Below are 115343 nucleotides of genomic sequence, written 5' to 3' on the forward strand. Positions count from 1 at the left end.
GTGGTCATCGTCGACGAGATCCACGCGGTGCTCGAATCGCGCCGCGGCGCGCACCTCGCGCTCACGCTCGAGCGCCTCGAGCACATCTGCGGCAGCAAGCTCCAGCGCATCGGCTTGTCCGCGACGCAGAAGCCGATCGAGGAGGTCGCGCGCTTTCTCGTGGGCTCCGATCCGCAAGCGGCGTGCGCGATCGTCGACCGCGGCCACAAGCGCAGGATCGATCTCGCGGTCGAAGTGCCCGGCTCCAAGCTCGAAGCGGTGATGTCGCACGAGGTGTGGGAGGAGAACTACCAGCGTCTCGTCGAGCTGATCGAATCGCATACCACGACGCTCATCATGGTGAACACGCGCCGGCTCGCCGAGCGCATGGCGCACCATCTCACCGATCTCCTCGGCGCCGAATACGTGGCGGCCCATCACGGCAGCCTCTCCAAGGAGAAGCGTCTCGACGCCGAAGAGCGGTTGCGCGAAGGCAAGCTCAAGGTGCTCGTGTCGACCGCTTCGCTCGAGCTCGGCATCGACATCGGCCACGTCGACCTCGTCTGCCAGATTTCCTCGCCCAACCGCATCGCCACGCTGCTCCAGCGCGTCGGCCGCTCGGGCCACACCGTGCGCGGTTTGCCGAAAGGCCGCATCTTCCCGCTCACCCGGGACGACCTCGTCGAGTGCGCCGCGATGGTCCAGGCGGTGCGCGACGGCGGGCTCGACCGCGTGCACGCGCCCGAGAAGCCGCTCGACGTGCTCGCGCAGCAGATCGTCGCCGAATCGGCGGCGGAGGAGTGGGACGAGACCGCGCTCTTCGACCTCATGCGCCGCGCGTATCCGTATCGCAATCTCACGCGTAAGGAATACGACGAGACCGTCGAGATGCTCGCGCAGGGCTACGCGACCAAGCGCGGACGCCGTGCCGCGCTGATCACGCACGACCCGGTGAACGAGAAGCTGCGCGCGCGCAAAGGCTCGCGCATGGCGGCGATCATGTCGGGCGGGGCGATTCCCGAAGTGTTCGACTACCGCGTGCTGCTCGAGCCCGAAGGCACCTTCATCGGCACGCTCAACGAGGACTTCGCGATCGAATCGCTGCCGGGCGACGTGTTCCAGCTCGGCAACACCTCGTGGCGCATCCTGAAAGTCGGCAGCGGCGTGGTGCGCGTCGCGGACGCCCAGGGCCAGCCGCCGTCGATGCCGTTCTGGCTCGGCGAAGCGCCGTCGCGCAGCACCGAGATGAGCGCGGCGGTGTCGCGCATGCGCGACGGCGCGGACAAGCTGCTGCCCAAGCCCGATCAGCCGCGCAAGGACGGCGAGCTCGAGCCGGCGATCGCGTGGCTCATGACGGCTTACCACCTCGAGCGATCCGCGGCCGAACAGATCATCGACTACTTCGCCGAAGGCAAGCGCGCGATCGGCCTGGTGCCGACGCAGGATCGCATCGTCATCGAGCGCTTCTTCGACGAATCGGGCGGCATGCAGCTCGTGCTGCACGCGCCGTTCGGCAGCCGCATCAATCGCGCGTGGGGCCTCGCGCTGCGCAAGAAGTTCTGCCAGGGCTTCAACTTCGAGCTGCAGGCCGCGGCGACGGAGGAGGGCATCATCCTCTCGCTCGGCACGTCGCACTCGTTCCCGCTCGAAGACGTCTTCCGCTACCTGCATCCCAACACGGTCAAGGAGACGCTGACGCAGGCGGTGCTCGATTCGCCGATCTTCGAGACGCGCTGGCGCTGGACGACCACGCTCGCGCTGGCGGTGCCGCGCAGCCGAAACGGGGCGCGCGTGCCCGCGCCGCTCCAGCGCATGTACGCCGAAGACCTGTTGCAAGGCGTTTTCCCCGATGCGACGGCGTGCTTCGAGAACATCCAGGGCGCGCGCGAAGTGCCCGACCATCCGCTGGTCAATCAGGCGTTGAAGGACGCGCTCGAGGACGCGATGGACCTGCCGGGACTGATCCAAGTCCTGCGGGGCATCATCGACGGCGAGATCGAGTGCAGCGCGAAAGAGACGCCCGAGCCGTCGCTCTTCTGTCACGAACTGCTGAATTCGGCGGTCTACACCTTCCTCGACGACGCGCCGCTCGAAGAGCGCCGCACCCAGGCGGTGTATACGCGCCGTTCGAGCGAGCCTCGCACCGCCGACGATCTCGGAGCGCTCGACGCCGCGGCGATCCGGCGCGTGCGCGAGGAGGCGTGGCCGTACGCGACCGCGCCCGACGAGCTGCACGATGCGCTGATGCTCGCGGGCTTCATCCGCGACAGCGAATTGGGCGCGGAAGAGGCGCAGTGGCCGGCGCTGATGGACAAGCTGGTGAGCGACGGGCGGGCGCTGCGGACCGGCGGCTTCTGGGTCGCGATCGAGCGCTTCGAAGAGCTGCACGCGGCGGTTCCACAGATGAAGAAGCCGAAGATCCCCGAACGCCTGAAGAAGAGAGCGTGGACGCGCGAGGACGCGGCGCGCGAGCTCTTGCGCGGACGCATGGAAGTGCTGGGGCCGGTGACGGCTGAGAAGCTCACCGGCGATTTCGCTGTCGAAGACGAGCGGCTGGTGAATCAGGCGTTATTGGAGTTGGAAACGGAAGGTCGAGTGCTGCGAGGGTATTTCACGCCTGGCAAAACCCACCCCCACCCTGTCCCTCCCCCTGAAGGGGAGGGGACCCATGTCCCGGGCCAGTCGGGCTTATCCGCGCTCGAATGGTGCGACCGGCGGTTGCTCGCGCGCATCCACCGCTACACGATCAGCCGGCTGCGCGCGGAGATCGAAGCGGTCACTGCGGCGGACTTCATGCGCTTCCTGCTGCACTGGCAGCACGTGACGCCGGAAGACCGCGTCAACGGCGTCGAGGGTTTGAGCGCGATCATCGAGCAGCTCGACGGCTGCGAGCTCGCCGCGAGCGCATGGGAGCACGACGTCCTGCCCGCACGCGTGAACGATTACACGTCGAGCTACATCGACATGCTGTGTCTCTCCGGCCGTGTCGCATGGGGACGCACCACGCCGATGGAAGGCGCGAGCAAGGCGCCGCTGAAGAGCTCGCCGATCGCGATCGTGCAGCGCGAGCACGCCGCGTTGTGGCGCGCGGACCAGAGCGTCGACGTCCAGGCGCTCACCTCGCAGGCGCGCGCGATCCACGAAGCGCTGACCGTACGCGGTGCGCTCTTCTTCCACGAGATCGTCGCGGCGACCGGGTTGCTTCGCACCCACGTCGAGCGTGCACTGGGCGAGCTCGCCGGCGCGGGGCTCGTGACCGCCGACAGCTTCAGCGGATTGCGCGCGCTGCTGACCCCTTCGGAAAAGCGCCGCAGCCTCTCGGGCGGCCGCCCGAGCTCGCGCCGCTCGGCCTATGGCGTCGACACCGCCGGCCGCTGGGCGCTGCTCGCATCGCAGCCCGATATGGACCGCGAGGAACAGGTCGAGACGATCGCGCGCGTGCTGTTGAAGCGCTACGGCGTCGTGTTCCGCTCGCTGCTCGCGCGCGAATCGCGGCTGCCGACCTGGCGCGAGCTCGTGATGGTCTACCGCCGGCTCGAAGCGCGCGGCGAGATCCGCGGCGGGCGCTTCGTCGCGGGTTTCGGCGGCGAGCAATTCGCGCTGCCCGACGCGGTCGGCCGGCTGCGCGCGGTGCGCAAGATCCCGAAGAGCCTTGAGCTGATCGTCGTCAGCGCGGCCGATCCGCTCAACCTCGTCGGCATCCTCACGCCCGACGCGCGCGTCTCCTCGATCGCGCAGAACCGCATCGCTTTCCGCGACGGCGTCGCGGTCGGCGCGTGGGAAGGCGGCAAGGTGAAGCGGCTGGGCGCCTCGGAGCTCGACGAAGACACTCTGCACTCGCTGCTCTCGCGCCGCGCGAGCGCGCATCCGCTCAAGGCGCACCTGCGCACGCCGAGCAAGACCGAGCGCGAGATGCTCGAGAGAAAGCGGCTGTGGCTCGCGAGGCAGAACAAGCCTGCAGGGACTTTGCATTAAGAGGCGCGGTGCGCTTGCGCGCACCCTACGGAAACCGGTAGTTCCGCGGAGGGTGCGTGGTAACGCACCGACACCGTTAAACCCTGCGGCGTTTTCGCCGTTAAGCTGGATAGGCCCGCTCTCATCTGGTGCGTCTGTTGACGCGCCGATGCCGCGAGGCATAGGATCGAACCGAACGTGCAGGAGAGCACGGCTTTGCCGCCGTCGCCGAAGGCGAAATCTCCCATAACCGCTCAGGCCGCAGGTACTGCGCGTTCGACATAGCCGTCTGGAGAGAGGCGCCGATCGAACGATCGGCGCCCACCGAAGGGGCAAGGTGCTCCAGAGCACCGCAATCTCTCAGGTACCAAGGACAGCGGGAGCGGCGACGGATCGGCGGTGAGCGCCGGACCGTTCGTTCCCACTCCTGTTACGAGAGGTTGTCATGAAGATCGCCGTCCTCGGTGCCGGTGTCATCGGCACCACATCCGCGTGGTTTCTCAGTAAAGCAGGCCATCAGGTCACGGTCGTCGACCGCGAGCCCGGCGCGGGCCTGGAAACGAGCTTCGCCAACGGCGGGCAGATTTCGGTCAGCCACGCCGAGCCGTGGGCCAATCCGTCCGCGCCGCTGAAAGTGCTGAAGTGGCTCGCGAACGAAGACGCGCCGCTCCTTTTCCGCCTGCGCCCGGACATGCACCAGTGGCTGTGGGGCCTTCGGTTCCTGCGCGAATGCACGCCCGGCCGCACGCGCCACAACATCCGCCAGATCGTGAACCTCGGCCTCTACAGCCGCGCCACGCTGCGCGAGGTGAGGCGCGAGACCGGCCTCGAGTACGACCACCTCGAAGCCGGCATCCTGCACTTCTATACCAACGCGAAGGAGTTCGAGGCGGCGATGGCGCCGGCGGAATTCATGCGCGAGCTCGGCTGCGACCGCCAGGTGAAGACCGCCGACGAGTGCGTCGCGATCGAGCCCGCGCTGGCGCGGGTGAAGGACCGCATCGCCGGCGCGACGTACACGCCGTCCGACGAATCGGGCGACGCGCATCTGTTCACGCGGCGTCTCGCCGAGCTGGCGGCGTCGCGCGGCGTGACGTTCCGGTACGGACACACGGTGCTCACGATCCGGCACGAAGGCGGCGAGATCACCGGCGTGCGCGTCGCGGACAGGGACGGGCGCGTCTCGACGATCAAGGCCGACGCGTACGTGATGGCGATGGGGAGCTACAGCCCGCTGCTGCTGCGTCCGATCGGCGTCAACGTGCCGATCTATCCCGCCAAGGGCTATTCGGTGACGATGAAGGTGAAGGACGCCTCCCGCGCGCATCGCGTGAGCCTCACCGACGACGAATACAAGCTCGTGTTCTCGCGCCTGGGCGACAGGCTGCGCATCGCCGGCACCGCGGAGCTGACCGGCTACAGCACCGATCTGAACGAAGGACGCTGCAAGGCGATCGTCAAGCGCGTCGAGGCGCTCTTCCCCGGCGCGGGCGACGCGTCGAGCGCGCAGTACTGGACGGGCCTGCGGCCCGCGACGCCGAGCAACGTGCCGTTGATCGGTCGCACGCGCTATCCCAACCTCTATCTCAACACCGGCCACGGCACGCTCGGCTGGACGCACTCGTGCGGCTCGGCGCGCGCGCTCGCGGACGTGGTGGACGGGCGCGTGCCGGAGATCGATTTCGATTTCGTGGGCTTGCCCGAGCGGCCGCAGCTGGTGCCTGCCGCTTAAAGGCCAAAGGCGTTTTTAACCGCAGAGGACGCAGAGGACGCAGAGGAAAAACAAACCAAGGTTGCGTGAGATGACTCCCGCAAAGCATCGTGCTCAAGTGAGCGCCGACCGCCGCAATCCTCTGCGTCCTCTGCGTCCTCTGCGGTAAAAGCTTTTCAACGCCGTTAGAATCGCGGTGACACAACACGAGGCCAACGTAGTGAAAGTCGTCACCAAGCTCCCGCACAAGTACACCGAAACCGAAGACTGCTGGATCCCGATGCCCGACGGGGTCAGGCTCGCCGCCAAGCTCTGGCTCCCGGACATCGCGCAAAAGAAGCGCGTCCCGACCATCATCGAGGTGATCCCGTATCGCAAGCGCGACATCTACGCCCCGCGCGACGCGATGCATCATCGTTACTTCGCGGGCCACGGCTACGCGAGCATGCGCATCGACATTCGCGGCTCGGGCGATTCCGACGGCGTCCAGGGCACGTTCGCGATCGGCGACGAGACCGGCGACACGGTCGAGGCGCTGAAGTGGATCGCACAGCAGCCGTGGAGCGACGGCAACGTCGGCATGTTCGGCATCTCGTGGGGCGGCTTCCAGGGCATACAGGTCGCGGCGAAGAATCCGCCCGAGCTGAAGGCGGTCATCGCGCAATCGTTCTCTCCCGACCGCTATCGCTACAGCCAGGTGTTCCGCGGCGGCGCGATCCTCTTGCGCTCGATCCGCTGGTCGAGCCAGCTCTTCGGCTACAAGTCGCGTCCGCCCGATCCCGAGCTCGTGGGCGACCGCTGGCGCGAGATGTGGATGCAGCGCCTCGAAGCCGATGCGCCGCAGATCGTCGCCGCGCTCAAGCACCAGACTTACGACGATTACTGGCGCGCGCGCGCGAGCGACTGGTCGAACATCAACGCCGCGGTGTACGCGGTGAGCGGCTGGGCCGACGGCTCGTATGTCGGCTCGGTGACCGAGGCGATGGCGAACCTCGACACGCCGCGCAAGGCGCTGATCGGGCCGTGGGGCCACCGTTACGCGCACCTCGGCATGCCGGGTCCCGCGATCGGTTTCCTCCAGGAATCGCTGCGATGGTTCGACCGGCATCTGAAAGGCAAGGACACCGGTGTCGACAAGGACCCCGCGCTCATCGCATGGATGCCGCAGTCGGCGCCGGCCAAGAGCTTCTATCCCGAGTCGCCGGGGCGCTGGGTCGCGGAGCGGGAATGGCCGTCGCCGCGCATCAAGCCCCAGCGCTTCCACATGAACAGCGGCGGCGCGCTCGGCGACAAGGCGAGCCGCGCGGGCACGGTTTCGAACCGCTCGCCGCAGACGCTCGGCCTCGCGGTCGGCGAATTGATGCCGTGGTTCCAGCACGGGCCGAGTCCCGAGCTTCCCGGCGATCAGCGGCCCGATGACGGCCAGTCGATCTGCTTCGATTCGGAGCCTCTCAAGAAGACCGTCGAGATCCTCGGCACGCCGAGCGCCGAGCTCGTGCTGTCGGTCGACAAGCCGGTCGCGTTCGCGTGCGTGCGCCTGTGCGACGTCGCGCCCGACGGCGCGTCCACGCGCGTCTCGTACGGCATCCTGAACCTCGCGCACATCGGCGGCGCCGACAAGGTGAAGAAGCTCGAGCCGGGCCGCCAGTACAAGGTGAGCGTGCCGCTGATCGACTGCGCGTACTCCTTCGCGCCGGGCCATCGCATCCGCGTCGCGATCTCGACCACGTACTGGCCGCTGATCTGGCCGTCGCCCGAGCCGGTGACGCTCACGGTGCAGACCGGCAAGAGCGCGCTGTCGCTGCCGGTGCGCCCGCTGCGCAAAGGCGAAGCGTCGCCGACGTTCAAAAAGCCCGAGTCCGCACCGGGTTTCCCGCGCACCGTCCTCGCGCCGGGCGGACGCAATCGCGTGATCCGCACCGATCTCGGAAAAGGTGAGACCGTCGTCGAGATCACCGACTCGAGCGGACGCAACCGCTACGACGAGATCGACATGGTCGCCGAAGCGCGCTCGACCGAGCGCTACAGCGTGGTCGAGGACGATCCGCTCAAAGCGACCGCGGAAGTGACGTGGACGTGGGAGTTCGAACGCAAGGACTGGAAGATCCGGACGGAGACCCGGACCCACGTCTCGTGCACCCGGCGCGAGTTCATCGTGCGCGCGCGCATCGAAGCCTACGAAGGCGAGGAGCGGGTTTTCGAGCGCGATTTCGAGGAGCGGGTCCGGAGGAATGGAAACTGATGGAAGAAGTGACGGGTGAAACGGTGACGGATAAAGCGGTGACGGATAAAGCGGTGACGGATGAAGCGGTTACAGGCAGGGCTACGGGGTTGCAGCGGTTTTTCGTCACCGCACTACCCGTCACCGCCTTATCCGTCACTTTTTTCGTCGCCGCCTCGGCTTCGTGCCTCGCCGCAGACTATCCCCGCCGCCCCATCAGCCTCATCGTGCCTTTCCCGCCGGGCGCGGCGACCGACGCGTTCGCGCGCGTGGTCGCGAGGAAGATGGTCGACGTGCTCGGGCAGCAGATCGTGGTGATCAATCGCGACGGTGCGTCGGGGATCATCGGCACCGATGCGGTCGCCCGCGCCGCGCCCGACGGCTACACGCTGGTGTGGGGCACGTCGTCGGGCCTTTCGATCCTGCCGGCGCTCAAGCAGAAGATGCCGTACGATCCGCAGCGCGACCTCGCGCCGATCAGCCTCGGCGCGAAGCTCGCGTACGTGCTCGTGGTCCATCCGTCGGTGCCCGCGTCCGGCGTGAAGCAGCTCATCGCGATCGCGAAAGCCCGGCCGGGCAAGCTCAACTTCGCCTCGGCGGGAACGGGCGGCGCGCCGCACATGGCCGGCGAGCTCTTCAAATCGATGGCGAAGATCGACATCGTCCACGTGCCGTACCGCGGCACCGCGCTCTTCGCCACCGACCTCGTCGCCGGGCAGGTCGACCTCGCGTTCGCGAGCCCGGTGACCACGCTGCCGTTCACCGGCAACGGGCGCCTGAAGCCGCTCGCGGTCACCGTGAACCGCCGCATCGAGGTCTATCCGGACCTGCCGACGATGGCCGAAACGCTGCCCGGTTACGAGCTCACGCAGTGGTACGCGATGCTCGCGCCGGCGAAGACGCCGCCGGATATCGTCGCGACGCTCAACGGCGCGATGCGCAAGGCGCTCGACGACGCGGACGTGAAAAAGCGCATCACGAGCGAAGGCGGCCTCCCCTCGCCGACGACGCCCGAAGGCCTGGCGAGCTTCATCAAGGCCGAGACCGTGAAATACGAGAAGATCGTCGCGGCGGCGGGAATCAAGACGGAATGAGCAGGCGCGTCATTCCCGAACCGCGGTAGCGGGAGCTATCGGGAATCCATGTTGTTTCAACGTCAAAATGGATTCCCGCATTCGCGGGAACGACGAGCTCCGTTACGCGTTGACGTTCTCGCGCGGGGTCTTGCGCCGGTCGCCTTTGCGGCGGTCGGGTCTATGGCGCTTCTCGGGATCCTCGCCTTCGCGCGCGAGCGGCAGCTCGATGTAGAACGTCGCGCCCACCGCGGCGCCGTCGTCGTAGCCGATGCGCCCGTGCATCGCTTCGACGATCGCCTTCGAGATCGCGAGGCCGAGTCCCGTGCCGCCTTTGGACGAGCCCGACTCCGCCTGCGCGAACTTGGAGAAGATGCGATGCCTGAACTCGGGAGGCACGCCGGGACCCCGGTCGGCGATCTCGATGCGCGCGATGTCGGCCAGGGCGCAGGCCGTGACGCGCACCGGCTCGCCCGCGGGGCTGAACTTCGCCGCGTTCGAGAGCAGGTTGGTGACCACCTGCAGCAGCCGGTCGCTGTCGGCGTGCACGCAGAGCCCGAGCTCGACCGGCTCGAGGACGAAGCGCGTCCCGTGCTTCTCCGCGTACGCCGAATTGAGCGACACCGCGCGGTCGAGGCACGGGCCGAGGTCGATGCGCTCGATGTCGAGATCGAGCTTGCCCGATTCCACTTTCTCGAGGTCGAGGATGTCGTTGACCAGCGCCGCGAGGCGCTCGCCGTTCTGGAACGCCATGTCGAGGAACATCGCGGCGTCGGGCGGCGCCTTTTCGCCGTACTCTTCCCTGAGCAGCGAGAGCGCGCCGATGAGCGCGGTGAGCGGCGTGCGCAGCTCGTGGCTGACCGTGCCGATGAACTCGTTCTTGAGAGACTCGACCGCCTTGCGCTCGCTGATGTCGGCGTTGGTGCCGGTGATGCGGCACGCGCGCCCGCTCGCGTCGCGTTCCGACACCTTGGCGTGGCTGGCGATCCACTTCCACGCGCCCTCGTGCGTGCGCACGCGGTGCTCGACGTCGTAGCACTCGGCTTCGCCCTTGAGCGTCGCGACGAGCGCGTTCTTCAGGTGCGGCCGGTCGTCGGGATGCACGATCGCTTCGAGCGATTCGATCGAGGTGATCGTCACCGCCGGCTTGCCGCCGAGCATCGCGTTCCACAGCGGTGAGAGGGTCACCGTCCCGCTCATCACGTCCAAATCGAAGAGCGCGAGGTCGGAGCCTTCGAGCGCGAGCGACAATCGCTCGCGGCTTTCGCGCAGCTGCGCGGTCATCCGCTGCGCGAGGCGCAGCGCGCGCTCGCGCAGCGTGGCGAGCACCCACACGAGCGCAGTGAGCGTGAGGCAGATCGCGATGCCGGCGACCAGCGTCATGTTCGGCCGCGAGCGGTCTATGCCCTGCTCGAACGCGGGCAGGCTGGTCGCTCGCAGCGTCCACACCCGGTCCTGCACGATGAGCTCGGAGGTCTTGGTGTAAGCGGGCGTGCGCACGGCGCCGGGCGGCGCGCTGTCGTAGAGCAGGCTCTCCGGCGCGGTCGTGGCGCCGTCGAACACCTCGACTCGCAGGTCGCCGAGCGCGCCGAGCAGGCCGCGCATCAGGTCGCGGGTGCGGAAAGGGGCGTACACGATCGCGATCGAGTTCGCGCGCCGGTCGTCGATGATGTCCGCGGGCATGCCGTTGCGGTAGACCGGCAGGAACATGAGAAAGCCGGGCTGCGCGTCGGCCTTGTTCCCCTGGTCCTCCACCAGCGTGAGCTTGCCGCTCACCGCGGGCTCGCCGCTGTCGCGCGCGCGCTGTATCGCGGCGCGCCGCATGCCCTCGGAATACAGGTCGAAACCGCGCGCGCGCAAGTTGCGCTCGGTCGGCGGTTCGATGTACACGACCGGAAAGTACTCGGCGCGCGCGCCCGGCGGGCGTATCGCGTAGTCGCGCGGGCCGTCCTCACGCATTGAGCTCTCGTGCGCGCCGAGCTCGGACTGGAGCACCCGATAGGCGACGCCGAGCGCCTGGATGCCGGGATACGAGAGCTCGACCTGCAGCGCGTTGACGTAGCGGCGCCACTCCTCGCGCGTGACGTTGTCCGAGCCGGCGAACAGCCCGGCCGCCCCGCGCAGCACCTGCGCGTAGTCGAGCATGCGGTCGCGGATCGCGTCGCGCGTGTCCTCGACCCGCGAATCGAAACGATGGAGCGCGGTCGCGTCGACCGTCGAGTGCGCGCCATGCCAGGCGTTGATCGTGACCGCGAGGCCGACCAGGAACGTGATCGCGACGGTGAACGGCTTGAACCAGCGCTCCGCCGCCTCCTGCAGCCATGCACGACCGCGGCGCGGCTCTCCCGCGCTGAGACTCACGGCGCCGGGTTCCCCACGAGCCGCCGCACGCACGCGCGCAGCTCTTCAGGTTTGAAAGGCTTGACGAGATAATCGGTCGCGCCGGACGCGCGCGCGTGCGCGATGTCCTTCTCCTGCGAGCGCGCGGTGAGCATCAGTACCGGGACGTCCTTCCAGCCCGGCTTGGCGCGGATCAGCGCGAGCAGCTCGAGGCCGTTGGCGTGCGGAAGCATGAAATCCAGGGTCACGAACGCGGGCGCGTCGCTGTCGGCGATGACCTTCTTCGCTTCGAGGCCGTCTCGCGCGACGGCGACGGCGTAACCTTCCTTCTTCAGGATGAACTGGAGCAGATAGGCGATCTGGTCGTCGTCTTCGACGACCAGCGCGGATGGCATGGAAGGCGCTGAGTCGCTCATCGGTTTTCCTTCTGACCGGCGATTCACGCCGACGCGGGATTGTAATACAGCGGGTATTTTGTATGATGCGCGAGGGTTGATTCGAAGCACGCGGAGCAGGTATGGCGGCAGACAGAATGGTGACGGACGAGGACGTATACGCGCTGACGCGTCAGGGCGAAGAGGAGCTGCGCGGCGCGAAGACGCGGCTGCCGTCGTCCGCGCTCGATCTGCTGGTGCGCATCGACGGCCGCAGCAGCGTCGCGGCGATCCGCTCGGCGATGGCCGGTGTCCCGCCGCAGGACGTCGCAGGCACCTTCGAGTGGCTGCGCCAGACCGGGCTCATCGAGCGCGCGAAGGCCGGCGCCGACGGCGCGCTCGATTTCTTCGCGGGCGCGGCTGCGCCGCTCGTGCCTACGGCGTCCGCGGTGAGCTCGGCGACGAACGAAGCGGGCGCCGGGGTGACGTCGCTGCAGCAGCAGGGATATTACGTACGCATAGCCAGACGCCCGGCCGCGATGCCGCAGCTTCCGACCGATCGCAGGCCGCTCGTGGTCGTCGTCGAGGACGAGCCGCATCTCGCCAAGTTCCTGAAGCACTTTCTCGCGCTCGAAGGATTCGACGCGCGCATCGCGGGCAACCGCGCCGAGATCGTCGAGGCGGTGCGGCTGCCGCCGCGGCCCGACCTCGTGCTGCTCGACGTCATGCTGCCCGACGCCGACGGCTTCGACGTGCTGACGAAGATGCGCGGCCATCCCGCGCTCGCCGACGTGCCGATCATCATGCTGACTGCGAAGACCACGCGCGAAGCCGTGATCAAGGGCCTTGCGCACGGCGCCGACGGCTACATCACCAAACCGTTCCAGACCGACGTGCTGATCAAGGCGATGAAGACGGTGTTCGGGATGCCTCATGCCTGAGGGCGCCGACGACGATCTGAAGCGGGAGCTCGACGCGATCAGCGCCGAGTACCGCGCGAGCCTGCCGCAGCGCCTCAGCGACATCGACGCCGCGTGGTCGGCGATCAGGCGCGGCGAAGGCGACGGCGAATCGGTCCTCGTCGTGCTGCGCAACCTCCATTCGATGGCCGGCTCGGCACTGACCTTCGGCCTGCCGGAGCTGACGACGGCCGCGCGCGCGGCCGAGGACTGGATAGAGCCCTACCACGCGCGCTCGGAGGTGCCGCCAGCCGGCGAGCACGCCGGCTTCGAGCCGCTGCTCGCCGCCGTGCGGCGGGCGGCGTCGCATCGATGAAGGAACCGATCGCCGCGGACGCGGACGCCAGGTGCAGGCGTTACGCGGCGGCGCTCGGCGTGCTGACCGCGCTGTTCGGCCTGCGCGTCGCGGGTCAGGCGCTGCAGCGCTTCGTGCCCGTCGAAGCGCTGCCGTCCTACGAAGCCTTCCATTCGCCCGCGCTGCCGTACTCGCTGCTGCTCGCGGTCCAGCTCTTTCTCTTCGCGCTGATGTGCTCGATCACCTACGACGTCGCGCTCTGCAACCGCCGGCGCAATCCGCAGGCTGCACGACTGCTCGGCTGGATCGGCGCGCTGTACATGATCGGGTCGCTGGCGCGCATCGCGGCGGGTCTCGCCCTGGACCATCCCGCGGAGTGGTTCACGTCGTGGATACCCGCGATCTTTCACCTCGTGCTCGCGGCGTTCGTCCTGACGCTCGCCGCGTACCACGCCACCGTCTGGCGAGGCGCGCAAGCCGCACCCGCCGCATGATTCCAGCGCGGCCCCCGCCGCGGATTACGAGGAGGAGCTCAAGTCATGAATAGAAGAGGCGCCGCCACGGCGCTCGCGGTCGCGCTCGCTTGGAGCGCGGCAGGCGTGCACGCGCAAATCAATTTCCCGGCGAAACCGGTGCGCATCATCGTCGCGTTCCCGCCGGGCGGAGGCACCGACATCGTCGCCCGTCTGCTGGGCCAGAAACTTGCGGAGGCGTGGGGACATCAGGCGATCGTCGACAACCGTGCGGGCGCTTCGGGCGTGATCGGCACCGAAGCCGCGGCGCGCTCGGCGCCCGACGGCTATACGTGGTTCATGGGCACGATGGGCAACCTCACGGTCAACCAGCATCTCTACGCCAGGATGCCGGTCGATCCGCAGCGCGATTTCGCGGCGCTCTCACAGGTGGTCGCGGTGCATTTCGTGGCGGTCGCGCATCCGTCGCTGCCGGCGAAGAACATCAGGGAGCTGATCGCGCTCGCCAAGTCGCGGCCGGGGCAGATCAACTATTCGTCGTCGGGGCCGGGCGGCGCGCCTCATCTCGGCGGAGAGCTGCTGAAGAGCATGGCGGGCATCAACCTCGTGCACATTCCGTACAAGGGCAGCGGCCCGAGCTTCACCGATCTGCTCGGCGGTCAGGTCTCGCTCACCTTCGACAGCCTGGTGCAGGCGTATCCGTACATCAAGTCGGGCAAGCTCAAGGCGCTCGGCGTGCTCGGCTCGAAGCGCTCGCCCCTGTTACCGGATGTGCCGACGATCGCCGAGTCGGGCGTTCCCGGCTACGAGCTCACCAACTGGTTCGGTCTCGTCGTGCCGGCGGCGACGCCGCGCGATCTCATCAACCGCATGTACGGCGACGTGTCGAAAGCGCTGGCGCATAACGATCTGCGCGAGAAGCTGCAGGCGATGGGCGCCGACGTCGTCGGCAGCACGCCCGATCAGTTCGCCGCCTTCATGCGCGCCGAGACCGCGAAATGGGCCAAGGTGATCAAGCAGGCGCACATCCGCGCGCAATAGCATGCGCAGGGCAGGCGAGCAGGCCGACCTTTTCGGCGGCGCACCGTCACTACCCGAAGGCTTCGTCTTCGAGCCCGCGTTCCTCACGACCGGGGAAGAGGACGCGCTGCTCGCGGTCGTCCGCGAGCTGCCGCTGGCGGAAGCGAAGTACAAGCAATACACCGCGCGGCGGCGCACGGTGAGCTACGGCGGCAAGTTCGATTACGACAGGAACGTGCTGAACGAAGCCGCGCCGATCCCGGAGCTCCTGTTCCCGCTGCGCGACAAGGTCGCGCGCTGGGTCGGCATTCCCGCGGAAGACTTCGTGCACGGGCTGGTGAGCGAGTACCGCCCCGGCACGCCGCTCGGCTGGCATCGCGACGTTCCCGATTTCGAGGCGATCGTCGGCGTCTCGCTGGGCGGCCACGCCCGCATGAAGCTGCGGCCCTACAAGCCCGGCGAGCGCAATCTCGCGAAAGACGTGATCGACCTCGACCTGCCGCCGCGCTCGGCGTACTCGATACGCGGCACGGCGCGGTGGGATTGGCAACACAGCATCGTCGCGACGAAGGCGCTGCGCTACTCGATCACGTTCCGAACGGCGAGGAGATGATTTGAAGAAGCTTCCCCGCGCGTTCTACGACAGGGACACCATCGAGGTCGCAAAGGACCTGCTCGGGAAACATCTCGTCCACGTGCACGGCGGCATCGAGCGCGTCGGGCGCATCGTGGAGACCGAGGCGTACCTCGGCCCGCACGACCTTGCCGCACACTCCTCGAAGGGTCTCACGCCGCGCACGAAGGTGATGTTCGGCCCGCCGGGTCATGCCTACGTATATCTCATCTACGGGATGTATCACTGCATGAACGTCGTGACCCAGCGCGAAGGCATCGCTTCGGCGGTGCTGCTGCGCGCGCTCGAGCCGGTGAAGAACGCCGACGGCCGCACCCAGGGTCCGGGGCTGCTGTGCCGCGCGCTGCACATCGACAAGGCGCAGAACGGGCACGATCTTCTGAGCGACGATCTCTACGTCGCCGACCCCAGCTCGCACCGCAAGATCACGATCGTGAAACGGCCGCGCATCGGCGTCGACTACGCCGGTCACTGGGCGCGGCGGCTCCTCAGGTTTTACGTCAAAGGCAGCGAATATGTCTCGAAGGCGTAACGCGAGATCGGTCTAACCCACGGACTGCAAAGCTAAAAGTGGAAAATTAACGGGTGTGGAATAAATTCCGCCCGCTATAATGTTCCACAATGGCGCCGCTCTTTTCGGTGCCGAGAATCAAGAACTCAGGGGGAATTCCATGCGTCCAGCCGGACCGCTCATGCGGCATGGCGCGCTCGTTCTGAGCGCGCTGTTCGTCGTCTTCCTATCGACCGCGCTCGCCCACGCCGCAGACAGCAGGAACCTCGCGCCGGGGTTCGAGTTCCTGCCGAAAAACGCCAAGATCGTCGTGATGCCGACCGACATCGAGCTCTTCTCGGTGAGCGCAGGCGGTATCGCGGAGCCCAAGGCGGACTGGACCGATGCGGCGAACCGCTATTTCAAGGCCGCGCTGTCGAAGAAGAAGACCGGGCTCGGCGTCGACAGCGTCGACCTCTCCGAAAAAGACGCGGACGACCTCGCCGAGATCAACACCCTGCACGCCGCGATCGCGCGTTCGATCCAGGCTCACCATTTCGGGCCCGGCATCCTGCGGCTGCCCACCAAGGACGGCAAGCTCGACTGGTCGCTCGGCGATCCCGTGCGCGAGATCGGCCAAAGGACGGGCGCCCAGTACGCGCTCTTCAGCTGGATACGCGACAGCTATGCGAGCCCCGAGCGCATCGCGGCGACCATCGCGCTGGCGTTCATTGGCATCGGCATCGCGCCCGGGGGCATGCAGCAGGGCTATGCATCGCTCGTCGATCTCTCGACCGGCCGGGTGGTGTGGTTCAACCACCTGATGCGCGGCTACGGCGGCTTGCGCGAGCCCGAGAAGGCCGCCGAGACCCTCGACGCGCTGCTCACCAACTTCCCGACCGCGAAGTGAACCGCAGGGATTTCGTCGCCGGCGGCTGCGCCGCGTGCGGCGCGCTGCTCGCGCCTGCGATTGCGCGGGCGCAGGACTGGAGCGCGCCCGCGCGCTTCACGCGTCCCGATCTCACGACCGACGAAGGCGGGCTGTGGTCGATCATGGACCGCGAGGAGCGGCAGCTTCGGCGCAGCCCGTTCGCGGTGCGCGATCCCCAGCTTCATGCGTACGTGCAGGACATCGCGTGCCGTCTCGCGGGCGATCATTGCCCGGACGTGCGCGTGCACATCGTGAGGACGCCGATCTTCAACGCGAACATGGCGCCCAACGGCATGATGCAGATCTGGACCGGCCTGCTGCTGCGCATGGAGAACGAAGCGCAGCTCGCGGCGGTGATCGGGCACGAGATCGGTCATTACGTCGAGCGCCACACGCTGGAACGGCTGCGCGACGTGAAAGCGCGCGTGGCGTTCGCGCAGTTCCTCGGCGCTTTCGGCCTCATCGGCGCGGTCGCGCAGATCGGCGTGCTCGCGAGCGCGATGGCCTACGGCCGAGACCAGGAGCGCGCGGCGGACCGCATCGGTCTCGCGCTGATGCGCAAGGCGGGTTACGACACCGCCGAGGTGCCGCGGATGTGGGGCAACCTGATCGCCGAGACGAACGCGCGGCCCGGCGGCGATCCGTACAACCCGCTCTTCGCCACGCACCCCGCGCCGGCCGAGCGCCAGGAAGCTCTCGCGCAGATGGCGGCGGGGCAGCCCGGCGGCAGCACCCACGAGGAGGCGTGGCGCGACAGGATCAAGCCGCACCTGCGCGAGTGGCTGCTCGACGAGATCCGCCGCGGCCAGCACGAGGAGGGCATCGCGCTCATGTCGCGCATGATCGAGCGCCTGCCGAAGAGCGCCGATTACGTGTACGCACGCGCCGAGATCTACCGCCTGCGCGCGAAGGACGGCGACCTCGATGCGGCGCTCGCCGATTACGAGGCGGCGGCTCGCATCGGCGGCGAGCCCCCCGAGACCCATCGCGGGCTCGGCCTCGTCCATCGCACGCGCAAGCAGGCGCCGGAGGCGAAAGCGAGCTTCCAGCGCTATCTCGAGCTCGCGCCGAACGCGCCCGACGGCGCCATGATCAAGAGCTACCTGGAGGAAACATGAAAAAGCTGTTTGCGGCCGCCGTGCTCGTCCTGCTGGCCGGCTGCGTCTCGGTATCCAAGATCGAGTCCGGCGACAACACCGTGGGCGAGCGGCTCACGGTGCATCTCACCGGCGCGTGGAACCACATCAACGCGCCCAACCTCGGACCGGCGCAGGTGTGGACGATGGAAGGCCTGCCGGTCGACCAGCTCCTCGTCTATTCGGGGCTGAAGGACGGCGAAGCGATCCATGCGCCGTATCGCGGCCCGGGGCCGGAGAAGAAGAGCTTCGAGTTCCGCGCGAACATGGAGCCGGACCAGATCACCGCGCTGTTCGAAGGCATGCTCTCGCGCGACGGCTCCACGTACAAGCTCGTCAAGCTCGAGCCGATGACGTTCGGCGGCACCAAAGGCTTCAGGTTCGAGTACGCGCTCACCCGCAAGGTCGACAACGTCCAGCTCTCGGGCGTGGGTTACGGCGCGGTCAGCCGCGGCGAGCTGTTCGCGCTGGTCTACATGGCGCCGCGGCTCGCGTTCTTCGCGCGTCACGCGCCGATGGTCGAAGCGATCGCGAAGACCGCGCGCATCAAGATCTGACGCACGTTCGAGCGCCTCGGGATTGCTTCGTCGCAGGCGCGCCTCGCAATGACTTCTTTCAGCGCAGGGTGATCCCCGCCCGCCCGAGCGCGGCGTGCACCGCGACCGCGACCTCGCTCCTCACCTCGAGCCAGTTCTCGATGCGGTCGGTCGCGGCGTGCAGCTCGAAGCCCATCCAGTCGGGACCCATGCGCGTGAGGATCGCCTTGGGCGGCGGGTGGTTGACGAGCTTGGGATGGTCCGTCGCGACGCTCTCGAGGACCTCGATCACGCGCTTGGGATCGCTGCCGAGCACCACCGACACGCCGACTTCGAGCCCGCGCTGGCGATCGGAGAACGTCCAGTTCACGAGCTGATCGGAGATGAGCTTGCTGTTCGGAACGATGATCTCCGAGCCGCTCGGGGTGCGCACGATGCTCGCGCGCATGCCGATGCGCTCGACCGCGCCGGCCGTATCGCCGATCTGGATCACGTCGCCGACCTGCACCGGCCGCTCGAAGAGCAGGATCAGCCCCGAGACGAAGTTGTTGAAGATGTTCTGCAGCCCGAAGCCCACGCCGACCGTGAACGCGCCGGCGAGGATGGTGAACTTCGTCATATCGATGCCGAGCGCGGCCATCGCGACGAAGAAGCCGAGGACGAGTATGAGGTAGTGCACCGTCTGCGAGATCGCGTAGGGCAGGCCGCGCTTGAGCCTCGCGTGCGGATAGACCTCTTCCTCGAGCACGAAACGCACGAGGCGCGAGACGAGGAACGACGCCCATACCGCGACGACGAACGCGAGCACGTCGCCGAGCGAGAGGCTGATGGAGCCCACGCTCAGATCGGCTTCGAGGATGTCCTTCGCCGTGGAGACCACCCTCTGGCGGATCGCGAGTCGCTCGAGCGTGAACAGCGTCCACAGCACGATCGCCAGCGCGTTGAGCACGAAGCGCGTGCGTCTGCGCAGCAGCTCGGCGTGGCGCCTCACCATGCCGAGGAGCTCCAGCGGCTTGACGCGCAGCGCCATGATCACCAGCGCGTCGACGATCTCGACCAGCGCGTACAGGACGAGACCGAAGTACATGCTGCGCAGCGCGCCGTTGCCGACGAGGTTCGCGAGCGCGACGTAACCGAACACGTTGGCGAGCGCGGTCGCGACGAAGAACGCGCACGCCGCGGCGATCGCGAGCAGCGTGAGCTTTCTCGCCCTCGGCGCGGCCGGCGCGCGTGACGGATCCCGTCGCATGCGCAGCAGGTACCAGGCGAGGAAGCCCGCGCCGCACGCGGTCTCGACCAAGAACACGATGCGCGGCACGAGCTCGATCGACGCGGTGACCGCGCGGATCTGATCGACCAGGTAGAGGGCGACCAGCGCGTACAGCAGCGCCACGAGATACGGCGCCAGCAGGCGCCGCACGACGATCACCGCCGGCGCGAGCGCGAGCGCTCCGACGAAAGCCCAGAGGAGCCGCGGCGCCTCGGGATAGAACCAGCGCGCGACGATGCACGCGACGAGCAGCGCGGTCGCGACCGGCCATCTGAACACGAGCGCCGGCCGCTGCAATCCCTGCTCGGTTTGCGCCCATGCGTCGATGCGCCGGCGCACCCAGTAGAGGAAGGCCGCGAGCAGCGCGAACGCGAGACCGTGCGCGAGCAGGCGGTCGCCGTGGCGCTCCAGGTACAGCCCGAGCGCGAGCCATTGCGCCTCGCGCGAGTCCTCGCTGTCGGCCGCGATGCGATCGCGCGCGGCCGCGATATCGCGCTGCCACAGCGGCGCACTGTCTTTCTGGAAGACGCGCGCGAGCGTGGCGTCCTGCGTCTGCGCGATGGTCTCGATCGCTTCGTTGACGCGGAACGCCTGCGCGGCGACGCGGCTTTGCAGCCGCAGCGCGAGCGCGCGCTGGCTTTCGGCGGCGCTGCGCGCCTTCGCGACCACGCCGAGCACGCTCTCGGCGCGCTTGACGAGCTCCGAGGGCGCCTGCTCGCGCTGCGCGACCGCGAGCGTTTCCTTCCACGTCGCTTCGAGCTCGTCGAGACGGGAGAGGTCGCGGTCGAGCCCGTCGACGCGCCGCTCGAGCTCGGCGCTCCATTGCGTGAGCATCGCGTCGCTGCGTCTCCAGTTGCGCGAGAGCGTGCGGAGCAGCTCGAGCGAAGGCTTCTGCGAGATGATGCGCGCGTTCTCGCGCAGCCGAAGATCGATCTCGCGCGTGAGCGCCGGCAGGTCGCGCTCGATCACCGCGAGCGTCGGGTTCGCGCCGGCGCGCGTCGTGATCTCCCGCAGGTTGAGCGTGACCGCTTCGGCCTGGGCGGACAGCTCGCCGAGAGGGATCGGCGTCGGCGCGGCCGGCTTCTCGGCGGCGGCGGGTTTCTCGTCCGCTTTGTCGGGGTCGGCCGCGCGCGCCGTGGTGAGTGCCGTCGCGAGCAGCAGTGCGAGCAACGCGACGAGCGTGCGTCGCAGGATTGCGACACCGGAACGGGTGTAGTTCAACGGGGATGTCCGGAGCTCGAAAAACCCCCGGAGTACGCAAGATTGAGGCCGGCGCGCCTGCGCGCACGGGGATTCGCGATATCATGCGCCGCTCATGCGTCCTGCCGGAACTCTCATGTCTTCGTCCCGCTTCACGGCTGCTGTCTGTCGCGCGCTCGCGGTGCTCGTGCTGTTCTCGGTCGCGGCGTTCGCCGCCGCCGCCGACAAAGTCATCTACGACAAGCCTTCGGCGTACAACAACATCATCGTCACCGAGGACGACGACGGCTACCGTGTGCTGCGCTTCGAGCGCCACGGCGCGCGGCAGACGATCGCCAAGCCCGGCGATCCGACGTTCCTCGGCTTCGCGTACACCAAGGTCGCGTTCGCCGGCCTCGCGCTCGCGCAGGACGTGCGGCGGGTCATGATTGTGGGGCTCGGCGGCGGCACGATGCCGACGTTCCTGCGCCACTACTACCCGAACGCGGCGATCGACGTCGTCGACATCGACCCGGACGTGGTCGCGGTCGCCAGGCAGTTCTTCGGTTTTCGCGAGGACGAGAACCTCCACGCGCACGTGGGCGACGGCCGCAAGTTCGTGGAAGGGGTGCGCGAGCCCTACGACGTGGTGTTCCTCGACGCGTTCGGCACGCGCAACGTGCCGCCGCATCTGACGACGATCGAGTTCCTGCGCGCGGTCAAGCGCAGCGTGAAGCCGACCGGCATCGTGATCGGCAACATCTGGGGGCGGGCGTCGAACCCGCTCTACGATTCGATGGTGCGCACCTATCAGGAAGTCTTCGACGACCTCTACATCGTCGACGTGCCGGGGACGACGAACAAGATCGTGCTCGCGCTGGCGCGCAAGCAGCCGCTGGAGCGCGCGCAGTTCGCGCAGGCGGCGCATCGGCTCGGCGGCGAGAAAGGCTTCAAGTTCGATCCCGGCGACATCGCCGAGGACCAGTTCACCAACATGGGCCGCAAGCCGAAGACCGGCCGCGTGCTGCGCGATGCCGACGCGGTCAAAGCGCGCGAGGCCGAAACCGTTAAGTAAGTCACACCCCGCGTGTCGTTTGCGCTGCGCCATGGCGCAAGCGTGACGCAGTGCCTCCGGCGCGGCCTAGTTCCTTCGTTATCTTTCCATCGTGTTCTGTGAGCAGGGGAGCATAACGATGTCCAGCATCATCGGCGTTGCGGCCCGCGTCTTCGGCCGCGTGGTTCGATTCATCACCGAGCGTAACGAGGCTGCAGTCGACGCGTGGGGCGCGTCGCTCCAGTACAAGCGCCGTTACACCAATCCCGACGACGCGAAGCGCGCACGCAAGACCTATCACTGATCGCAGCCCGGCCTCGCCGGGATCGAAACGAAAAGGGAAACCGCGAGGTTTCCCTTTTTTACTTTGTCGGACTCCAAAGAGCCGATCTGTCGGTAGACGCGCAAGGGAGGTTCAAGGAGGGAAACCTTAGGTTTGCCTCCTTGGCGTTTAAAAAAAGAGACCCAAGCGCGTAGCGCTTGGGTCGAGAAGTTGGAGCCTTACAAGGAGGAGGAAGCAAGGCCCCTGTCCGCCACGTGGAGTGGCGCCGTTTGCGATGCAAGCGCGGTGCCCGTTCTTTCCCGCGGTCGCCCTCAGACGCCGATTCTGCTAAGTTACGCGCGCTGGCCCGCGGCCCCGAACCGCGTCGGCGCCTCGCCTGGCGGGCCTGCATCCATCAATACAACTACTGGAGCCTACACATGGACCGTAGAGCCTTTCTCAAGGCCGGCTCGGCCGCCGTCGCCGCAGCGGGCGTGTCCCGCATTGCCGCCGCCCAATCCGAAACCGCGCCGTGGCGCGCCTTCGAAGTCGTGACCCGCGTCCAGGTGCTCGACGCCGACGGCGTCACCCGCGTCTGGCTGCCCACACCGCTCACCCGCGACACCGATTATTTCAAGAACCTCGGCAACGACTTCGCCGCCGAGAGCGGCACCGCGACCTACGTTCACGAGCAGAAGTACGGCACCGGCATCGTCGCCGGCAGCTTCCCGGCTTCCGCCCAGAACCCGGTGCTGCGCCTCACCAGCCGCTTCGCCGCCCGCGACCGCTACGTCGACCTGTCGAAGCCGCCGCGTGTCGCCCCGAAGGAGGACCCGGCGGAGCTCAGGCTCGCGCTGCAGCCGACCGAGCTGATTCCGACCGACGGCATCGTCAAGGACAAGGCGATGGAGATCACCAAGGGACAGCGCACCGACATCGACAAGGCGCGCGCCATCTACGAGTGGATCGTCGAGAACACCTTCCGCGACCCCAAGGTGCGCGGCTGCGGTTGGGGCGACATCAAGGGCATGCTCGAGACCGGCAACCTCGGCGGCAAGTGCGGCGACCTCAACGCGCTGTTCGTCGGGCTGTCGCGCGCTTCCGGCGTGCCGGCGCGCGACATCTACGGGATTCGGGTAGCCAAGTCGAACCACGGCTTCCTGAGCATGGGCGCGAACACCGAGAGCGTCACCCGCGCGCAGCACTGCCGCGCCGAGTTCTGGTCGCAGCAGTTCGGCTGGGTGCCGGTCGATCCCGCCGACGTGCGCAAGGTGGCGCTCGAAGAGCCGCCCGGCAACCGGCCGCTGTCGGATCCGAAGGTGCAGGAAGCGCGCAAGAAGCTCTTCGGCTACTGGGAGATGAACTGGCTCGCGTACAACCGCGCGCACGACCTCACGCTGCCCGGCTCGTCGGGCGGATGGAAGGTGCCTTACTTCATGTACCCCGACGGACAGACCGCGAAGGGCCGGCTCGATCCGCTGGAGCCGGATCAGTTCCAGTACACGATCGCGGCCAAGGAACTGAAGGCGATTTAGCCCCAAGAGCAAACCGGGGTCAGACCCCAAAGAAGCCGGGGTCTGACCCCAAAGAAGCCGGGGTCTGACCCCAGCGTTCAGTTGAAGTTGTAGCGAACCGTGAGGCTGGCCGCCCGCGGCTGGCCCGGCAGCACGCGGTCGGGCCGGTTGTTGTAGCCGCCGACGTAGTAGAACTTGTCCAGCACGTTGTAGACGTTGAGCCGCACCTCGTAATTCTTCTGCACGTAAGCCGCCGTGGCATCGAATACCACGTAGGCGGGTATCTTCGTGCCCGGATCGTTGCGGTCGGTCAGCCACGCGCCTTCCTGGCCGCGGGCGCCGCCGCCGACTTCCACGCCCCCGCCGAGGCGGTAGACGGTCCAGATACTCCCGGCAACCCTGGGCACCATCGCCGGCGTGTTGCCGTTGACGTTGACGCACGTGGTGTCGGCTCGCGCGCAGAACGCGGTGACGTCGGTGATGCTCCCGGCCGGCGCGGGGGTGGTCGCGAACGTGACGGGGTCGAAGGTGTTGAGAGCGCCGAACGGCGAGGACCTGATGATCTTGCCGCGCATGAACGCGATCCCGCTGTACAAGTCCCAGTTCCGGGTGATCGAGCCGCTCGCTTCGAACTCGATCCCGTCCACGCGCCGCTCGCCGCCGAGCACCGTCGTCGTGCCGGTCGAGTCGAGTTGCCGGGCATTCGTTTTCTCGTTGCGGAACACCGCCGAACGCACCTGCAAGCCGCCGACGTCCCATTGCGCGCCGGCTTCGTAATTCTGATTTTTCTCCGGCCCCAGGTTCTGGTTGATGGCATTGAGGTTGGTCTGCGCGGTGGTGCCGCCCGCGCCGGCGAACGCGCTGTCGCCGACGTTGAGCTGCCCTGAAGGGTTGTACGAATTGCCCCACGACACGTAGTACGACTGCATCCTCGTCGGTTGCCAGACGAGCCCGGCGCGGCCGCTCAGCATGTTGTCGGTGCGACCGAACGGGCCGGCGGAGGCGACGCCGGACGCGACCCCGATCGTCTGCGCGGTCGACTTGTAGCGTTCCCAGCGCAGCCCGACCAGCGCCTTCCAGTGCTCGCTGAATTCGATCTGGTCCTGCGCGTACACCGCGACCGTTTCACCCCGGGCGATCGCCTGCTGGTTCTGCTGCTTGCCGTAGCTCAGCGCATCGTAGGGATCGGGTGCGAGGATCGGCGAGATCATCGACGGCGCCTGCACGCCGGCGAGCGCAGGGTTCGCGTCGAGCTGATTGTTGTGGCGGTTGAGGCGCTCGCGTCCGAGTTCGAGCCCGCCGAGCACGGTGTGCTTGATCGTGCCGGTCACCGCTTTCCAGGTGAGCTCGGTCTGGTTGATCACGGCATCGTCGGCGTTGTCGCGGCTGCGGTTGGTGTCGTGGTTGCGCGTGACCTGGATCAGGCTGAGCGGTGTCGAGGCGGTGACGGGAGCGCCGTTCGCGTCGAGCGGACGGATGCCTTCGCTGATGGACGCCTCGCTGCGGCGCTTGTAGGTCGCCCAGCGGAACACGTTGCGCAGGCTGAGCTTGTCGTTGAACTGGTGCTCGACCTTCGCCGTGGCGATGTTCGTCTCGTAGTCCGAGAAGTCGTTGTTGGCGAAACCGTAGTACGTCTTGGGCGAGACGTTGGAAAAGCCCAGGAACCGGCCCTTGCCCTGGTTGACGAAGAGGGTCGGCTGGCCGTAGTCGGTGACGCTGTGCTCCTTGAGGTAGTACCAGGACAGAGTGAGATCGGTCGCCTTGCCCAGATTGGCCCACAGGCTCGGTGCGAAGCCGTATTTCTCCACGCCCTGCGGGTAGCGGTAGCTGCCCGAATCCTCGGCCAGCGCGATCAGACGCACCGCGCTCGAATCGCCGGTGCGCAGGTTGAGGTCCGCGGTCGCGCGCTTCTGGTTGAACGACCCGACAGTGGCCGAAACTTCCCGGCGCTCCAGCCGGTCGGCAACCTTTGAGGTCTGGTTGATGACCCCGCCCGGATTGCCGCGGCCGAACATGAGGGCCGACGGCCCCTTCAGCACTTCCACCGATTCGGTCGCGAACAGGTCGCGGTTGTACTCGCCCAGATCGCGCACCCCGTCGACGAAGAGGTTGTCGAAGATCGGGAATCCCCGCAGGAAGAACACCTGGTTGACCTGCGTGCCGCCTTCGGGGGCGGCGTAGGAAATACCGGGGACGTTGCGCAGCGCTTCCTGCAGCGTGGACGCGTTCTGCGAGCGGATGAGCGCCTGCGGCACCGTATTGATGAACTGCGGAATGTCGCGCAACGGGGTCTCGGTCCGCGTCGCGCTGCGCGTGCTGTCGGTGCGAAAGTTATCCTGCGCGTCCTGGACCTTGATCTCGGGGAGCGTCGTGTCCTGTTCGGTGGATTGCTGCGCGTGCGCCGGCAGATTGAACGTCGCGGCCAGCGCCGCGGCGACGGCCGTCGCCATCACGCTCCGGGCAGGGGTGGCCTTGGCAGGCCGAGCGCTCGACGTAGGGGCGTGACAGAGCTTTTCTGAATTCTTATGAGCCATCGGTAGCAGTCCAGGGTTTGTTCGTTATGCATGCTGGCTGGCTGCCGATGGCGCGGTGAGGTCCTGCGGACGGTCACTCGCCGTTCAGGTGGCTGGCTTTCAGGACGGGCGCATACCGACGCGCCACGTCCCACGCGAGAACAGCCGGACAGTCTAGAACATTCCCGCAATGAGAATTGACGTGTTTCTCATTAACCCTGCCGTGGACGATCGCCGCGCTATTTACAAAACCTAATCCTTAGCCATAGAATGCGAATCGTTCTCATTTGCGTGCACCCAAAAGAGCGTCGTGGAAAAAACAATGGAAAACGGCGAACAGCCTGAGCGCCGGTGCAGCGGGCCGGATCGTGTGACCAGCGCGGAGCTGCTGCACAACAAGCCCGAGCTCATCATCGTTCACGACGGCCGCGAGTACCACCTGCGGATCACGCAGAACGGCAAGTTGATACTCACCGCATAGACGCCTCAATGCCTGCCGCATCATCGCCAAGCCGGCTTGGCCCGCGGTCGAGCCGGCCGGACTCAGTCACGTCGGCTCGCACGGAACGCATGGCGCAGGCTCACTCGTATTACGCAGCAGCAACCCGCGGTACCCGCTTCGGCGGCGCCGCCGTGGTCGTAGCACTGCACATCGTCGTGCTCGCGGCGCTGTGGCAGCTCGAGCCGGTGCGCAAGGCGCTGCGCTCGACGACCATCATGGTCGATCTCCTCGAGATCAAGCCGCCGCCGCCGGCGCCCGAAAAGCCGCCGAAGCCCCTGCCGAGCAAACCGCGCGTGCAACCGAAGCCGCGCACGGTCGCCCCTCCGCCGCCGGTCCTCACAGCCCCGCCCGAAGCGCCCGTGGTGCAGGCCGCGCCCGCGCCGGTGCCCGTTCCGCTTCCGCCGATCGAGGCGCCGCCGCCTCCGCCCGCTCCGGTCGCGGTCGCGCCGCCCGCACCCCCGGCCCCGAAGCCGGAGCCGGTGACGCCGCCGAGCTTCAACGCGGCTTACCTCAACAATCCTTCGCCGGCGTATCCGCCGGTGTCGCGCCGCATGGGTGAGGAAGGCAAGGTTATCCTGCGCGTGCACGTGACCGAGCAAGGGCTGCCCGACGAAGTGCAGGTGAAGACTTCGAGCGGCTTCAGCCGGCTCGATGCGGTCGCGCTGGAAACGGTGCGCCAGTGGAAGTTCATGCCGGCGCGCCGCGGCAGCTCGCCGGTGTCCGCGTGGGTGCTCGTCCCGATTTCTTTCAGCTTGAGGAGTTAGACCGTGGATCCACAGCAAGGCATGGGCTTCGCCCATTTTCTGGCGCAGGCGGACGGCGTGAGCAAGACGCTGCTCGTCGCGATGCTGTTCATGTCGGTGACGACGTGGTATCTCATCGTCACCAAGGCGTGGGCGTGGCTGCTCATGCGGCAGCGCACGCGGCGCTTCCTCGAAACGTTCTGGAACGCGCCTTCGCTCCACGCGGTCGCGACGCACCTCGAAGAGCACCATCCCGACGAGCCGTTCTCGCACCTCGCGTATCACGCGATCGTCGCCGCACGCCATCACGAGCGCCACGGCGCGAACAAGCTCAACGAATCGGGCGGCAGCGCCGAGTTCCTCACGCGCTCGATGCGCCGCGTGATCGACGAGGAGACCTCGCGTTTCGAGAACGGACTGACGGTGCTCGCGTCGATCGGCAGCACCGCGCCTTTCATCGGGCTGTTCGGAACGGTGTGGGGCGTGTATCACGCGCTGGTCGCGATCGGCATGACCGGACAGGGCACGCTCGACAAGGTCGCCGGCCCGGTGGGTGAAGCGCTCATCATGACCGCGCTCGGCCTCGCCGTCGCGATTCCCGCGGTGCTGGCGTACAACTTCTCGGTGCGGCGCAACCGCATGGTGCTCGCGCGCCTCGATTCGTTCGCTCACGATCTGTTCGCGTTCCTCACGACCGGCTCGCACGTGAACGAGGCCGCGGGCGTGACGCCGCTGCGCGGCGGCACCGCGCCGCGCGGAGCGGTCTGATGGCTTTCGGCGGGTTCGACAAATCGGGCGACAGCGCGCCGATGGCGGAGATCAACATGATCCCGCTCATCGACGTGATGCTGGTGCTGCTCGTCATCTTCATCATCACCGCGCCCTTGCTCACGCACGCGGTGAAGATCGAGCTGCCCAAGGCTTCGAGCGCTCCGAATCTGACCAGGCCCGACAACATCCAGCTCGGCATCAAGGCGAACGGCGAGATTTACTGGAACGGCGAGCTCGTCGACAGGGCAGCGCTCGCGCCGCGCATGGCTGCGGCGGCCAAGCTCGATCCGCAGCCCGAAGTGCACCTGCGCGCCGACCGCACCACCGAATACCAGCGCGTCGCGCAAGTCATGTCGGCCGCCGCCAAGGCCGGGCTCGTCAAGATCGGTTTCGTGACGGAGCCCGACGCGAAGTGAGCTTCATGCGCTTCATCGCGATCGTCCTCTTCGCCGTCGCGACGGCGGCGTATGCCGATACGTCGCCGCAGACGATCGTGCACCTGCTGGATTACATCGGCGTCGACTATCCGCAATTCGTCAAGGACCGCAAGGTGCTCGACGCCTCCGAATATCAGGAGCAGCAGGAATTCGCGGCGCAGGTGCTCGATCTCATCGGCAAGCAGCCCCAGGCGCCGCAGCGGGCGCAGCTGCTCGAGCGCGCGTCGGCGCTCAAGCGCGCGATCGACGCGAAGGACGACGGCGCGAAGGTCGCGGCGCTCGCAGGCGAGCTGCGGCGGCAGGCGATCGACGCGTATCGCATCGCGGTGGTGCCGCGCGGTATTCCGGACATGAAGCGCGGCGCCGCGCTGTATGCCGCGAGCTGCGCGTCGTGTCACGGCGCCGAGGGACGCGGCGACGGGCCGGCGAGCAAGGGCCTCGATCCGGCGCCTGCGAACTTCCACGATCGCGATCGCATGGTCCAGCGCAGCGTCTACGGTTTATACAACACGATCTCGCTCGGCGTCGCCGGGACGTCGATGCCGGCGTTCGGCTCGCTGAGCGACGACGAACGCTGGGCGCTCGCGTTTCACGTTGCAGCGCTGGGCGCCGATCCTGCGCTCGCGTCGCGCGGGCGCGAGCTGTGGTCCGCAGGAAAGGGTAAAGAGCTCGGCTCGATGCGCGTCGTGGCGACCGCTACCCCGTCCGAGATCGCGAAGGACAAGGGGCCGGACGCGGCAGCGGTCTTCGCATGGCTCACCGCTCATCCGGAAGCGCTGGCGGAAGGACGCGAAGCGCCGGTCGACTTCGCCCGCCGCACGCTGCGCGAGAGCGTCGCCGCGTACAAGGTCGGACGCCGCGACGAGGCGCAGCGCCTCGCGCTCAACGCCTATCTCGAAGGCTTCGAGCTCGCCGAGGCGAGCCTCGATGCGGTCGATCGCAACCTGCGGCAGGAAGTCGAAGCGCAGATGATCGCTTACCGCGACGCGCTACGCCGCGCGGTCCCCGCCGACCAGGCAGCCCATCTGGCCGATCGTATCGACGGCCTGCTCGCCGCGAGCGCCGACAAGCTCGGCGGCTCGGGCCTGTCGCCGTCCACGGCAGCGGTCAGCGCGTTCTTCATCCTCGTCCGCGAAGGCCTCGAAGCGCTGCTCGTCGTCGCCGCGATCATCGCGTTCCTGATCAAGTCGGGCCGGCGCGAAGCGCTGCCGTGGATCCATGCCGGCTGGGTCGGCGCGCTCGCGCTCGGCGCCGTCACGTGGTTCGTGGCGGCGACGCTCATCGAAATCAGCGGCGCGACGCGCGAGCTCACCGAAGGATTCACGGCGCTCGCCGCCGCCGCGATCCTGCTGTACGCGGGATTCTGGCTGCACGACAAGAGCCACGCGCAAGGGTGGAAGCGTTTCATCGAACGCTACCTGAAGGACGCGCTGCAGAAGGGCACGCTGTGGACGCTGGCGGGGCTGTCGTTTCTCGCGGTTTATCGCGAAGCGTTCGAGACGGTGCTCTTCTACCAGGCGCTGTGGCAGCAGGCGGGAGAAGGCGCACAGACGGCGATTCTGGGCGGCGCCGCCGGCGGCGCCGCCACGCTGGGCTTCCTCGCGTGGCTCATCCTGCGTTACGGCGTGCGTCTCCCCGTGGGCCTGTTCTTCAGCGCCTGCTCGGCGCTGATGGCGGTCCTCGCGTTCGCGTTCACCGGACACGGCGTCAAAGCGCTGCAGGAAGCCGGCATGGTGCCGGCCAGCCCGCTGGGCACGTTCAGTTTCCCGGCGCTCGGGCTGTATCCGACGACGCAGTCGCTCGCCGCCCAGGCTTTCGTCCTGATCCTGATCTGCGTCGTGTACGCGTGGGTGCGCGTCGCGCGCACCGACGGTGTCAAGGCATAGCAGACGTTTACTCGCCGCGGCGCCATCCGCCCGCACTCTCCCGAAAGGAAGCTCCATGAAAAACACGATCAACGCTCTCGTCTCTGCATTCGCATTCGTCTCGGTTCCCGCGTTCGCCACCGGGCTCGCCACGTGCGACTCCGGTCCGCGCGAAGGCTGGCAGCCGCAGGGCAAGCTCGAGAAGCAACTCGTCGCTCAGAAGTGGCAGGTACGCCGCATCAAGGTCGACGGCGGCTGCTACGAGGTGTACGGCATCAACGACAAGGGCGAGCGGGTCGAAGCCTATTTCCACCCGGTGACGCTCGCTCCCGTGCCCACGACCAAGCGCTGACCCTCGCCGCGATGCGGCGTGCCACGATGCGCGTGTGGGATCCGTTCGTGCGCGTGCTGCATTGGACGCTCGTCGCGAGCGTCGCCGCCGCCTGGTTCACCCGCGAAGGCTGGGGACGGTGGCACGAATGGATCGGCTACGCGACGCTCGCTGTCGTGTTATTGCGGATCGTCTGGGGTTTCGCCGGTCCGCGCTTTGCGCGCTTCGGCGCGTTCGTCCGCAAGCCGACGAGCGTCTGGGCGTATGCCGCGGCGGCGCTGCGCGGGCGTGCCCCCCGCCATCTGGGGCACAATCCGCTGGGTGGGTGGATGATCGTTGCCCTGGTCGCGAACGTGGTGCTCGTGACGTCGAGCGGGTGGCTCTACACCACCGACGCGTTCTGGGGTGTCGCCTGGGTCGGAGAGACCCACGACGTTCTCGCGAAGTCCCTGCTCGTGCTCGTGGCGCTGCACGTGCTCGGCGTCGTCGCGACGTCGCTCGCGCATCGCGAGAACCTCGCCGCTTCGATGATCCACGGGCGCAAGCGCGCCGCCGATCCGCGGGACGTCGCGTGAAAGAGGCGATCTTCGTTCAACCCGAGAAGTTCAGGGACGTCGGCGCCTGCTATCGCGACGATTCGGCGTCGCGCGTATCGTGCGCGACGTCTATCCTCCGCGCATCCACCTCACGTTCTCCCTTGCCGACGAGCGCGGCACCGTGATCGCGAGCGGCGAGCGCAAGCTGCGGGATCTCGCCCTCGTGCGCAGGCCGCTGCTCGACGACTGGCTGGTGAGGGAGCCCGGAACCGCCGCGACGGCGGCGCGCTGACAGCTCCGCCCTGCTTCAGTCGCAGCGCTTGCTCTGCCGGCTGATCGCACGCTGCATGGTGCGCATCGCTTTCCATTCGGAGCCCGCACGCGCGGCGGCGGTGCGCAACGGGCCGGAGTATCGCTCGCTGCCCGCGATGAACTCGAAGTGCGCCTCGATCGAGTCGGCGAGCGGATCGCACCAGGTCATCGGATAGCGGACCAGCATGTGCATCAGCGCCGCGATCGCGAAATCGGGCTCGGCGGCGTAGTCCATGGACGCTCTTCGTTCATGCTGCATGGGTCACCTACATGCGGGTAGCGTAATACCCGACGACCTGTTGCACTTCGACGGGAAAAGGCACTTCGTCGGGCGACGGCGTGCGCGTCATGCGCGCCCGCTGCGGCGGGTGATCGCGCTTGTCGCGCGTGCGGGTGGTGAGGCCGGGCAGCTCGGTGCCGAGAGCGCGGACGATCTTCAGCCGCGGGCCGGTGTAACGCGACATGCTCGATGCTCCTTGAGGGCGCGTGCGGAGGGACACCTCAAGCGTCGGCCCACATCCGCAGCAGGTTGTGATAAACGCCCGTCAGCGAGACGAGCGACGGGTGGTCGGGGACCTGCTGGTTCAGCCGCACCAGCGCCATGTCCATGTCGAAGAGCAGCGCACGCCGCGCATCGTCGCGGATCATGCTTTCGATCCAGAAGAACGACGAGACGCGCGCCCCGCGCGTGACGGGCGTCACGCGGTGCAGGCTGGTGGCCGGATAGATCACCATGTCGCCGGCGGGCAGCTTGACCGAGTGCACGCCGTACGTGTCTTCCACGAGCAGCTCGCCGCCGTCGTAATCCTCAGGCGCGGTCAGGAACAGCGTCGCCGAGATGTCGGTGCGTATGCGGCGCCCGGTCGGCCCGTGCACGCGTATCGCGCTGTCGACGTGATTGCCGAAATTCATGTCGCCCGTGTAGCGATTGAAGAGCGGCGGATAGACCTGGCGCGGCAGCGCGGCCGAGAAGAACAGGGGGCTGCGGCCCAGCGCTGCCGCGATCTCCTCGCCGGCTTCGCGCGCGACCGCGGATTCCTCGGGAAGCTGCTCGTTGTATTTCGCGCGCGCCGACTGGTGGCCGGACGTGACGTTGCCGTCCACCCATTGCACGGCGTCGATGCGCGCGCGGATGCGTGCGACCTGTTCCTGCGTGAGCACCTGAGGAATCTGGAGTAACACGGTCCCTGACTCAGAAGTTATAGCGCACCGTCACGGAGGCGGCGCGCGGCTGTCCGGGCAGCACGCGGTTCGGGTTGTTGGCGTAGCCGCCGATGTAATAGATCTTGTCGCCGAGATTGTAGACGTTGAGCCGCACCTCGTACTTCTTCTGCACGTAGGCGAGCGTCGCGTCCCACACGAAAAACGTCGGTATGGCGGACCCGGCCTGATTCGCGTCGGTGACATAGGTGCCTTTCTGCATGCGCACGCCGCCTCCCACTTCCCAGCCGCCGCCGAGCCGGTAAACCGACCAGACGTTGCCGGCGACGTCGGCCACACCGAGCGGCTTGTTGCCCTGGACCGCCGCCGGACCGGTGACGATCTCGCCGTCCATGAACGCGATGCCGCTGTAGATATCCCAGTTCGGCGTGATCGAACCGGTCGCTTCGAACTCGATGCCGTCGACGCGGCGCTTGCCGGCGAGGATGGTCGTGCCGGTCGCGTCGGCCATGCGTGCGTTGATCTTCTCGTTGCGGAAGATCGCGCTGCGCAGTTGCAGGCCACGCAGCACGTCCCACTGCGCGCCGATCTCGTAGTTCTGGTTCTTCTCAGGATCCAGGGCCTGGTTCGCCGCGCTGAGGTTGGTCCCCGTCCCGCCGTACACGCCGAGCTCGCCGGACGGGCTGTACGAGTTGCCGTACGAGACGTAATACGACTGCGTCGTGGTCGGCTGCCAGATGATCCCGGCGCGCCCGCTCAGCATGTTGTCGGTTCGCCCGAACGGTCCCGTCGCAGCGCCGCTCACCGCGCTGAGCTGGACGGTGCGCGCGTCGGCCTTGAAGTGCTCGTAGCGCAGGCCGACGAGCGCCTTCCAGTGGGGCGTGAGCTCGATCTGGTCCTGCACGTACACGGCCGCGGTGTCGCCGTCCGCGAGCGCGTTGAGGTTGGGCGTCTTGGAATACGACAGACGCGTCGAGGGATCCGGGTTGAGGAACGACGTGGTCGAGGTGGGCGCCTGCGTGCCCGCGGTCGCCGGGTCGGCGTCGAGGATGTAGTTGGTGCGGTCGAGGCGCTCCCGCGCGAGCTCCAGTCCGGCGAGCACGGTGTGCTTCACCGAGCCGGTGGACACTTTCCACGTGAGCTCGGTCTGGTTGATGAGCGCGGTGTCGTCGTTGTCGCGCGTGCGGCCGCTGTCGTGGTTGCGCGTCACGACGAGCAGCGACAGCGGCGTGCTCGCGGTGACCGCCGCGCCGTTGGCGTCGGTGCCGCGCAGCGTGGAGATGGTCGATTCGGACTCGCGCTGGTAGCTCGCCCAGCGCAGCGTGTTGCGCAGGCTCAGCGCTTCGCTGAACTGGTGCTCGAGCCTGAACGTCGCGATGTGCGTCTCGTAATCGGCGAAATCGTGGTTGGCGTAACCGTAGTAGTTCTTGGCGGAGACCTGGGGAAAGCCCAGGAATGCCCCGCCTGCGAAGCGCGTCGGCTGACCGTAGTCGGTGACTTCCTTGCTCTTGAGGTAGTAGTACGAGAGCGTCATGTCGGTCGCTTTGCCGAGATTCATCCAGAAGCTCGGCGCGAAGCCGTAGCGCTCGGTGTCCTGCGGATAGCGGAAGTTGCCGCCTTTCTCGCCCAGGCCGATGAGGCGCAGCGCGCTGTCGGAGCCGGTGCGCAGGTTCAGGTCGAAGGTCGCGCGCTTCTGATCGAACGAGCCGACCGTCAGCGCGACTTCGCGGCGTTCGAGGCGGTCGGCGACCTTGGTGGTCTGGTTGATGAGGCCGCCCGGCGAGCCGCGCCCGAACATCAGCGCCGAGGAGCCCTTGAGCACCTCGATCGACTCGGTCGCGAACAGGTCGCGGTTGTATTCGCCGAGATCGCGCACGCCGTCGACGAAGATGTCGGCATTGAGCGGAAAGCCGCGGAGAAAGAACACCTGGTTCGCCTGCGTGCCGCCTTCGGCCGCGCCGTAGGAGATGCCCGGCACGTTGCGCAGCGCGTCGGTGAGGCTCGTCGCGTTCTGCGAGCGGATCAGCGTCTGCGGCACGGTGTTGATGAACTGCGGGATGTCGCGCAGCGGTGTGTCGGTGCGCGTGCCGGCGCGGGTGGTGTCGGTGCGGAAGCTCTTGTTCTGGCTGTCCTGCACCCGGACTTCCGGCAGCGTCTGCTCAGGCGCGGCCGGCTGCGCGGCGTGGGCCCCGCCTTCGGCGCCGAAGATCGAAAGCGAGGCGAGACCCATCGCGGCGGGGTTGAAGCGTTTGCGCAGCGCCGTGAAAGGCGTGGCCGCGGGCGCGCCGCGGCGGCGGTTTCGAGTCATACCAGTGCATCTCCCTGTTGTTGGTTGTTTGCATAGGCTGGCTGGGAGGGGCCCTGGCTGGCGGCGATCCGTTCTCCGGCACGAATCGGAGAATAAGAATCATTCTCGATTATAGATGGGCTTCGGGGACATCGCAAATGCCGCGATCGACCGGCGGGGGTCTTGACGCACCACGCGGGGCACGGTTTTTTCATACAGCCTGGCAGGAGGTGACCTTTTATGCGTACCCCAGCCAGCATCGCGAAACACCCGATACACCCCATGCTCGTGCCGATCCCCATCGGCCTGTGGCTGTTCTCGCTCGTCTGCGACCTGATCTTCCGCTTCGGCGGCGGCGCCGCCGAGTGGCAGACGGTGGCTTTCTACACGATGGTCGGCGGCATCATCGGCGCCCTCGCGGCGGCGATTCCCGGGCTCATCGACATGATCGCGCTGCCCGCGGGTCCGAAGCGCATCGCGATCATCCACATGACGATCAACCTCACGGTCGTCGCGCTCTACGTGGTCAACGTGTTCGTGCGCTCGACCAACCCCGAGAACATCGGCCTCGCGCTGACGCTCTCGGTGATCGCCGTGGCCTTGCTCGCGGTGTCGGGATGGCTCGGCGGCAAGATGGTCTACGAGCACGGCGTGGCCGTGGACAACGGGGAAGCGCCCGCCACGCTGCATTCGACCACGCACACGACCGCCGCGCGCCGCTAGCACATCTGATCGCGCGTTCTTCGCGTGCAAGAACCGCGGCTCTGCCGCGGTTTTTTTTGCGCCTGAAAAGCGGGAACGCGCGGTTCAGCCGCGACATCTAATCGGCCGCAATGAACACGAACACGCTGACAGTCGCCGGGCCGGCGTCCGACGACCTGGAGATCGCACGCCGCATCGCCGCGGGAGATACCACGGCCATGACGCTGCTCATGCGCCAGTGCAACCGCAAGCTCTTTCGGGCCGCGCGCTCGATCCTCGACGACGACGCGGAAGCCGAGGATGCGCTGCAGGAAGCGTACGTCACCGCCTACGTCGAGATGAAGACGTTCCGCGGCGCGTCGAAGCTCACCACCTGGCTCACGCGCATCGTCATCAACGAAGCGCTCGGCAGGCTGCGGAAGAAGAAGCGGCAGGCCGAGGTGCTCGCCTTCTCGCCCGGCCGGCTCGATCCCGCGCCGCAGGAGGACGCGTCCATGGAGCGCAGCATCGAAGCCTCACCCGAAGACCACGCCTCGCGCGCCGAGCTGCGCGCGGTGCTGGAGCGCAAGATCGGCGAGCTGCCGATCGCGTTCCGCACCGTGTTCATGATGCGCGAGCTGGAGGAGATGACGGTCGAGGAGACAGCCGAATGCCTCGGCATCCCCGAGGCGACGGTGCGCACGCGGCTGTTCCGCGCGCGTGCGCTGCTGCGCGAGTCGCTCGCCCGCGAGATCGACGTCGCGACCGGAGACGCTTTCGCGTTCGCCGGCGCGCGCTGCGATCGCATCGTCGCGACGGTCCTCGACCGCCTGCGCGCCGCCAACCCGTAACACCAACCACGCAATCTCAAGGAGGGTCTCATGAACGTCACACGCATCGCCTTCGCCGCCGCCATCGCGCTCGCCGTGCCCACGGCTTACGCCGCGCAGGGCGGTCCCACCGATCCGCAGATCGCCGCCATCGTCGTCACCGCCAACCAGGTCGACATCGACGCCGGCAAGGTCGCCGAATCGCGCTCTTCCAACAAGGAAGTGAAGGAATTCGCCAAGCGCATGGTCACCGACCACACCGGCGTCAACAAGCAGGCGACCGAGCTCGTGACCAAGCTCAAGGTCAAGCCCGAGGAGAACGACACGAGCAAATCGCTGAAGGCCGGCGGCGACGCCAGCCTCAAGAAGCTGCAGGGCCTGAAAGGCGCCGAGTTCGACAAGGCGTACGTCGACAACGAGGTCGCGTATCACCAGGCGGTGCTCGACGCGCTCGACAAGACCCTCATCCCGAGCGCTTCGAACGCGGAGCTCAAGGCACTGCTCGTGAAAGTGCGCCCGGCGTTCGTCGCGCACCTCGAGCACGCCAAGCACCTGCAGGCGTCGCTGAAGAAGTGATCGTGCGCACCCGCCATGTCATCGGCGTCGCGGCGGCCGCCGTGGCGCTCGCGGCCGGCCTCGCCGCCGGCGCGCAGCGCGCCGCCACTCACACGGTGATCATGGAGGCGGTCGGGTTCCAGCCGCCCTCGCTCACCGTCAACGCCGGCGACACCGTGGTGTGGACGAACAAAGACCCGTTTCCCCACACCGCCACGGCGCAGGACAAGAGCTTCGACTCCGGCGAGATCGCCGCCGGGAAGTCGTGGAAGCTCGTCGCGAAGAAGAAGGGCACGTTCGCCTACGTGTGCACCTATCACCCGACGATGAAGGCAACGCTGGTCGTCAGATAGGCCGCCGAGGGACGGAGCGGCTGCGACGGCAAAAAGCCCTGTTTTAACGGGTGAAATTGATGTGCGGGTGCTAGAATCACCGGCACAACTCCTCGAATTTTCGATCCATGGTGGAAGGGCAGCCGGCCTCGTCCGACCCGGCCGCGCGCGCGGCGCGCGGCGAGGGCGACGCTGGACAGGGGGATCGTCGCGCCGACGTCATCGAGTACGTCGGCACGACGTCGTCCGCCGCGTGCGTCTTCGATCTCGAGACGCGCGCATGCCTCGCCGTGAACGACGCCGCCGCGGGCCTGCTCGGCGTGAGCGGCATCCCGGCGAACGCGCTCACCGTCGCCGACCTTCAGATTTCGGAAGAGCCCGGTCAGCCCGCCGCGCCGTCGCCGTTCATGCGGCGCGCGGCGATGATCGAGCGCGTGGGCAGCGACGGCGGGGTCGTCGTGTGCGACGTCATGACGCAGGCTATCGCGGGACCCGGCCGCGGCCTGCTGCTCGCGATCCTGATCGAGCACGCCGTGCCGGCGCGCACGCGGGCGCTGTTGCGCGAGCGCGAGCAGCTGTTCGATGCGCTCGTCGAGCACGCGCCCGACATCATCGCGCGCATCGATCGCGAGCTTCGTCACGTCTACGTCAACCCGGCCGTCATCAACGCGACCGGTCTGGCTGCCTGCGACATCACCAGCGGCAGCCTTCGGCGGGGCGGAGTGCCTCTCGAGCTGTGCGCGCGCTGGGCCGCCGCAATGCGGCACGTCTTCGCATCCGGCCGTCCTTACCATTTCGAGCTGAGCTTTACGACGCCGGCCGGAGAGAAGCACTACGAGTCGCGGATGCTCCCGGAGCCCGGCGCCGACGGCTCGATCGAGACCGTGCTCGCGATCGCGCGCGACGTCACGCATCGCAGGCGCGCGGAGATCGCGCTCGCCGAAGCGCAGCGGGAGCTGAGCGCCACGGCGCACGCGGTGGAATCTCTCGCCGACGCTCTCCCGCATCCCGTGCGCATCTACGACCGGCAGCTGCGGCACGTCTACGCGAACGCTGCGAACGCGGCGCTCTCCCCGGTCGCGCCCGCCGATGTCAGGGGGCGCAGCAACCTGCAGGCGCACTACGCGGCGCACCTGGCGACGCGCTGGGACGACGAGCTGCGCCGCGCGTTCGATACCGCGCTCGCGGCGACGTCGCGCTTCGAGAGCACGCGCGGCGGCGAACGCACGATCTACGAATCGCACGCGCTGCCGCTGACGGACGCCGCCGGTGAGGTCGACCGCGTGATCTGGGTCGCTTTCGACGTGGGACACGCCGAAAAGGCCGCGAACGAAGAAGCGCACGACGCGGCGCGCCGGCGCAACGCCCTGGTGCGCGAGGTGCACCATCGCGTCAAGAACAACCTCCAGGGCATCGTCGGGCTGCTGCGGCAGCTCGCCGATCGGGACGATGCGCTCGGACCGCCGCTGTCGAAGGCGATCGTGCAGCTGCAGGCGATCGCGGTGATCCACGGCTTGCAGGGTCAGGAGCTGCGCGAGAACGTGCCGCTCGTGGGCATGCTCGGCGAGATCGCGTCTTCGGTCGAGCGCGCCACCGGCGCCGTGATCGAATACGACGCCGCGGCCGTGCGCGACGATGCGCCGGTGAGCGTGCGCGAGAGCGAAGCGGTGACGATCGCGCTCGCGCTCAACGAGCTCATGATGAACGCCGCGAAGCACCGGCGTGACGGCGGGCGGATCGCGATCTCCACGCTCGTGCACGCGAGGCGCGCGGTCGTGGAGGTGTCCAACGAAGGCCGGCTCGACCTCGCGTTCGATTACGCCTCGAACGCCGGTCTGGGAACCGGCCTGGAGCTCGTCAAGGCGCTGCTGCCGCTCGACGGCGTACGCCTCTCGTATACACAGGACGGCGTTCACGTCAAAGCGACGCTGGAGCTCGCCGCGCCGGTGCTCGTCAGCGAACAAGAAACATCGGAGACCCGAGATGACTGGGACAGGCGCAAACGCCCACATTCTGATCGTAGACGATGACCGGCTGGTGCTGGCGCTGATCGGCCGCGGGCTGCGCGACGCCGGTTACCGCGTGACCGAAGCGAACGACAGCGCGAGCGCCTTGCGCGCGGTAGAGGCCGAGGCGCCCGATCTCGCCCTGCTCGACGTCCGCATGCCGGACATGTCGGGCGTCAAGCTGGCCGAGACGATCGCCGCCCGGCACGCGGTCCCGTTCATGTTCCTCTCGGCCTACGACGACCCCGCGACGATCGGGCGGGCGACCGAGCTCGGAGCGCTCGGCTATCTGGTGAAACCCCTGGACGTGCCGCAGATCATTCCGTCCATCGAAGCGGCGCTGGCGCGGGCCGCACAGATCCGCAGCCTGAAGGACACGGGCGAGCAGCTGAGCCACGCGCTCGAGACCGGGCGCGAGATCAACGTCGCCCTCGGCATCCTGATGGAGCGCCAGCGTCTCACCCGCCAGGCCGCGTACGAGCTGCTGCGCACCAGCGCACGGTCGCAGCGGCGCCGCATGCAGGAGATCGCGGCGAGCCTCGTGGACGCGCTGGACCAGCTCAACGGTCTCGCGCCCGCCCGGGAGAGGCCGCGCGACCATTGACGCGCGTATGACAATTGTGTGATAGGTACAGCCGTTGCCTGCTTGACAGCGTCATTGGCCGCGTGTCGTCGGTGTGTCACCAAACGACGACGGTGCGCGTGAACGGCTAGGACCCCGCAACCGTCTGCGCCGTGCCGATGGACCATCGACGCGCCGCGCGCCTTTCCGCAGCGGCCGAGCGTCGCGAACGATCCCCGTCCCCGATCCAATTGAAGCGGCGGCCGCGCGTCGTCAACGAGACTGCCATCCGGACACTGATACGGTCCGGAGCGTCCATCAAGCGCGTCCCGCCCTTCGCTTGCGAGAATTGGGAGAGAGCTCGCGATGCGTATCGATACCGGGACGGCGAACAACCTGCGTGTCCTGATGCTGGAGGACCTCGAGCTCGACGCCGAGCTCTGCCACGAGGAGCTCAAACGGGGCGGCCTGTCGTGCGACGTGCACCGTGTGGATACGCGGCAGGGTTTCGAGAATGCCCTCGAAGGGTGGCGCCCCGACATCATTCTTTCCGATTTCAGCATGCCGCGCTTCGACGGCATGAGCGCGCTGGGCATCGCCCGGGAGCGCACCCCTGCGACGCCGTTCATATTCGTATCCGGCACGATCGGCGAGGAGCGCGCCGTCGAAGCGATGAAGCGCGGCGCGACCGATTACGTCCTGAAGCACCACATGAACCGCCTCGTGCCGGTGGTGAAGCGCGCGCTGCGCGAGCAAAGCGAGCGCGACGCGCATCGCAAGACCGGCCGCGCGCTCGACGAGACCCGGGCGCGCCTCGACGGGATACTCGCCTCGCTCACCGACGCGGTGTGGTCGGTCTCGCTCGCGCCGATGGAAGTGAGCTACGCCAACGCCGCGGCCGAGTCGGTCTACGGGCGGCCGCTGTCGGAGCTCGTCTCGCAGCCCGGGCTCGTGCTGGATGCGGTGCACCCCGATGACCGGGCGCGCTTCACGGCCGCCTGGGCCGACGCCGCCAACGGCGGCATGCTGGACGTCGAGCACCGCGTCATCACGCCGGAGGGCGACGTGCGCTGGATCCACGTGCGCGCGCGCGGCGTGCGCGGGGACGACGGCCGCATCGTTCGCATCGACGGCATATCGCGCAACATCACACGCCGGCGCAACGCCGAAGAGCGCGTGGCGAGGCTCACGCGCGTGCGCGCGGTGTTGAGCGGCATCAACGCCGCGATCGTCAGGGTCCGCGATCCGGCGCAGCTCTATCACGACGCGTGTCACATCGTCGTGCACGACGGCGGGTTCGGGTTCGCCTGGGCCGGCCGGGTCGAGGGCGCCCGCGGACACATCGATCCGATCGCGCATTGCTGTCTCGATCTGATGCTGACACGCGGCAACGGCATCGCGCTGCAGATGGGCGGCGATTCGCCGCCGGCCCTCATCGCGCAGGCCGCGCGCAGCGGAAAAGTGGTGCTGTCGAACGCGCTGCAGGGCGATGAGGCGCTGATCGAGGGCGGCCGGGACGAGCCCCGCGGCTTCCGCTCGATCGCCGTGGTGCCGATCCGGTGCGGGGACCGCATGGCGGGGGTGCTCGCGCTGTTCGGCGCGGAGCCGGACTTCTTCGGCGAGCAGGAGGTGAAGCTGCTCGACGAGCTCTCCGCGAACCTGTCGTTCGCGATGGACTACATGGAGAAAGCGGCGAGCGTCGATTACCTCGCGTACTACGATGCCCTGACCGAGCTGCCGAACCGCAGGCTGTTCTTCGATCGCCTCGCGCAGCTCGCGACGCTCGCGCACACCGAGCGTTACGCCTTCGCCGTCGCAGTCATCGACATCGCCCGCTTTCGCGGCATCAACGAGACGCTGGGGCCGTCAGGCGCCGACGCGATACTCACCGAGTCGGCAAAGCGGCTCCGCGATGCCGGCGGTGCGGCGGCGACGTGCGCCCGCATCACCTCGGACCGTTTCGCGCTGACCCTGCACGACCTCAACCCGGAATCGGGCGCGGCGCTCGCCATCGAGCACGTGATGAAATCCTTCGACGAGCCGTTCGAAGTCGACGGCACCTGCGTTGCCGTGCAGGCCAGGGCCGGCGTGGCGATGTTCCCGGAGGACGGTGCGACGCCCGACGCGCTGTTCGCCAACGCCGAAGCGGCGCTCCAGCACGCCAAGCGATCGGGTGCCCGGCTGCGCTTCTATGCGCGCGAGATGAACGCCCGCGCCGCCGAGATGCTGCAACTGGAGAACGAGCTTCACGCGGCGGTTCGCGAACGGCAATTCGTCCTGCACTACCAGCCTCGCGTCGAGCTGAGGACGGGGCGCATCTGCGGCTTCGAGGCGCTCATCCGCTGGCAGAGCCCGGCACGCGGGCTGGTCCCGCCCGGCGTCTTCATTCCGCTGCTGGAAGACACCGGCCTGGTCCTGCACGTCGGGCGCTGGGCCCTGCAGCAGGCGGCCGCGGATGCGGCGCAGTGGCATCGCGACGGCATCGTCATGCCTCCGATCGGAGTGAACGTCTCCGCCGTTCAGCTTCGCGAATCCGATTTCGTCGACCACGTGCTCGATGCGATCGCGAGCGTCGGCGGAAGCCGTTCGTCCATCGAGCTCGAGCTGACCGAGTCGGTGGTGATGTCCGACGTCGAAGGCAATGCGCGCAAGCTCGCCGCCATCCGCGACGCGGGCGTGCGTATCGCAATCGACGACTTCGGCACGGGTTATTCGTCTCTCGCCTATCTCGCGCGCTTGCCCGTCGATGCGCTCAAGATCGACCGCTCGTTCGTCTCTTCGATGAACGACAGTCCGGTGCAGATGGCGATCGTCACCACGGTGATCTCGCTCGCACGCAGCCTCGGCTTGAGCGCGGTAGCCGAAGGCGTCGAGAGCGAGGACGAAGCGCGCGTGCTGGCCACGCTGCGCTGCGACGAAGGCCAGGGCTTTCTGTACAGCCGCCCCGTGCCCGCGGCGGCGGTGCCCGCATTGCTGACCCGCATGGGAAATGCCGAGGACGACCGCACGCCGCTGCGCGCGCTGCAGCGCGCGGCGCACGAGAGGACGGTGTCGCGCCTGCGCCGCCTGCTCGGCCGGGGTTAGGGGGTGGAGGAAAGGAGGTTCAAGGAGCGAACCTTGGTTTCCCTCCTTGGCGTTCACCGAAACCGAAGTGTTTCGGGCGTCAGCCCGGAACACTTCGGTTTATGGCGAGCCAGTAATAGCCGGCCTGGCGCGTCACGTCGGCGAGCGCGTTGAAATCCACCGGCTTGACGACGTAGCTGTTCACGCCGAGGTCGTACGTCCTGGCGAGATCGCTCTCTTCTTGCGACGAGGTCATCACGACCACCGGGATGCGCCTGGTGTGCTCGTCCGCCTTGATCGCGGTGAGCACCTCGATGCCGCCGACCTTGGGCATCTTCAGATCGAGGAACACCAGTCGCGGGTGGACGTCGGGCCGGCTCGCGTAGCGGCCCTTGCGGAAGATGTACTCGAGCGCTTCCTCGCCGTCCTTCACCCACGTGATGTTGTTGGCCACCTTGCCGCTCTTCAACGCGGTCATGGTGAGCTCGGCGTCGAGCGGGTTGTCTTCTACCAGCAAGATCTCGATCTGCTCAAACTCTTCCATCGCTGCTGCTCCTCGGAAGGGTGAAATAGAACGTCGCGCCGACACCCGGCTCGCCCTCGGCCCAGACACGGCCGCCGTGCCGCGTGATGATGCGGTGCACGAGCGCGAGGCCCACACCGGTCCCCGGGAAGTCCGACTGATCGTGCAGCCGCTGGAACACCCCGAAGAGCTTCGCCCCGTAGCGCGGGTCGAAACCGGCGCCGTTGTCGCGGACGAAGTAGGTGTGCTCCCTGGCGTCGCTGATCGCGTTGACCTCTATTGTGGGGTTTTCTTTCTTGCCTGAAAACTTGAACGCGTTTGAAAGCAGGTTGATCCACACCTGCGCGAGCAGGCTGCGGTCGCCGAGCGCCTGCGGCAGGTGCCCCAGCTTGAGCTCGTGGGTCGCTTCGGGGTTCTGCGTCTTGAGCTGCTCGAAGTTCAGCCTGACGAGATCCTCCATGTCGACGCTGCGCATCTGCAGCGACTGGCGCCCCAGCCGCGAGAACGCCAGCAGATCGTCGATGAGGGTGCCCATGCGCGCGGCTTCAGACCGAACGATGCCGAGCTTCCTCTTCGCCTCGTCGTCGAGCGAGGTCTCGTGGTGCTCGGCGAGCAGCTTGGAGAAACCCACGATGGCGCGCACCGGGGCGCGCAGGTCGTGCGAGACCGAGTAGCTGAAGCTCTCGAGCTCCTTGTTCGCCGCGGCGAGCTGCTCGGTGCGCTGGGTGACGCGCTCCTCGAGCTCGCCGTTCAGCTGCGTGAGCTCCTCCTGCACCCGGCGCAGCTCCGCTTCGACCTGCTGCCGCTCGACGACCTGCTGCTCGAGGCTCGCGTTCGACTGCTCGAGCTGCGAGCTGCGCTGCTCGATCTCGCCGAGCATGCGGTTGAAGGCGTCGGCGAGATAGCCGATCTCGTCCTGGGTCGTCTTCGGCGCGCGCAGCGAATAATCCCGCGTCTCGACGACCTCGCGCGCCACGTCGCGCATCGCGAGTATCGGGTGCGTGACGGTGCGCTGGAGCCACCACGCCACGATCAGCGACACGCCGAGCGCGCCCAGCAGCACGAGCACGAGGATGGTGAGATAGGCGCGCAGGTGCTGGCCCGCGTCGTAATCGGCCTTGATGTAGAGCGTGCCGAGCGGCGAGTCCGCGGTGCCGAGGCGCTTGAAGAGCACCGCGGTCGCGCCGTGCACGCGGATGCCGTCGGTGTCGGGCTTGCCGGGGATCTCGGCGTTCTCCCGGCCGGGCTCGCGCGCGTAGGTCGCGAAGACGAGGCCGCGGGCGTTGTAGAGCGCGGCCGCCTTGACCAGCGGTTTGGCGTAAAGCAGCTCGAGGTTTTCCTCGGCCACGCGCGCATCGTCGAACTTCAGCGCCGCGGCGCTCGCACGGCCGACGATCTCGGCCTGGGTGGCGAGATCTTCGAGCAGCGTGCGCTCGTACAGCCGCATGTCCTGGTAGAGCATCGCCGCGCCGGCGACGACCAGCGCGATCAGCGTCGTGGCCAGCGTCGCCAGCACGAGCCGGCGGCGCACCGAGCGCGAACCGTGGGGCATCGGCGAAAGCGGGAGAACCGGCGCGCGCTGCGCTAGCCCGGACCGGGTGGAGGCGCGTCGCAGAGCTCGAGGCACGCCTCCCACGGCACCGGGGTGCTGTAGAAATAACCCTGGATCTCGTCGCAGCCGAGCGAGCGCAGGAGCTCGTGCTGCGCGGCAGTCTCCACGCCTTCGGCGACGACCGACAGGTCGAGCGCGTGCGCGAGCGAGATGATGGTCGAGACGATCGTCATGCTTTGCTGTTCTTCGGTCATCGTCATGATGAACGCGCGGTCGATCTTGAGCGAATCGACGGCGAGCTTGGCGAGATAGCTCAACGACGAATAGCCGGTCCCGAAGTCGTCGATAGCAAAATGCACGCCCAGCTCGCGCAGCTCGCGCAGCTTCCGGCTGTTCTCGCCGATGCTTTCCATCAGGATGGTCTCGGTGAGCTCGAGCTCGAGGCCGTGGTGGGCGCCCGGGCTGTCCGCGAGCGCGCGTGCGACCACGTCCACGAAATCGCTGCGGCGAAGCTGGATCGCCGAGACGTTCACCGCGACGCGCGGCGTGTAGCGACCCGTCGCGGCGCGGCTCTTCCAGTCGTCGAGCGCTTTTTCCAGCGCCCAGCGGCCGACGTCGAGGATGAGTCCGGTCTCTTCGAGCAGCGGGATGAAGCGCATCGGCGGCACGAGCCCGTGCTCGGGATCCTCCCAGCGGATCAGCGCTTCGACGCCGCTGACCTGCCCGGTCGCAAGATGCAGCTTGGGCTGGTAGTGCAGCGTGAACTCGTTCTTCTCGAGCGCGCGGCGCATCTTGTGCTCGAGCGTGAGCTTTTCGGCGACGCGCGCGTTCATCGCGGGCTCGTAGAAGAGGAACGGCTCGCTGCGCAGCTTCGCCTGCTTGAGCGCTGCTTCGGCGTTGGCGAGCAGGCTGTCGGCGCTCGCGCCGTCGGCGGGGAAGAACGCGATGCCGACCGAGATGTCGACCCGGAGCTCGTGATCGCCGACGAGGTACGGCTGGGCGAGCGTCGGCGCCGACTCCTTGATCATGTGCGCGACGTCCGAAGGCTGCACGCCGAGGAGAAAGCCGCCGAAGTAGTCGGCCGACAGCCGCGCGGTCTCCGCGAGACCGGTCCATTCCGCAGAGACGCGCGCGGCGATGCGGCGGAGCAGCCCGTCGCCGACATCGCGGCCGTAGGTGTCGTTGATGCCGCGGAAGCGCTTCACGTCCCACACCAGCACGGCGATGCCGCCGTCGTCGCGGCGCACGCCCTGTATCGCACGCTCGAGGCGGTCGCGCAGGAGCTGCCGGTTCGCGATGCCGGTGACCGGGTCGTGCCACGCGAGGTAGTACAGCCTCTGCTCGGCGTCGATGTGCTCGAGCGCGAAAGAGACGTCCGCGGCGAGCTCCATCAGCAGCTTCACCTCGTCGTGCGTGAAGACGTTGGTCTGCGTCGCGTACAGCGTGAAGTTGCCCGCGACCACGCCGCCGACCTTGAGCGGCAGGATGACGAGCGAGCGGTAGCCGCGCTCTGCCGCCTCGGCGAGACGCTGCGGCAGGTCGGATTCGGCCGCGATGTCGTTGACGATCGCCGGCTTGGCCGAGGTCAGCATGCGCTCGAGGTGGCCGCCGGCTTCCGGCATGCCGTGGACGACGATCGGGTTGTTGGCGGTGTCCTCGTACTGCAGCAGTCCCGCGCTCGCGACCGGATGGATCTCGCCGCTCGCGCGGTCGAGCATGCCGATCCACGCCAGGCCGAAGCCGCCGTCGTCGATCGCGATGCGGCACGCTTCGTAGAGCAGCTTCTGGGTGTCTCGGATGCGCACGATCGCGGCGTTGATGCCCGAGAGCACGGCGTGGATGCGGTTGAGGCGCTCGATCTTCTCGTCCTGGAGCTTCTGCTCGGTGATGTCGAGCCCGATTGCGCCGACCATCGCCGGACGCCCTTGGGCGTCGGGGATCGGGAAATGATTCGAGAGCCACCATCTCAGCGTGTCGCCTTCGCCGCGGCGGACCGTTCGGCGGAGCGGCTGGTTGGTCGCGATCACCTGCTCGTGCACCGCCTTGAGCTCGGCGACCTGCACGGGATCCCAGACCTGCGTGTACGGCCTGCCGAGCACGTCCCGCGCGTCGAGGCCGTGCGCTTCTTCCCACACTTCGTTCACGTAGGTGTAGCGCCCGTCGAGGTCGCGGATCGAAGCGCGCGCCGGCAGGTGCTGCATGAAGGAGCGGAAGCGCGTCTCGCTCGAGCGCAGCTCCGCCTGCGCGTGCAGCTTGTCACGGCGCTCGCGCGCTTCGTTGAGCGCGCGCCTGACCACCGGACCGAGCCGGTTGAGCTTGTCCTTGAGGACGTAATCGGTCGCGCCGGCCTTCATCGCTTCGACCGCGCGCTCCTCACCGATCGTGCCGGACACGAATACGAACGGAATGTCGGCCGCGCGCTCCTGCGCGAGGCCCAGCGCCGTGAACCCGTCGAGGTCCGTCGGCATGCTGAAGTCCGAAAGAATGAGATCGGGCGCGAACGTGGCGAGCGCCTCGGTGAAGCTCGCCCTCGTGTACACCCGCTTCGATTCGAACTTAAGCCCCGCACGCCTAAGCTCGTGCTCGCACAACTCCGCGTCGAGTGGCTGATCCTCGACGAAGAGGACCCTCACTAGGCTGTCCATGCCTCTCTCCCACACACCGGCGCAGTACGGTCTGCGCCCGGCCCCTGTTTCCCGAACCCGTATGACTGCTTATGTTTGTGCCCGCCGGGTCAGGGGGCTTGTGCGTCCTGGCGCTTTACGGGTGTTCTTGGTGCGCGCAGGCCTTTTGTGGCTTAGCCGATGCAGTTTCATGACGCAAACATACATTTTGTGTACCTCCCCCGGCGCGGTGTGAGAAATTTCACGGTTTGGCCGCCGAAGGGCCTTGCTTGTAGGGTTTTGCCCGGTAGCGCATGGGAAAGTGTTCCTCATCGCACCGGTTTTTCGCGGGTCGAATGCGCGCCAGGTATGCAATTCCGCTATGGCTGGTTGGACCGGGTGCGGCGCCGCCAGGATGTCCGTGCAGGCGGCTCTGAAGCCCGCAACGTGAACGGGTCGACTCTTCCGCAAACGGGTCCCGCCACCTACAATTCACGGTCTTTTCACTCGCGTAACGGCGGCGCTTCCCGCGCCGTTGACATGCCCCGCGGGCTCGCATGAGACGCCCGCCCTCCACGAGGGGCGCCGGGGCTACGCCTGCCGCACACGTTTCCTAGGGGGAGAAGCATGAGTTCGACCGCATCGAGCACCCTCGTCAAGGCGCTCAACAAGAACGAGGCGAAGACCGTCGCGGACTGGGTCAGGAGCCAGCAGTCGTCGCACACCTACCGTCCGGACCTGATCCGGGAAAACGAGCTCACCCAGCAGTCGACCGAGTTCCTGCGCACCCTGGTGCAGACGCTGCAGAATGCGTCCAGCGACGACGTCGTGACGGCGGAATGGAGCGAGGTGCGCGATTTCCTCGCCGGCGTGTCGCACGCGCGCGCGCAGCAGGGCTTCAGCCCGTCCGAGACCGCCACCTTCGTCTTCTCGCTGAAGGAGCCGCTGTTCAAGCTGCTGCGCGACGAGATCAAGGACGCGGGCGCGCTCGCCGACGCGATGTGGTCGGTCACCGAGCTCATCGACAAGCTCGGCCTGCATACCACCGAGGTCTACCAGAAGACGCGCGAGGCGGTGATCGTGCGCCAGCAGCGCGAGCTCCTCGAGCTCTCGACGCCGGTGGTGCAGCTCTGGGACGACATCCTCGCGCTGCCGCTCGTCGGCACGCTCGACAGCGCGCGCGCCCAGGTCGTCATGGAGACGCTCCTGCAGAAGATCGTCGAGACCGAGGCCGCGATCGCGATCATCGACATCACCGGCGTGCCGACCGTCGATACGCTGGTCGCGCAGCACCTGCTGAAGACGATCGCCGCGACGCGCCTCATGGGCGCGGACTGCATCATCAGCGGCATACGCCCGCAGATCGCGCAGACGATCGTGCACCTCGGCGTCGACCTCGGCGAGGTCGTCACCAAGGCCACGCTGGCCGACGCCTTCGCGGTCGCGCTCAAGCGCACCGGCGCGCGTATCGCGCACGGCGACGCTTCCCCGGCCGCGAAGCGCGACTAACCCTTCACCCTTCACCCTTCACCCTTCACCCTTCACCCTTCACGCCATGGAGCGCATCCCCATACTCAAGATGGGCAAGTTCCTGCTCGTCACGATCCAGGTCGACATGCACGACCGGCTCGCGCTCAACCTGCAGGACGACCTCACGAACAAGATCGCCGCCGAGCGCGCGCACGGCGTGCTGATCGACATCTCCTCGCTCGACATGGTCGATTCGTTCATCGGCCGCATGATCGCCAACATCGCGGGCATGGCGCGCGTGCTCGACGCGGAGACCGTCGTCGTCGGCATGCAGCCTTCGGTCGCCATCACGCTGGTCGAGCTGGGCCTGCCGCTGCAGGGCGTGCACACCGCGCTCAACGTCGAAAAAGGCATGGCGCTTCTGGAACGCCGCGTCGGCGAGCGACTGTAACGATTCGATGACGCCACCTCCGACCACGCTGCCGATACGCACGTCCGAAGACATCGTGCGCATGCGGCAGGCGGTGCGCGAGCGCGCGGTCTCCCAGGGCTTTTCACTCGTCGACCAGACCAAGATCGTGACTGCCGCGAGCGAGCTCGCGCGCAACACGCTCGACTACGGCGGCGGGGGGGACGTGGAGGTCACGGTCCTCGCCAACGGCTCGCGGTCGGGGCTGCGCCTGTCGTTCGTCGACCACGGTCCGGGCATCGCGGACATCGCCACCGCGCTGCGCGACGGCTACACCTCCGGCAACGGTCTCGGCCTGGGGCTGGGCGGCGCCAAACGCCTGTCGAGCGAGTTCGCCATCGATTCGAAGCCGGGGCAGGGCACGCGCGTCACGATCACCCGATGGAAGTGATGCGCCAGCTCGCGCTGCCGGTCGAGGATCAGAGCCACGTTTCCGAAGCGCGCCGCCACGCCGTGGCGATGGCGCGCAACCTCGGGTTCTCCGAGGAGCGCGCGGGGGCGGTCGCGATCGTCGTCACCGAAGCCGCGACCAACATCGTCAAGCACGCGACGCGAGGCGCGATCCTCGTGCAGCCGGTGGCTGCGAACGGCACGCGCGGCCTCGAGATCGTCGCGATCGATCGCGGACCCGGCATCTCCAACCTCGCGGTGAGCCTGCGCGACGGCCATTCCACCGCGGGCAGCGCCGGCATCGGTCTGGGCGCGCTCGCCCGCCTGTCCAGCGACTTTGACGTATATTCGCAGGCGGGTGGAGGAACGACGGTGCGCTGCGTGTTCTGGCCCGCGGATCCGCCACAGGCGAGCAACGAGATCGAGAGCGGCGTGGTGTCGGTCCCCATGAAAGGCGAGACGGTTTCGGGCGACGACTGGTCGCTGCACGGGCTGCGCGGGCGCTATGTGCTCTTCGTGGTCGACGGGCTCGGTCACGGCCCCGAGGCGGCCGATGCGGCCGCGGCGGCCAAGAGCGTGATCGAGCGCAACATCGCCCGTCCGCCCGCCGAGCAGATGCACGCGGCCCATGCGGCGCTGCGCGCGACGCGCGGCGCAGCCGCGGCGATCGTCGAGCTCAAGCCCGCGAGCGAGGTCGGCACTTTCTGCGGCATCGGCAACATCGGCTGCTTCGTGCGCGCCGGGGGCAAGACGCGCAGTCTCGCTTCCCACAACGGCATCCTCGGACACCAGATGCGCCACGTGCAGGAATTCAGCTTTCCCTTTCCGCCGCGCGCGCTGCTCTACGCGTACTCCGACGGCATGACCTCGCGCTGGGATCCCGCCGCTTACGCCGGCCTCGAAGCGCGCCACCCCGCGCTCATCGCCGCGACGCTCTACCGCGACCACAACCGCGGCCGCGACGACACCACGATCGCGGTGCTGCGCAACCTGCGGGCGGCCGCTTGAGCACGCGCGTCCTCAACGTCGCGATCGATTTCGAGCAGGACATCGTCTCGATGCGCCAGCGCGCGCGCCAGATCGCGGGCCTGCTCGGCTTCGACAACCAGGACCAGGTGCGCATCGCCACCGCGGTGTCGGAGATCGCGCGCAACGCCTATCGCTACGCCGGGCGCGGCACCGCCGAGTTCGCGCTCGAAGGGTCGACCGCGCCGCAGCTGCTCATCGTGCGCGTCTCCGACCGCGGTCCCGGCATCCCGCACCTGCCGGCGATCCTCGACGGGCAGTACCGCTCCAGCACCGGCATGGGCCTGGGCATCGTCGGCGCGCGGCGGCTCATGGACCAGTTCGACATCACCTCCACGCCCGGCCAGGGCACCGAGGTGGTGCTCAAGAAGATGCTGCCGGCGGGCTCGCGCTACCTCGGTCTGCTGGAGCTCTCGCGCATCGCCGAGGTGCTCGCGGTGAACAATCCCGAGACCCCGCTGCAGGAGGTCGAGCACCAGAACCGCGAGCTGCTGCGTGCGCTCGACGAGCTGCGCGAGCGCCAGGACGACCTCGAGCGCCTCAACCGCGAGCTCGAGGACACCAACCGCGGCGTGGTCGCGCTCTACGCCGAGCTCGACGAGAAAGCCGCGCACCTGCGGCGCGCCGACGAGATGAAGTCGCGCTTTCTCTCGAACATGAGCCACGAGTTCCGCACGCCGCTGAACTCGATACGGGCGCTTGCGCGGCTGCTGCTCGACCGCACCGACGGGCCGCTCACCGGCGAGCAGGAAAAGCAGGTCGGCTTCGTCAGGAAAGCCGCCGAAGACCTCACGCAGCTCGTCGACGATCTGCTGGACCTCGCCAAGATCGAGGCGGGCAAGGTCGTCGTGCAGCCCACCGACTGGTCGGTGGGCGAGCTCTTCAGCGCGCTGCGCGGCATGCTGCGGCCGCTGCTGGTCAGCGAGTCGGTGCAGTTGCGCTTCGACGAGGCGGACGACGTGCCGATGCTGCACACCGACGAGGCGAAGGTGTCGCAGATCCTGCGCAACTTCATCTCCAACGCGCTCAAGTTCACCGAGCGCGGCGAGGTGCGCGTGTCGGCCGCGGTCGACGAGAGCGGCCAGCGTATCACGTTCTCGGTCGCAGACACCGGCATCGGCATCGCGCCCGAAGACCAGGCGCTCGTCTTCGAGGAGTTCACGCAGATCCAGGGGCCGCTGCAGCGCAAGGTCAAAGGCACCGGCCTCGGACTCCCGCTGTGCCGCAACCTCGCCACGCTGCTCGGCGGCACGGTGGGCGTCACCAGCGAGCGCGGCCTCGGCTCGACGTTCGGCGTGACCGTGCCGGTGCGCTACGGTCCGCCCGACCAGGCGCCGGATGTCGAGCCGACGAAGGAGATCGACGCGACGCGCGTGCGCGTGCTCGTGGTCGAGGACGACGAGAACGCGCAGCTCGTCTATGACAAAGTCCTGCGCGACACAGCGTACCAGATCGTCTCGGCGCGCACGTTGCGCCAGGCCCGCGGCGCCCTTGCGCACGAGCCGCCCGCCGCGATCGTCCTCGACCTCGTGCTGAAGGGCGAGCAGGCGTGGCAATGGCTCTCCGAGCTCAAGCGCAATCCGGGCACGCGCGACATCCCGGTGATCGTCGTGTCCACGACCGAGGACCAGCGCAAGGCTTTCGCGCTCGGCGCGGAAGCGTATCTGGTCAAGCCGATCGCGCCCGAAGCGCTGCTCAGGGAGCTCGATACCTACACCCGCAGCCGCGTGCTGCTCATCGACGACGACGCGGCATGGCGCTACACGATGCGCAAGATGCTCAACAACGCGCGCCACAGCGTCATCGAGGCCGCGGACGGCGGCAGCGGTCTCACGAGCGCGGTCGCCGCGCATCCGCAGGTCATCGTGCTCGACTTAGGCCTCCCCGATATCGCGGGTGAGGAAGTGCTCCAGCGTCTCGCCGACGATCCCGCGACCCGCGACATCCCGGTCGTGGTCGCGACCTCGCGCGATCTCACGCCCGGCGAGCACGCGGCGCTCGCGAGCCGCGCCAGGGCGGTGCTCAACAAGCGCGACTGGGAAAGCGAGCTCGTGCCGCGCCTCACCGCAATTCTGGACGACGCGGCGACGGAGGCGCGCGCATGAAGGCCAAACCCGCCGTGTCGGCACGCATTCTGAACGTCGACGACAACGAGATCGGCCGCTACACCAAGACACGCATACTGCAACAGGCCGGCTTCGACGTGATCGAAGCGGGCAACGGCGCCGACGCCCTGCGCGCGGTCAAGGAGAGCCGGCCGCAGCTCGTGCTTCTCGACGTGCAGCTGCCCGACATGTCGGGCTTCGAGATCGCGCGGCGCATCAAGGGCGATCCGATGTACGCGCGCCTGCCGGTGCTGCACATCACCGCGACCGGCAACGCCGAAGAGAGCGAGATCGGCAGCCTGGAGAGCGGCGCCGACATCTTCCTCGCCCAACCCGTCGAGCCGCAGGAGCTGATCACCGTCGTGCGCACGCTGCTGCGCCTGCACACGACCGAGGTGGGCCTCGCGGAGAGCGAGGAGCGCATGCGCCTCGCGACCGAAGGCGCGGGCATCGCGACGTGGGACATCGACCTGCGCGACAACTCGGCGCACTGGAGCCGCCAGTTCTACGCGCTGGTCGGCTGCAAGCAGGGCGGTCCTTCGACCGCGCAGCTCTGGCTCGACCTCATCCATCCCGAAGACCGCGAAGCCGTCAGCGCCGCGATGGAAGAGGCGCGCCGCAACGGGACGCTCTTCAACCGCGAGCACCGCATCCTGAGGAAGAGCGACGAGGCGGAGCGCTGGCTCGCGCCGTACGGCAAGGTGCACGCGGACGAGACCGGCCAGCCGACGCGCTTCATGGGCGTCGTGGTCGACATCACCTCGCGCAAGCGCGAGGAGGTGTGGCGCGACCAGCTGCTCAAGCTCGAGCAGCGCGCGCGCAGCGAGGCCGAGAACGTCGCGCGCCTCAAGGACGAGTTCCTGGCGACGCTCTCGCACGAGCTCAGGAGCCCCATGAGCGCCATCCTGGGCTGGCTGCACCTCATGCGCACCGGCCGGCTCACCGAGGAGCAGCACGCCAAGGCGATCGAGACGATCGAGCGCAACGCGCACCTGCAGAACCAGCTCATCAACGATCTGCTCGACGTCTCGCGCGTCATCGCGGGCAAGCTCGACCTCGTGCGCGAGGCAGGGCAGATCGATGACGTGATCGAGGGGTCGATCGCCTCGGTGCGCGTCTCGGCGCAGGGGAAAGGCATCGCGATCGAGACCGCGCTCGAGCACGTGCCGGACATGCATTACGACGCGGCGCGGCTGCAGCAGGTGTTCGTGAACCTGCTCTCCAACGCGGTGAAGTTCACGCCGTCGGGCGGACGCATCGACGTGCGCGCGCGCAAGCGCGGCGGGTCCTGCGAGGTCGAGGTCGCCGACACGGGCGAAGGGATCGAGCCGCAGCTCCTGCCGTATCTCTTCGAGCGCTTCCGCCAGGCGGACGGATCGACCACGCGCAGGCACGGCGGTCTCGGGCTGGGCCTCGCGATCGTGCGCCACATCGTCGAGCTGCACGGCGGCAGCGTGAGCGCGGAGAGCCCGGGCAAGGGCAAGGGCGCGACCTTCCGCGTCAAGCTGCCGATCGGCACGCACGCGGTCGTGTCCGCCAGGGCGTTCGTGAAAGCGGCGCCCGCGGCGCGTGTCGAACCCGATGTCGGCAGCGCGTCACGACTGAAGGGCGTGAAGGTGCTCGTCACCGACGACGAAGCGAGCGCGCGCGGGCTCATGTCGCAGGTGCTCGTATCGGAAGGCGCCGACGTGATGACCGCGAGCAACGCGAAGGAAGCGGTGGCGATCTGCACGCGCTGGCGTCCGGCGGTTCTGGTGCTCGACATCGGGATGCCGGGCGAGGACGGCTACGCGCTGCTCGGCAATCTGCGCGGCAAAGGCGCCGCCTGCGAAGCGCCTGCGATCGCGGTGACCGGTTACGCGCGCGACGAGGACCGCGAGCGCGCGCTGTCGTCCGGCTTCCAGGCGCACATCTCCAAGCCCTACGACATCGAAGAGCTCATCAAGCTCATCCGGTCGCTGGCCAGGCAGTGACTACGCCGCCGCTTCGGCGATCGGAGCGGCCGGTAATCCCAGCTCCGCCCGCAGCGCGCGCTCGAAATCGGTCGGCGGAACCGGTTTGCTCCTGTAGTAACCCTGGTATTCGTCGCAGTCGAGGCTGCGCAGTAACTGGAGCTGGTCCGCGGTATCCACGCCTTCCGCCACCACCTTGAGCTTCAGGTTGTGCGCGAGCGCCACGGTCGCGCGCACGATGGCCGCATCCTCGAGGTCGTCGGAGACATCGCGGATGAAGGAGCGGTCGATCTTCAGCTTGTCGAGCGGGAAGCGCTTCAGGTACGACAGGCTCGAATAGCCGGTGCCGAAGTCGTCGATCGACACGTGCACGCCCATCTGCGACAGCCTCTCCAGCGTGACGATCGCATCCGACGCGTTCTGCATGACGACGCTCTCGGTGATCTCGATCTCGAGGCATTCGGGCGGCAGCAGGCTCTTCGCCAGCGCGACGCCGATGTCCTCCAGCAGGTCCTTGCGCCTGAACTGCACGCCGGAGATGTTCACGGCGACGCGCAAGCCCGGCAGTCCCGCGTCCTGCCACGCCCTGTTCTGGCGGCAGGCCTCCTCGATCACCCACTTGCCGATCGGTACGATCAGGCCGGTCTCCTCGGCGAGGGGGATGAACTGATCGGGCGCGAGCAGTCCGCGCTTGGGGTGGCGCCAGCGCAGCAGCGCTTCCATGCCGACCGTGGTGTCGCCGGCGAGGTCGACCTTGGGCTGGTAGTGCAGCTCGAACTCGCCGCGGTCGAGCGCGCGCCTCAGATCGTTCTCGAGCATCAGCCGCTCGGGGAAGAACGTGTTCATCTCGGTCGCGAAGACGCGCGCGTTGTCGCGGCCGCCCTTCTTGACGTTGTACATCGCCGCGTCGGCGCGCGTGATCAGCATCTGTGCGGTGTTGCCGTGCACGGGGTAGATCGCGATGCCGATGCTCGGCGTGATGTAGAGCTCCTGCTGGTGGACGCGGAAAGGCTCGCGCAGCGCGGCCAGCGCCTTCGCGGCGACGTCGCGCGCGTCGCTCTCGCCTTCGATCTCGCGCAGCAGCATCACGAACTCGTCGCCGCCCAGCCGCGAGACCGTGTCCTCGCCGCGCACCAGGCCGGCGAGCCGCGCCGCGACGCCGCGCAGGAGCTCGTCGCCGACGAAATGGCCGAGCGAATCGTTGACCACCTTGAAGCGGTCGAGGTCGACGAACAGCACGGCGCAAGCCGCCCTGCTGCGCCCGGCGTGAACGATCGCCTGCTCGATACGATCTTCGAGCAGCATGCGGTTGGGAAGCTTGGTGAGAGGATCGTGCAGCGCGAGGCGCTGGAGCTCGTCGTTCGCGCGCTGGAGCGACGCCGCCATCAGCGCGGTGCGGCTCATCGCCCGGGCGTCGATCACCGACAGCACCAGGGTCACCGACAGGACCACCAGCGTGGCGATCGTCAGGGTCGCGGCCATCCAGGCGTTGTCCACCTGCGGGCCGGTCGTGCAGATCGTGTCGGGAGCGAAGCTCGCCGCCGCCATCCCGGTGTAGTGCATGCCGGTGATCGCGAAGCCCATGATCACCGCGCTGCCCAGCTTGGCATAGCGCATCCACTCGGAGCCCGCGCGCAGGGTGAACGCGATCCACAGCGCGGCCATGGACGCCGCGATCGCGATGCCGACCGAGGCCGCGAACAGCAGCGGATCGTAGCTCGCGTGCGGGTGGGTCTGCAGCGCCGCCATGCCGGTGTAGTGCATCGAGCAGATGCCCGCGCCCATGACGACGCTCGCGACGGCGAGCTTCTTCAGGGTCAGCGTGCTCCGGCTCGCGATGTGCAGCGCGAAGGCCGAGACCACGATCGCGATCGCCATCGACAGCAGCGTGACCGCGACGTCGTAGCTCAGCGGTATCGGCAGGCTGAAGGCGAGCATGCCGAGGAAGTGCATCGACCAGATGCCGACGCCCATCGAGAACGCGCCGCCGCCGAGCCACGCGCGCGCGCTGCGGCCGCTCGATTGAGAGATGCGCGTGGCGAGGTCGAGCGCCGTGTACGACGCCAGTATCGCGACCAGTATCGATACGACGACCAGCCCGTAATTGTAGGTACCGCTCATGAGTACTTTTCGGGTGAACCTCCCGTTTAACGGCACCCGGGAGCCGGTACTGAGCGCGGAGGGTGAGGATTAAGTCACGGTTTTGACCGCCTTGGCCGTCGATTAAACTGTCGCGCGACATTTCCTCAGCGCTCGGTCAGATAAAACATGCACGATGCGATCGTCCTCGGCGCGGGCGCGTCCGGGCTCAGGGCCGCCGCCGACCTGGCTCGCGCGGGTCTCTGCGGCTTCGTCCTGGACGCGCGCGACCGCATCGGCGGCCGCATCCACACGCTCCACGAGCCGGGTCTTGCGCTGCCGATCGAGCTGGGCGCCGAGTTCATCCACGGCAAGGCCGCGGCGGTGTTCGACCTGATCGACCGGGCCGCGGGCGCCGCGATCGACAGCGGCGGCGAGCGCTGGGCACTGTCCGGCGGCAGGCTCGAGCGCGCGAACCGGCCGTTCGCAGCGATCGCGCACGCGATGCGCAACGATCGGGCGCTTTCGAAGAAGGACCTCGCGTTCGACGAATTCCTCGACGAGCATCTGAAGGACGTCCTTTCGCCCGAAGCCCGCGAATCGGCGCGCATGCTCGCGCAAGGCTTCGACGCCGCGGACACCCGCCGCGCCAGCGCCCGCGCGATCGTCGAGGAATGGACCGGCGGCGCCTCGGTCGGGTCGTCGCAGTTTCGTCCGCTCGGCGGCTATGGCGCGCTGCTCGCGCACCTCGCGGGCGGGCTGCGCGGCTCGGGCATGCGGCTGCAGCTCAACACCGAGATACGCTCGATCCGGTGGAAGCGCGGCGAAGTCGAGGTGCGCGGACTGTTCCACGGGCGTGCGTTCGGCGTGCAGGCGAGACGCGCGATCGTCGCGCTGCCCCTGGGCGTCCTGCAGAGATCGCGGCCGCCGGGCGGCGTGCAATTCACGCCCGCGCTCGCCGGCAAGCGCGCCGCGCTGAAGCACCTCGCGGCGGGGCCGGTGCTCAAGGTGCTGCTGCGATTCAGGCATGCGTTCTGGGAAGACGTCGAAGACGGGCGCTACCGCGACGGCGCTTTCTTCCACGCGCGCAAGAAAGCCTTTCCGACCTTCTGGACCGCGCTGCCGGTGCGCACGCCGGTGGTGGCGGCGTGGGCCGCCGGACCGAAAGCCTCGGCGCTCGCGGGCGCCGATCCGGCGAAGGTCATCGCAGCAGCGCTTGCGAGCTTCGCGACGCTCTTTCCGGCGATCGACGTCGAGGGCATGCTCGAAAGCGCGTCGTTCCACGACTGGCAGGCCGATCCTTACGCGCGAGGCGCCTACAGCTACGTGCTGGTGAACGGCGACAGCGCGCGCAAGGACCTCGCCGCGTCGCTCGCCGGCACGCTCTTCTTCGCGGGCGAAGCGGCGGACTGCGAAGGCGAAGCAGGAACGGTCGCGGGCGCGCTGCAGAGCGGCACGCGCGCCGCGCGCGAGCTGCTGGCCGCCGCGCGCCGGCGGTGAATCAGTCGAGGAACGTCGCGTAGTCGTCGAGTTCGATGCGCGGCGGCTGGAAGGTGTTGATGACGTCGTCGGGATCGGCGTAACCGACGGCCATGCCGCAGATCACGATCCGGTCGTTCGCGAGGGCGAGCTCGCGCCGCACGACGTCCGGGTAGCTCGCGATCGACGCCTCGGCGCAGGTGTGCAGCCCGCGCGCACGTGCGGCGAGCATGATCGTCTGGAGGAACATGCCGTAGTCGAGCCAGCTTCCCTTCTCGAGGCCGCGGTCGATGGTGAAGACGAGGCCCGCGGGCGCGCCGAAGAACTCGTAATTGCGCGCGCGATACGCTCTCGACTTCTCACGGTCGCCGCGCCCGATGTCCAGCGTGCCGTAGAGCCCCCAGCCGCACTGGCGCCGGCGTGCGAGATAGGGCTCGTAAACGGGGTCGGTGTAGTACTCGTAGTCGCGGTGTTCCTTCTCACCCGCGAGAAACGCCTGCTTGATCGCCTCGCCCACGCGTTTCAGCGTCGCGCCGGTCAGCACGTGCACGCACCACGGCTGGATGTTCGAGCCGCTGGGCGCATGCCGCGCGACCGCCACGATCTCGCGCAGCACCTCGCGCGGCACCGGGTCGGGTTTATACGCGCGGATCGAGCGCCGCGTGCGCGCGGCGGTGAAGACGTCCGGTGCTGGGTCGTTCATATCGTTCATGCCTGGCAACAGAAAAAGTGACGGGTGAGGCGGTGACGGATAGTGCAGTGACGGATAAAGCGGTGACGAAAGGCGTTCGCGCGGGTGGAACCCGTCACCGCTCCACCCGTCACCGTTTCACCCGTCACCGCCACATCGGTCACTTCCTTCAGCGATCGCCGGCATCCGCAATCAACCTCGACATCCGCAGCTCCCGGACCGCCGAAGACTTCGACCACGATGCGACGATCACGGCGATGGCGAGTCCCGAGAGCAGGAGCACCACCATCTCCGGGCCCAGCAGGTCGGCGACTACGCCGGCGAGGAGCGCGCCGATGGAGATGAACGCGGGGAATATGGGGAGCAGGCTGGCGATGCGCCCGCGCAGGTGCTCGGGCGCGCACATCTGGAGCGTGGTGACGTGCACGGTGTGGTGCACCATCTCCGCGATGCCGGCGATCGCGAGGAACACCACCGCGACCGCGACGTTGGGGCTCACGGCGAACGCGACGAGCGAGAACGCGAACACCGCGAGCGCCAGCATCTGCACGAGCCCGGTCTGGTCGTAGCGCGAGGTCCATGCCGCGACGAGGCCGCCGAGGATGCCGCCGACGCCCACCGCCGAGAGCATGAGGCCCAAGCCCTCGGGGCCTGCCTTGAACACGTCCGCGGCGAACACCGGCATGAGCGCGCTGAAGCTCGGAATGAGCAGCAGCGGCGGCACGAGACCGAGCACGACCATCATGCGCGCGACCGGGTCGGAGGCGACGAAGCGAAACCCTTCCTTCATCTCTTCCCAGGCGGAGGTCTGCCTGCGGCTGGCGGCGGGAAGACGCCCCGCCTGCACCGAGAGCGCCGCCATGACGACCCCCATGAGGAGCAGCGCCTGTATGCCGAAGTTCCACGCCGCGCCCATCGCGCCGATGAGAAAGCCCGCGACCGAAGGCCCGACCGCGCGGCTCACGCTGAACGCGACGCTGTTGAGCGCCACCGCGTTCGCGGCGTCGTTGCGCGGCACGCTGTGGAAGATGAGCGTGCTGCGCAGCGTGCGGTCGAAGACCGCGCTCACGCCGGAGAAGATCGAGAACGCGAAGAGGTGCCACGTCTCGACGCGCTCGAACGCGAGCAGCGCCGAGAGCGCGATCGACACCACCACCATGAGCAGCTGGCTCGCGGCGAGCGCGTAGCGCCGGTCCATGCGGTCGGCGACGACGCCGCTCACCGGCGCGAGCAGCAGCATCGGGATCGCGCGCGTGCCGAGCACCGCGCCGAGCACGCTCGCCGACCCTGTCACGTCGTATACGACCCAGCCGAGCGTGGCCTGTTGTATCCACTGGCCCGCGGTCGCGAAGAAGGTGCCGGTCCAGAGACGGCGGAAGTCGCGGTGTTTCAGCGGGGCGAGGGTTGCCTTGAAGCGGGACAAGCGATGACCTTTGCTGACGATGTCGTTTCTATATCATGATTTCGAAAGAAGTGACGGCTAAACCGGTGACGGGTGAAACGGTGACGGATAATCGGTGACGAGTAACGTCGCGCGAACGCTTTTCGTCACCGCCTTATCCGTCACTGCACTATCCGTCACGGCTTCATCCGTCACTTTTTAGACCGGGAGACTCGATGCTTCGCCGCAGCGTCCTCTGTTTGATCGCCGCTCTCTGCGCCCCCGCCGCCGCGCAGGAACGCTATTCGCCGTTCGTCCCGACCGAGGAGAGCGACGTGACGCGCATGCTCAACCTCGCGCGCGTCGGCGCCGGCGACGTCGTCATGGACCTGGGCTCGGGCGACGGGCGCATCGTGCTCGAGGCCGCGCGCATGAACAAGGAGGCGCGCGGCCGCGGCATCGAGATGGATCCCAGGCTCGTCGCCGAATCGAACGCGAAGGCGAAGTCGGCGGGTCTTGCCGATCGCGTGCAGATCCTCCATCAGAACGCGTTCGACGCCGATCTCTCGCAGCGACCGTGATCACGATGTGGCTGTGGCCGGAAGTGATGCTGATGCTGCGTCCGAAGATCCTCGCCGAAGCCGCGCCCGGCACGCGCGTCGTCACGCGCATGTGGGATCTCGGCACCTGGCCGCCCGACGAGAAGGCGAACGACGGCATCGCGCTGTTCAAATGGATCGTGCCCGCGAAAGTCGCCGGCGCGTGGGACTGGGACCTTTCGTTCGGCGACAAGCCGGTCGGTTATTCGGCGATCCTCGACCAGCGCTACCAGACGGTCGAAGGCTTCGCGCGTTCCGGCAACCGCCGCGCGCAATTGAATGACGTGAAGCTCGTCGGCGACGACCTCACGTTCTCGCTCCTGCTCTCGCTAGACGAGAAGCGCACCGCGCGCCACCAGTTCCGCGGCAAGGTCAAAGGCGACGTCATCGTCGGCACCGCGTCGGTGCTGCGCGAGCCTTACGACAAAGCCGTCGAGGTGCCGTGGCGCGCGCGGCGCGTGGCGCAGTCGGCGTACTTCGAGCCGACGGGGCCGGACCCGGATGCCGGTAAGTGGTGAGTCGACGTCGATAAACCAGGGTCGGACCCCGATGAAGCCGGGGTCTGACCCGTGTGCTAGCATCGATTCAAACCGAAAAACTTCCGCTGGGAGGAGATTCGCATGGCTCGAATGACCGGTAACCGTTATTTCGCCGAAGCCATGCGCGGCTACGGCGTCACGCACCTGTTCTATGTGAACTCCGTCATCGGCGGGGCGATGCGGGAGATCGAGAAGATCGGCGTCAAGCGCGTGATCACCCACGGCGAAAAAGCCGCGGCGTACATGGCCGACGCGTACGCCCGCGCATCGAAGCGTCCCGGCATCTGCCTCTCCCAGGACATCGGCTCGACCAACCTGCTCGCAGGCCTGCGCGACCCGCGCATGGCGAGCTCTCCCGTCATCGCGATCACCGGCGGCCAGAACGACCAGCCGCGCTATCGCCATGCCTACCAGAACGCCGAAGACTTCCACGCGTGGAGCGCGGTGACCAAGGCGAACTTCTCGGTCGACACGGTCGAGCGCTTTCCCGATCTGCTGCGCCAGGCGTTTCGCGTCGCGACGTCCGGCACGCCCGGCCCGGTGCATCTGGAGCTGCGCGGCAACGCCGGCCAGATGCTCGACAAGGAAGCCGACCTCGATACCACGGTCGAAGAGCGCTTCAGGCAGTTCCCCGCATTCCGCCCGGCCGCCGAGATGTCGGCGGTGAAAGCGGCGGTCGCCGCATTGTCCGAAGCGGGCAAGCCGATCATCGTCGCCGGCGGCGGCGTCGCGTCGTCGGGCGCGGGTCCCGAGCTCGTCAAGCTGGCCGAGCTGCTGTCGATCCCGATCGCGACCAGCCTGCATGCGAAAGCGATGGTGCCCGACGACCATCCGCTCAACGTCGGCGTGCCCGGCAGCTATTCGCGCTGGTGCGCCAACAAGGCGGTGCAGGCGGCGGACCTCGTGTTCTTCATCGGCAGCCACTCGGGCGGGCAGGTGACCAACGGCTGGCAGATCCCGAAGCCGGGCACGAAATCGATACAGCTCGACATCAACCCGGAAGAGCTCGGCCGCAACTACCCCAACGCGGTCTCGCTGTGCGGCGACGCGAAGGTCGTGCTCCAGCAGATGATCTCGGTCGTCGAGAACCAGCCGTCGCGCCGCGCCGAATGGCTCGAGCAGGTGAAGAGCTACGTCGCCGATTTCTGGGCCGAGAGCGATCCGCTGAAAGCGAGCGACGCGGTGCCGATGCGTCCCGAGCGCATCTGCAAGGAGATCGAGGAATGGCTGCCGTCGAACACGACGGTCGTCGTCGATACGTTCCACGCGGCGATGTGGACCGCGCAGATGATCCGCATGAAGCAGGGTCAGCACTACCTGCGCTGCGGCGGCTCGCTCGGCTGGGGTTTCCCCGCGGCGATCGGCGCCAAAGCCGCGCTGCCTGACAAGCCGGTCGTCGGCTTCGCGGGCGACGCCGGTTTCTACTATCACATCGGCGAGCTCGAGACCGCCGCGCGTTACGGCATCAATCTCGTGATGATCGTCAACACCAACTACTCCGGCGGCGTGCTCGAGAAAGTCGCGTACGAGAAATCGGTGAACTTCGCCAGGGTCGCCGACAGCCTCGGCTGCGCGGGCTTCCGCGTCGAAAAGCCCGCGGACATCCGCGGCGCGCTCGACAAGGCGCTCGCCTGCGGCAAGCCCGCGGTCGTCGACATCGTCAGCGATGCGGCGATCCAGGCGAAGCGCGGATGGGTGCCGGCATCGGTGAGTGGCGAGTAGGTGATAAGAAAGAAGTGACGGATAAACCAGTGACGGATAGTGCAGTGACGGATAAAGCGGTGACGAAAGGCGTTCGCGCGGGCGCACCCCGTCACCGCCTCATCCGTCACCGTTTCACCCGTCACCGTTTCATCCGTCACTCTTGTAGTCCGACGACCGCGACGAACAACATGACCTGAATCGAAGCGTCGCCTTGGGTGTTGCCGACAGGGAGGTAACGACCGAGGAGGGATGCGATGAAAGCGATTTGGAAAGTGGCGGGCATGGCGATGGGTTTGGCGGTGTGCGCCGCGGCCGGGGCGGCGGCGAAGAAGGCGGAGAAGGCGGACACCTATCCGTCGCGGCCGATCCGGTTCGTGGTTCCTTTCGCGCCGGGCGGGCCGAGCGATATCCTCTCGCGCCTGGTCGGACAGAAGCTCGGCGAGAGCTTCGGCGGCACCCCGGTGGTGATCGACAATCGCGGCGCCGTCGGCGGCATCGTCGGCGCTGAGCTCGGCGCGAGCGCGCCGCCCGACGGCTACACGCTGCTGATGGCCGCGAACAGCCTGCTGACGATCAACCCCCACGTCTACAAGAAGCTCGGCTACAACCCCGAGCGCGATCTCCAGCCGGTCACGCAGCTCACCTCGACCGGCAACGTCGTCGTGGTCCACCCGTCGGTCGCCGCGACGTCGCTCAAGGAGTTCATCGCGCTCGCGAAGGCGAAGCCGGGGCAGATCAACTACGCAACGACGGGGACCGGCAACGTGCTCGGCATCGCGGCGTTCAAGTCGAGGGCGGAGATCGACATGGTCGCGATCCCCTACAAGGGAACGGGACAGGCCGTTATCGATCTCGTCGCGGGCCAGGTGCAGTTCTTCTTCATGAACCCGCTGGTCGCGGTGTCGAACGTGAAAGCCGGCAAGCTGCGCGCGCTCGGCGTCACTTCGCTGGATCGCAATCCCGCGCTGCCCGACGTGCCGACGGTCTCCGAGTCCGGGCTGCCGGGCTTCAAGAACATCACGTGGCACAGCATCCTGGTTCCCGCGCGCACGCCGAAGGAGCTCGTCACGCGCCTCAACGGCGAGCTCGTGAAGATCGTGCAGATGCCCGACGTCAAAGAGCGCTTCACCGGGCAGGGCATGACCCCGGTCGGCTCGACGCCCGAGCACGTGACCGCGCTGATGCGCGAGGAATCGCGGGAGAACGCAAAGCTCGTGAAGCAGATCGGTCTGGTCGTGCAGTAACGCATACAAAAACCGGGGTCAGACCCCAAAGAAGCCGGGGTCTGACCCCGACCACGGAGGAGGAAGCATGCAGCACGTAAGACGTGTGGGTGTCGTCCTGTTCGTTTGTGCCGCAGTCGGCCCCGCGATCGGCGCCGAACACTACCCGGCGCGGCCCGTCCGCCTCGTCGTGCCGTTCGCGCCGGGCGGGCCGAGCGATACGCTGGCGCGGCTCCTCGCGCAGAAGCTCACCGATACGCTCGGTCAGGCCGTCGTCGTCGACAACCGCGGCAGCCCCGGCGGCATCGTCGGCTTCGAGATCGCCTCCAGAGCGGTGCCGGACGGTTACACGCTGCTGCTGGGCGGCGGCAGCGGCCTCACCCAGAATCCCAGCCTCTACAAGAAGCTTCCGTACGACGCGATGCGCGATCTTTCGCCGATCACGCGCATCGAATCGGGACCGAACCTCCTGTGCGTGCACCCGTCGGTGCAGGCGAAGTCGGTGCAGGAACTCGTCGCGCTCGCCAGGTCGAAACCCGGCCAGATCAACTTCGCTTCCGCCGGCACCGGTAACCGCCTCGCTTCGGAGCTCTTCAAGATCCACGCCGGTGTCGACATCGTGAACGTGCCCTACAAGGGCACCGGGCAGGCGATCATCGATCTCGTCGCGGGCCAGGTGCAGATGATGATGATGAATCCCATCAGCGCGCTGCCGCAGATCAAGGCCGGCAAGCTGCGCGGCCTCGCGGTCACGACCTTGAAGCGCAGCGCCGCCTTTCCCGATACGCCGACGATCGCCGAATCGGGCTTCCCGGGATTCGAGGTGAATTCGTGGCACGGCTTCTTCGCGCCGGCGAAGACGCCGGCGATCATCGTCACGCGGCTCAACTCGGAGACTCTGAAGATACTCGCGATGCACGACGTGAAAGACCGCTTCGCGATCGCCGGCCTCGAACCCGCAGGGACGACGCCGCAGGAGCTCACCGCGTATCTGAAGAGCGAAACCGACAAGTGGGCGAAGATCATCAAACAAGTAGGGATAAAGCCGGAATGAGATTCCGGCTTTCCCCGACGGGGTGGCGGTAAACGAACGGGAGAAACCCATGGTTTCCCCCGTAGGCCCCCTTCCTTAAAGTCAAAAGCGCAGTTTCGGATAGGAGAGAGCGGACATGGCGGTCACACCGATCAGGCGAGTGGTCACCGGCAACGACGCGAGCGGCAAATCGAAAGTGGCGTGGGACGGCCCGGCGCCCAGCGTGCACGACGACAGTCACACCGGCGCGGGCCGCGGGCACATCGACTTCTGGGTGTGGAACGATCCGTTGATCGCGCTCAACGGCGCGACCGACGACGGCAATCTCGGCTACGACTTCCCGGGGCCGGTCGACGGCGGCCACTGGCGCGTGGTGCAGGGGCCGCCGGTGCCGCGCGGCTACGACCGCTCGAAGGATCCGCTCTACGTGCCGCCGCACGAAGCGAAGCGTCACGGCGTCGGGCCGCGCTGGGACCGCGGCGGCAGCACGTCGCACTCGGGCGGCATGCACAAGACCGAGACCGTCGATTACGCGATCATCCTCGACGGCCAGCGCACCCTCGTGCTCGACAGCGGCAAGGTGACGTGGCAGCCCGGCGACATCGTGATCGACGTCGGCGCGTGGCACCAGTGGCTGTCGGAGAGCGAGGACGCCGGCGGCCGCGTCGCGTTCGACATGATCGCCGCGCGCTTTCCCGACGGCCCCGTGGGATTGATCCAGGGCGACGACAAGCCGCTGCAGCCGCCGGCGGATCGCAAGCTGCCCGCGGGTGTTACGCCGGTGCGCCGCATCGTCATCGCCGACCGCGAGCCGTGGAAGTCGTGCGTGATCAGCGACGGTCCGTGCCCCGACATCCGCCTCGATCCCGCGCGCCCCGGCTACGCGGTGCAGCGCATGTGGGTGACCGAAGGCACGCCGTGCCGGATCGTCGCCGAGTCGCTGCACCTTCCGAACGTGCTGGTGCCGCCGCCGGCCGGCTCGGTGATGAACGTCATCAACCTCCCGCCCGATGAGAGCTGGAAAGGCAAGGTCGATGCGAACGACGTGCGCGCGTGGTACACGTCGGTCGGCGCGTCGGAAATCTCGACGTATTCCGCGAGCGGCAAGCATCCGTACACGCAGAAATCGCGCACCGCCGACTTCGTGATCGTGCAGGAAGGCGAAGTCGTCCTGGTGCTCGACACCGAGGAAGTCCGGCTTTCGAAAGGCGACTTCATCGTCGTACGTGGCCAGAACCACGCGTGGAGCAACCGGACGTCTTCGCCTGCTGTCCTTGCGGTGGCTTCCCACGACGGAAAAGCTTGACGGCGTTATTGACCGCCAAGGACGCAAAGGACGCAAGGGAAAGCCAAAACCAATTCGTACGAGGAGGGTGTCGAATGAACGTGCAGTTCACGTTGCCTGCATCGCGTGACGAACGTGGATCGACCGACCGGAGCAAACGCTTTTCCTTTGCGTCCTTTGCGGTTCAAGCTTTTGCTTTTGCAGTTTGCGCACTGTCCGCGCAAGCGGCGACCACACAGTGGAAACCCGAGCAGGCGGTCGAGCTGGTCGTCGGCAGCGCGCCCGGCAGCGGACCGGACCGCAATGCGCGCTTCATGCAGAGCGTCCTGCAGAAGCTGAAGTACTTCGACGCCCCGATCACGGTGGTGAACCGCGCGGGCGCCGGCAGCGCGCTCTCGGGTCTCTACGTCAACAAGTTCGAGGGCAACGGACACTACGTGCTGCTCTCCGGCAAGGCGCTGGTCGTGAGCGACCTCATGGGCCGGCTGCCTTTCCAGTACACCGACCTCACCCCGCTCGCGCACCTCATGGACGAGTACATCGGCGTCGCGGTCAAGGCCGATTCGCCGATCCGGTCGGGACGCGATCTGCTCGATCGCCTGAAGAAGGACCCGGCCGCGCACAGCGTCGCGGTGGCGACCGCGCTCGGCAACGCCAACCACCAGGCGGTCGCTTCGGCGATGAAGGCGAGCGGCATCGATCCGCGCAAAGCCAGGACGGTCATCTTCAACTCGGGCGGCGCGGCGATGACCGCGCTCCTCGGCGGACACGTCGACGTCGTTCCGGTTTCGGTGGGACTCCTCACCAGTTCACCCGTCACCGCCTTATCCGTCACTTCTTATCCCAGCGCCTTTCGCAATTCCCCCGTCACTCTCGTCCCTTCGGCGAGTATGAAAGCGATCTCGCTGTTGGTCGTGATGAAGCGGCAGCCCTTGCGGATGAAATCGACCTGACGCTCGAGGTTGCGGTCGCCGCCGACGCCGGGGATCTTGCCGTGCTTCCTGCACGCGGCGATGACCTTGTCGAGCGCGGCAATGTGCTCGGGACAGCCGAACTTCCCCGACAGCCCGAGCGCGGTGAGGAGATCGTTGGAGCCGACGTGAATCACGTCGACGCCGTCGACCGCGGCGATCGCCTCGACGTTTGTCCAGCCCTTCCTGCGTCTCGATCATGCACACCACCAGCGTGTTCTCCTGCAGCGCGGGCACCGCTTCGGCGGTGTTGAGCGGCCTGAAATCGAAGATCGGGTAGCCGCCGCCGACCGAGCGTTTGCCCAGCGGCGGGAACTTCGCGCGGCCGACCGCGCGCTGCGCCTCGGCCGCGTTGTTGACGTCGGGGAAGACGATGCCGGTGACGCCGTTGTCGAGCAGCACCTGGGTGTCGGGATCGTCGCAGCTGCGCACGCGCACCAGCGGCGCGATGCCGACGCCGAGGGCCGCCTGAGCGATGTGGCCGACGGTCTCGACCGTGAACAGCGAATGCTGGCAGTCGATGAAGATGAAGTCGTGGCCGGTGGTCTTGGCGATGCGCGCGATGTCGCCCGAGCGGGCGAGGCGCACGTTCATGCCCAACGCGACCTTGCCGGCGAGCAGCATCTGTTTGAGGGGATTGGGGGCCGAGGCGGCGATGATTCTCTCCTTCAGGGACGTGTTTCGGCAGTGCAGCAGAGGATAGCACCCCAGGGCCGGTCCACCGAAACGCACCGGCAACCGTTATGTCACGGCGTGCTATGCTGCCGCGGCGCCGGACTGAACCGCCCGGCGAGAACATCAACGAGGAGGTAAGTCATGCAGAGCAGAACGAAGCGCGCCTGCGCGCTCGCCGTCGCGGCCGTGTGTTGCGGTCTCGGAGCGGCACCGGCCTTCAGCCAGCACTATCCGAGCAAGGTGGTGCGCGTCGTCGTGCCCTTTGCCCCGGGCGGCGGCAGCGACATCACCGCACGCGCTTTTTCGACCAAGCTGTCCGAATACCTTGGACAACAGTTCATAGTCGACAACCGCGGCGGCGCCGGCGGCCTGATCGGCATGGAGATGACCGCGAAGGCGCCGCCCGACGGCTACACGATCATGATGATGTCGGGCAGCTTCTCCGCGACCTCCGCGATGCGCCAGCCCGCTTTCGACCCGATCAATTCGATCATCCCCGTGGCGGAGTTCGGCTACACGCCGTTCGTGCTGACGGTGCACCCGTCGCTGCCGTCCAAGACCGTGAAAGAGCTGATCTCGCTGTCGCGCACGACCAAAGGCGGTCTTTCCTACGCCGGCACCGGCACGGGCGGCGCGACCCACCTCGCCACCGAGCTCCTCTGCAGCATGGCGAAGATCAAGATGGTGCCGATCCAGTACAAGAGCACCGGCGCGGCGATGGCCGACCTGCTGTCCGGCCAGGTGCCGGTGATCGTCGGCAGCCTGCTGCCCGTCACGCCCCACCTCAAGACCGGCCGTCTGCGCGGCCTCGCGGTGACCACGGCGAAGCGCTGGCACACGCTGCCCGACCTGCCGACCGTCGGCGAGACGCTGCCCGGCTACGAAGTGGTGCTGTGGTTCGGCACGATGGCGCCGCGCGGCACGCCGCAGCCCATCATCGACGCGCTCAACGGGGCGATCAACAAGGCCCTGAAGGATCCGGACATCGCGAAGTCGCTCGAGCGCGACGGCATGATCGCGAGCGGCGGGCCGCCCGCCAACTTCGGCAAGCGCATCCGCGGCGACTACGACAAGTGGACGAAGCTGGTGAAAGAGGCGGGGATCAAGATCGAGTAACGGTCGAAAAAAGTGACGGGTAGTGCGGTGACGGATAATGCAGTGACGGATAAAGCGGTGACGAAAAGCGTTCGCTCGTAACCACCCGTCACCGCTTCATCCGTCACCGCCCATCCGTCACCTCTTCTCAGCCGTCGCGCCCGCGACGGCGGCAATCAGCTTCTCAACATCCACCGGCTTCACCAGGTGCGCCTCGATGCCCGACGCGCGGCTCTTGGCGCGGTCCTGGTCCAGGCCGAAGCCGGTGACCGCGACCAGCCGCGGGCCGTTCTCCCCGAATTCGTCGCGTATGCGGCTCGCGAGCTCGTGGCCGTCCATGACGGGCATGCCGATGTCGAGCACCACGACGCCCGGTTTCAGCTTTGCGATGAGCGAGATCGCCTGCAGCGCGTCGTTGGCGATCGTCACTTCGTGACCGACGGTCGACAGCACTTCCGCGACGAGCTCGGCCGCGTCGCGGTTGTCGTCGACCACGACGATCTTCTCGCTCTTCTGCGCGGCCGGCATGCGCGAGTCAGGAGCCGTCCTCGCGTGCTCGGCGCGGGCGAGCGCCGGCAGCGTGACGATGAACTCGCTGCCGTGTCCGGGGCCGGGGCTCGACACCTTGATCGCGCCGCCGTGCAACTGCACGATCGCCTTCACGAGCGCGAGACCCATTCCCAGCCCGCCGGGCCTCGCGTCGGCGCCGGAGCGTTCCTGTAAAAAGAGGTCGAAGACGCGCGGCAGCGTCTCGGCGTCCATGCCGCAGCCGTTGTCGGTGACGGCGATCGCGATCTCGTCTTCCTCGCGCCAGGCGCGTACGCCGACGTGGCCCCCGGGCTCGGTGAATTTCGCGGCGTTGGCGAGCAGGTTCGCGACGACCTGCGTGAGCCGCGCGGGATCGCCGTCGACCGTCAGTCCCGACGCCGGCACCTCGATCCTGAGGTAATGCCGCCGCTGCTCGAGCAGCGGGCCCGCGATCTCGACCGCTTTCGCGACGATCGCCGCGACTTCCACCGGCTCGCGCGCGAGCTCGACCTTGCCGCGCGCGAGATACGACACGTCCGAAAGATCGTTGGCGATGCGCGTCAGCCGCTCGACCTGGCGCTGGATGATCTCGTATTCGCGCGGCAGCTCCCCGCCCGAGCGCAGCCTGGTGAGATTGAGCGCGGTGACGATGGGCGCCAGCGGGTTCCTGAGCTCGTGGGCTAGCGTCGCGAGAAACTCGTCGCGGCCCTTGCGCGCCTGCTCGCGCTCGTGCGCCAGCCGCGCCGAGTTGAGGCCGCTCGCGGCGAGCGTCACCGCGGCCTGCAGCACCAGCGATTGCGTGGGGCTCGGAAAGTCGGGGTCGCTCGATGCGACGCAGACCGAGCCTTCGCCGAAGAAACCCATGTCGTACGACAGCATGCGCAGTGCGCCCACCGGTGTCGCGTCGAGCAGCGTCGGCGGCCCGCTGTGCGGCCTGCCCGCCGCGTCGACGAAGCACCGCCACGCGGGGTGCGAGTCTTCGACGAACGCGCCGCGAATGCGCAGCACGCACGACAGGCTCTCGCCGGGCGCGAGGCGCGCGCAGACGTAGCACGCGTCCAGCGACAGCGCCGATTCGAGCGTCTCGCACAGCACGCAGAGGATCGATTGCGGCTCGCGGCCGTTCCAGATCGCCGGCAGGGCGAGGAGCCGCATCAGGTCGCGCACACACACCTGCAATTCGGCGAGCGTCGCGCTCTCGCTCGCTCGCCGCTCCGGACCCGGGAAGTCGACGACGCTGGTGGCCATTGGTGTCATCGCTGTAATAAAAGCGAAAGATCTGTTCAGCAACCTGCATGCCCAATCTCTTGCTGCACTGCGGCACGCGATGTGCTCCATCCGGCCGCACGCCCACGTACCGGGCGAGGAGAGAAAGCATGCGACAAAGCCTCATCGCGCTCGCGCTGCAGGGCGGCGGCTCTCACGGCGCCTACACGTGGGGCGTCCTGGACCGGCTTCTCGAAGAGCCTGACATCGAGATCGAAGCGCTGAGCGGCGCGAGCGCCGGCGCCATGAACGCGGTGGTGCTCGCCCAAGGTTACACGGAAGGCGGACGCGCCGGCGCGCGCGAAGCGCTCGAGGCGTTCTGGACCGCGGTGAGCGAGCGCATGGCGGGAACCGGAATCGCCGCGTCGGCGCCGCTGTGGCCCGACGCGACGCGGACCTACGTCTCGATGACGCGCTACTTCTCGCCGTACCAGCTGAACCCGTTCAACCTGAACCCGCTGCGCGACATCCTCGCCGAGCAGGTGGATTTCGAGCGGCTGCGCAAGCGCGGCCGCATCCGGCTCTTCGTCTCCGCGACGCGGGTGCGCGACGGCGCGCTGCGGATCTTCACCAACGACGACCTCACGCTCGATTCGCTGCTCGCTTCGGCGTCGATCCCGAGCATGCACCACAGCGTCGACGTCGACGGCGAGGCGTACTGGGACGGCGGCCTCACGGCCAACCCGCCGGTCAGCGCGCTCGTCTACGGCTGCAAGGCGCGCGAGGTCGTCGTGGTGGTGTTGAACGGCGCGAGCGACGAGGTCCCGGCGACCGCCGAGGCCATACGCGAGCGCCTCGGCACCGTGAGCTTCAGCTCCGCGCTGTCGAACGAGCTGCACTCGATCGCGCTGGCGAAGGCCGAGGCCGGGCGCGCGCGCTTTTGCGTGGGCCGCGTCGACCGCAGGCTGCGCACGGTCAAGCTGCACCTCGTCCACGCCGATGGGCTCGATCCCGCCACGCGCCTGAAGACCGACGCGAGCTTCGTCAGCGCGCTGCGGGACGAAGGCCGCGCCCGTGCCAGCGCGTGGCTCGCGGAATCGGGGGCATGTGCATTGCACCGCGCGAACGCAAAGCGAGGAGAGTCGTATGCGTCTGGTCAAGGTCAGCGCGCCGCGGGGTAAAGCGGCGGACATCGCACGTCTTGCGTTCGAGCAGGGCATCTCGGACGTCACCATCCAGCAGGTCGAGCAGCAGAAAGCAGGGCAGCCGCCCGAGCCTCGCGAGACCGTCGACGCCAAGGTGTCGACGCCGCAGGGCAAGGCGTTCATCGACGCGGTGCTGTCGGCGCCCTTCTTCGATCGCCGCGAGTATGCGATCGAGATCCGCGAGCCGCGATCGATCCTCAAGGGAACGCCGACGCGCGACATCACCAGGCCGGTGCCTGCGCCGCTCACCGACATCGACGAGGAGCTCTACCAGTTCACGCACGTCACCTACAGCTTCGTGCTGCGCGTGCTGATCGCCTCGCTGCTGCTGTCGTACGGCATGGTCGGCGAGAACCTGCTGCTGATGATCGGCGGTCTGCTGTTCCTGCCGTTCACGCCGCTCATCCTGGCGTGCGGTTTCGGCGCGCTGACGCGGCAGTGGGCGCTCGTCGGCCACGCGCTCGTCGCGCTCGTTGCCGCGATCGCGCTCATCTTTGCGGGCGGCCTGGTCGTCGCGGCGTTCGCGCAAGGGCCGATCCTCTTCGACGACTTCCCGCCGATGGTGACCGGGTTCGCGTTCTCGTTCGCGATCGGCATCGCTTCGTCGCTCGCGACCGCCGACGACGTCGGCCGCCGCGAGCTCGTCGGGCTCGCCGCCGCCTCGCAGCTCGCGCTCATTCCCGCGTGGCTAGGGCTGGGCGTCATCTACGGCTTCGACGGCACCGAGGGTCAGAAGCTCGCATCGTTCGGCGTGAACGTCGTCGCGCTCGTCGCCGGCGCGATCGCGGTCTACGGCTACCTGTTCGCGCGCGGCGAGCTTTCGCACGCGGCGGCGCTGAAGAAGGAAGGCGACGCGCTGGAGCCGTAGAGCCCGTCATTCCCGTCTGCGCGGGAATCCATTTCCGGCAAGCTCCCTCTGCCACTCGCTCAGGCGGCTCTCGCCGAAGCTGAACGCGTCAGCGCGGCCGATGCGGTGCAGCGCGCCCCAGAGCGCGGCAAGGTTGGCGGTGATCACCGGCTTTCCGATCGCACGCTCGAGCGCTCCGATGACTTGCATCGTATGCACGCCGGTGCCGCTCACGAACAATGCGTCGGCGTCCCCTCGAGCGGCAGCGCGCGCACCGAGCTCGCACATCGCCTCCGCCGGGACTTTCTTGAGTTGCGTGGCCTGGTCGACGCCCAGGCATTCGACGGAGAGGACTTCGAAGCCGTGCGCGATCATGAAATCGGCCGCCGTTTGCGTCGTCGCGGGCGGATACGGTGCTGCAAGCCAGAGCCGCCGCGCGCCGACCGAGCGCAGGCAGCGCACCGCAGCCTCGGCGGCGGTCATGCCGGGCGCGCCCGCCGCTTCTCCGATCAGGCGCGCGATCGCGATGTCGCCCTCGATGCCGCCGACGTAGCTCGATGCCGTGTGCCCGTGCACCACCAGGTCCAGCTCGGCCTGCTGCAGCGATGCGGCCGCGCCGATCGCGTTGTCTCTGGTTTGTCGCATGGCGTCGGAATCGATGGCCTGATTCGATCGGGGAATGTGGCTCGTGTGCACGGTGACGCCGTTCGGCAGCGAGCGATAGAACTCCACTTCCATCACGACGTTGCTGGAGGGTACGAGCAGGCCTATGCGTTTGGAATCTGCCATCGCTTACCGGGCGCTCACGATGAGCGCATCGTCGATCATGATCGAGTATAGAATTCCCGCAACGCGCATCCCATCGGAGAACGCGCCATGTCCGTCACTCTCGAAGACGAACGCTTAGTCTACCGCCACCAGTGGAGCGCGGGCGACCCGCTCATGTGGGACAACCGCTGTCTGCTCCACTGCGCGAACACCAATTTCGATGCGACGCGCTTTCCGCGCGTCCTGCAGCGGACGTGTCTGCGCGGGACGGCGCCCGCCTGATCGCGTCCGCGACGGGTCAGGTGAAGCTTCTGAAAGTTTCGATGTGAACAGTCTTGTCGTCGGTCTTTTCGCAGGCGTCTTTGGAATGGCCTACTTCGTTTACGGGAAGCGGCAGACCAGGCTCGTCCCGATGATTGCGGGTCTGCTGCTGTGCGTCTATCCGTATTTCATCGACAGCCTGCTTTGGCTCTGTGTCGTCGGCGCCGCCCTTCTCGTCGCGCCCTTTGTGATCGACTTGTAGTCAGATTCCGACGGTGGCTTTGACTCTTGCGCGAGTGAACGGCAGCTCGCGCAATCTCACGCCGAGCGCATCGGCAACGGCGTTCGCGAGCGCGGCCGCAACCGGGCCCTGCGCCGCTTCGCCCGCGCCGAGAAACGGCGAGCCGGGCCGCGTGATGACGTGCACGTCGATCGCTTCGGGGACGTTCGAGAAGCGCAGGATGGGATAGGTGCTCCAGTCGCGGCTCCGGATGCGCGTGGCGTCGAACGCCACCGACTCGCACAGCGACCACGACAGCGACTGGATGATGCCGCCTTCGGTCTGGTTGCGGATGCCGTCGGGATTCACCGCTTCGCCGCTGTCGATCGCCGCGACGACCCGGATCGGTCGGATGTGGCCGCTCTCGCGATCGGCTTCGACTTCCATCGCGATCGCGCAGTACGACGCATGGTTCTTGTACCGCGCATAACCGAAGCCGCGCCCGCGGCCGCGCTGCTTCTGGAACCTGCCCCAGCCGAAACGCTCCGCGGCGGCGGCGATCACGTCGCGCGCGCGCGGGTCGTCCATGTGCCGCAAGCGGAAATCGACCGGATCGACGCTTGCGGCGAGCGCGAGCTCGTCCATGAAGCTCTCGAGCGCGAACACGTTGTGATACGCGCCGAGCGCGCGCAGCGCCGACACGCGCAGCGGCATGGCGGGGATGAAGTGGTGGATGACGCGCGCGTTCGGAAAGGTGTAGCCCGGAATCGCGTTGCGGTCGCCGCCGCCGTTGGGCAGCGGGATCGGCTTGGGGACGGGCTGCGCGAACGGGTTCTCGATGAGCCACGCCGGCGCGAGGTTGCCCGCGGGCGCGGGCCGCTGGTTGTGGCCGTGGCTCCACACCTCGTAGTGCCACTCCGCGACCTTGCCGTTGTCGAGCTTCGCGCGCGCGTTCGAGATCATCATCGAGCCGTACGGCTCCCACGAGTGCTCGTCCTCGCGCATGTACTGGAGGCGCACCGGGCGGCCGGGAAGGGCCGAGGCGAGCAGCGCCGCGTCCGCGCCCGCGTCGTCCGCCGCGTTGTGACCGTAGCACCCGGAGCCTTCGACGTGGATCACGCGGATGCGCTCGGGCGGCATGCGCAGCATCTCGGCGATGGCGGCACGCAGCGGATAGGCGCCCTGCGTGTGCGACCAGACCGTCAGCATGCCGTTCTCGACCTGCGCGACCGCGCACGACGGGCCGATCGACCCGTGCATCTGGTAAGGCCTGCGATAGGTCGCGCTGATCGTGCCGGTGCCGATCGCGGTTTCAGCGGGGCCGCCGAGGTCGACGTAGTCTTCGGCCGGCAGCTTCTGGAACGCTCCGTAGGCATCGTTCGGCGGCAGCAGCGTCGCCTGCTCCTCCCACTTCGCCGCCTTCGCCAGCGCGCGCATCGCCTGCACCGCCTGGTATTCGCGCTCGGCGATCACCGCGAGATAGTTGCCGTTGCGCACGACCTTCACCACCCCGGGCATCTTCTCGACGCCGGAGTTGGCGATCGACACGAGCCTCGCCCTGTAGCTCGGCGGCCGCACGACGCGCGCGTGGACCATGTTCGGCAGCCTCAGGTCCTGCACGTACGCGAGCCCGCCGGTGACCTTCGCGGGGATGTCGACGCGCTGCATCGACTTGCCGATCACGCCGCGCGTGGTCCTCGCATCGCGCAGCGGCGAGTGCGGGCCCGCTTCGACGTGCAGCGTCTCGTTCGTGACGAGCTGGCCGTAGGTGACGCTGCGTCCGTCCCTGGCGCGGATCGCGCCGAGATGCACCGTGAGGTCGGCGGGCGGGACGTTGAGGCGTTCCGACGCGAGCTTCACCAGGATCGCGCGCACCTGGGACGCCGCATGCATGATCGCGGTCGCGCTCTGCTCCATCGACTGGCTGCCCGCGGTATAGCCTTCGTTCGCGGTGCGCGCGGTGTCTGCGGTGACGAGCGTGATCGAGCGCGGCTCGACGACGAGCTCTTCGGCGGCGACCTGGAGCAGCGCGGTCTTGATGCCTTGCCCGAGCTCGGCCTTGCCGGTGAACACGGTGATCCCGTTGTCGGCGTCGATGCGTATCCAAGCATCGAGCAAAGGCGTCGTCTTGAGACTGCCGGGGAGCCCGGGTGCTTTGGGCGGGCCTTCGCCCGCGAGCGCCAGCGCGGGCGCGATCGCGAAGCTCACCACGAGCGCGCCGCCGCGCGCGAGGAACTCGCGGCGGGTCAGCGGTTGCGTCACGAAATCGTTCATTTCGCGCCGCCGCCTTTCGCCTGCTTCATCAATCCCGCGGCGCGCTCGACCGCACGCAGGATGCGCATGTGCGTGCCGCAGCGGCAGAGGTTCGGGTTCATGTGCCGGCGGATCTCCGCCGGCGTCGGATTGGGATCGCTTTCGAGCAGCGCCTGCGCGCGCATCATCATCCCGGGGATGCAGTAGCCGCACTGCGCGGCCTGCTCCTCGATGAACGCGCGCTGTACCGGGCCGGGGTTGTCGAGCGTGCCGAGGCCTTCGACCGTCTTCACGCGGCGGCCGGCGAGCGCCGCGATCGGCGTGACGCACGAGAACACCGGCTTGCCGTCGACCATCACCGTGCACGCGCCGCACTGTCCGAGGCCGCAGCCGAACTTCGCGCCGTTGAGCTGCAGGTGATCGCGCAGCACGTAGAGCAGCGGCGTGGTCGGGTCGGCATCGATGTCGACGTTCTTGCCGTTCACATGGAGTCTGATCATCGAGCCTCTTTCGCGAGCTGCGCCCGCACCTTCCGCACCTCGCGCTCCAGGTTTCTCCACTCGGGCCGGTCGGTGCAAGTCGCGCGCACGTAAGCCGCGATCGCGGCGACCTGCGCGTCGGTGTATGCGCCGGAGAATCCCGGCATGAAGGCGCCCGCATCGCCGTCGGCGGGTGCGAGGCCCTGCAGCACGATGCGGATCAGGTTCGAAGGCGCCGGCAGGGAGGCCGACGAGCTCAGCGCGAGGTGCAGCGCTTCCGACGAAGGCGCGCCCGGATTGCGCGATGCGCTGCCGTGACACTGTGCGCACGAGCCTGCATATAACGCGGCGCCCGTTCGTAGCGCGCCGTCGCCCGGCGCGTGGGGCTCGGGCGCGCCCTCCGCTTCGGCGGCGCGCGCCATCGCGGCCTGCGCGCGGCGCTGCCGTTCGAGATCGGGCGCGCCCATCACGCTCGCGATGTAAACCGCGATCGCGCGCACTTCGCTTTCGGGAACGCTTCCAAGGTTGTGGACGACGGGCGTCATCGGCCCCGCCGCGGTCTCGTGCCGCGCATCGGCGCCGGACCTGAGATAGCGGTAAAGGCTTTCCTCGGTCCACGGCACCGGCGCGCGCGACTGCGCGTCGATCGCCGGGGCGTGCCAGCCTTCGGCCTCGCCGCCGGCGAGCGGCATCTTGCGCTTTTCCGCGCCGAGCAGGTTGCGCGGGGTATGACACGCGCCGCAGTGCGCGAGCCCCTGCACGAGGTACGCACCGCGGTTCCACTCGTCGCTCTGCGCGGTGTCGCTGCGAAATGCAGCCGGCCGGAAGAACAGGATCTTCCAGCCCGCGATCAGCGACCGGAAGTTGATCGGGAAATAGACTTCGTTGGCCGGCGTCTCCGCGCGCACCGGCTCGCGCGTCATGATGAACGCGTAGAGCGCCCGGATGTCGTCGTCGCCGAGCAGCGTGAAGTGGTCGTAGGGAAAAACCGGATAGAGCTGGCGGCCGTCGCGCGCGACGCCTTCGCGAACGGCGCGCGTAAACGCCTCGAGCGACCAGCGGCCGATGCCGGTCTCTGGGTCGGGGGTGATGTTGGTGCCGTAAATCGTGCCGAACTGGGTGCGCAGCGGAAAACCGCCCGCATACGCGCGGCCGCCCGGCGCGGTGTGGCACGCGACGCAGTCGCCGAGCGCGGCGAGATAGGCGCCGCGCTCGATCGTCGCGGCTTCGAACGAGGCGCGCGCAGGCGGCTCGATCGGCGCGATGCCGGCGCGCCAAGAAAATATGGCGAAGACGGCGCCGACGAAAAGCACCAGCACCAACAGGATGAGCAGGAAGCGGCGGATCATGTGCGTTCGATGCGAGCGGTGCGCCTCGTGCAATTTCAGTGCCGCTAGGCAGGGGATGCTGCAGTGCAGGCTCACCGTTTGCTGAAGCAAGCGGCCCACGCCTACCGTAAAAGCCATGAGCGAATCACACCGACCGCCGAGAAAGAGACGCACCGTCCGCCGTTCACGCGTGACCGAGGGATTGCCCGACCCGCTGGGCGCCACGTGGGACGGGCTCGGCGTGAACTTCGCGCTGTTCTCGGCGAACGCCACCCGGGTCGAGCTGTGCCTCTTCGACGCGCGCGGCGAGCGCGAGATCGAGCGCATCGTGCTCCCCGAGTACACCGACGAGGTGTGGCACGGCTACCTGCCCGACGCGCGTCCGGGCACGGTGTACGGCTACCGCGTGCACGGGCCGTACGAGCCCGAGCAGGGCCATCGCTTCAACGCCAACAAGCTGCTGCTCGATCCGTACGCCAAGGCGCTGGTCGGCGAGCTCAGGTGGGACGATGCGCTCTTCGGCTACAAGCTCGGCGAGGACGATCTCAGCTTCGACGAGCGCGACAGCGCACCTTTCATGCTGAAGTGCCGCGTCGTCGATCCGGCCTTCACCTGGGGACGCGAGCGCAAGCCGAATGTGCCGTGGGACCGCACGATCGTGTACGAAGCGCACGTGCGCGGCTTCACCGCGCATCATCCGGGGATCCAGCGCGAACTCCAGGGCAAGTTCGCGGGACTCGCCGCGCGCGAATCGTGCGAGTACCTGAGGAGCCTCGGCATCACGTCGATCGAGCTGCTGCCGGTGCAGGCGTCGATCACCGACCGCCATCTCGTCGACAAGGGCGTCACCAATTACTGGGGTTACGACACCATCGGCTTCTTCGCGCCGAACCCGCGCTACTCCGCGACCGGCTCGATCGCCGAGTTCAAGGAGATGGTCGCGCACCTGCACGACGCCGGCATCGAGGTGATCCTCGACGTGGTCTACAACCACACCCCCGAAGGCAACGAGAAAGGCGCGACGCTGTGCTTCAAAGGCATCGACAACGCGTCGTACTACCGCCTCTTGCCGGACCAGAAGCGCTACTACATCAACGATACCGGCACGGGAAACACCACCAATCTCTCGCATCCGCGCGTGCTGCAGATGGTCACCGATTCGCTGCGCTACTGGGTGACCGAGATGCACGTCGACGGTTTCCGCTTCGATCTCGCGACGATACTCGCGCGCGAGCCTCACGGCTTCGACCAGGGCGGCGGCTTTCTCGACAGCTGCCGCCAGGACCCCATCCTCTCCAAAGTGAAGCTGATCGCCGAGCCGTGGGACATCGGTCCCGGCGGCTACCAGGTCGGCGCGTTTCCGCCGGGCTGGGCGGAGTGGAACGACAGGTATCGCGACACCGTGCGCGAGTACTGGAAAGGCGACGAGGGCAAGGTGCCCGAGCTTGCGACGCGGCTCACCGCGTCGGGCGACCTGTTCAACCATCGCGGGCGCAAGCCGTGGGCGAGCGTCAACTTCATCACCGCGCACGACGGCTACACCCTGAACGATCTGGTCTCGTACAACGACAAGCACAACGAGGCCAACCGGGAAGACAACCGCGACGGCAGCTCGAACAACCGCTCGTGGAACTGCGGCGCGGAAGGCGAGACCGACGATCCGCAGATCTGCGGCTTGCGCGAGCGCCAGAAGCGCAACTTCATCGCCACGCTGTTCTTCTCGCAGGGCACGCCGATGCTGCTCGCGGGCGACGAGATCGGCAACACCCAGTACGGCAACAACAACGCCTATTGCCAGGACAACGCCGAGATCACCTGGATCGACTGGGAAGGCTGCAGCGACGACGATCGCAAGCTGCTCGAGTTCACCAAGCGCTGCATAGCGCTGCGCAACGCCTATCCGATACTGCGCCGCAGCCGCTTCTTCGTCGGCATCCACAACAAGGAGCTCGACGTCAAGGACGTGACGTGGGTCGATCCGCGCGGCGTCGAGAAGACCCAGGAAAGCTGGAACGATCCCGGCGAGCGCTGCTTCGGCATGGTGCTCGACGGCCGCGCCCAGCCCACCGGCATCGTGCGCCCCGGCTCCGACGCGACGCTATTGCTGATCCTCAACGCCTACCACGGCGTGGTGCCGTTCACGCTGCCCGAAGTGCCCGGCGGCAAGCACTGGCGCTGCCTCGTCGACACCAACATTCCCGAGCGCCCCGACGAGCCGGTGTTCGAGGCGGGGCAGGAGTATGGGGTGGAGGGGAGGTCGCTGCTGTTGTTCGTGCTGCAGAAGTGACGGATAAAGCGGTGACGGATGAAACAGTGACGAGTTAGAGCAGCGCGACGTTTTTCGTCACCGCTTTATCCGTCACTGCACTATCCGTCACTTTTCAATCCGGCTTGATGCCGGCCGCTTTAATAACCTTCCGCCACTTCTCCGCATCGGACCGCATGTACCGCCCGAGCTCTTCCGGTGTTCCGGGGGCAGGCTCGGCGCCCTGGCTCGAGAGCTTCTGCGCGATGTCGGCTTGGCGCAGCGCGCCGACCACCGACGCGTTCACCTTCTTCACGATCGTCGCGGGAGTCTTCGCCGGCGCGAAGAGCGCGTTCCAGTTCGAGTAGTCGAAGCCGGGATAACCGGATTCGGCGACGGTCGGAACGTCGGGCGCGGAGGCCGAGCGCTTCGAGGTGCTCACCGCGAGCGCGCGCAGGCGCCCGCTTTTGACGTGCGGCAGCACCGACGGGATGCTCACCCACAGCAGCTGCACCTGGCCGGCGATGAGGTCGGTCGTCGCGGGCGCGCCGCCTTTGTACGGCACGTGCGTCACGTCGATGCCGGTCGTGAGCTTGAAGAGCTCGAGGCCGAGGTGCGTCGCGGTGCCGGTTCCCGCCGATGCGAAGTTGAGCTTGCCGGGATTCGCCCTGGCATACGCGACGAGCTCTTTCACGTTCTTCGCCGCGAGCGACGGATGCGCGACCAGGATCTGCGGGTTCTGCACCAGCATGCCCACGGGCACAAAGTCGCGGAAAGGATCGTACGGAAGGTGGGCGCGCAGCGCGGGATTGATCGTCATGCCGCCCGCGGTGCCGACGAGAAAGGTGTAACCGTCGGGCGCGGCGTGCGCGACGATCTCGGTGCCGACGATGCCGCCCGCGCCGCCGCGGTTGTCGATGATCATCGGCTGTCCCCAGTCCTGGGTGAGGCGCTCGCCGACGAGGCGCACGACGGTGTCGGTGGGGCCGCCGGCGGGGAAAGTGATGACGAAGCGCACCGGCTTCGTCGGATAGGCGTCGGCCGCGAAAGCCGACGAGACACAGAAACAAGAAACTGCGAGAACACGGAGGATCGACTTCATGGGATTTCCTGACGCGAAACGAGATGTGCCGAGGGGCGCGGTGATTTTAATGTAGCGCAGGCGCCTCGCCTGCTGCCGTTAACGGCTTTGCATGCAGGCGAGGGCGCCTGCGCGACGTACGGCACGGCTTTGGCTGCATCAGGGCCTATCTACCGGCAAAGTGAGGCACTTATGCGGTTCACGGCTATGGCGGCTGGGCTCGCGCTGCTCGCGGGGTGCGCGTCGAACCCGTCCGGCGACACCACTACGGCGCGCGACTCGTGGCAGGGCGCGAGCTACGACGACGTCGTGCGCAGCTGGGGGGCGCCTGCGCGCAGCACCAGGATGACCGACGGCCGCGACGTCTATACGTGGGTGTCCGAGACGGTCCAGCCGCGCGCGGCGTTCTTCCCGTCGCTGGGGATCTTCGGCGGCAGCGGCGGCGGCGTGGGCTTCGGCACCGGCGTGACGATGGGCTCGGGCGGCGGCGGCGAGCTCGTGCGATGCGAGCGCACGCTGATCTTCTCGGGCGGGCGCGTGGCGGAGCAGACCTGGAACGGACCGTCGGACTTCTGCGGCAACTTCCGCCGCGGATAGGCGACGGGACTCGTTAGAGTGCCGTCGTCCTGGACGTGTGCGCGCAGCGCGCACGATCCAGGCGCCATTGATATAATGCGCCGCTTTCGCGGCGTGCCTCGTTGTGTGCACTCGCGGCATAACGAGGAGATTTCGATGTTCAAGACCCGCGCGCTGCTGTGCGCGAGCGTCGCGCTCGCGCTTCAGGCATTCGCCGCAACTGCCCCGGCGCAAACCTATCCCGCCAAACCCGTCCGGCTGATCGTCCCGTTCCCGCCCGGCGGCAGCAACGACATCGTCGGCCGCCTGATGGCGGCGGAGCTGACCGAGAAGCTCGGCAAGCAGGTCGTGGTCGACAACCGCGGCGGCGCGGGCGGCGTGCTCGGCACCGAGCTCGCGGCGAGCGCCGATCCCGACGGCCACACGCTGCTCATCATCTCGGTGGCGTACGCGTTCAACCCCGCGATGTACAAGCTGCGCTTCAATCCCGAGACCGCGTTCGTGCCGATCTCGATCCTCGGCAGCGGACCCAACGCGCTCACCGTGAATCCGAAGCTGCCGGTCAGCACCGCGAAAGACCTGATCGCGCTGGCGAAAGCGCAGCCGGGCAAGCTCAACTACGCCTCGTCGGGCGTGGGCAGCTTCCAGCACCTGGGCAGCGAGCTCTTCCGCATCATGGCGGGCATCAACGTCGTGCACGTGCCGTTCAAGGGCGGCGGCCCCGCGATGGCGGACGTGATCGCGGGCAACACCGAGATCTGCCTGGGCTCGCTGATCCAGATGATCCCGCACGTGGACAACAAGCGTCTCAAGCTTCTCGGCATCGGCGGCAAGAACCGCGCGAAGGTGTACCCGAACGTGCCGACGATCGCGGAGAGCGGCCTGCCCGGTTACGACGCGAGCAACTGGTGGGGACTGCTCGCGCCGGCGAAGACGCCCAAGCCGGTCGTCGACCGCCTGCGCGCCGAGACCGCGAAGATCCTCGCGCAGCCCGAGCTCCAGAAAAAGTTCGAAGGCCAGGGCGCCGAGACGGTGAAGATGAGCCCCGACGAGTTCGGGCGCTTCATCAAGACCGAGATGGTCAAGTGGGGTAAGGTGGTTAAGGAAGCCGGCATTAAGGCTGAGTAAAAAGCGTTATTGACCGCAAAGGACGCAAAGGACGCAAAGGAAAACCAAAATAAATGTGGCGGGAGCGATGCCGCAAAGCATCGTGCTCGAGTGCGTATCGACCGCTGCAAACCTTTGCGTCCTTTGCGTCCTTGGCGGTTCAAATTGTTTTTTATTGCCAGTTTCCGCGCAGGTCGCTGACGACCTCGCGTAATCCAAGCGGCGTCACGACCTCCGGCTGAAGCGCGCCGCCGACCACCAGCCGCACGCGCGGGAAGAGCCGTGTGTGCGCCCGCTTGATCGCTTCCCTGTTGCGCGCGAAGAGGCTCTGCCACAGCCCTGACAGCGCCATCGGGATCACCGGCACCGGTGTGCGGTCGAGGATGCGCGACACCCCGCCGCGGAACTCGCCGATCTCGCCGTCCCTGGTCAGCCTCCCTTCCGGAAAGATCCCCACCAACTCCCCGTTTTCCAGCGCGCGCGCGATCTCTTCGTAGGCGCGCCTCAGCGTCTCCTCGTTCTCGCGCGCCGGCGCGATCGGTATCGCGCGCGCGGTCCTGAAGAAGAACGACAGCAGCGGCACGCGGAAGATGTTGTGGTCCATCACCCAGCGGATCGGCCGCCGGCACGCCGCCGAGATCACCAGCGCGTCGACGTACGACACGTGGTTGCACACCACCAGCGCCGCGCCTTCGTCGGGGATGTGGTCGAGCCCGCGCTTCTCGAGGCGATAGACCGAATGGATCAGCATCCACGCCATGAAGCGCATGAGGAACTCGGGGACCAGCGTGTAGATGTAGACCGCGACCGCGGCGTTGACCAGCGCGGTCGCGAGGAACACCTGCGGAATGGTGAAGCCGAGCTGGAAGAGGCCGATCGCCAGCGCGGAGGCGGCGACGATGAAGAGCGCATTGAGGATGTTGTTGCCGGCGATGACGCGCGAGCGCGTCGCGGCGTCGCTGCGCGTCTGGATGAGCGCATACAGCGGCACGATGTAGAAGCCGCTGAAGATCCCGATCAACGCGATGTCGGCGAGCAGGCGCCAATGCGCGTGCTCGCCCAGGAAACCCAGCGCGGTCCAGGTCTGACCGGTGTCGGCGACATGCGAGAGCGCCCACCACAGATCGATGCCGAAGAGCGTCAGGCCGATGGAGCCGAACGGCACGAGGCCGAGCTCGACCTTGTGTCCGGAGAGGCGCTCGCAGAGCAGCGAGCCGCCCGCGACCCCGAGCGAGAACACCACCAGCAGCAACGTGACGACGTACTCGTCGCCGTGCAGCACGTTGCGCGCGAGGTTGGGGAACTGCGTGACGACGATCGCGCCGTAGAACCAGAACCACGATACGCCGAGGATCGACAGAAAGACGACGCGGCGCTCGGTGAGGTGCGCGAGGTTGCGCCAGGTCTCGGTGATCGGGTTCCAGTTGATGCGCAAGGCCGGATCGGCGGCCGGCGCGCGCGGGATGAAGCGCGAGACGACGAGCGCCGTCGCCGACACCGCGCAGGTGCTCGCCGCGACCGCGACCAGGCCCCATGCGCCGAACGCGATCAGCGAGCCGCCGTAGATCATGCCGAGCAGGACCGCGATCGAAGTGCCGCCCTCGACGAGCGCGTTGCCGCCGATGAGCTCGGTCTCTTTCAGGTGCTGCGGCAGGATCGCGTATTTGACCGGACCGAACAGCGTCGACTGCACGCCTCCGAGGAACAGCGCGACGAGCAGGATCGTCAGGTTCTTCAGCATCAGCCCCGCCGCGCCGAGCGCCATGATGCCGAGCTCGAGCGCGATGGTGATCGAGATCAGCGTGGACTTCTCGTATTTGTCGGCGATCTGGCCGGCTGTGGCCGAGAACAGCAGGAACGGCAGGATGAACAGCGCCTGCGCCAAATTCTGCAGGGCGTCGGACGACATCGCGGTGAAGCTCGCGGTCTGGTACGCGAGCATGATGACGAGCGCCTGCTTGAATACGTTGTCGTTGAACGCGCCGAGGAACTGCACGCAGAAGAAAGGTCCGAAGCGGCGTTCCCCGAGCAGCGAGAATTGACTGCGCTCGTTCATGATTGTCCTTATTCGAGGCCGACGCAGTATAGTTCAGCGCGTCGACCATCGAGAAAAACACCATGGCATACGCGCTCTTCCTTCATATCCTCTCCGCCGTCGTCTGGGTCGGCGGCATGTTCGTCGCCTACATGGCGGTGCGTCCCGCGGCGGGCGAAGTGCTGACCGAGCCGCCGCTGCGCCTCAAGCTGTGGACCGCGATCTTCACGCGCTTCTTCAAATGGGTGTGGGTCGCGGTGGCGCTCATCCTCGGCAGCGGCTTCTACATGATGGGCCAGATGGGCGCGATGCCCGGCCACATCATGGTGATGGCGACCATCGGAGTCGCCATGAGCGCGATCTTCATGCACGTCTACTTCGCGCCGTTCGGCCGGCTCAAGCGCGCGGTCGCGGCGGAGGACTGGAAGACCGGCGGCGCCGCGCTCAACCAGATCCGCATGCTCATCGCGGTCAACCTCATCCTGGGTCTGGTGAACGTGGCGGTGGCCGTCCTCGGCGCCGGCGGGGTCTTTTAAAGGCGTTTTTATCCGCAGAGGACACAGAGGACGCAGAGAAACCTTCGGCCGCTAGCCCCGCCTTCTCTGAATCCTTAATTGAATCCAATTTGGGATTCGGGTTAGGATGCGGCGGATGCAGACCAAATCGAATCTCGTCCAGACCGTCTACGAGCGGCTGAAGGACGATCTGACCCAGTTCCGTATGCGGCCGGGTGAGCGTTACGCAGAGAGCGAGCTGGTGAACCGCCTCGGCGTCTCGCGCACGCCGCTGCGGGTCGCGCTCTACATGCTGGTGCGCGAAGGCTATGTCGTGAAGCTCGAAGGCCACGGCGGCTGGATGGTGCGGCCGCTCGACTTCAAGCACTTCGAGGATCTCTACGACGTGCGCGTCGGGCTGGAAGCGATGGCGATCCAGAAGATCTGCCGCGCCGATCCGTTTCCCGACCTGGAACACCTGCGCCGCGCCTGGCTCGTGCCGCCCGTCGAGCGCCTCACCGACGGCGACAGGATCGCGAAGCTCGACGAGGACTTCCACGCGGCGATCGTCGCCGCCTCGGGCAACGCCGAGATGGCGCGCATCCACGGCGACATCACCGAGCGCATCCGCATCATCCGCCGCCTCGACTTCCTGACGCCGCCGCGGCTTGCGACGACGTACGAAGAGCACGCCAAGCTGCTGCGCGCCATACTCGCGCGCAAGGAGAGCGACGCGATCGCGCTCCTGCACGCCCACATCGATTCGAGCAAGGCCGAGATCCGCCACATCACCCTGCACAAACTAGCGCTCGCGGCGGAGCCGGCCGAGACCGAGGAGGCACAGCGCCATGTCGTATGACATCCTGATCCGCGGCGGGACGGTGATCGATCCCGCCCGGAACATCAACGGCCGCCGTGACGTGGCGGTGCAGGACGGACGCATCGCCGCGATCGAGCAGACCATCGCGCCGTCCGCGGCCAAAGAAACGCTCGACGCCACCGGCAAGCTCGTCCTCCCCGGTCTCATCGACACTCACGCCCACGTCTTCCAGTACGTCACCGGACGCTTCGGTCTCGAAGCCGACATGTGCGGCGTCCATTCGGGCGTGACCACGCTGATCGACCAGGGCGGCCCTTCGTGCATGACGCTGCCCGCGTTTCGCGAGTTCGTGGTGAACGCGAAGAAGAGCCGCGTCGTCACCTTCCTCTCCGCCTATCTCGTCGGCGGCATGGAAGGCCATTACTACCCCGAGCTCTACAAGCCCGATTGCGTGAACGTCGAGGCGACGGTCAAAGCGGCTTCGGTGAACCGCGACATCGTCAAAGGCTTCAAGTGCCATGCCGAGATCGGCGGCTTCGAGCGCTGGGGCGTGGAGGTGATGAAGCTCTCGGCCGAGATCGGCCGCAAGGCGAACCTGCCGCTCTACATCCATTTCGGCCAGCTCTGGCCGCTGCCCGAAGGCTCGCCGCGCCTCGATCCCGACAGCGTTTTCGGCGAAGTGGCCAAGCTGCTCAAGCCCGGCGACGTCCTCGCGCATCCGTTCTCGCGACATCCCGGCAGCTTCGTCGACCGAAACGGCAAGGTGAACGCGCTCGCCCGCGCCGCGATCGACAACGGCGCGAAAGTCGACGTCGGCTACGGCTCGCACTTCAGCTTCAGGATGGCGCGTATCGCGCTCGACGCCGGCATCGTGCCCGACACGCTGGGCGCGGACATGCACGGCTACAACACCACGGTGCCGAAACCCGCCGGCACGCCCGACGAGCACCCCGACAAGGACCACATGTTCGCCGGCACCACGCGCTTCTCGCTCGTCTCCGGCATGACCGCGATGCTGGCGCTGGGCCTTCCGCTCGAGCACGTCGTCGCGATGGCGACGATCAACAGCGCGAAGATGGCGGGGATGGACGACACGATCGGCACCCTGCAAGTCGGACGCGAGGCGGACATCTCGGTGCTGAACGACGATCGCGGCCGCTATGTGCTGACGGACAACGAAGGCACGCAGCTCGTCGGCGATCGCATGCTGACGCCCGCGTACTGCCTCTCGCGCGGCGAGCGGCACATAGCCGACGCCTCGATCCTGCCGAAAGTGCTCGCCGCGTGACCGTCGCCCGCTCCGAGCGCGGCGTCGGCGCGCCGCTGCGGCGCAAGGAGGACGCGCGCTTCCTGAACGGCCGCGGGCAGTTCGTGGGCGACATCCATCGCGCCGGCATGCTCGATGTCGCTTTCGTGCGCTCGCCGGTCGCGCATGCGCGCATCCGGAGCATCGAGAAACCCGCCGGCCTCGAAGACCGCGTCTTCACGATGGCCGATCTCACGGATGTCAAACCGATCCGCGCGGTGTCGGCGCTGCAAGGCTTCAAGCCTTCGGACCTCTGGCCGCTCGCCAAAGACAAGGTGCGCCACGTCGGCGAGGCGGTGGCGATGTGCGTCGGCGCGACGCGCGCCGAAGCCGAAGACGTCGCCGCTCAGGTGTTCGTCGACTACGAAGACCTGCCCGCGGTCGTCGACATGGTGAAAGCGCGCACCGCGCCGCCGGCGCTGGTGCACGACGAATGGGGCGACAACGTCTTCCTCGAGACGCTGGTCGACGACGATCTCGAAGACGTCCGTCGCAGCGCGCCGATCAAGATCACGCGCCACTTGCGCACCGCGCGCCAGTCGATGGCGCCGCTCGAAGGCCGCGGCGTGGTGTGCGAATGGAACGACCGCCTCGGCCAGCTCGAAGTGCACACCGCCGCGCAGATGCCGCACGTCAATCGGGCGGGCCTTTCGGAGACGCTGGGGCTCGACCAGAACGCGATCCGCATCATCGCGCCCGACGTCGGCGGCGGCTTCGGCTACAAAGGCATCCTGCTTCCTGAGGAAGTGTGTCTGGGCTGGCTCGCGCGCAGGCTCATGCGGCCCGTGCGCTGGCTCGAAGACCGCCGCGAGCAGCTCACCGCCAACGCCAACTGCCGCGAGCACGATTACGACCTCACGCTGTATGCCGACCGCGAAGGCACGCTCCTCGCGATCGACTGCGCAGCGACCGTCGATTCGGGCGCGTACTCGCTCTATCCGTTCTCGGCGTGCCTCGAAGCCGCGCAGGTCGGCTCGATCCTGCCGGGGCCTTACAAGATGGAGCGTTATCGCTGCCGCACGTGGTCGGCGGCGACCAACAAGCCCGGCATCCTGCCGTATCGCGGCGTCGCGCGCACCGGCGTGTGCTTCGCGCTCGAAGTCGCGCTCGACGCGGTCGCGCGCGCCGCGGGCAAGGAGCCTTACGAAGTGCGCCTGAAGAACCTCGTTCAGCCGCACGAGATGCCGTACGACAACATCACCAAGAAACATTTCGACTCCGGCGATTACCCGGAGGCGGTGCGGCGCGCGGTGGAGGCGCTGGACATCGGGAAATGGCGCGAGCGCCAGAAGAACCTCGCCACGGACGGACGCCGCATCGGCGTAGGCGTCTCGATCTATTGCGAGCAAGCCGCGCACGGCACCAGCGTGTATCACGGCTGGGGCATCCCGATGGTGCCGGGACACGAGCAGTGCCATGCGCGGCTCACACCCGACGGCAGCCTCGAGATCCGCATCGGCGCGCACTCGCACGGCCAGGGCCTGGAAACGACGCTGGCGCAGGTCGCGAACGAGATCCTCGGTGTCGATCCCGAGCGCGTGCGCGTCGTGCACGGCGATACGGGCGTCACGCCGTACTCGACGGGCACGTGGGGCTCGCGCTGCATGGTGATGTCGGGCGGCGCGGTGGCGAGCGCGTGCAAACAGCTCGCGGCGCGCGTGAAGAACATCGCCGCTCACCTCATGCAGGCGCCGCCGGACGAGCTCAGCCTGCGCGACGGTGAGGTGCGCGCGGGCGGCAGGACGATGGCGCTCGGCGAGGTCGCTTTCACCTGGTATCGCCTGCCGCATCGCCTCCCCGCCGACGTCGACCCCGGCGGCCTCGAAGTGGTCGCCGGCTACAAGCCGAAAGTCGACACCGGCACCTTCAGCTATGCCTGTCACGCGGTCGCGGTCGCGGTCGACACCGAGCTCGGTCAGGTCGAGCTGCTCGATTACGTCGTCGTCGAAGACGGCGGCACGCTGGTGAACCCGATGGTGGTCGACGGCCAGATCTACGGCGGCACCGCGCAGGGCATCGGCACCGCGCTCTACGAAGAGATGCCGTACGACAGCGAAGGCCAGCCGCTCGCGTCCACCCTCGCCGATTACCTGCTGCCGGGCGCGACCGAGGTGCCGAACGTTCGCATCGTGCACATGGAGACGCCTTCGCCGTACACCGAGTTCGGGCAGAAAGGCATCGGCGAGGGCGGCGCGATCGCGCCGCCGGCGGCGATCGTCAACGCGATCAACGATGCGTTGAAGGATCTCGGCGTCGAGATCACCGAGACGCCGGTGAGCCCGCGAAGGTTGCTGGCGGCCATCGAGAGCGCTCGTCATTCCCGACCCGCGGCAGCGGAAACGATCGGGAATCCATCTTTGCACCAAATCAAGATGGGTCCCCGCCTTCGCGGGGACGACGCTTCGCGTCGCCTTCGCGGGAATGACGGACGCGCATGAAACCCGCCGCGTTCGATTACGAGAGGCCCACCGACATCGCGCTGGCGGTGCACCTTCTTGCCGCGAGCGAAGGCACGGGCAAGGTGATCGCCGGCGGTCAGTCGCTCGGGCCGATGCTCAACCTGCGTCTCGCGCAGCCGGCGCTGCTCGTCGACGTGCGCGCGCTCGAGCGCCTGCGCGACATCAAGCTCACCGACGACGCGCTGCTCCTCGGCGCATGCACCACGCACGCGGCCATCGAGGACGGTCTCGTGCCCGACGTGACCCGCGGTTTGATGCGGAGAGTCGCATCCGACATCGCGTATCGCGCGGTGAGGAATCGCGGAACGATCGGCGGCAGCCTGTGTCACGCCGATCCGGCGGCCGACTGGGTGTCGGCGATGATGCTGCTCTCGGCGACGGTCATCGTCGATGGCGCACACGGCGCCCGCGAGATCGAAGCCGCGGATTTCATCGTCAGCGCTTTCACCACCGCGCTCGCCGACGACGAGGTCCTGACCGCGATACGCATACCCCGGCTTTCGGACGGCGCGCGCTGGGGTTACTACAAGTTCTGCCGCAAGCCCGGCGAATTCGCCGAGGCGCTCGCCGCGATCCTCGTCGATCCCGGCCGCGACCTGTGCCGCGCGGTGATCGGCGCGACCCACGGCAAGCCGCACGTCATCGCCGATGCGCGCGCGATCGCGGACGATCGTTCGGTGAACGAGGCTGTCGAAGCCGCCGGCGTCGGCGACGATCCGTACGAACGGCAGCTCCACTGCGCCGCGCTGAAGCGCGCGATTGCACAGCTCTCGGCATGAAGAAGACCATCTCGCTCACCGTCAACGGCCGCGCGGTCGTCGCGCATGTGGAGCCGCGAACGCAGCTCGCCGATTTCGTGCGTGAAGAGCTGCGGCTCACCGGCACGCACTTCGGCTGCGAGCACGGCGTGTGCGGCGCGTGCACCCTCGAGGTCGACGGCGCGCCCGCGCGCTCGTGCATCGCCTACGCCGCCGCGTGCGACGGCGCGCGCGTGCGCACGATCGAAGGCTTCGACGACGATGCGGTGATGGCCGATCTCAAGGAAGCGTTCAGCGCCGAGCACGCGCTCCAGTGCGGTTACTGCACGCCGGGGATGCTCGTCACCGCGCGCGACATCGTGCTGCGCCTGCCCGACGCCGACGAGGCGCGCATCCGCAAGGAGCTTGCGGGCAACCTGTGCCGCTGCACGGGTTACGTCGGCATCGTGCGCGCCATCGCGCGCGTGCTCGAATCGAGAAGGGGGGCCTCGCATGGATCTTGAAGAGTCCTTCGACCTGCCGGTCGCGCGCGAGCGCGCGTGGGCGGCGTTCCGCGACCTGTCGGTCCTCGTGTCCTGCCTTCCGGGCGCGCGGCTCACGAGCGACCCGCAGGCCGATCCGGTGCAGATCGTCTTCGCGGTGAAGCTCGGCCCGATCAGCGTCAACTTCACCGGCATCGGGGGCGTGGAATACGGTGAAGAGTACGGCTGCTGCTTCTCGGGCGGCGGCGCCGATCGCAACACCAACTCGCGCGTCAAAGGCGCGGCGAAGTTCTCGCTGCACGAAACGGTGAACGGCACGCACGTGCGTCTCGCGGTCGATTACGCGCTGACCGGCGCGCTCGCGCAGTTCGGGCGGCCGGGCATCGTCAAGGAGATCGCCGCGAATCTCACCCGGCAGTTCGCCGACAACCTGCGCACGACGCTCTCGCAAACCGCGGACGGCGCAACGCGGACCGCGCCGGCTCAGCTCGACGCGGCCGACCTCATGATGCAGGTCGCGCGCGGCCGCATCCAGCGCATGTTCGGCGGCAAGAATGAGTGACGGCCTTCAGGCCCTGGTTGCGGCGCGGCCGGTGTGGACGCGCGTTGCGCGCGCCGGTGAAGTGCTCGCGTTGCAGGGGCGCACGCTGCTGCACGCCGGACCGCCGTTCGTCGATCCGCGCAAGCCGTGCGCGCCGGTGCTCTCGTCGGCGGTGCTGGCGTGCATCTACGAAGGCTGGGCGAAGAGCGAAGACGAAGCGGAGCGCCTGATCGCAAGCGGCGACGTGCGACTCGAGCCCGCGCAATCGCGGCGCTGCGTCACCCCCCTCGCGGCGATCGTGTCGCCTTCGACGACGATGATCGTGGTCGAAGACGCGGCCGGGCAGGCACCGCCGGCGTATGCGCCGCTGGGAACGACCGGAGGACCCGACCTGCGCTTCGGTACTCGAGAGCGCGGCATCCTCGATCGCCTCGCGCTGCGCGACAGCGCGCAAGCCGCCACGCTCGGCCGCGCGCTCGCCGAGCCGATCGAGCTCCTGCCGATCGCGCGCGCAGCGCTCGAACAGGGCGACGATCTGCACAACCGCACCACCGCAGCCACCGCGGCGTTGGTCGCGCGCATCGAGGCGCGCCTGCCGCGCTCCGATTCGCTGATCGAAGCGGTCAAGGCGACGCCGCTGTGGTTCCTCACTTTCTGGATGGCCGCGGCGAAGCTGATGCTATCCGCCGCCGAAGGTAAAGCGCCGGGGACGCTGATCACGCGCATGGGCGGCAACGGCGTAGCCTTCGGCGTCGCACTCGCCGGTGCGCCCGACCGATGGATTACGGTCAGCGCCGAAGCGCCGCGCGGCCCCTGTCTGCCGAATGCAGACAAGAATGCGAAAGCCGTCGGCGCGATCGGCGACAGCGCCGTTATCGATGCGCTGGGATTCGGCGGCCAGGCGCTGGAATACGCGCCCGAGCCCCGCGACGCGCTGCGGCCTTACCTGACCGGCGATCCGGCCGAGGTGGCGCGCACGCTCCTGCAAGCGCCGCATCCGGCGTTCGCATCGAAAAGCGTCGGCGTCGATGTGGAGACGATACGCCGCATGAAGACCGTGCCGATCGTCACGCTCGGCATGGTCGAAGCGAGCGGCACGCGAGGGTTGCTCGGACGCGGCGTGTTCCGACCGCCGCTCCCGCTGTTCGAATAAGGAGGAGGAACGCGTGTATCTCACCGAGAAATTCGCGAAGCTCGTCACCGAAACGAGCTACGGCGACATCCCGGAACCCGGTATCGCCAAGGCGAAGGAGTGCATCCTCGACTGTATCGGTGTCACGATCGCGGGCTCGGCCGAGCCGATCCGCGAGCCGGTGATGCAGTACGTGCAGGCGGTGGGCGGCGCGAGCGACGCGACGCTGATGGGCATCGGCGGCAGGACCTCGGTGACCAACGCCGCGCTCGCCAACGGCGTGTTCGGGCACGTGCTCGATTACGACGACACCAACCAGATCTTCATCGGCCACGGCTCGGTGGTGATCGTGCCGGCGATCCTCGCGCTCGCCGAGAAGCTGGGATCGAGCGGCAAGGACGTGCTCACTGCGTACCTGCTTGGCACCGAAGTGCAGTGGAAGCTCGGCGAGGCGCTGGTCGACTGCGGCGATCACTACGCGAAAGGCTGGCATTCGACCGGCAGCATCGGCGCCTTCGGCGCGACCGCCTCCGCCGCGAAGCTGCTCGGCTTGAGCGCAAGCCAAGCGGCCCATGCGTTCGGCATCGCAGCCTCGGAAACCGGCGGCTTCCAGGAACAGTTCGGCACGCATTGCAAGCCGTTTCACGCCGGGCGTGCCAACGAAGTCGGCGTGCGTGTCGCGCTGCTCGCGAAAGGCGGCTTCACCAGCGCGCGCAGCGCGTTCGAAGGCAAGGTGGGATGGCTCAAGCTCGTCGCGGACAAGTACGACCTCTCCAAGGTCGACCGCTTCGGCGAACCGTGGGGCATCCTCGAAGAGACCTTCGGCCGCGGCATGAATCTCAAGGCGCACCCGGTGTGCGCGTCCGCGCTCGGCGCGGTCGAGGGCATGCAGTCGCTCGCGGCTCAGCACGGCTTCACCGCCGGGGACGTCGAGACGATCGAATGCGGCGTACGCCCGCACTCGCTCAACATCCTCATGTATCACGAGCCGAAAACGGGCTTGCAGGCCAAGTTCAGCGCCGAATACTGGCCGGCGATCACGCTGCTGCGCGGGCGCCTGGGCTTGCGCGAGATCACCGACGAAGTGGTGTCGCGGCCCGACGTGCAGGCGCTGATCGGAAAGGTGAAGGTCTATCCCGATCCGTCGATCACGGTGTCGCACGCGCGCGTGAACATCAAGGTCGTTCTTAAGAACGGCCGCACGTTGTCGGAAGCGTATTACCCGGCGAAAGGCGCGACCGACAACCCGTTGACTCGCGACGAGCTCGTCGACAAGTTCAACGAGTGCGCGGAATGGGGCGGGGTGCCCGCATCGAAAGCGGCACGGACGGTGGAGATCGTCTCGGGGCTCGAGCGCGCCGAGAGCGTCGCGGCGCTGATGGATTCGGTAGTTCGATAAGAGGAGGAGCTGGAATGAAGGTCAAGGACGTCATCTGTGCGGCGGGTCGCTCCGGCTACATGCACCGCGACCTGCTCGCGATCAAGGCGGGCAAGGCGAAGCCCAACGGCAGTCTCTACGAAGGCGAGCCGATGTCGCCGGGCTTCACGCGCATCATCGAGCCCGCGACGATCATCTCGATCATGCTGGTGCTCGAAGACGGGCAGATCGCGTTCGGCGATTGCGCCGACGTGATCCTCGCCGGCGTCGCGGGGCGCGATCCCGCGTTCAATGCCAAAGGCCACATCGACTACGTGAAGACCGGGGTCGCCGCCGCGCTGCGCGGGCGCGACATCTCGAGCTTCAGGCGCAATGCCGAAGAGATGGACAAGTTCGAGCACGCCGGCAAGCGCCTGCACACCGCGATTCGCTACGGCGTGTCGCAGGCGCTGCTGCACGCGGCGGCGCTGTCGAACAAAGTCACGATGGCGGAAGTGATCGCCCGGGAATACGGTAGCACGATCTCGAAGGAGCGGATTCCGATCCTCGCGTCGTGCCACAAGGACGATCCGGGCCAGCTCGACCGCGTGATCCTCAAGCGCGTTGAATTGCTGCCGCACGCCTCTTTCCAGATCGTCTCCGAGCACGTCGGCTTGCAGGGCGAGAAGCTCGCGGCGTTCGTGAAGCGCGTCGCATCGCGCTGCAAGGAGATCGGCGACCCCGATTACAACCCGCGCATCCACGTCGACCTCTACGGCACGCTCGGCGAGCTGTTCGAGATGAACGTCGAGCGCATCGCCGAATACATCGGACGTCTCAGAAAAGAGTCGGGCTCGTACAAGCTCCTCGTCGAGTCGCCGATGATCGCCAGCACGCAGGACGAGCAGATCGAGAAGTTCGCGGCCTTGCGCAAGCTGCTCGCGCAGCAGGGCACCGACGTCGGCATCATCGCCGACGAATGGTGCAATACCCTGCCCGACATCCGGCTGTTCGCGAAGGCCGCGGCTTCGGACTTCGTGCAGATCAAGACGCCCGACCTCGGCAGCATCCACAACACGATCGAGGCGGTGCTCTACTGCAAGGAGAACGGCATGGGCGCGTGCCTCGGCGGCACCGCGAACGAGACCGACCATTCGACGCGCATCTCGTGCCACATGGGCCTCGCGTGCCGCCCGAATTTCATGCTGTCCAAGCCGGGCCTCGGCGCGGACGAGGCGCTGATGATCCAGACCAACGAGATGGCGCGGACGCTCGCGATACTCGAGACGCGGACCTAGATCGTGCGCCACGGGATCGCCACGTCGCGCTTCGCGCTCCTCGCGATGACGTCATTGCGAGGAGCGGCAGCGACGAAGCAATCCCGTGACGCACGGCGCGCAGCGCGCGCAATGCAACGCAAACGGTCTTCACAATAAAGAGAGCTCAGCATGAAAACATTCGATGTGTTGTGTGTGGGACTGCTTCTCGTTTCTTACGCCGCGCTCGCGCAGGACTATCCGGCGCGGCCCGTCCGGCTCATCGTGCCCTATCCGCCGGGCGGCCCGACCGACATCATGGGCAGGCTCACCGCCGAAGTGCTGACCAAGCGCCTCGGACAGAACGTCGTGGTCGACAACCGGGGCGGCGCCGCGACCGCGATCGGCGCGGAGATGGCGGCGCACTCGCCGGCGGACGGTTACACGCTGCTCGTCTCGTCGGAGACGACGTTCGCGGTCACGCCCGCGCTCAAGAGCAAGCTGCCGTACCACCCCGAGCGCGATTTCGCGCCGATCTCGCTGCTCACCACGCAGCCGTACGTGCTCGCGGTCGGGCCGGCGAGCACCGCGCAATCGGTGTCGCAGCTCGTCGCCTACGCCAAGCAGAATCCCGGCAAGCTCTCGTACGGCTCCGCGGGTACCGGCAGCGCGAACCACCTCGCGGGCGAGATGTTCAGGAACGCGGCCGGCATCGACATCATCCACGTGCCGTACAAAGGCAACGGTCCGGCCATCACCGACCTCGCGGGCGGACAGATCGCGCTGATGCTCGGCAGCATCTCGTCGCTGCTGCCGCACGCGACGACCAAGAGGGTCAGGCTGCTCGCGGTCGCGGCCGGCAAACGCTCGGCCAATGCGCCCGACGTGCCGACGTTCGCCGAAAGCGGCATGCCGGGATATCAGGTCAGCGGATGGAACTGCATCGTCGCGCCCAAAGGGACGCCGGCGGCGACCGTCAAGCGGCTCAACGCCGACATCGTCGCGGGCTTCGCGCAGCCGGACGTCATCGAGCGGTTGAGGAAACAGAGCATCGACGCCGCGACCGGGACGCCGCAGCAGCTTGCGGCGCATATCAAGTCGGAGTTCGCGCGCTATTCCAAGCTCATCAAAACCGTCGGCCTCACCGTGGAATAGGGTCTGACCCCGGCTTCATCGGGGTCTGACCCTGGCTTTTCTTGAAAGCAGGTAAGAAAAAGGACGCAAAGGAAAGAACCAAGGGCGCAAAGTAAAAACGCTTTATTCAAAAAAGCAAAAGCAGACCAAGGTGAAAGGCAAGGGCGTAAAGGGGGCCGGATCATGCGGACGTGCGTATATGAAAACACTGGTTGAACAGCTTGCTGCGTATTGGTCTGACGCGCGCTATGAGGCGCTGCCGGCCGAGACCATTCGGCTCGCGAAGCGCTTTCTCATCGACACGCTCGCGGCGGGGATCGCCGGCGCGCAGACCGATGTGGCGCAGATCGTCGATCGTACGGTGCGCGGGACTCTGGAGAATGCGTCCGGGTCGGGCGTGCTGTGGGGACGCCGTGACACGCTGCCGGCGCGCGAGGCCGCGCTCGTCAACGGCACCGCGTCGCACGCGCTGGAGCTCGACGATTTCGGCGGTTGCGGGCATTCGGGCGCGGTCGTGATTCCCGCGGTGCTCGCGATCGCCGGGCGCGTAGGCGTCAGCGGCAAGGACGTGCTGACCGCGATCGTCGCGGGGTACGACGTCGCGGCGCGCGTGACCGAAGGCGCGGGCGGCTATCGCTATCACAACGACCTGGGCTGGCATTCGAGCGGCACGTGCGGCACCTTCGGCGCCGCGGCGGGCGCGGCGAAGCTATTGAAGCTCGACAGCGAGCGTTACGCCGACGCGCTCGGCGTCGCAGGCACGTACACCGGCGGCATCTGGGCGTTCCTCGCCGACGGCGCGATGACCAAGCGCTTCCATCCGGGCAAGGCCGCCGAGACCGGTTTGTCGGCGGCGCTGCTCGCGAGAGAAGGCATAACCGGCCCGCGGCAGGTGCTCGAAGCGAAGTGGGGCGGTTTCTACTCGACCTACGCGCGCGAGATCGCGACGCCGGAGGCGACGCTGAAAGGTCTGGGCGAAGAGTTCCGCATCGCGCGCTCGGGCATGAAGCCTTATTCGTGCTGCCGCGGCCTGCACGCGACGATCGACGCGCTGTTCGAGATCATGAACGAGACGGGGGCGCGCGCGGAGGACATCGAGCGCATGGTCGTGCACGGCAACGCGCAGAACAAGACCCAGTTCGACCGCCCCGAGATCGGAACCCTGCTCGATGCGCAGTTCAGCTTCCAGTACGTGCTCGCTGTCGGCGCGAACAGCGGGCGCGCGACGCTCGACCAGTTCGTGCCGCCGCGCAACGTCGAGCCGGAAGTACAGAAACTCATGCGCATCGTCGAAGTCGCCGCCGACCGCGAGCAGCCGCCGGCGACGTACCCGCCGCTCGAAGTGCGCCTGAAAGACGGGCGGACGATCGAGCGCCATGTGAAGTACGCCAAAGGCGCGCCGGAGAATCCGTTGAGCGACGACGAGCTCGCGCGGAAAGTGGTGTCGCAGGTGGAGCCGGTGCTGGGCGCCGCGCAGTGCAAGGCGCTCGTCGAGTGTGTCGCATCGCTAGAAGACGTGCGAAATGCGACAGAGTTGTTGAAACTCTTGTCAGCGCGGGGTTAAAACGGCGCGGTGCGCCTGCGCGCACCCTACGAAACGAGACGAATGCAACGTAGGGTGCGTGGTAACGCACCGCGCCGTTCAACGGAAGAACTCGACCCTCGCCTCGCGGAACCACAGGAAGTTCGCCGGCGCCGCCGAGATCGGCCCGTTGATCGCAAACACCGCGATCTCGAACGTGTCGCCGGGCGACACGACGCTGTCGCCGAGCACGATGCGATTGGGCATGTTGAAGCCCTGGATCGCGGCCGGGCTCGGCCGGCCCGAGGCGCGCGGCATCACGCCGTTCACCCAGATTTCGGCGTAGTCGTCGACGGTCACGTGCAGCACCGTCTTCGCACCGGCGGTGTCGAAGCCCGCGGCGTTCTGCGGGATCGTCAAGGTCGTGCGAAACCAGAAGAACGACACCATGCCGCCGCCGCGCTTGCCGCCGAGATCGGTCGGCGGCACGCGTTCCCAGTCCGAGTCGTCGAAGCCGACCAGCTCGGCATGGGGCTCGACGTCGTAAGTCGTCTTGAACTCGGGCCGCGAGTCGCTGAGCGCGGGACACTCGGCAAGCTTCGCTTCCTTCGCGCGCCACACCGCGCCGAATGCCGCCGACCCTGCGTCGGTCATCAGGTCGACGACGTGCACCGGCGGGATCAGCGGCGCGATGGGCGGCTGCGGCTGCAGCACCGGCGGGATCGCCGGCGGTATCGATTTCGTGGGCCGGACATACTTGCCTGGAGGCATCTGCGCGTCCTTTCACTTCGACGTTCAGGGATGGTCGGCGGGCGTGATCTCGGCGCCGACGCGCTCGACGATGAGCTGGTAATGCTCCGGCCGCCGGTGCGCGGCGAAGTCGAAGGTCGTGCGCTTCAGGTCCGCCGCGAGATCGAGGTCGGCGTTGACGCAGATCACTTCGTCCTCCTCGCTCGCGGTCTTCGCGACGATCTCACCGTGCGGCGACACGATCACCGAATGCCCGAACATGCGGTAACCGTCCTCTGCGCCGCACTTCGCGGTCTCGACCAGCCAGATCGCGTTCTGGTAAGCCATCGCCTGCGCGGTGATGAGGTGATGGTGCACGCGCAGGCTCGGCGGCTCGTCGTAGGCGAGGTTCTCGGTCGGAGTGTTGAACCCGAGCGCGACGATCTCCGCGCCCTGCAGCGCGAGCGTGCGGAACGCCTCGGGCCAGCGCCGGTCGTTGCAGATCAGCATGCCCGCGATCGTGTCCAGATAGCGCCACACGCGAAACCCGAGATCGCCGACCTCGAAGTACTTCTTCTCGAGGTGCTGGAAAGGCGCCTCACGCTTGTGGTCGGCGTGGCCGGGCAGGTGGATCTTGCGGTACTTGCCGATCAGCGTTCCGTCGGGAGCGACGAGGATCGCGGTGTTGAAGCGGTGGACGCGGCCTTCCTGCCCGGTGAGCTCCGCGTAGCCGATGTAGAAGCCGATGCCGAGCCGCTTCGCTTCGTCGAACAGCGGCTGCGTCTCGGCCGAAGGCATCCGCGACTCGAAGAAGCGCCGGTCGACCTCGGCCGGGTCGTCGTACCACCAGCGCGGGAAGAAGGTCGTGAACGCGAGCTCCGGGAAGACGACGAACCGCGCGCCCATCGCGTGCGCTTCGCGCAGCAGCGCGACGAGCCGCTTCGTCGCCGAAGCGCGGGTGTCGGACAGATGCAGCGGCCCGAGCTGCGCCGCGGCGATGCGGAGATGGCGTGCCATGTCAGCGCGGCCTGTCGAGGGTCGGCAGCTCGCGCCTGAAGAGCCGGCGCCCGCGCTTGAATGCTGTCAGAGGCAGCGCGCATTTCGCGATGACGTCGGACGCGCGCTCCTCGCCCCAGACGACGAGGTCCGCGGCGTTGCCGACCTCGATGCCGTAATCGGGAACGCGCATGAGCTTCGCCGCGCGGCCGGTGATCATCTCGAAGCACACCGCGAGGTCGCGGTCGCCGTAGCGCTGCACCACGTTGGCGTAGAGGTTGGCGATGCGGGTGAGGGAACAGTCGCCGTACGGCGTGAACGCGTTGAGCACGTTGTTGGTCGCGATCGTGCAGTTCGCGCCGCTCTCGATCAGGGTGTTGGCGTCGGTGACGCCTCGCATCACCGTGTGCTCCATGTGGCGTCCCGCGTTGAAGAGGTCGGTCGCCGGCAGTACCGCCAGCGACACGCCCGACTGCGCGAGGCGCTTGCCGACGGCTTTCTGCTGCGCGACCGGCAGGCACGAATACTTCGAGCCGTGCCCGAACGCGACGCGCCCCTGCCAGCCGATGCGGTCGGTGATCTCGCAGACCTGCGGATAATCCAGGTCCTCGATTTCGTACCCGCCGTCGAGGTGGAAGTCGACGTCGATATCGTACTGTCGCGCGAGCTCGAACACCCGCCGGATCTGGCCGGGGCCGTCCTTGTCGTAGCGGATGCCGCCGCCGATCACCGGCGCGCCGCGTTTGACGCACGACACCAGGTTGTCGTCCGCGCCCGCGACGCCGGTCCAGCCTTCCTGGAGGAACACGCACGGCTGGATGTCCATCCCCCACGCGTAGTCCTTGCGAAGCTGCTCGACCACCTCGTAGCCGATCAGCCCGACGTTCGGATCGACTTCGACCTGGGTGCGCATGTGGGTGACGCCGTGCAGCAGGCACTGCTCGATCGTCGCGGACGCGCGGGCATAGGTGTCCTCGACCGTGAAGGTGTGCTTGATCGAGGAGGTGCGCTCCATGTGGTTGCGCTTCATCCGGTCGCCTTCGTACGGGACGCGATCGACGCTCATCGCCTTGTCGAGATGGAAATGGCTTTCGACGAGACCCGGCGAGACGAGCTTGCCTGTCGCATCGTGCTCGGGACCTTCGGCTTTCAGCTTCGGCTCGAGCGCGGCGATGCGTCCGTCGCTGATGCCGATGTCGACCGTCGCGCCGCCCGCGAGCTTCGCGTTACGGATGATGAGATCGAGCGCCATGCGTGGTTGTCCTCCCCGGCGATCACGCGATGCTATCACCCGCCTGACATACCATCGGACGTCTCGTTGCGGTGAATCGCGTCAGGCCAAGCCTTGCCTGCTGCACCGCCGCAACGTTTGATGAGCTTTCGACGATAGGGACCGCGATGAACTTCAGCCGTCATTCCCGCGAAGGCGGGAATCCATTTTTGAGCCTTTGAAAGTCAAGATGGATCCCGGATCGCGTCGGTTCCGACGCGTCCGGGATGACGAGCTCGGTCAGCCCGCACGCGGCCTCGCTTGACGCTCCCGAGAAGGCTGCGCTTAACTGTGCACGCCAGGCATACACCACCGGGGAGTCACAAGATGCGGCCAGTCACCGCGCGCGTGCGTCTGTCAGCTCCGTTGTTGCTCGCCCTTTGCGCCTCGTCCGCGCTCGCGCAGACGGGCGCGTATCCCAGCAAACCCATCCGCATGGTCGTGCCGTTCCCGCCGGGCGGTGCGGTCGACGCGATCGGGCGCATCGTCGGGCAGAAGCTCTCCGACGACTTCGGCCGTCCCGTGGTCATCGACAACCGCGGCGGCGCCGCGGGCGCGGTCGGCTCCGAGCTCGCGGCGCACGCCGCGCCCGACGGCTACACGCTGCTCGTCGGGTCGACGAGCACGATCTCGATCAATCCGGCGCTGAATTCGAAGCTCAACTACAGCCCGCACCGCGACTTCGTGCCGGTGAGCGTCGTCGGCTACGTGCCGCACGTGCTCGTGGTGAGCGTCGGCGTGCCGGCGAGCACCGTGAAGGACTTCATCGCGTACGCGAAGTCGCAGAAGCAGGGTCTCAACTACGGCTCGGTCGGCACCGGATCGCCGCACCATCTCGCCGGCGAGATCTTCAAAGGCATGGCCGGCGTGAACATGACGCACGTGCCTTACACCGGCAGCGGTCCCGCGCTGATCGGCGTGATGGGCGGACAGGTGCAGTTCCTCTCGGTCGACCTGCCGGCGGTCGTCGGCCAGCTCGGCAGCGGCAAGCTGAAGGCGCTCGGGCTCGCCGCGGCCAAGCGCGATCCGCTGCTGCCCGACCTGCCGACGGTGAGCGAATCGGGACTGCCGGGCTTCGAGATCTCGGGCTGGTACGGCATCTTCGCGCCGTCGAAAACGCCGGGGGCGATCGTGCACAAGCTCTCGGCCCAGATCGAGAAGATGCTCAAGGCGCAGGACGTGCGCGCGAGCCTCGCCAAGATCGGGGTCAACGTCCTCGGCGGCAGCGAGAAGGATGCCGCCGCCTACATCAAGCGCGAAGACGCGAAGTGGTCGAAGGCCATCCGCGATTCGGGCACCAAGATCGAGTGATTTGTTTGAAAATGGATTCCCGATAGCTTCCGCTGCCGCGGGCCGGGAATGGCGCCTCATCCGTCATCCCCGCGCAGGCGGGGATCCATTTTGACTTTCAAAGAGCCTCAATGACTCCCGACATCTTCTCCCCCGCGACCTACGCCGCGAACCGCAGGCCCCTGGACCAGGCGTCGCCGCTGCCGTGGTGGTGCTACGTCTCGCCGGAGTGGTATCAGCGCGAGATCGAGGCGATCTTCCGCGGCCCCGACAGCGAGTGGCTGTGCGTCGGCCGCGTCGACCAGGTGCCGAATCCCGGCGACTTCTACACGATCCCGCTGCTCGGCCAGCCGCTGATCATTTCCCGCGACCAGAGCGGCAAGGTCAACGTGCTCTCGGCGATCTGCCGCCATCGCGGCGCGGTCATCACCGAAGGCGAAGGCCGCTGCCGCCAGTTCATGTGCCCCTATCACAACTGGACGTATGCGCTCGACGGCGCGCTCGTCAACACACCGGGGCTGCCGCCGCCGATGGACGCGAGCGTAGGCTTCGACAAATCGCATTACCACCTGACGCGCATCACCACCGATTTCTGGGCGGGCTTCATCTTCGTCACGTTCAACCCGGATCCGAAACCGCTGGCGGAATCGCTGGGGACATTGCCGGCGTTCCTCGCGAACTATCGGCTCGAGGAGATGCAGTTCACGCATCGCGACATCTACGAAGTCGAGTGCAACTGGAAGGTCTGGCTCGAGAACGCGTTCGAGAACTATCACGTGCCGACGATCCATCGCAAGCACATCGACCCGACCCAGCCGCAGAACTGGGAGTTCGAGCAGACCGACGGCCGCTGGGAAGCGATGTACAGCAAGCGCAGCATCGTGGCCTATCAGGGTCTGCCGCCGCTCGAAGGCCTGAACGAGCGTCAGGCGAACGGCCTGTATCACATCTGGGTCAAGCCGAGCGTCCAGATCATCATCACGTCGTCGTCGATGAAGTACCGCCAGTACCTGCCCGAAGGGCCCGAGAAGCTGCGGCTCATCGAGAACTGGACCTTCCCGCGCACGACGGTCGCGCGGCCCGATTTCCAGGACACCGTGGGCGACGCCTACTACCACAAGTATTCGGAGATCATCCGCGAGGACCTGCGCATCTCGCCCAACGTCCAGCGCGGGATGCGCTCGCGCGCGTTCGAGCCGGGACGCTATTCGGTCGAAGAGTTCGTCGTCCACAAGATCGCCAACTACGTGCTCGATCGCGTCATCGGACCTTCGAGCCCGCTGCGCGCGGTGCAGGTCGCGTAACAAAGGGAGGAGTCATGCCGGAACAACCGCGCCGCGACCGCCGCGCCTTCAGCGAGTCGCGTCCGTTCGTCGTGCACATCGAGAACTCGAGCACGCTCATGCCCGTGTTCATCGTGCACGACTACGAATACGAAGCCGCGCTCGCGCGCCACCCCGACGTCGCGAAAGTGATACGCACCACGTGGGGCGAGGACGCGAAGAGCTACGACGAGGCGGTGCGCGAAGCCGACGCGATGATCAGCTATCGCTTCCCGCGCGACAACCTGCGCAGCCGCGCGCCGCACCTGAAGTGGATCCAGGTGCTCGGGGCGGGTGTGGACTACATGCTGCCGCTGGATTGGGTGCCGCAGGACCTCATGCTCACCACCAACTTCGGCGCGCACGTGCCGAAGGCTTCGCAGTCGGCGCTGATGGCGATCCTCATGGTGAACGCGCGCATCCCGACCCTCGTCACCAGCCAGCGCGCGCACGAGTGGAACCGCCTCTTCACGAGCACCGTGGAAGGGAAGACGCTGCTCGTCGTCGGCGTCGGCCACATCGGCGGCGGCGCGGCCGAGAAAGCGAAGTCGGCCGGCATGCGCGTGCTCGGCATCCGCCGGAGCCGTCAGTCTCATCCCGCATGCGACGAGATGCACGGGCCCGAAGCGCTGCACGAGTTGCTGCCGCGCGCCGACATCGTGCTCCTCAACACCGCGCTCACGTCGGAGACCAGGTTCCTGATGGGGCGTGAGGAGTTCGACCTGATGAAACCGGGCGCGGGCTTCATCAACATGTCGCGCGGCGGCCTGGTCGATCCCGAGGCGCTCGAGGCCGCGCTGCGCAGCGGCCATCTGGGCGGCGCGATGATCGACGTGAGCTACCCCGAACCGCTGCCGGCGGACGCGACGCTCTGGGACGCACCGAACCTCATCATCACCCCGCACGTGCTGTCGGACGACATCCGGCACTACATCCCGCGCACGCTCGATATCTTCTTCGACAACATCCGGCGATATCTCGCGGGCGACGAGCTGCGCAACGTGGTGGATATCGCGAGGGAGTATTGAAAAAAAACTCTCCCTCCCCCTCAGGGGGAGGGCCGGGATGGGGGTGGTTTCTAATGACGATGAAGCTTTTGCTCGCGGCAGCGGCCTCATGCGCCGCATCGCTCGCTCACGCCCAGACGTATCCCTCCAAACCGATACGTCTCATCGTGCCCAACGCGCCCGGCGGCGGTACCGATACGGTCGCCCGGGTGATCGCCGACAAGCTCTCCCCGGCGCTCGGCCAGCAGGTCGTCGTCGACAATCGCGGCGGGGCAGGCGGGCGCATCGCGGCCGAAGGTGTCGCGCGGGCGCCCAGGGACGGCTACACCCTGCTCCTCGGCAGCGCCGCGACGCTGATCACCGGGCCCGTGCTCGACGGCGACCGCAAATACGACCCGACGAAGGATTTCGCGTACATCTCGATGGCGGGCAAGACCGCGTACATGCTCGTCGTCCATCCTTCGCTGCCCGCCGGGAACGTGCGCGAGCTCGTCGCGCTCGCGCGCGCGCAACCGCGGCGCATCACGTACGCATCGAGCGGGCAGGGCAGTCCCGCGCACCTGGGCATGGAGCTGCTCCAGGCGATGTCGAAAGCGCGCTTCGTGCACGTGCCTTACAAAGGCGGCGCGCCGGCGATGCTGTCCCTCTTCCAGGGGGAGAACTTCGTGATGATCGCGAACTTCCTCACCGCGCTGCCTGCCGCGCGCCAGTCCCGCGTGCGGGCGCTCGGCGTCACCAGCCTCGCCCGAACGCGCCTCGCGCCCGATCTGCCGACGATCGCCGAGACCGGTCTTCCCGGATTCGAGCTCCAGCAGTTCTATTCGCTCGTCGCGCCCGCGGGAATCCCGGCCGATGTCGTCGCGCGCCTCAGCCACGAGATGGCGCAGCGCTTCGCGGCCGAAGACTCGAGGCGGCGTCTCGACGGCGAAGGCGTGGAAGTCATGACCTCCACGCCGCAGGAGGCCGCTGCGTTGTATGCCGCGGAGTACGCGAAATGGGCCCGGGTGATCCGGAGCGCGGGCATAAAGAGTGAAGGGTGAATGCGTGAAGGGGGAAGGGCGAGAAACGGGTCCAACCCCTCACCCTTCACCCACAAAAAACTCCACGCCCTTCGGCGTGCAATCCACGCCATTCACCGGCACCAGGTCCTGCGGACACGCCGACATCGCCACGACGCAGTCGACCAGCGCTTCGAAAGTGACGCTGTCGCCGGCTTTCGCTTCCGGCGCTTCGACGCGCATCACGCGGTCGTCGTCGAGCTTCGTGTTCATGAAGAGGTTGAGCGGGGTCGGCACGTAAGCGAGCGCTACGCCCGTCGATGCGATCGCCTCGCGCAGGTTATCGGCGCAGTTGTCGTGAGGCCCGGTGCAGCCGAGGAGGCGATAGCGCGCGGGATCGCACGCCGCGAACAGCATGCAGTGCACGCCGGGCGACGCGTCGCGGGTCAGCCGCACCATCGTGCCGGCGCAGGTCGGACACGAGCACGTCGCCGACCGCCGGTTTGACGCGCCCGATCGTGACGGCCGAATGCGGCATCGACAGATGCTCGCCCGAGCCGTCGACGCGAAACGCCCAGAAATCGACGACCTGGCCGCCGTGGGTGTTGACGACGGTGATCGTCTGGCCGGCCTTCAATGTCACCGCGGCGCCGCGGCGGGCGGGGATTTCGACGGTGTTTTTCATTTCTTCATCGTCATTCCCGCGAAGAGCTTGCCCTCGAGTGCTTTAGTCGGGAGCGGGAATCCATTCGACGCGTAGCGTCGTCCTGGCGCAGGCCAGGATTCATTTTGAATTTCGTTCAAGGTCAAAATGGGTCCCGGATCGCGTCGTTCGACGCGTCCGGGACGACGATGGCGGTCAGTTCGGGAAATGCGGCATGCCGGGCTCCTTGCCTTCCGGCAACTGCGTGCGCGCGGTGTTCATGAGCATCCCGAGGAGCTGGTAGTACCCGCCGATCGCGACGATGTCGACCACGTTGCGCTCGCCGAACTTCGCGACCGCGCGGTCGTAGGTGGCATCGGACACGCATCGGTTGGTGAAGAGCTCGGTGAGGAGGTCGTAAGCGATCTCTTCGTCCTCGGCCATGCCGCGCGGGCGACGGCCTTCGGCGATGGCGTCGGCGACGTCCGCCTTCAGCCCCGCCTTGAGCGCGAGGGGATAGTGCGCGCTCCATTCGTAGTTCTGCGTGAGCTGGCGCGCGGCGATCAGCGTCGCCATCTCGGCGATGCGCCGGTCGACCTCGCACTTGAAGCGCAGGTATTCGCCGACCTTCTGCAGCGGGCTCATGAGCCCGGGGCTGCGCAGCATCACGTTGAAAGGTCCGCGCACTTCACCGCGTGGTCCCGCCGCGAGCTCGGCCGCCGCGGCTTTCTGGTCTTCGGTCATCTGCGCCGGATCGAGCTTCGCCATGCGCGCGCCGCGCTTCGTCGTTGCCGCCATCACTCCTCCAGGAATTTCGTACGATCGGATCCCGATTCTATTGCTTCGCGATCCATTCGCTCCAGCGATCCGCGGCGCGGTCGCGCTCGTCCTGCGGCGCGCTCGGATCGTAGCCTTGAAGCGTGCGCCACAGCGCGTCGCCGTCGGTGATCCGCGAGGCGATGTCGCGAATCGCGACGATCGCGCGTTCGCGCGTGAGCGCATCCGGCGCCTTGAGGAGCGGTGCGAGCGCGGGCAGCGCGCGAGGGCCCATCGCGACGAGCGCGTGGAGCGCCGCCGTATACGGCTGGTGCAGGAAATCCTGGACGTCGTCCGGCGACCCGAGTCGCGCGGCGAGCTCTTCCGGCGTGTCGGCCATGACGCTACGGTCCCGGCGCGGGTGCGGGACCCGGCGCAGGGGCGGGGGCGGGCGCCGCGGCCGGCACGTGCACGAAGGTGATGACGACCCTGCGGTTCGCCCAGCGGTTCGCTTCGCGATCCTGGTCGGCCCCGACCGCCGGACTCCCGCCCAGGTCGCCGGTGCCCGCGTCCGTCGTCGCGGCGGTCGATTCGCCGACCGCCACCGCCGAATCGATGCGCGCGCGCGCGATGCCCGCCCCCGTCAGCTCGCGGATGACCGCCGCGTTGCGGCGGCGCGCGAGACGCAGGTTGTACGCGTTCGTGCCGCGGATGTCGGCAAAGCCCTGCAGCGACATGTGCACGTCGGGATTGCGCGTGAGATAAGGCACGAGGTCGGTGATCTTGGCGGTTTCCCCTGCGGCCGGGTCGGGCACGTCGAAGTCGAAATAGATGATGACCGGCTCGTGCACGTAGAAATCGCGATGGCGCTCGAGCGCTTCGGCGAACGTGGCCGTCGCGGTGTCCTGCACCGCCACGCGCTCGTTCACGACGTGTCCCGCGCGCAGCCCGAAACCCCACTTGACCAGGCCGTAGGTGAAGCGGGTGTCTTCGCCCACCGCCGCGCTTTCGAAGCTGAAATCGAGGTTCCACGTCGTGCCGCCCGCGCCGGGCGTGTCGTACAGCGACACGGTCTTCATGTCGGCGGGATCGTCCGAGCGCTTGAAGCCCGGAACGACGATGTGATTGCCGCCGATGCCGCCGCCGCGTATGGCCGGCTGCTGCGTCTGTCCGACGATGCCGGTGGTGCCCGGCGCCGCGGCCGACCATTCGTAGTTCGGCGAGAGCGCGCTCCCGCCCGGCGTCGGCGTCGCGCCGGTCTGGTGCGTGACGTCGGTGATGTAGCCGCCTTCGATGCCGCGCGTCGCATCGTCCGCGGTGCGCGCCCCGGGCGTGCCGAGCGCGCCGCGCGGCGACTGCGGCGCTCCGATGGTTCCGGAATTCACGTCGGCGCCGCCGAGGTCGGTAAGCTTCACCATCTGGATCATCACGATCGAGTTCGAGTTCGGCGCGCCGACGCCGGGCACGAAGCGGATGTAGCCGTCGAGCCCGCTCGCACCGGTCGGCGGCGTGGCGATCGCGCCTTCGCGCGTCTGCATGTCGATCTCGAAACCGCCGTTGGTGACGCCGAAGCTGGCGGGGCCCAGGGTGCGCTGTATCGGCAGCTCGCCGTGCAGCGACAGCGGTGTGAGCGCACCGTCGGCGCGTCCGCCGCCCGTCTGCTGCACGACGTGCGCGAGCTCGTGCGCGGTGACCTCGTTCACCCCCGGCGCGTACGCAGCGCCGAAGAAGATGTCGCGCCCGTGCGTGAACGCGCGCGATCCGAGATCGCGGTTGAGCGCCGCGGAGGCCGCGCCGGTATGTATGCGCACGTGGCCGAAGTCGGTGCCGAAGCGCGACTGCATGTGCTCGCGCGTGGCGCCGTCGAGCGGCTGGCCGTGCGAGCCGAGCGCTCGCGCCGTCCGCGACGAAGGCGCATCGGCCGCTCTCGCCTCGCTGCGCGGTTCGGCCGACCGCGCCGGGGCCGACGACATCGCTCGCTCCGCGGCCCGATCGGCTTCGCGCTCGTGCGTGTCGCCGGGCGTGCTCACTTCGAGCTTGGCCTGCACCTGCGCCGCATGCGCCGGCGCGCGCCGCAGGAACGCGGGCACGCCTCTCTGCGCGTTGCCCGCTGTGCTCGCGCCGCCGAGATAGCGCGGCAATCCCGCCGCGGGACGCGACGGCGACTGCGCGCTCGAGCGCGCGCGTTGCGAGCTGCGTGGACGAGACGACGATCGATAGGTCATGTCGTGGGCTCCTTCCGGCGGGCGCGCTTCGCCCTGAGCTGCCGTATCCAGTGCACGGCGGCGATCGCGAGCAGCGCGAGATAGATCCAGCCGAGCGCGGGCACCAGGCCTTCGCCGATCCAGCGCGGCGTGGGCTCGTCGCGCCCGACGTACCACGCGGCGAGCGAAACCGTGACGACGATGACGATCGCGACCGCGTAGCGCGCGGCGACCGGCAGACCGCGCCTCAAATCGATGCGGATGCGAGGCGTATGCCGCGTCGGATCGCGCGGCGGCAGCGGCGGCACGCGGCGGTCGCGGAAAGTCACGAAGCCTCCGCCACGATCTTGTTCATGTCCGGATCGTAGATCGCGAGCACGCGGTCGCCTTCGAAGCTCGCCGACCAGTCCTGCGGCAGCATGAGCACCGAGCTCAGGCCGGGACGTGCGATCGCGAGCCTGCCCGCTCTCATCCATTCGGTCGCCACCGCGCCGTCCTCGTCGGGAACGAACGACCAGCCCGAATCGTGTTTCTTCGCAGGCTTGCCGCGGATCGCGATCGACTTCGGCGCATCCCACAAGTCGGAAGCGACCAGCACGCCGTCGTCGTGACGCGTCGCCTCGGGTTTCGCGCGGCCGAGCTCGACGATGCGCGTCTGGTCCCGCAGCACGCGCAGCGTGACCGCGACGCCGCGCGTGAACGCGACGTCGTCGCGCGAGAAATCGGGCTCGCAGACGATCCACTCGCCGTCCTGCTCGTCGATACGCAGCGGCGCCCAGCCGAAATCGACGAGGCTGCCCGGGTGCAGCTTCGGTCCCCTGGCGTGCAGCTCGGCGAGCTTCGCGAGCAGGCTTCGCGCCGCGACGTCGAGCTCGTCGGGGCAGACGGCGACCACCGTGCGGCCGTCGAGGGTGACTGTGGCGGTCATGGCCCCTGCAATCTCTTGAGGCGCGCCGCGATCTCGGCTTTGACCGCGGCGCGCGCGTCGGCTTCGATCTGCCGCAGCTTCGAAACGTCGACGGTCCCGCGCAGGTCGGGCCTGCTCTTCGCCCATTCCGCGAGCCTCGCGTCCTGCTTCGACGAGTTGAGCGAGCGCCTGAGCCACGCCATGTTCTCCGGCATGTCGAGTATCTCGAGCTGATCCGCGCGCGGCAATCGGCCGAAGCCGGGCATGTCCATGATCTCCGCGACCGGCGTGATGTGATCCGGCGAGAGCAGATCATAAGGCAGCTCCTCGCCGGTGACGTAATCGATGCCGTGGCCGGCGGCGGGGTTCCTGCCTTCGGCGGCGTAGCGCTCGCGCACCGCTTTCTGGAACGCAATCCTGCGCTCGGTGCCGCCCGCGCCCTTGAACGGCGTGCCGCCGCGCAGCGCTTCCCGCGCGCCGGGCTGGAAGCCTTTCGCCGACTCGATCTCGTCGGAGAGCTGTCTCTTGAGCTTCTCCGCTTTCGCGCGGAGATCCATGAGCTCCTTGCCTTCCGCGCTCGCCATCGGCGGCTCCTGGTGCCGCACCTTGGCTTTCGGGCCGTGGATGATCTCCTGCTCGCGCTTGGCGATGTCGTCGAGCTCTTTCGCGTAACTTTCCTGGCGCTTGAGCGACGCTTCGAGCTCCTCGAGGTCCTTCGCGGCTCGCGCTTCCTGCGCTTTCGCTTTCTTCCACTCCGCCTTCGCGCGCTGCGGCTTGCGGCTTTCGTTGCGCCAACCCTGGGCTTCGTTCTCGAACTGCTCGCGCTGCTTGCCCGCCGCGTCCGCGCGCTCGCGCGCGGCTTTCGCCTCCGCCGTCTTGCCCTGCTTTTCGAGCTTCTTCGCGGCCTTGGTTTCGCGCTCGAACTCCTTGCCTGCCTGTGCGGCTTTCTTGTCGGCTTCGCGCGCCGAATCGCGCATGAACTTGATGTCCGCCGGATCCTCGAGCTTGCGCGCCTCCGCGGCGTCGGCGGCAGCCTGCTTCGCTTCCTGCGCGCGCTTTTCCGCGGCCTGCACCGCTTCGCGCGCTTCGTCGACCGTTTTGCGCGTCTCGCCGATGTACTCGTTGCGCAGCTTCGGCGAGTCGACGCAGTAGCGCGTCGGCGAGAAGCGGCAGAAGCTGCCGTCGGGCTGCTCGCGCCATTCGTGGTCGCCCATCTTGCGCTGGCGGTTCGGCGGCGTGCCTTCGAACTGCTCGGGATGGTTCGCGAGGTCGTCGACTTCCTTGCCCGCCTGCTGCGGCGTGAGCTCTTCGTTGGGCACTTTGCCGTTCTCGGCCTTCGCCGCGTCGTCGGCAGCGGCCGTCTTGCCCGCCTTCGCTTCGTCGGCTGCGCCCGCAGCTTTCGCATCGTCGGCCGCCGCGGCGGCTTGCGTATCGTCGGCGACACCGACCGCTTTCGCTTCCGCGCCTTCCGCGGCTTCGCCGACGGCTTTGGTCGTACCCGCCAGCGGTCCGCCCGGCGCCCGCGCCTTGTCCCAGATCTCCTTGCGCGCTTCCTTGGCCGCTGCGCGCGCGCCTTTGAAGCCTTCGACGCCTTCGCCGACGAGGAACTTCCTGGACTCGGCGGCGCGCGCTTTCAGCGCGTCTTTCGCCTTGCCGAGCTTGCCGGGAATGGCTTTCACGCCGGAGGCGATCTTGCCCGGCAGCGCTTTCGCGCCGCTCGCGAGCGCCTTGGCGCCCGAGACCACTTTCCCGGGCAGCGCTTTCACACCGCCCGCGACGGCCTTGGCGCCCGACACGATCTTGCCCGGCAGCGCTTTCGCGCCGGCGACGACCGCTTTCGCGCCGCTCGCGACCGCCTTGCCGCCGGCGGCAAGGCCTTTGCCCACCGCCTTGGCGCCGGCGACGATGCCTTTGCCGGTCGCCTTCGCGCCGGCGACGATGCCTTTGCCGACCGCCTTGCCACCCGCGGCGACGCCGCGCCCGACCGCGCCCGCGATCGCTTTCGGTCCGCCCATGATCGTCTTGCCGACGGCTTTCGCGCCGCGACCGACCGCGCCGACTCCGCTGCGCAATCCCACGCCCGCCTTCGCGCCCATCTGCGCCGCGTACTTCACACCGCCGCCCGCGGCCTGGATCTCCGCGGTCGCCGCCTTGGCGCCCATCTGGCTCGCTTTGGCCATGCCCATCTGCATGAGCACGTTGGCGGCGTCGCCCGCGTTCTCGGTCATCTTGTCCGCCTGGCCCTGCAGCTCCGCGGCGGTGCTCGCGCACGCGGCATCGATGAGGTTCTTGATGAAGACGAGCGCCTGCAGCACGAGCGCGACCTTGCCGACCGCGATCGTCCAGCCGCCGACGGTCGTCAGCACCGTGGTGCAGAACGCGATGACCGGACCGGTGATCGGCGCCGCGGTGCCGAGCGACAGGATGGTGATCGCGGTCATGATCGCGATGATCACGCCGGCCAGCGCGGTGATGGAGCCGAGGATGATCGTGAGCCCGGTGGCGATATCGGCCGCGGACTTGAGCAGGTTGCCGAGCGGATCTTTCGACCATTGCTCGGCAGAGAAGAGGTTCGCCGCGCCCGACACCATCATGCCCAGGCCGCTGACCACACCCATGAGCGGACCGCGCGGATCGATGATGCCGATCGCGAGATGGCCGATGCCCGGCCACTTGATGTTGCCGACCGAGCCGAAGAGATTGCGGCCGGTGAGTCGCAGCGCGATGCCCATCTTGTCGGTCGCCGACAGCGCGTCGAAGCCGCCGGCCTTCGACTTCTCGATCTCCTCGATCTCCGCCGCGCGCTTCGCGTTCGCGGCTTCGACCGCTTCGGCGCGCTGTTTCTCGTTCGGCGTCTCGACGCCGGTGAGCCACGACGGCAGCGCTTTCGCGACGTCGCCCGCGAGATCGATCTTCTTGCGCTCGCCCGGCGCCGGCCCCGCTTCTTCCTGCGGTGCTTCTTCGGCGGGCAGCGCTTCCTCGCCTTCGCCTTCGCCGCCTCCCTCGCCTTCGGCCGCGGCGGCGGCTTCTTCGGCGGTGGGCGGGCCGAACGCTTCGGGCTCTTCGGGCGGTGCGGCTTCGGCTTCGACTTCGGGCGGCGCTTCCTCGACGGCGGGTTCCTCGGGCGGCGGCTCTTCGGCAGGCGGCTCCTCTTCGGCCGCACCGGCGTCGGCGCCGCCGGCATCCGGCTCTTCCGCCGGCGGCTCGGGCTGCGGCCGCGGGTTCTCGGGCGGCTGCACGCCGCTGTCCGGCGCAAGCTGCACGACGCCGTCGATCGAGTCGTCGTTCGCCGCTTCGGGCGTGCGTTGCACGACGGTCGGCGCGGCTTGCTCCGGCGCGGGCGCTTCGTCCTCCGCCGGCATCGGCGGCGGCTCTTCCTCCGCGGGCACCGCGGCCATCGCGGCGGCGTAATTCTGCTGGACCGCGTGCAGGCGCTGCTCCATGTCGTCCGAAGTCGACATGATCGATGCGCCGCGCTCGTCGATCGCGCCGGCAGCCTGCGTCTGCTGCTGGGGCGCGGACGCGAGCGCCTGCGCCTGGGCCTGCGCGTCGGCGTTCTGCGCGGACATCTGCGCGAGCTTGTCGCCGGTCGAGGCGAGCGTCGCGTCCATGCCGTCGAGCTTGCCGCGCGTGGCGGTGTTGGTCTGTTGCGCCTGCGCCGCTTCGGCGGCGAGATCGCCGGCCTTGGTCTGGGTCTGCGAGATCGCGCTGTCGGTGGTACCGATGTCCGCGCCGGCCTGGTTCATCTGGCCGCCCTGCTCGGCGGCCTTGGCGGCGGCTTCGGGATCGTCGGGCGTGTTCGCGGCGTTCTCCGCCGACAGCGAGCCCGCTTCGGACGCCATCGGCCCCGACTCGGCTTTGCCTTCGTCGGCCTTCGACGAATAGTTCGGCGCTTCCGCCGCGACCGTCGCCGCTTTCTCTTCGGAGATCGCCAGCCCTTCGCGCGCCTTGCCCGCGAGATCGCGCCTGAACGCGAGGTGCGCGTTCGACTTCGCGACCCCGGCCGTGGCCTGCGCGACGCCGCTCTGCACGAGTCCGATGTTGGCGGAGAGCGCGCCCGCGTTCGCGCGCTCCTCGGCGGCGAG

The 115343-nt window shown here is 67.7% G+C and carries 101 protein-coding genes, 2 pseudogenes and 1 riboswitch (2 of these 104 cut by a window edge); of the genes and pseudogenes, 69 read left to right on the plus strand and 34 right to left on the minus strand.

The features are described 5' to 3' along the window. The 4 genes from VHP37_19185 to VHP37_19200 all read left to right on the plus strand — a co-directional run. Positions 1–3954 carry the 3' portion of a DEAD/DEAH box helicase gene (locus tag VHP37_19185; GenBank protein ID HEX2828487.1) on the plus strand. It extends 522 nt beyond the left edge of the window, so the window shows 3954 of its 4476 coding nt (coding positions 523–4476); its start codon lies off the left edge, out of view; its stop codon occupies positions 3952–3954. Between the two features lie 170 nt (positions 3955–4124). Further along, positions 4125–4214: riboswitch (glycine riboswitch) on the plus strand. Between the two features lie 164 nt (positions 4215–4378). Then, positions 4379–5665 (plus strand): D-amino acid dehydrogenase, encoded by a 1287-nt coding sequence (locus VHP37_19190; GenBank protein HEX2828488.1) that lies wholly within the window; start codon positions 4379–4381, stop codon positions 5663–5665. A 199-nt stretch (positions 5666–5864) separates the two neighbouring features. Then, entirely contained in the window at positions 5865–7886 is a 2022-nt protein-coding gene (locus tag VHP37_19195) for a CocE/NonD family hydrolase (protein HEX2828489.1), read from the plus strand. After that, positions 7886–8959, plus strand: coding sequence for a tripartite tricarboxylate transporter substrate binding protein (locus VHP37_19200; protein ID HEX2828490.1), 1074 nt, complete (start codon positions 7886–7888; stop codon positions 8957–8959). Before VHP37_19195 ends, VHP37_19200 begins: the two co-directional genes overlap by 1 nt. A gap of 102 nt (positions 8960–9061) precedes the next feature. Here VHP37_19200 and VHP37_19205 read toward each other — a convergent pair whose 3' ends face one another. Both VHP37_19205 and VHP37_19210 read right to left on the minus strand, forming a co-directional pair. Next, a complete protein-coding gene (locus VHP37_19205; protein ID HEX2828491.1) occupies positions 9062–11299 on the minus strand; it encodes a CHASE domain-containing protein in 2238 nt (745 codons plus the stop codon). Continuing rightward, complete coding sequence (locus tag VHP37_19210; GenBank protein ID HEX2828492.1) at positions 11296–11694, minus strand: response regulator transcription factor; 399 nt, start codon at positions 11692–11694, stop codon at positions 11296–11298. The genes VHP37_19205 and VHP37_19210 overlap by 4 nt, the downstream gene beginning before the upstream one ends. Before the next feature lie 101 nt (positions 11695–11795). Here VHP37_19210 and VHP37_19215 point away from each other — a divergent pair, with 101 nt between their 5' ends. From VHP37_19215 to VHP37_19255, 9 genes are all read left to right on the plus strand, one after another. Further along, positions 11796–12593: a response regulator gene (locus VHP37_19215; protein HEX2828493.1), complete on the plus strand. Its 798-nt coding sequence runs from the start codon at positions 11796–11798 to the stop codon at positions 12591–12593. Then, positions 12586–12927, plus strand: coding sequence for an Hpt domain-containing protein (locus VHP37_19220; GenBank protein HEX2828494.1), 342 nt, complete (start codon positions 12586–12588; stop codon positions 12925–12927). The genes VHP37_19215 and VHP37_19220 overlap by 8 nt, the downstream gene beginning before the upstream one ends. Beyond that, entirely contained in the window at positions 12924–13400 is a 477-nt protein-coding gene (locus VHP37_19225) for a hypothetical protein (protein ID HEX2828495.1), read from the plus strand. Before VHP37_19220 ends, VHP37_19225 begins: the two co-directional genes overlap by 4 nt. A gap of 45 nt (positions 13401–13445) precedes the next feature. Then, positions 13446–14420: a tripartite tricarboxylate transporter substrate binding protein gene (locus tag VHP37_19230; GenBank protein HEX2828496.1), complete on the plus strand. Its 975-nt coding sequence runs from the start codon at positions 13446–13448 to the stop codon at positions 14418–14420. A gap of 1 nt (position 14421) precedes the next feature. Continuing rightward, positions 14422–15012 (plus strand): alpha-ketoglutarate-dependent dioxygenase AlkB, encoded by a 591-nt coding sequence (locus VHP37_19235; protein ID HEX2828497.1) that lies wholly within the window; start codon positions 14422–14424, stop codon positions 15010–15012. Position 15013: 1 nt separating this feature from the next. Beyond that, on the plus strand, positions 15014–15565 hold the full coding sequence (locus tag VHP37_19240; GenBank protein HEX2828498.1) for a DNA-3-methyladenine glycosylase: 552 nt from the start codon (positions 15014–15016) through the stop codon (positions 15563–15565). Between the two features lie 139 nt (positions 15566–15704). Next, positions 15705–16433, plus strand: a complete 729-nt coding sequence (locus VHP37_19245) for a hypothetical protein (protein ID HEX2828499.1) — start codon at positions 15705–15707, stop codon at positions 16431–16433. After that, entirely contained in the window at positions 16430–17572 is a 1143-nt protein-coding gene (locus VHP37_19250) for a M48 family metalloprotease (GenBank protein HEX2828500.1), read from the plus strand. Before VHP37_19245 ends, VHP37_19250 begins: the two co-directional genes overlap by 4 nt. Then, positions 17569–18147, plus strand: coding sequence for a hypothetical protein (locus tag VHP37_19255; protein HEX2828501.1), 579 nt, complete (start codon positions 17569–17571; stop codon positions 18145–18147). The genes VHP37_19250 and VHP37_19255 overlap by 4 nt, the downstream gene beginning before the upstream one ends. 58 nt (positions 18148–18205) lie before the next feature. Here VHP37_19255 and VHP37_19260 read toward each other — a convergent pair whose 3' ends face one another. Then, positions 18206–20617, minus strand: coding sequence for a mechanosensitive ion channel domain-containing protein (locus VHP37_19260; GenBank protein ID HEX2828502.1), 2412 nt, complete (start codon positions 20615–20617; stop codon positions 18206–18208). Positions 20618–20732: 115 nt separating this feature from the next. Here VHP37_19260 and VHP37_19265 point away from each other — a divergent pair, with 115 nt between their 5' ends. From VHP37_19265 to VHP37_19275, 3 genes are all read left to right on the plus strand, one after another. Beyond that, positions 20733–21650, plus strand: a complete 918-nt coding sequence (locus VHP37_19265) for a fused MFS/spermidine synthase (GenBank protein HEX2828503.1) — start codon at positions 20733–20735, stop codon at positions 21648–21650. 118 nt (positions 21651–21768) lie between these two features. After that, on the plus strand, positions 21769–21933 hold the full coding sequence (locus tag VHP37_19270) for a hypothetical protein (protein HEX2828504.1): 165 nt from the start codon (positions 21769–21771) through the stop codon (positions 21931–21933). 398 nt (positions 21934–22331) lie between these two features. Continuing rightward, positions 22332–23426, plus strand: coding sequence for a transglutaminase-like domain-containing protein (locus tag VHP37_19275; GenBank protein ID HEX2828505.1), 1095 nt, complete (start codon positions 22332–22334; stop codon positions 23424–23426). A gap of 77 nt (positions 23427–23503) precedes the next feature. On the opposite strand, the gene VHP37_19280 is transcribed toward VHP37_19275, so the two are convergent. Beyond that, positions 23504–25855, minus strand: a complete 2352-nt coding sequence (locus VHP37_19280; GenBank protein HEX2828506.1) for a TonB-dependent siderophore receptor — start codon at positions 25853–25855, stop codon at positions 23504–23506. Positions 25856–26240: 385 nt separating this feature from the next. Here VHP37_19280 and VHP37_19285 point away from each other — a divergent pair, with 385 nt between their 5' ends. The 8 genes and pseudogenes from VHP37_19285 to VHP37_19320 all read left to right on the plus strand — a co-directional run bounded on the left by VHP37_19285 (position 26241) and on the right by VHP37_19320 (position 31395). Further along, positions 26241–26399 carry a hemin uptake protein HemP gene (locus tag VHP37_19285; protein HEX2828507.1) on the plus strand — a complete coding sequence of 53 codons (159 nt, stop codon included), beginning with the start codon at positions 26241–26243 and terminating at the stop codon, positions 26397–26399. A gap of 89 nt (positions 26400–26488) precedes the next feature. After that, positions 26489–27184, plus strand: a complete 696-nt coding sequence (locus VHP37_19290; protein HEX2828508.1) for an energy transducer TonB — start codon at positions 26489–26491, stop codon at positions 27182–27184. 21 nt (positions 27185–27205) lie between these two features. Then, a pseudogene (locus VHP37_19295) lies at positions 27206–27862 on the plus strand (MotA/TolQ/ExbB proton channel family protein). A 68-nt stretch (positions 27863–27930) separates the two neighbouring features. Further along, a complete protein-coding gene (locus tag VHP37_19300; GenBank protein HEX2828509.1) occupies positions 27931–28350 on the plus strand; it encodes a biopolymer transporter ExbD in 420 nt (139 codons plus the stop codon). Between the two features lie 5 nt (positions 28351–28355). Further along, positions 28356–30257: a cytochrome c/FTR1 family iron permease gene (locus VHP37_19305; GenBank protein ID HEX2828510.1), complete on the plus strand. Its 1902-nt coding sequence runs from the start codon at positions 28356–28358 to the stop codon at positions 30255–30257. 55 nt (positions 30258–30312) lie between these two features. Further along, the gene (locus tag VHP37_19310) at positions 30313–30588 is read left to right on the plus strand and encodes a PepSY domain-containing protein (GenBank protein HEX2828511.1); all 276 of its coding nucleotides are present in this window, start codon (positions 30313–30315) and stop codon (positions 30586–30588) included. A gap of 26 nt (positions 30589–30614) precedes the next feature. Further along, positions 30615–31142 carry a cytochrome b/b6 domain-containing protein gene (locus tag VHP37_19315; protein HEX2828512.1) on the plus strand — a complete coding sequence of 176 codons (528 nt, stop codon included), beginning with the start codon at positions 30615–30617 and terminating at the stop codon, positions 31140–31142. A 46-nt stretch (positions 31143–31188) separates the two neighbouring features. Further along, complete coding sequence (locus tag VHP37_19320; protein HEX2828513.1) at positions 31189–31395, plus strand: DUF3016 domain-containing protein; 207 nt, start codon at positions 31189–31191, stop codon at positions 31393–31395. A gap of 15 nt (positions 31396–31410) precedes the next feature. On the opposite strand, the gene VHP37_19325 is transcribed toward VHP37_19320, so the two are convergent. From VHP37_19325 to VHP37_19340, 4 genes are read right to left on the minus strand one after another with little or no spacing between them, the layout of a single operon-like run. Next, the gene (locus VHP37_19325) at positions 31411–31650 is read right to left on the minus strand and encodes a hypothetical protein (protein ID HEX2828514.1); all 240 of its coding nucleotides are present in this window, start codon (positions 31648–31650) and stop codon (positions 31411–31413) included. Positions 31651–31681: 31 nt separating this feature from the next. Next, a complete protein-coding gene (locus VHP37_19330) occupies positions 31682–31879 on the minus strand; it encodes a hypothetical protein (protein ID HEX2828515.1) in 198 nt (65 codons plus the stop codon). Positions 31880–31916: 37 nt separating this feature from the next. Then, positions 31917–32597, minus strand: coding sequence for a Fe2+-dependent dioxygenase (locus VHP37_19335; GenBank protein ID HEX2828516.1), 681 nt, complete (start codon positions 32595–32597; stop codon positions 31917–31919). 10 nt (positions 32598–32607) lie between these two features. Continuing rightward, complete coding sequence (locus tag VHP37_19340; GenBank protein HEX2828517.1) at positions 32608–34884, minus strand: TonB-dependent siderophore receptor; 2277 nt, start codon at positions 34882–34884, stop codon at positions 32608–32610. 219 nt (positions 34885–35103) lie between these two features. Between VHP37_19340 and VHP37_19345 the strand changes: the two genes are divergently transcribed. The 7 genes from VHP37_19345 (at position 35104) to VHP37_19375 (ending at position 42913) form a co-directional block, all read left to right on the plus strand. Further along, entirely contained in the window at positions 35104–35586 is a 483-nt protein-coding gene (locus tag VHP37_19345) for a DUF2231 domain-containing protein (protein HEX2828518.1), read from the plus strand. Between the two features lie 110 nt (positions 35587–35696). Continuing rightward, positions 35697–36395: an RNA polymerase sigma factor gene (locus tag VHP37_19350; GenBank protein ID HEX2828519.1), complete on the plus strand. Its 699-nt coding sequence runs from the start codon at positions 35697–35699 to the stop codon at positions 36393–36395. 30 nt (positions 36396–36425) lie between these two features. Continuing rightward, positions 36426–36950, plus strand: a complete 525-nt coding sequence (locus VHP37_19355; protein ID HEX2828520.1) for a DUF4142 domain-containing protein — start codon at positions 36426–36428, stop codon at positions 36948–36950. Between the two features lie 2 nt (positions 36951–36952). Then, a complete protein-coding gene (locus VHP37_19360) occupies positions 36953–37282 on the plus strand; it encodes a cupredoxin family copper-binding protein (protein ID HEX2828521.1) in 330 nt (109 codons plus the stop codon). A gap of 107 nt (positions 37283–37389) precedes the next feature. Next, positions 37390–39291, plus strand: a complete 1902-nt coding sequence (locus VHP37_19365; GenBank protein HEX2828522.1) for a PAS domain-containing protein — start codon at positions 37390–37392, stop codon at positions 39289–39291. Beyond that, the gene (locus VHP37_19370; GenBank protein HEX2828523.1) at positions 39245–39871 is read left to right on the plus strand and encodes a response regulator; all 627 of its coding nucleotides are present in this window, start codon (positions 39245–39247) and stop codon (positions 39869–39871) included. Before VHP37_19365 ends, VHP37_19370 begins: the two co-directional genes overlap by 47 nt. 324 nt (positions 39872–40195) lie before the next feature. After that, entirely contained in the window at positions 40196–42913 is a 2718-nt protein-coding gene (locus VHP37_19375) for an EAL domain-containing protein (GenBank protein HEX2828524.1), read from the plus strand. 79 nt (positions 42914–42992) lie between these two features. Here the strand turns inward: VHP37_19375 and VHP37_19380 are convergent, their stop codons facing one another. The 3 genes from VHP37_19380 to VHP37_19390 are packed head-to-tail and all read right to left on the minus strand — an operon-like array spanning position 42993 to position 47612. After that, positions 42993–43436 (minus strand): response regulator, encoded by a 444-nt coding sequence (locus VHP37_19380; GenBank protein HEX2828525.1) that lies wholly within the window; start codon positions 43434–43436, stop codon positions 42993–42995. Continuing rightward, positions 43423–44967, minus strand: a complete 1545-nt coding sequence (locus VHP37_19385; GenBank protein HEX2828526.1) for an ATP-binding protein — start codon at positions 44965–44967, stop codon at positions 43423–43425. The genes VHP37_19380 and VHP37_19385 overlap by 14 nt, the downstream gene beginning before the upstream one ends. A 32-nt stretch (positions 44968–44999) precedes the next feature. Further along, positions 45000–47612: an EAL domain-containing protein gene (locus tag VHP37_19390; protein ID HEX2828527.1), complete on the minus strand. Its 2613-nt coding sequence runs from the start codon at positions 47610–47612 to the stop codon at positions 45000–45002. Between the two features lie 585 nt (positions 47613–48197). Here VHP37_19390 and VHP37_19395 point away from each other — a divergent pair. From VHP37_19395 to VHP37_19420, 6 genes are read left to right on the plus strand one after another with little or no spacing between them, the layout of a single operon-like run. Further along, entirely contained in the window at positions 48198–49079 is an 882-nt protein-coding gene (locus tag VHP37_19395; protein HEX2828528.1) for an STAS domain-containing protein, read from the plus strand. Positions 49080–49125: 46 nt separating this feature from the next. Further along, on the plus strand, positions 49126–49491 hold the full coding sequence (locus VHP37_19400) for an STAS domain-containing protein (GenBank protein HEX2828529.1): 366 nt from the start codon (positions 49126–49128) through the stop codon (positions 49489–49491). A 7-nt stretch (positions 49492–49498) separates the two neighbouring features. Continuing rightward, entirely contained in the window at positions 49499–49900 is a 402-nt protein-coding gene (locus VHP37_19405; GenBank protein HEX2828530.1) for an anti-sigma regulatory factor, read from the plus strand. Next, positions 49891–50907: an ATP-binding SpoIIE family protein phosphatase gene (locus tag VHP37_19410; GenBank protein ID HEX2828531.1), complete on the plus strand. Its 1017-nt coding sequence runs from the start codon at positions 49891–49893 to the stop codon at positions 50905–50907. The genes VHP37_19405 and VHP37_19410 overlap by 10 nt, the downstream gene beginning before the upstream one ends. Next, complete coding sequence (locus VHP37_19415) at positions 50904–53030, plus strand: ATP-binding protein (GenBank protein ID HEX2828532.1); 2127 nt, start codon at positions 50904–50906, stop codon at positions 53028–53030. Before VHP37_19410 ends, VHP37_19415 begins: the two co-directional genes overlap by 4 nt. Next, on the plus strand, positions 53027–55003 hold the full coding sequence (locus tag VHP37_19420; GenBank protein HEX2828533.1) for a response regulator: 1977 nt from the start codon (positions 53027–53029) through the stop codon (positions 55001–55003). Before VHP37_19415 ends, VHP37_19420 begins: the two co-directional genes overlap by 4 nt. Here VHP37_19420 and VHP37_19425 read toward each other — a convergent pair whose 3' ends face one another. Further along, on the minus strand, positions 55004–57103 hold the full coding sequence (locus VHP37_19425; GenBank protein ID HEX2828534.1) for an EAL domain-containing protein: 2100 nt from the start codon (positions 57101–57103) through the stop codon (positions 55004–55006). 147 nt (positions 57104–57250) lie between these two features. On the opposite strand from VHP37_19425, the gene VHP37_19430 reads away from it, so the two are divergent. Continuing rightward, complete coding sequence (locus VHP37_19430; protein HEX2828535.1) at positions 57251–58561, plus strand: NAD(P)/FAD-dependent oxidoreductase; 1311 nt, start codon at positions 57251–57253, stop codon at positions 58559–58561. A 1-nt stretch (position 58562) separates the two neighbouring features. On the opposite strand, the gene VHP37_19435 is transcribed toward VHP37_19430, so the two are convergent. Together VHP37_19435 and VHP37_19440 are read right to left on the minus strand one after the other, a co-directional pair. Then, entirely contained in the window at positions 58563–59243 is a 681-nt protein-coding gene (locus VHP37_19435) for a nitroreductase (GenBank protein ID HEX2828536.1), read from the minus strand. Positions 59244–59400: 157 nt separating this feature from the next. Beyond that, positions 59401–60654, minus strand: coding sequence for an MFS transporter (locus tag VHP37_19440; GenBank protein HEX2828537.1), 1254 nt, complete (start codon positions 60652–60654; stop codon positions 59401–59403). A gap of 194 nt (positions 60655–60848) precedes the next feature. On the opposite strand from VHP37_19440, the gene VHP37_19445 reads away from it, so the two are divergent. From VHP37_19445 to VHP37_19475, 7 genes are all read left to right on the plus strand, one after another. After that, positions 60849–61193: a methyltransferase domain-containing protein gene (locus tag VHP37_19445; GenBank protein ID HEX2828538.1), complete on the plus strand. Its 345-nt coding sequence runs from the start codon at positions 60849–60851 to the stop codon at positions 61191–61193. Then, entirely contained in the window at positions 61190–61729 is a 540-nt protein-coding gene (locus VHP37_19450) for a hypothetical protein (GenBank protein ID HEX2828539.1), read from the plus strand. The genes VHP37_19445 and VHP37_19450 overlap by 4 nt, the downstream gene beginning before the upstream one ends. Positions 61730–61831: 102 nt before the next feature. Continuing rightward, on the plus strand, positions 61832–63472 hold the full coding sequence (locus VHP37_19455) for a thiamine pyrophosphate-binding protein (protein ID HEX2828540.1): 1641 nt from the start codon (positions 61832–61834) through the stop codon (positions 63470–63472). Between the two features lie 236 nt (positions 63473–63708). Beyond that, positions 63709–64698, plus strand: a complete 990-nt coding sequence (locus tag VHP37_19460; protein ID HEX2828541.1) for a tripartite tricarboxylate transporter substrate binding protein — start codon at positions 63709–63711, stop codon at positions 64696–64698. Positions 64699–64765: 67 nt separating this feature from the next. After that, complete coding sequence (locus VHP37_19465; GenBank protein ID HEX2828542.1) at positions 64766–65731, plus strand: tripartite tricarboxylate transporter substrate binding protein; 966 nt, start codon at positions 64766–64768, stop codon at positions 65729–65731. A gap of 115 nt (positions 65732–65846) precedes the next feature. Beyond that, on the plus strand, positions 65847–67016 hold the full coding sequence (locus tag VHP37_19470; GenBank protein ID HEX2828543.1) for a cupin domain-containing protein: 1170 nt from the start codon (positions 65847–65849) through the stop codon (positions 67014–67016). A gap of 293 nt (positions 67017–67309) precedes the next feature. Continuing rightward, complete coding sequence (locus VHP37_19475) at positions 67310–67948, plus strand: tripartite tricarboxylate transporter substrate-binding protein (GenBank protein HEX2828544.1); 639 nt, start codon at positions 67310–67312, stop codon at positions 67946–67948. Here VHP37_19475 and VHP37_19480 read toward each other — a convergent pair. Beyond that, a complete protein-coding gene (locus VHP37_19480; GenBank protein HEX2828545.1) occupies positions 67834–68103 on the minus strand; it encodes a hypothetical protein in 270 nt (89 codons plus the stop codon). The genes VHP37_19475 and VHP37_19480 overlap by 115 nt on opposite strands. Positions 68104–68197: 94 nt before the next feature. Next, positions 68198–68590, minus strand: a pseudogene (locus tag VHP37_19485) (aldolase/citrate lyase family protein). Positions 68591–68782: 192 nt separating this feature from the next. On the opposite strand from VHP37_19485, the gene VHP37_19490 reads away from it, so the two are divergent. Beyond that, entirely contained in the window at positions 68783–69757 is a 975-nt protein-coding gene (locus VHP37_19490; protein ID HEX2828546.1) for a tripartite tricarboxylate transporter substrate binding protein, read from the plus strand. A gap of 117 nt (positions 69758–69874) precedes the next feature. Here VHP37_19490 and VHP37_19495 read toward each other — a convergent pair whose 3' ends face one another. Beyond that, complete coding sequence (locus tag VHP37_19495; GenBank protein HEX2828547.1) at positions 69875–71512, minus strand: ATP-binding protein; 1638 nt, start codon at positions 71510–71512, stop codon at positions 69875–69877. Positions 71513–71640: 128 nt separating this feature from the next. Between VHP37_19495 and VHP37_19500 the strand changes: the two genes are divergently transcribed. Then, entirely contained in the window at positions 71641–72651 is a 1011-nt protein-coding gene (locus VHP37_19500) for a patatin-like phospholipase family protein (protein ID HEX2828548.1), read from the plus strand. Continuing rightward, the gene (locus VHP37_19505; GenBank protein HEX2828549.1) at positions 72617–73543 is read left to right on the plus strand and encodes a hypothetical protein; all 927 of its coding nucleotides are present in this window, start codon (positions 72617–72619) and stop codon (positions 73541–73543) included. The genes VHP37_19500 and VHP37_19505 overlap by 35 nt, the downstream gene beginning before the upstream one ends. A gap of 6 nt (positions 73544–73549) precedes the next feature. Here VHP37_19505 and VHP37_19510 read toward each other — a convergent pair whose 3' ends face one another. Next, positions 73550–74311 (minus strand): hypothetical protein, encoded by a 762-nt coding sequence (locus VHP37_19510; protein HEX2828550.1) that lies wholly within the window; start codon positions 74309–74311, stop codon positions 73550–73552. Positions 74312–74398: 87 nt separating this feature from the next. Here VHP37_19510 and VHP37_19515 point away from each other — a divergent pair, with 87 nt between their 5' ends. Together VHP37_19515 and VHP37_19520 are read left to right on the plus strand one after the other, a co-directional pair. Further along, entirely contained in the window at positions 74399–74572 is a 174-nt protein-coding gene (locus tag VHP37_19515) for a TauD/TfdA family dioxygenase (GenBank protein ID HEX2828551.1), read from the plus strand. A gap of 85 nt (positions 74573–74657) precedes the next feature. Then, entirely contained in the window at positions 74658–74813 is a 156-nt protein-coding gene (locus VHP37_19520; GenBank protein ID HEX2828552.1) for a hypothetical protein, read from the plus strand. Here VHP37_19520 and VHP37_19525 read toward each other — a convergent pair whose 3' ends face one another. Genes VHP37_19525 through VHP37_19535 form a run of 3 tightly spaced genes read right to left on the minus strand, consistent with a single transcriptional unit; the run spans position 74814 to position 78852 of the window. After that, a complete protein-coding gene (locus VHP37_19525) occupies positions 74814–77045 on the minus strand; it encodes a molybdopterin cofactor-binding domain-containing protein (protein ID HEX2828553.1) in 2232 nt (743 codons plus the stop codon). It lies immediately after the preceding gene. Further along, positions 77042–77524, minus strand: a complete 483-nt coding sequence (locus tag VHP37_19530; GenBank protein HEX2828554.1) for a (2Fe-2S)-binding protein — start codon at positions 77522–77524, stop codon at positions 77042–77044. Before VHP37_19530 ends, VHP37_19525 begins: the two co-directional genes overlap by 4 nt. Continuing rightward, the gene (locus tag VHP37_19535) at positions 77521–78852 is read right to left on the minus strand and encodes a cytochrome c (GenBank protein ID HEX2828555.1); all 1332 of its coding nucleotides are present in this window, start codon (positions 78850–78852) and stop codon (positions 77521–77523) included. The genes VHP37_19530 and VHP37_19535 overlap by 4 nt, the downstream gene beginning before the upstream one ends. A gap of 115 nt (positions 78853–78967) precedes the next feature. Here VHP37_19535 and glgX point away from each other — a divergent pair, with 115 nt between their 5' ends. Beyond that, positions 78968–81118 (plus strand): glycogen debranching protein GlgX, encoded by a 2151-nt coding sequence (gene glgX / locus VHP37_19540; protein ID HEX2828556.1) that lies wholly within the window; start codon positions 78968–78970, stop codon positions 81116–81118. 94 nt (positions 81119–81212) lie between these two features. Here glgX and VHP37_19545 read toward each other — a convergent pair whose 3' ends face one another. Then, a complete protein-coding gene (locus VHP37_19545) occupies positions 81213–82178 on the minus strand; it encodes a tripartite tricarboxylate transporter substrate binding protein (GenBank protein HEX2828557.1) in 966 nt (321 codons plus the stop codon). A gap of 171 nt (positions 82179–82349) precedes the next feature. Between VHP37_19545 and VHP37_19550 the strand changes: the two genes are divergently transcribed. Together VHP37_19550 and VHP37_19555 are read left to right on the plus strand one after the other, a co-directional pair. After that, complete coding sequence (locus tag VHP37_19550) at positions 82350–82754, plus strand: hypothetical protein (GenBank protein ID HEX2828558.1); 405 nt, start codon at positions 82350–82352, stop codon at positions 82752–82754. A 135-nt stretch (positions 82755–82889) separates the two neighbouring features. Beyond that, positions 82890–83861: a tripartite tricarboxylate transporter substrate binding protein gene (locus VHP37_19555; protein HEX2828559.1), complete on the plus strand. Its 972-nt coding sequence runs from the start codon at positions 82890–82892 to the stop codon at positions 83859–83861. A 151-nt stretch (positions 83862–84012) separates the two neighbouring features. Here VHP37_19555 and VHP37_19560 read toward each other — a convergent pair whose 3' ends face one another. Continuing rightward, the gene (locus VHP37_19560; protein ID HEX2828560.1) at positions 84013–85896 is read right to left on the minus strand and encodes an MFS transporter; all 1884 of its coding nucleotides are present in this window, start codon (positions 85894–85896) and stop codon (positions 84013–84015) included. A gap of 62 nt (positions 85897–85958) precedes the next feature. Here VHP37_19560 and VHP37_19565 point away from each other — a divergent pair, with 62 nt between their 5' ends. The 12 genes from VHP37_19565 (at position 85959) to VHP37_19620 (ending at position 99178) form a co-directional block, all read left to right on the plus strand. Beyond that, positions 85959–86411: a CopD family protein gene (locus VHP37_19565; GenBank protein HEX2828561.1), complete on the plus strand. Its 453-nt coding sequence runs from the start codon at positions 85959–85961 to the stop codon at positions 86409–86411. Positions 86412–86526: 115 nt separating this feature from the next. Further along, on the plus strand, positions 86527–87228 hold the full coding sequence (locus VHP37_19570; GenBank protein ID HEX2828562.1) for a GntR family transcriptional regulator: 702 nt from the start codon (positions 86527–86529) through the stop codon (positions 87226–87228). Next, positions 87218–88477: an amidohydrolase/deacetylase family metallohydrolase gene (locus tag VHP37_19575; protein ID HEX2828563.1), complete on the plus strand. Its 1260-nt coding sequence runs from the start codon at positions 87218–87220 to the stop codon at positions 88475–88477. The genes VHP37_19570 and VHP37_19575 overlap by 11 nt, the downstream gene beginning before the upstream one ends. Next, positions 88474–90933: a xanthine dehydrogenase family protein molybdopterin-binding subunit gene (locus tag VHP37_19580; protein HEX2828564.1), complete on the plus strand. Its 2460-nt coding sequence runs from the start codon at positions 88474–88476 to the stop codon at positions 90931–90933. Before VHP37_19575 ends, VHP37_19580 begins: the two co-directional genes overlap by 4 nt. Then, entirely contained in the window at positions 90930–91733 is an 804-nt protein-coding gene (locus VHP37_19585; GenBank protein ID HEX2828565.1) for an FAD binding domain-containing protein, read from the plus strand. The genes VHP37_19580 and VHP37_19585 overlap by 4 nt, the downstream gene beginning before the upstream one ends. Further along, positions 91730–92215, plus strand: a complete 486-nt coding sequence (locus VHP37_19590) for a (2Fe-2S)-binding protein (GenBank protein ID HEX2828566.1) — start codon at positions 91730–91732, stop codon at positions 92213–92215. The genes VHP37_19585 and VHP37_19590 overlap by 4 nt, the downstream gene beginning before the upstream one ends. Beyond that, positions 92205–92756: an SRPBCC domain-containing protein gene (locus VHP37_19595; protein HEX2828567.1), complete on the plus strand. Its 552-nt coding sequence runs from the start codon at positions 92205–92207 to the stop codon at positions 92754–92756. The genes VHP37_19590 and VHP37_19595 overlap by 11 nt, the downstream gene beginning before the upstream one ends. After that, complete coding sequence (locus VHP37_19600; GenBank protein ID HEX2828568.1) at positions 92749–93888, plus strand: DUF1116 domain-containing protein; 1140 nt, start codon at positions 92749–92751, stop codon at positions 93886–93888. The genes VHP37_19595 and VHP37_19600 overlap by 8 nt, the downstream gene beginning before the upstream one ends. 13 nt (positions 93889–93901) lie before the next feature. Then, entirely contained in the window at positions 93902–95266 is a 1365-nt protein-coding gene (locus VHP37_19605) for an MmgE/PrpD family protein (GenBank protein ID HEX2828569.1), read from the plus strand. A gap of 14 nt (positions 95267–95280) precedes the next feature. Beyond that, positions 95281–96522, plus strand: a complete 1242-nt coding sequence (locus VHP37_19610; protein ID HEX2828570.1) for a methylaspartate ammonia-lyase — start codon at positions 95281–95283, stop codon at positions 96520–96522. 150 nt (positions 96523–96672) lie between these two features. After that, complete coding sequence (locus VHP37_19615; protein HEX2828571.1) at positions 96673–97635, plus strand: tripartite tricarboxylate transporter substrate binding protein; 963 nt, start codon at positions 96673–96675, stop codon at positions 97633–97635. A gap of 178 nt (positions 97636–97813) precedes the next feature. Next, positions 97814–99178, plus strand: coding sequence for an MmgE/PrpD family protein (locus VHP37_19620; protein ID HEX2828572.1), 1365 nt, complete (start codon positions 97814–97816; stop codon positions 99176–99178). Between the two features lie 78 nt (positions 99179–99256). Here VHP37_19620 and VHP37_19625 read toward each other — a convergent pair whose 3' ends face one another. The 3 genes from VHP37_19625 to VHP37_19635 are packed head-to-tail and all read right to left on the minus strand — an operon-like array spanning position 99257 to position 102113. Then, positions 99257–99907: a hypothetical protein gene (locus VHP37_19625; protein ID HEX2828573.1), complete on the minus strand. Its 651-nt coding sequence runs from the start codon at positions 99905–99907 to the stop codon at positions 99257–99259. A gap of 24 nt (positions 99908–99931) precedes the next feature. After that, positions 99932–100882 carry an N-carbamoyl-D-amino-acid hydrolase gene (locus VHP37_19630; protein ID HEX2828574.1) on the minus strand — a complete coding sequence of 317 codons (951 nt, stop codon included), beginning with the start codon at positions 100880–100882 and terminating at the stop codon, positions 99932–99934. Position 100883: 1 nt separating this feature from the next. Continuing rightward, positions 100884–102113, minus strand: a complete 1230-nt coding sequence (locus tag VHP37_19635; GenBank protein HEX2828575.1) for an amidohydrolase family protein — start codon at positions 102111–102113, stop codon at positions 100884–100886. A 345-nt stretch (positions 102114–102458) separates the two neighbouring features. Between VHP37_19635 and VHP37_19640 the strand changes: the two genes are divergently transcribed. The 4 genes from VHP37_19640 to VHP37_19655 all read left to right on the plus strand — a co-directional run bounded on the left by VHP37_19640 (position 102459) and on the right by VHP37_19655 (position 106790). Beyond that, complete coding sequence (locus tag VHP37_19640; protein ID HEX2828576.1) at positions 102459–103442, plus strand: tripartite tricarboxylate transporter substrate binding protein; 984 nt, start codon at positions 102459–102461, stop codon at positions 103440–103442. A 110-nt stretch (positions 103443–103552) separates the two neighbouring features. Next, on the plus strand, positions 103553–104725 hold the full coding sequence (locus VHP37_19645; protein ID HEX2828577.1) for an aromatic ring-hydroxylating dioxygenase subunit alpha: 1173 nt from the start codon (positions 103553–103555) through the stop codon (positions 104723–104725). A gap of 14 nt (positions 104726–104739) precedes the next feature. Continuing rightward, positions 104740–105771, plus strand: coding sequence for a D-2-hydroxyacid dehydrogenase (locus VHP37_19650; GenBank protein ID HEX2828578.1), 1032 nt, complete (start codon positions 104740–104742; stop codon positions 105769–105771). Between the two features lie 53 nt (positions 105772–105824). Beyond that, positions 105825–106790 (plus strand): tripartite tricarboxylate transporter substrate binding protein, encoded by a 966-nt coding sequence (locus VHP37_19655; protein ID HEX2828579.1) that lies wholly within the window; start codon positions 105825–105827, stop codon positions 106788–106790. Positions 106791–106829: 39 nt separating this feature from the next. Here VHP37_19655 and VHP37_19660 read toward each other — a convergent pair whose 3' ends face one another. The 8 genes from VHP37_19660 to VHP37_19695 form a co-directional block, all read right to left on the minus strand. Continuing rightward, on the minus strand, positions 106830–107207 hold the full coding sequence (locus tag VHP37_19660) for an urea carboxylase-associated family protein (protein ID HEX2828580.1): 378 nt from the start codon (positions 107205–107207) through the stop codon (positions 106830–106832). Next, positions 107089–107433, minus strand: a complete 345-nt coding sequence (locus VHP37_19665) for a DUF1989 domain-containing protein (GenBank protein ID HEX2828581.1) — start codon at positions 107431–107433, stop codon at positions 107089–107091. Before VHP37_19665 ends, VHP37_19660 begins: the two co-directional genes overlap by 119 nt. Positions 107434–107607: 174 nt before the next feature. Next, positions 107608–108189 (minus strand): carboxymuconolactone decarboxylase family protein, encoded by a 582-nt coding sequence (locus VHP37_19670; GenBank protein HEX2828582.1) that lies wholly within the window; start codon positions 108187–108189, stop codon positions 107608–107610. A gap of 37 nt (positions 108190–108226) precedes the next feature. Further along, a complete protein-coding gene (locus tag VHP37_19675) occupies positions 108227–108547 on the minus strand; it encodes a hypothetical protein (protein HEX2828583.1) in 321 nt (106 codons plus the stop codon). A 4-nt stretch (positions 108548–108551) separates the two neighbouring features. Next, positions 108552–110372, minus strand: a complete 1821-nt coding sequence (locus VHP37_19680) for a DUF4157 domain-containing protein (protein HEX2828584.1) — start codon at positions 110370–110372, stop codon at positions 108552–108554. Beyond that, positions 110369–110680: a hypothetical protein gene (locus VHP37_19685; GenBank protein HEX2828585.1), complete on the minus strand. Its 312-nt coding sequence runs from the start codon at positions 110678–110680 to the stop codon at positions 110369–110371. The genes VHP37_19680 and VHP37_19685 overlap by 4 nt, the downstream gene beginning before the upstream one ends. Then, on the minus strand, positions 110677–111279 hold the full coding sequence (locus tag VHP37_19690; protein HEX2828586.1) for a hypothetical protein: 603 nt from the start codon (positions 111277–111279) through the stop codon (positions 110677–110679). The genes VHP37_19685 and VHP37_19690 overlap by 4 nt, the downstream gene beginning before the upstream one ends. Continuing rightward, positions 111276–115343, minus strand: partial view of a DUF4157 domain-containing protein gene (locus tag VHP37_19695; GenBank protein ID HEX2828587.1) — the 3' portion only. Its footprint extends 1224 nt past the window's final position; the window shows 4068 of its 5292 coding nt (coding positions 1225–5292); its start codon lies beyond the right edge, outside the window; it ends in the stop codon at positions 111276–111278. The genes VHP37_19690 and VHP37_19695 overlap by 4 nt, the downstream gene beginning before the upstream one ends.

This window comes from Burkholderiales bacterium (assembly GCA_036262035.1).
Taxonomy (GTDB): domain Bacteria; phylum Pseudomonadota; class Gammaproteobacteria; order Burkholderiales; family SG8-41; genus JAQGMV01.

Coding starts and splice junctions, on each gene's coding strand:
- VHP37_19280 (HEX2828506.1), bottom strand. CDS start 25,855: ATGGCGACGGCCGTCGCCGCGGCGCTGGCCGCGACGTTCAATCTGCCG.
- VHP37_19500 (HEX2828548.1), top strand. CDS start 71,641: ATGCGACAAAGCCTCATCGCGCTCGCGCTGCAGGGCGGCGGCTCTCAC.
- VHP37_19660 (HEX2828580.1), bottom strand. CDS start 107,207: ATGGTGCGGCTGACCCGCGACGCGTCGCCCGGCGTGCACTGCATGCTG.
- VHP37_19435 (HEX2828536.1), bottom strand. CDS start 59,243: ATGAACGACCCAGCACCGGACGTCTTCACCGCCGCGCGCACGCGGCGC.
- VHP37_19305 (HEX2828510.1), top strand. CDS start 28,356: ATGCGCTTCATCGCGATCGTCCTCTTCGCCGTCGCGACGGCGGCGTAT.
- VHP37_19380 (HEX2828525.1), bottom strand. CDS start 43,436: ATGGAAGAGTTTGAGCAGATCGAGATCTTGCTGGTAGAAGACAACCCG.
- VHP37_19200 (HEX2828490.1), top strand. CDS start 7,886: ATGGAAGAAGTGACGGGTGAAACGGTGACGGATAAAGCGGTGACGGAT.
- VHP37_19505 (HEX2828549.1), top strand. CDS start 72,617: ATGCGTCTGGTCAAGGTCAGCGCGCCGCGGGGTAAAGCGGCGGACATC.
- VHP37_19300 (HEX2828509.1), top strand. CDS start 27,931: ATGGCTTTCGGCGGGTTCGACAAATCGGGCGACAGCGCGCCGATGGCG.
- VHP37_19385 (HEX2828526.1), bottom strand. CDS start 44,967: ATGCCCCACGGTTCGCGCTCGGTGCGCCGCCGGCTCGTGCTGGCGACG.
- VHP37_19550 (HEX2828558.1), top strand. CDS start 82,350: ATGCGGTTCACGGCTATGGCGGCTGGGCTCGCGCTGCTCGCGGGGTGC.
- VHP37_19230 (HEX2828496.1), top strand. CDS start 13,446: ATGAATAGAAGAGGCGCCGCCACGGCGCTCGCGGTCGCGCTCGCTTGG.
- VHP37_19290 (HEX2828508.1), top strand. CDS start 26,489: ATGGCGCAGGCTCACTCGTATTACGCAGCAGCAACCCGCGGTACCCGC.
- VHP37_19520 (HEX2828552.1), top strand. CDS start 74,658: ATGGCCTACTTCGTTTACGGGAAGCGGCAGACCAGGCTCGTCCCGATG.
- VHP37_19650 (HEX2828578.1), top strand. CDS start 104,740: ATGCCGGAACAACCGCGCCGCGACCGCCGCGCCTTCAGCGAGTCGCGT.
- VHP37_19690 (HEX2828586.1), bottom strand. CDS start 111,279: ATGACCGCCACAGTCACCCTCGACGGCCGCACGGTGGTCGCCGTCTGC.
- VHP37_19625 (HEX2828573.1), bottom strand. CDS start 99,907: ATGCCTCCAGGCAAGTATGTCCGGCCCACGAAATCGATACCGCCGGCG.
- VHP37_19640 (HEX2828576.1), top strand. CDS start 102,459: ATGCGGCCAGTCACCGCGCGCGTGCGTCTGTCAGCTCCGTTGTTGCTC.
- VHP37_19325 (HEX2828514.1), bottom strand. CDS start 31,650: ATGGACTACGCCGCCGAGCCCGATTTCGCGATCGCGGCGCTGATGCAC.
- VHP37_19365 (HEX2828522.1), top strand. CDS start 37,390: ATGGTGGAAGGGCAGCCGGCCTCGTCCGACCCGGCCGCGCGCGCGGCG.
- VHP37_19590 (HEX2828566.1), top strand. CDS start 91,730: ATGAAGAAGACCATCTCGCTCACCGTCAACGGCCGCGCGGTCGTCGCG.
- VHP37_19455 (HEX2828540.1), top strand. CDS start 61,832: ATGGCTCGAATGACCGGTAACCGTTATTTCGCCGAAGCCATGCGCGGC.
- VHP37_19610 (HEX2828570.1), top strand. CDS start 95,281: ATGAAGGTCAAGGACGTCATCTGTGCGGCGGGTCGCTCCGGCTACATG.
- VHP37_19420 (HEX2828533.1), top strand. CDS start 53,027: ATGAAGGCCAAACCCGCCGTGTCGGCACGCATTCTGAACGTCGACGAC.
- VHP37_19470 (HEX2828543.1), top strand. CDS start 65,847: ATGGCGGTCACACCGATCAGGCGAGTGGTCACCGGCAACGACGCGAGC.
- VHP37_19565 (HEX2828561.1), top strand. CDS start 85,959: ATGGCATACGCGCTCTTCCTTCATATCCTCTCCGCCGTCGTCTGGGTC.
- VHP37_19370 (HEX2828523.1), top strand. CDS start 39,245: ATGACTGGGACAGGCGCAAACGCCCACATTCTGATCGTAGACGATGAC.
- VHP37_19680 (HEX2828584.1), bottom strand. CDS start 110,372: ATGACCTATCGATCGTCGTCTCGTCCACGCAGCTCGCAACGCGCGCGC.
- VHP37_19375 (HEX2828524.1), top strand. CDS start 40,196: ATGCGTATCGATACCGGGACGGCGAACAACCTGCGTGTCCTGATGCTG.
- VHP37_19460 (HEX2828541.1), top strand. CDS start 63,709: ATGAAAGCGATTTGGAAAGTGGCGGGCATGGCGATGGGTTTGGCGGTG.
- VHP37_19215 (HEX2828493.1), top strand. CDS start 11,796: ATGGCGGCAGACAGAATGGTGACGGACGAGGACGTATACGCGCTGACG.
- VHP37_19400 (HEX2828529.1), top strand. CDS start 49,126: ATGGAGCGCATCCCCATACTCAAGATGGGCAAGTTCCTGCTCGTCACG.
- VHP37_19595 (HEX2828567.1), top strand. CDS start 92,205: ATGGATCTTGAAGAGTCCTTCGACCTGCCGGTCGCGCGCGAGCGCGCG.
- VHP37_19425 (HEX2828534.1), bottom strand. CDS start 57,103: ATGAGCGGTACCTACAATTACGGGCTGGTCGTCGTATCGATACTGGTC.
- VHP37_19525 (HEX2828553.1), bottom strand. CDS start 77,045: ATGAACGATTTCGTGACGCAACCGCTGACCCGCCGCGAGTTCCTCGCG.
- VHP37_19225 (HEX2828495.1), top strand. CDS start 12,924: ATGAAGGAACCGATCGCCGCGGACGCGGACGCCAGGTGCAGGCGTTAC.
- VHP37_19245 (HEX2828499.1), top strand. CDS start 15,705: ATGCGTCCAGCCGGACCGCTCATGCGGCATGGCGCGCTCGTTCTGAGC.
- VHP37_19655 (HEX2828579.1), top strand. CDS start 105,825: ATGACGATGAAGCTTTTGCTCGCGGCAGCGGCCTCATGCGCCGCATCG.
- VHP37_19275 (HEX2828505.1), top strand. CDS start 22,332: ATGGACCGTAGAGCCTTTCTCAAGGCCGGCTCGGCCGCCGTCGCCGCA.
- VHP37_19515 (HEX2828551.1), top strand. CDS start 74,399: ATGTCCGTCACTCTCGAAGACGAACGCTTAGTCTACCGCCACCAGTGG.
- VHP37_19255 (HEX2828501.1), top strand. CDS start 17,569: ATGAAAAAGCTGTTTGCGGCCGCCGTGCTCGTCCTGCTGGCCGGCTGC.
- VHP37_19235 (HEX2828497.1), top strand. CDS start 14,422: ATGCGCAGGGCAGGCGAGCAGGCCGACCTTTTCGGCGGCGCACCGTCA.
- VHP37_19465 (HEX2828542.1), top strand. CDS start 64,766: ATGCAGCACGTAAGACGTGTGGGTGTCGTCCTGTTCGTTTGTGCCGCA.
- VHP37_19530 (HEX2828554.1), bottom strand. CDS start 77,524: ATGATCAGACTCCATGTGAACGGCAAGAACGTCGACATCGATGCCGAC.
- VHP37_19445 (HEX2828538.1), top strand. CDS start 60,849: ATGCTTCGCCGCAGCGTCCTCTGTTTGATCGCCGCTCTCTGCGCCCCC.
- VHP37_19495 (HEX2828547.1), bottom strand. CDS start 71,512: ATGGCCACCAGCGTCGTCGACTTCCCGGGTCCGGAGCGGCGAGCGAGC.
- VHP37_19390 (HEX2828527.1), bottom strand. CDS start 47,612: ATGGACAGCCTAGTGAGGGTCCTCTTCGTCGAGGATCAGCCACTCGAC.
- VHP37_19265 (HEX2828503.1), top strand. CDS start 20,733: ATGTCTTCGTCCCGCTTCACGGCTGCTGTCTGTCGCGCGCTCGCGGTG.
- VHP37_19315 (HEX2828512.1), top strand. CDS start 30,615: ATGCGCGTGTGGGATCCGTTCGTGCGCGTGCTGCATTGGACGCTCGTC.
- VHP37_19575 (HEX2828563.1), top strand. CDS start 87,218: ATGTCGTATGACATCCTGATCCGCGGCGGGACGGTGATCGATCCCGCC.
- VHP37_19670 (HEX2828582.1), bottom strand. CDS start 108,189: ATGGCGGCAACGACGAAGCGCGGCGCGCGCATGGCGAAGCTCGATCCG.
- VHP37_19350 (HEX2828519.1), top strand. CDS start 35,697: ATGAACACGAACACGCTGACAGTCGCCGGGCCGGCGTCCGACGACCTG.
- VHP37_19555 (HEX2828559.1), top strand. CDS start 82,890: ATGTTCAAGACCCGCGCGCTGCTGTGCGCGAGCGTCGCGCTCGCGCTT.
- VHP37_19570 (HEX2828562.1), top strand. CDS start 86,527: ATGCAGACCAAATCGAATCTCGTCCAGACCGTCTACGAGCGGCTGAAG.
- VHP37_19210 (HEX2828492.1), bottom strand. CDS start 11,694: ATGAGCGACTCAGCGCCTTCCATGCCATCCGCGCTGGTCGTCGAAGAC.
- VHP37_19630 (HEX2828574.1), bottom strand. CDS start 100,882: ATGGCACGCCATCTCCGCATCGCCGCGGCGCAGCTCGGGCCGCTGCAT.
- VHP37_19345 (HEX2828518.1), top strand. CDS start 35,104: ATGCGTACCCCAGCCAGCATCGCGAAACACCCGATACACCCCATGCTC.
- VHP37_19355 (HEX2828520.1), top strand. CDS start 36,426: ATGAACGTCACACGCATCGCCTTCGCCGCCGCCATCGCGCTCGCCGTG.
- VHP37_19395 (HEX2828528.1), top strand. CDS start 48,198: ATGAGTTCGACCGCATCGAGCACCCTCGTCAAGGCGCTCAACAAGAAC.
- VHP37_19490 (HEX2828546.1), top strand. CDS start 68,783: ATGCAGAGCAGAACGAAGCGCGCCTGCGCGCTCGCCGTCGCGGCCGTG.
- VHP37_19310 (HEX2828511.1), top strand. CDS start 30,313: ATGAAAAACACGATCAACGCTCTCGTCTCTGCATTCGCATTCGTCTCG.
- VHP37_19620 (HEX2828572.1), top strand. CDS start 97,814: ATGAAAACACTGGTTGAACAGCTTGCTGCGTATTGGTCTGACGCGCGC.
- VHP37_19430 (HEX2828535.1), top strand. CDS start 57,251: ATGCACGATGCGATCGTCCTCGGCGCGGGCGCGTCCGGGCTCAGGGCC.
- VHP37_19405 (HEX2828530.1), top strand. CDS start 49,499: ATGACGCCACCTCCGACCACGCTGCCGATACGCACGTCCGAAGACATC.
- VHP37_19220 (HEX2828494.1), top strand. CDS start 12,586: ATGCCTGAGGGCGCCGACGACGATCTGAAGCGGGAGCTCGACGCGATC.
- glgX (HEX2828556.1), top strand. CDS start 78,968: ATGAGCGAATCACACCGACCGCCGAGAAAGAGACGCACCGTCCGCCGT.
- VHP37_19340 (HEX2828517.1), bottom strand. CDS start 34,884: ATGACTCGAAACCGCCGCCGCGGCGCGCCCGCGGCCACGCCTTTCACG.
- VHP37_19600 (HEX2828568.1), top strand. CDS start 92,749: ATGAGTGACGGCCTTCAGGCCCTGGTTGCGGCGCGGCCGGTGTGGACG.
- VHP37_19270 (HEX2828504.1), top strand. CDS start 21,769: ATGTCCAGCATCATCGGCGTTGCGGCCCGCGTCTTCGGCCGCGTGGTT.
- VHP37_19410 (HEX2828531.1), top strand. CDS start 49,891: ATGGAAGTGATGCGCCAGCTCGCGCTGCCGGTCGAGGATCAGAGCCAC.
- VHP37_19330 (HEX2828515.1), bottom strand. CDS start 31,879: ATGTCGCGTTACACCGGCCCGCGGCTGAAGATCGTCCGCGCTCTCGGC.
- VHP37_19560 (HEX2828560.1), bottom strand. CDS start 85,896: ATGAACGAGCGCAGTCAATTCTCGCTGCTCGGGGAACGCCGCTTCGGA.
- VHP37_19535 (HEX2828555.1), bottom strand. CDS start 78,852: ATGATCCGCCGCTTCCTGCTCATCCTGTTGGTGCTGGTGCTTTTCGTC.
- VHP37_19285 (HEX2828507.1), top strand. CDS start 26,241: ATGGAAAACGGCGAACAGCCTGAGCGCCGGTGCAGCGGGCCGGATCGT.
- VHP37_19585 (HEX2828565.1), top strand. CDS start 90,930: ATGAAACCCGCCGCGTTCGATTACGAGAGGCCCACCGACATCGCGCTG.
- VHP37_19665 (HEX2828581.1), bottom strand. CDS start 107,433: ATGAAAAACACCGTCGAAATCCCCGCCCGCCGCGGCGCCGCGGTGACA.
- VHP37_19645 (HEX2828577.1), top strand. CDS start 103,553: ATGACTCCCGACATCTTCTCCCCCGCGACCTACGCCGCGAACCGCAGG.
- VHP37_19475 (HEX2828544.1), top strand. CDS start 67,310: ATGCAGAGCGTCCTGCAGAAGCTGAAGTACTTCGACGCCCCGATCACG.
- VHP37_19675 (HEX2828583.1), bottom strand. CDS start 108,547: ATGGCCGACACGCCGGAAGAGCTCGCCGCGCGACTCGGGTCGCCGGAC.
- VHP37_19635 (HEX2828575.1), bottom strand. CDS start 102,113: ATGGCGCTCGATCTCATCATCCGTAACGCGAAGCTCGCGGGCGGCGCG.
- VHP37_19190 (HEX2828488.1), top strand. CDS start 4,379: ATGAAGATCGCCGTCCTCGGTGCCGGTGTCATCGGCACCACATCCGCG.
- VHP37_19545 (HEX2828557.1), bottom strand. CDS start 82,178: ATGAAGTCGATCCTCCGTGTTCTCGCAGTTTCTTGTTTCTGTGTCTCG.
- VHP37_19510 (HEX2828550.1), bottom strand. CDS start 74,311: ATGGCAGATTCCAAACGCATAGGCCTGCTCGTACCCTCCAGCAACGTC.
- VHP37_19615 (HEX2828571.1), top strand. CDS start 96,673: ATGAAAACATTCGATGTGTTGTGTGTGGGACTGCTTCTCGTTTCTTAC.